Origin of the sequence: Sphingomonas sp. R647 (assembly GCF_020177055.1) — a bacterium.
In the GTDB taxonomy this organism is placed as follows: domain Bacteria; phylum Pseudomonadota; class Alphaproteobacteria; order Sphingomonadales; family Sphingomonadaceae; genus Sphingomonas.
In genome coordinates this window covers 343,545-454,925 of the sequence record NZ_JAIQXT010000001.1, presented here as the reverse complement: position 1 = coordinate 454,925, position 111,381 = coordinate 343,545, and the positions used below count along the sequence as shown (strand labels likewise).

The 111,381-nt window shown below is 65.2% G+C and carries 114 protein-coding genes and 5 tRNA genes (2 of these 119 running past the window's edge); 63 read left to right on the top strand and 56 right to left on the bottom strand.

The genetic code is table 11. The features are described from left to right. Both K9B35_RS02100 and K9B35_RS02095 read left to right on the top strand, forming a co-directional pair. Nucleotides 1–346 carry the end of a PAS domain-containing sensor histidine kinase gene (locus K9B35_RS02100; protein ID WP_224920147.1) on the top strand. 2,042 nt of this gene lie to the left of the window's left edge, so the window shows 346 of its 2,388 coding nt (coding positions 2,043–2,388); its start codon lies beyond the left edge, outside the window; the stop codon is at nt 344–346. Between the two features lie 40 nt (nt 347–386). Further along, on the top strand, nt 387–737 hold the full coding sequence (locus tag K9B35_RS02095) for a response regulator (protein ID WP_224920146.1): 351 nt from the start codon (nt 387–389) through the stop codon (nt 735–737). 4 nt (nt 738–741) lie between these two features. On the opposite strand, the gene K9B35_RS02090 is transcribed toward K9B35_RS02095, so the two are convergent. Both K9B35_RS02090 and K9B35_RS02085 read right to left on the bottom strand, forming a co-directional pair. Continuing rightward, nucleotides 742–1,260: a phosphoribosyltransferase gene (locus K9B35_RS02090; RefSeq protein ID WP_224920145.1), complete on the bottom strand. Its 519-nt coding sequence runs from the start codon at nt 1,258–1,260 to the stop codon at nt 742–744. Further along, nucleotides 1,260–2,273, bottom strand: coding sequence for an adenosine deaminase (locus K9B35_RS02085; protein WP_224920144.1), 1,014 nt, complete (start codon nt 2,271–2,273; stop codon nt 1,260–1,262). Before K9B35_RS02085 ends, K9B35_RS02090 begins: the two co-directional genes overlap by 1 nt. A gap of 173 nt (nt 2,274–2,446) precedes the next feature. Between K9B35_RS02085 and recA the strand changes: the two genes are divergently transcribed. The 8 genes from recA (at nt 2,447) to K9B35_RS02045 (ending at nt 12,397) form a co-directional block, all read left to right on the top strand. Beyond that, on the top strand, nt 2,447–3,517 hold the full coding sequence (gene recA, locus K9B35_RS02080) for a recombinase RecA (protein ID WP_224920143.1): 1,071 nt from the start codon (nt 2,447–2,449) through the stop codon (nt 3,515–3,517). A 304-nt stretch (nt 3,518–3,821) separates the two neighbouring features. Next, nucleotides 3,822–4,463, top strand: coding sequence for a glutathione S-transferase family protein (locus K9B35_RS02075; protein WP_224920142.1), 642 nt, complete (start codon nt 3,822–3,824; stop codon nt 4,461–4,463). 25 nt (nt 4,464–4,488) lie between these two features. Beyond that, nucleotides 4,489–5,799 (top strand): dicarboxylate/amino acid:cation symporter, encoded by a 1,311-nt coding sequence (locus K9B35_RS02070; RefSeq protein ID WP_224920141.1) that lies wholly within the window; start codon nt 4,489–4,491, stop codon nt 5,797–5,799. After that, on the top strand, nt 5,796–7,046 hold the full coding sequence (locus tag K9B35_RS02065; RefSeq protein WP_224920140.1) for a M24 family metallopeptidase: 1,251 nt from the start codon (nt 5,796–5,798) through the stop codon (nt 7,044–7,046). Before K9B35_RS02070 ends, K9B35_RS02065 begins: the two co-directional genes overlap by 4 nt. Before the next feature lie 71 nt (nt 7,047–7,117). After that, nucleotides 7,118–7,450 (top strand): hypothetical protein, encoded by a 333-nt coding sequence (locus tag K9B35_RS02060; RefSeq protein WP_224920139.1) that lies wholly within the window; start codon nt 7,118–7,120, stop codon nt 7,448–7,450. A 91-nt stretch (nt 7,451–7,541) separates the two neighbouring features. Further along, complete coding sequence (gene alaS, locus K9B35_RS02055) at nt 7,542–10,199, top strand: alanine--tRNA ligase (RefSeq protein ID WP_224920138.1); 2,658 nt, start codon at nt 7,542–7,544, stop codon at nt 10,197–10,199. Nucleotides 10,200–10,269: 70 nt separating this feature from the next. After that, on the top strand, nt 10,270–10,551 hold the full coding sequence (locus tag K9B35_RS02050; RefSeq protein WP_224920137.1) for a hypothetical protein: 282 nt from the start codon (nt 10,270–10,272) through the stop codon (nt 10,549–10,551). Between the two features lie 25 nt (nt 10,552–10,576). Continuing rightward, nucleotides 10,577–12,397, top strand: coding sequence for a DUF885 domain-containing protein (locus K9B35_RS02045; protein WP_224920493.1), 1,821 nt, complete (start codon nt 10,577–10,579; stop codon nt 12,395–12,397). Nucleotides 12,398–12,403: 6 nt separating this feature from the next. Here the strand turns inward: K9B35_RS02045 and K9B35_RS02040 are convergent, their stop codons facing one another. Together K9B35_RS02040 and K9B35_RS02035 are read right to left on the bottom strand one after the other, a co-directional pair. Then, a complete protein-coding gene (locus K9B35_RS02040) occupies nt 12,404–14,182 on the bottom strand; it encodes a cation:proton antiporter (RefSeq protein WP_224920136.1) in 1,779 nt (592 codons plus the stop codon). A 162-nt stretch (nt 14,183–14,344) separates the two neighbouring features. Continuing rightward, nucleotides 14,345–15,568 (bottom strand): NADP-dependent isocitrate dehydrogenase, encoded by a 1,224-nt coding sequence (locus tag K9B35_RS02035; RefSeq protein WP_224920135.1) that lies wholly within the window; start codon nt 15,566–15,568, stop codon nt 14,345–14,347. Nucleotides 15,569–15,715: 147 nt separating this feature from the next. Here K9B35_RS02035 and K9B35_RS02030 point away from each other — a divergent pair, with 147 nt between their 5' ends. Together K9B35_RS02030 and pssA are read left to right on the top strand one after the other, a co-directional pair. Further along, nucleotides 15,716–16,447 (top strand): phosphatidylserine decarboxylase, encoded by a 732-nt coding sequence (locus K9B35_RS02030; RefSeq protein ID WP_224920134.1) that lies wholly within the window; start codon nt 15,716–15,718, stop codon nt 16,445–16,447. Between the two features lie 10 nt (nt 16,448–16,457). Further along, nucleotides 16,458–17,249 carry a CDP-diacylglycerol--serine O-phosphatidyltransferase gene (pssA, locus tag K9B35_RS02025; RefSeq protein WP_224920133.1) on the top strand — a complete coding sequence of 264 codons (792 nt, stop codon included), beginning with the start codon at nt 16,458–16,460 and terminating at the stop codon, nt 17,247–17,249. Here the strand turns inward: pssA and K9B35_RS02020 are convergent. Beyond that, entirely contained in the window at nt 17,194–17,409 is a 216-nt protein-coding gene (locus tag K9B35_RS02020; protein WP_224920132.1) for a hypothetical protein, read from the bottom strand. The two genes, pssA and K9B35_RS02020, sit on opposite strands and share 56 nt — an antisense overlap. A gap of 280 nt (nt 17,410–17,689) precedes the next feature. Between K9B35_RS02020 and rpsB the strand changes: the two genes are divergently transcribed. Further along, nucleotides 17,690–18,532 carry a 30S ribosomal protein S2 gene (rpsB, locus tag K9B35_RS02015; protein WP_224920131.1) on the top strand — a complete coding sequence of 281 codons (843 nt, stop codon included), beginning with the start codon at nt 17,690–17,692 and terminating at the stop codon, nt 18,530–18,532. Nucleotides 18,533–18,636: 104 nt separating this feature from the next. Next, nucleotides 18,637–19,566, top strand: a complete 930-nt coding sequence (gene tsf / locus K9B35_RS02010; RefSeq protein ID WP_224920130.1) for a translation elongation factor Ts — start codon at nt 18,637–18,639, stop codon at nt 19,564–19,566. Between the two features lie 57 nt (nt 19,567–19,623). Here tsf and K9B35_RS02005 read toward each other — a convergent pair whose 3' ends face one another. Further along, nucleotides 19,624–19,899 carry a type II toxin-antitoxin system RelE/ParE family toxin gene (locus tag K9B35_RS02005; protein ID WP_224920129.1) on the bottom strand — a complete coding sequence of 92 codons (276 nt, stop codon included), beginning with the start codon at nt 19,897–19,899 and terminating at the stop codon, nt 19,624–19,626. Then, nucleotides 19,887–20,069 carry an antitoxin gene (locus K9B35_RS02000; protein ID WP_224920128.1) on the bottom strand — a complete coding sequence of 61 codons (183 nt, stop codon included), beginning with the start codon at nt 20,067–20,069 and terminating at the stop codon, nt 19,887–19,889. Before K9B35_RS02000 ends, K9B35_RS02005 begins: the two co-directional genes overlap by 13 nt. 107 nt (nt 20,070–20,176) lie before the next feature. Between K9B35_RS02000 and K9B35_RS01995 the strand changes: the two genes are divergently transcribed. From K9B35_RS01995 to K9B35_RS01905, 19 genes are all read left to right on the top strand, one after another. After that, nucleotides 20,177–20,818, top strand: coding sequence for a DUF3885 domain-containing protein (locus tag K9B35_RS01995; protein WP_224920127.1), 642 nt, complete (start codon nt 20,177–20,179; stop codon nt 20,816–20,818). 115 nt (nt 20,819–20,933) lie between these two features. Then, nucleotides 20,934–21,665, top strand: coding sequence for a UMP kinase (gene pyrH, locus K9B35_RS01990; RefSeq protein ID WP_224920126.1), 732 nt, complete (start codon nt 20,934–20,936; stop codon nt 21,663–21,665). Between the two features lie 29 nt (nt 21,666–21,694). Beyond that, nucleotides 21,695–22,252 carry a ribosome recycling factor gene (frr, locus tag K9B35_RS01985; protein WP_224920125.1) on the top strand — a complete coding sequence of 186 codons (558 nt, stop codon included), beginning with the start codon at nt 21,695–21,697 and terminating at the stop codon, nt 22,250–22,252. Beyond that, nucleotides 22,249–22,989: an isoprenyl transferase gene (locus tag K9B35_RS01980; RefSeq protein WP_224920124.1), complete on the top strand. Its 741-nt coding sequence runs from the start codon at nt 22,249–22,251 to the stop codon at nt 22,987–22,989. The genes frr and K9B35_RS01980 overlap by 4 nt, the downstream gene beginning before the upstream one ends. Next, nucleotides 22,986–23,765 carry a phosphatidate cytidylyltransferase gene (locus tag K9B35_RS01975; protein ID WP_224920123.1) on the top strand — a complete coding sequence of 260 codons (780 nt, stop codon included), beginning with the start codon at nt 22,986–22,988 and terminating at the stop codon, nt 23,763–23,765. The genes K9B35_RS01980 and K9B35_RS01975 overlap by 4 nt, the downstream gene beginning before the upstream one ends. Further along, nucleotides 23,762–24,919, top strand: a complete 1,158-nt coding sequence (locus K9B35_RS01970; protein ID WP_224920122.1) for a 1-deoxy-D-xylulose-5-phosphate reductoisomerase — start codon at nt 23,762–23,764, stop codon at nt 24,917–24,919. The genes K9B35_RS01975 and K9B35_RS01970 overlap by 4 nt, the downstream gene beginning before the upstream one ends. Continuing rightward, a complete protein-coding gene (locus K9B35_RS01965) occupies nt 24,916–26,052 on the top strand; it encodes a M50 family metallopeptidase (protein ID WP_224920121.1) in 1,137 nt (378 codons plus the stop codon). The genes K9B35_RS01970 and K9B35_RS01965 overlap by 4 nt, the downstream gene beginning before the upstream one ends. Nucleotides 26,053–26,123: 71 nt before the next feature. Further along, a complete protein-coding gene (gene bamA / locus K9B35_RS01960) occupies nt 26,124–28,946 on the top strand; it encodes an outer membrane protein assembly factor BamA (RefSeq protein WP_224920120.1) in 2,823 nt (940 codons plus the stop codon). Beyond that, on the top strand, nt 28,946–29,566 hold the full coding sequence (locus K9B35_RS01955; RefSeq protein ID WP_224920119.1) for an OmpH family outer membrane protein: 621 nt from the start codon (nt 28,946–28,948) through the stop codon (nt 29,564–29,566). The genes bamA and K9B35_RS01955 overlap by 1 nt, the downstream gene beginning before the upstream one ends. Beyond that, a complete protein-coding gene (fabZ, locus tag K9B35_RS01950) occupies nt 29,563–30,042 on the top strand; it encodes a 3-hydroxyacyl-ACP dehydratase FabZ (RefSeq protein WP_224920118.1) in 480 nt (159 codons plus the stop codon). The genes K9B35_RS01955 and fabZ overlap by 4 nt, the downstream gene beginning before the upstream one ends. A gap of 104 nt (nt 30,043–30,146) precedes the next feature. Then, entirely contained in the window at nt 30,147–30,377 is a 231-nt protein-coding gene (gene rpmE, locus K9B35_RS01945) for a 50S ribosomal protein L31 (protein WP_145845438.1), read from the top strand. A 123-nt stretch (nt 30,378–30,500) separates the two neighbouring features. Further along, entirely contained in the window at nt 30,501–30,827 is a 327-nt protein-coding gene (locus K9B35_RS01940) for a PilZ domain-containing protein (protein WP_224920117.1), read from the top strand. A gap of 68 nt (nt 30,828–30,895) precedes the next feature. Further along, nucleotides 30,896–31,615, top strand: a complete 720-nt coding sequence (gene ccmC / locus K9B35_RS01935; protein WP_224920116.1) for a heme ABC transporter permease CcmC — start codon at nt 30,896–30,898, stop codon at nt 31,613–31,615. 7 nt (nt 31,616–31,622) lie between these two features. Then, nucleotides 31,623–31,754, top strand: coding sequence for a heme exporter protein CcmD (ccmD, locus tag K9B35_RS01930; protein ID WP_224920115.1), 132 nt, complete (start codon nt 31,623–31,625; stop codon nt 31,752–31,754). Continuing rightward, entirely contained in the window at nt 31,751–32,185 is a 435-nt protein-coding gene (gene ccmE / locus K9B35_RS01925; RefSeq protein WP_224920114.1) for a cytochrome c maturation protein CcmE, read from the top strand. Before ccmD ends, ccmE begins: the two co-directional genes overlap by 4 nt. Beyond that, on the top strand, nt 32,182–34,119 hold the full coding sequence (locus tag K9B35_RS01920) for a heme lyase CcmF/NrfE family subunit (protein ID WP_224920113.1): 1,938 nt from the start codon (nt 32,182–32,184) through the stop codon (nt 34,117–34,119). Before ccmE ends, K9B35_RS01920 begins: the two co-directional genes overlap by 4 nt. Then, nucleotides 34,116–34,643, top strand: a complete 528-nt coding sequence (locus K9B35_RS01915; protein WP_224920112.1) for a DsbE family thiol:disulfide interchange protein — start codon at nt 34,116–34,118, stop codon at nt 34,641–34,643. Before K9B35_RS01920 ends, K9B35_RS01915 begins: the two co-directional genes overlap by 4 nt. Further along, complete coding sequence (locus K9B35_RS01910) at nt 34,640–35,017, top strand: cytochrome c-type biogenesis protein CcmH (protein WP_224920111.1); 378 nt, start codon at nt 34,640–34,642, stop codon at nt 35,015–35,017. Before K9B35_RS01915 ends, K9B35_RS01910 begins: the two co-directional genes overlap by 4 nt. Continuing rightward, on the top strand, nt 35,017–35,670 hold the full coding sequence (locus K9B35_RS01905; protein WP_224920110.1) for a tetratricopeptide repeat protein: 654 nt from the start codon (nt 35,017–35,019) through the stop codon (nt 35,668–35,670). The genes K9B35_RS01910 and K9B35_RS01905 overlap by 1 nt, the downstream gene beginning before the upstream one ends. A 2-nt stretch (nt 35,671–35,672) precedes the next feature. On the opposite strand, the gene cmk is transcribed toward K9B35_RS01905, so the two are convergent. Continuing rightward, the gene (cmk, locus tag K9B35_RS01900; RefSeq protein ID WP_224920109.1) at nt 35,673–36,311 is read right to left on the bottom strand and encodes a (d)CMP kinase; all 639 of its coding nucleotides are present in this window, start codon (nt 36,309–36,311) and stop codon (nt 35,673–35,675) included. Then, nucleotides 36,308–37,642, bottom strand: coding sequence for a 3-phosphoshikimate 1-carboxyvinyltransferase (gene aroA, locus K9B35_RS01895; protein WP_224920108.1), 1,335 nt, complete (start codon nt 37,640–37,642; stop codon nt 36,308–36,310). Before aroA ends, cmk begins: the two co-directional genes overlap by 4 nt. A gap of 111 nt (nt 37,643–37,753) precedes the next feature. Here aroA and K9B35_RS01890 point away from each other — a divergent pair, with 111 nt between their 5' ends. The 3 genes from K9B35_RS01890 (at nt 37,754) to K9B35_RS01880 (ending at nt 38,534) form a co-directional block, all read left to right on the top strand. Continuing rightward, a complete protein-coding gene (locus tag K9B35_RS01890; protein ID WP_224920492.1) occupies nt 37,754–38,074 on the top strand; it encodes an FYDLN acid domain-containing protein in 321 nt (106 codons plus the stop codon). Between the two features lie 60 nt (nt 38,075–38,134). Beyond that, nucleotides 38,135–38,210: transfer RNA gene (locus K9B35_RS01885), tRNA-Ala, on the top strand. A 156-nt stretch (nt 38,211–38,366) separates the two neighbouring features. Then, nucleotides 38,367–38,534: a hypothetical protein gene (locus K9B35_RS01880; protein WP_224920107.1), complete on the top strand. Its 168-nt coding sequence runs from the start codon at nt 38,367–38,369 to the stop codon at nt 38,532–38,534. Nucleotides 38,535–38,642: 108 nt separating this feature from the next. On the opposite strand, the gene K9B35_RS01875 is transcribed toward K9B35_RS01880, so the two are convergent. Then, nucleotides 38,643–39,932 (bottom strand): MFS transporter, encoded by a 1,290-nt coding sequence (locus K9B35_RS01875; RefSeq protein WP_224920106.1) that lies wholly within the window; start codon nt 39,930–39,932, stop codon nt 38,643–38,645. Between the two features lie 123 nt (nt 39,933–40,055). Here K9B35_RS01875 and pgsA point away from each other — a divergent pair, with 123 nt between their 5' ends. The 3 genes from pgsA to K9B35_RS01860 are packed head-to-tail and all read left to right on the top strand — an operon-like array spanning nt 40,056 to nt 41,298. Further along, entirely contained in the window at nt 40,056–40,610 is a 555-nt protein-coding gene (gene pgsA / locus K9B35_RS01870; RefSeq protein WP_224920105.1) for a CDP-diacylglycerol--glycerol-3-phosphate 3-phosphatidyltransferase, read from the top strand. Further along, nucleotides 40,610–40,861, top strand: a complete 252-nt coding sequence (gene moaD / locus K9B35_RS01865) for a molybdopterin converting factor subunit 1 (protein WP_224920104.1) — start codon at nt 40,610–40,612, stop codon at nt 40,859–40,861. The genes pgsA and moaD overlap by 1 nt, the downstream gene beginning before the upstream one ends. Further along, a complete protein-coding gene (locus K9B35_RS01860; RefSeq protein ID WP_224920103.1) occupies nt 40,858–41,298 on the top strand; it encodes a molybdenum cofactor biosynthesis protein MoaE in 441 nt (146 codons plus the stop codon). Before moaD ends, K9B35_RS01860 begins: the two co-directional genes overlap by 4 nt. Here the strand turns inward: K9B35_RS01860 and K9B35_RS01855 are convergent. The 4 genes from K9B35_RS01855 to K9B35_RS01840 all read right to left on the bottom strand — a co-directional run bounded on the left by K9B35_RS01855 (nt 41,295) and on the right by K9B35_RS01840 (nt 45,453). Further along, nucleotides 41,295–42,206, bottom strand: a complete 912-nt coding sequence (locus K9B35_RS01855) for a hydrogen peroxide-inducible genes activator (RefSeq protein WP_224920102.1) — start codon at nt 42,204–42,206, stop codon at nt 41,295–41,297. The two genes, K9B35_RS01860 and K9B35_RS01855, sit on opposite strands and share 4 nt — an antisense overlap. Before the next feature lie 89 nt (nt 42,207–42,295). Continuing rightward, entirely contained in the window at nt 42,296–43,876 is a 1,581-nt protein-coding gene (ahpF, locus tag K9B35_RS01850) for an alkyl hydroperoxide reductase subunit F (RefSeq protein ID WP_224920101.1), read from the bottom strand. A 114-nt stretch (nt 43,877–43,990) separates the two neighbouring features. Beyond that, entirely contained in the window at nt 43,991–44,554 is a 564-nt protein-coding gene (ahpC, locus tag K9B35_RS01845) for an alkyl hydroperoxide reductase subunit C (protein ID WP_224920100.1), read from the bottom strand. Between the two features lie 134 nt (nt 44,555–44,688). Beyond that, nucleotides 44,689–45,453 carry a sulfite exporter TauE/SafE family protein gene (locus tag K9B35_RS01840; RefSeq protein WP_224920099.1) on the bottom strand — a complete coding sequence of 255 codons (765 nt, stop codon included), beginning with the start codon at nt 45,451–45,453 and terminating at the stop codon, nt 44,689–44,691. Between the two features lie 161 nt (nt 45,454–45,614). Between K9B35_RS01840 and epsC the strand changes: the two genes are divergently transcribed. Both epsC and K9B35_RS01830 read left to right on the top strand, forming a co-directional pair. Continuing rightward, the gene (gene epsC, locus K9B35_RS01835; protein ID WP_224920098.1) at nt 45,615–46,310 is read left to right on the top strand and encodes a serine O-acetyltransferase EpsC; all 696 of its coding nucleotides are present in this window, start codon (nt 45,615–45,617) and stop codon (nt 46,308–46,310) included. Continuing rightward, nucleotides 46,307–46,651, top strand: coding sequence for a DUF2794 domain-containing protein (locus tag K9B35_RS01830; RefSeq protein WP_224920097.1), 345 nt, complete (start codon nt 46,307–46,309; stop codon nt 46,649–46,651). The genes epsC and K9B35_RS01830 overlap by 4 nt, the downstream gene beginning before the upstream one ends. Nucleotides 46,652–46,661: 10 nt before the next feature. On the opposite strand, the gene K9B35_RS01825 is transcribed toward K9B35_RS01830, so the two are convergent. After that, nucleotides 46,662–46,937: an acylphosphatase gene (locus tag K9B35_RS01825; RefSeq protein WP_224920096.1), complete on the bottom strand. Its 276-nt coding sequence runs from the start codon at nt 46,935–46,937 to the stop codon at nt 46,662–46,664. Nucleotides 46,938–47,213: 276 nt separating this feature from the next. On the opposite strand from K9B35_RS01825, the gene K9B35_RS01820 reads away from it, so the two are divergent. After that, entirely contained in the window at nt 47,214–48,506 is a 1,293-nt protein-coding gene (locus tag K9B35_RS01820; RefSeq protein WP_224920095.1) for a sensor histidine kinase, read from the top strand. Here the strand turns inward: K9B35_RS01820 and K9B35_RS01815 are convergent. After that, the gene (locus tag K9B35_RS01815; protein ID WP_224920094.1) at nt 48,493–49,122 is read right to left on the bottom strand and encodes a carbonic anhydrase; all 630 of its coding nucleotides are present in this window, start codon (nt 49,120–49,122) and stop codon (nt 48,493–48,495) included. The two genes, K9B35_RS01820 and K9B35_RS01815, sit on opposite strands and share 14 nt — an antisense overlap. Nucleotides 49,123–49,201: 79 nt before the next feature. Between K9B35_RS01815 and lipA the strand changes: the two genes are divergently transcribed. Together lipA and K9B35_RS01805 are read left to right on the top strand one after the other, a co-directional pair. Next, nucleotides 49,202–50,146 (top strand): lipoyl synthase, encoded by a 945-nt coding sequence (gene lipA, locus K9B35_RS01810; RefSeq protein ID WP_224920093.1) that lies wholly within the window; start codon nt 49,202–49,204, stop codon nt 50,144–50,146. After that, nucleotides 50,146–50,631, top strand: a complete 486-nt coding sequence (locus K9B35_RS01805; RefSeq protein ID WP_224920092.1) for a type II toxin-antitoxin system RatA family toxin — start codon at nt 50,146–50,148, stop codon at nt 50,629–50,631. Before lipA ends, K9B35_RS01805 begins: the two co-directional genes overlap by 1 nt. Here K9B35_RS01805 and K9B35_RS01800 read toward each other — a convergent pair. The 4 genes from K9B35_RS01800 to K9B35_RS01785 all read right to left on the bottom strand — a co-directional run bounded on the left by K9B35_RS01800 (nt 50,568) and on the right by K9B35_RS01785 (nt 53,711). Next, nucleotides 50,568–51,095, bottom strand: a complete 528-nt coding sequence (locus tag K9B35_RS01800; RefSeq protein WP_224920091.1) for a CinA family protein — start codon at nt 51,093–51,095, stop codon at nt 50,568–50,570. The genes K9B35_RS01805 and K9B35_RS01800 overlap by 64 nt on opposite strands. Further along, complete coding sequence (locus K9B35_RS01795) at nt 51,092–51,616, bottom strand: hypothetical protein (protein WP_224920090.1); 525 nt, start codon at nt 51,614–51,616, stop codon at nt 51,092–51,094. The genes K9B35_RS01800 and K9B35_RS01795 overlap by 4 nt, the downstream gene beginning before the upstream one ends. Before the next feature lie 86 nt (nt 51,617–51,702). Continuing rightward, on the bottom strand, nt 51,703–52,854 hold the full coding sequence (locus K9B35_RS01790; protein WP_224920089.1) for a bifunctional 2-C-methyl-D-erythritol 4-phosphate cytidylyltransferase/2-C-methyl-D-erythritol 2,4-cyclodiphosphate synthase: 1,152 nt from the start codon (nt 52,852–52,854) through the stop codon (nt 51,703–51,705). A 233-nt stretch (nt 52,855–53,087) separates the two neighbouring features. After that, a complete protein-coding gene (locus tag K9B35_RS01785) occupies nt 53,088–53,711 on the bottom strand; it encodes a DUF4375 domain-containing protein (protein ID WP_224920088.1) in 624 nt (207 codons plus the stop codon). Between the two features lie 395 nt (nt 53,712–54,106). Between K9B35_RS01785 and dusB the strand changes: the two genes are divergently transcribed. The 9 genes from dusB to K9B35_RS01740 all read left to right on the top strand — a co-directional run bounded on the left by dusB (nt 54,107) and on the right by K9B35_RS01740 (nt 64,374). Continuing rightward, on the top strand, nt 54,107–55,132 hold the full coding sequence (gene dusB, locus K9B35_RS01780; protein WP_224920087.1) for a tRNA dihydrouridine synthase DusB: 1,026 nt from the start codon (nt 54,107–54,109) through the stop codon (nt 55,130–55,132). Next, the gene (locus K9B35_RS01775) at nt 55,108–56,211 is read left to right on the top strand and encodes a two-component system sensor histidine kinase NtrB (protein WP_224920086.1); all 1,104 of its coding nucleotides are present in this window, start codon (nt 55,108–55,110) and stop codon (nt 56,209–56,211) included. The genes dusB and K9B35_RS01775 overlap by 25 nt, the downstream gene beginning before the upstream one ends. Further along, nucleotides 56,208–57,644, top strand: coding sequence for a nitrogen regulation protein NR(I) (gene ntrC, locus K9B35_RS01770; RefSeq protein ID WP_224920085.1), 1,437 nt, complete (start codon nt 56,208–56,210; stop codon nt 57,642–57,644). Before K9B35_RS01775 ends, ntrC begins: the two co-directional genes overlap by 4 nt. A 59-nt stretch (nt 57,645–57,703) precedes the next feature. Continuing rightward, nucleotides 57,704–59,965 carry a sensor histidine kinase NtrY-like gene (locus tag K9B35_RS01765; RefSeq protein WP_224920084.1) on the top strand — a complete coding sequence of 754 codons (2,262 nt, stop codon included), beginning with the start codon at nt 57,704–57,706 and terminating at the stop codon, nt 59,963–59,965. Further along, nucleotides 59,965–61,338, top strand: coding sequence for a sigma-54-dependent transcriptional regulator (locus K9B35_RS01760; RefSeq protein ID WP_224920083.1), 1,374 nt, complete (start codon nt 59,965–59,967; stop codon nt 61,336–61,338). The genes K9B35_RS01765 and K9B35_RS01760 overlap by 1 nt, the downstream gene beginning before the upstream one ends. 137 nt (nt 61,339–61,475) lie before the next feature. Next, nucleotides 61,476–61,985, top strand: a complete 510-nt coding sequence (gene hfq, locus K9B35_RS01755; protein WP_224920491.1) for an RNA chaperone Hfq — start codon at nt 61,476–61,478, stop codon at nt 61,983–61,985. 19 nt (nt 61,986–62,004) lie between these two features. Continuing rightward, on the top strand, nt 62,005–63,297 hold the full coding sequence (hflX, locus tag K9B35_RS01750; protein ID WP_224920082.1) for a GTPase HflX: 1,293 nt from the start codon (nt 62,005–62,007) through the stop codon (nt 63,295–63,297). Further along, the gene (locus K9B35_RS01745) at nt 63,294–63,947 is read left to right on the top strand and encodes a peptidylprolyl isomerase (protein ID WP_224920081.1); all 654 of its coding nucleotides are present in this window, start codon (nt 63,294–63,296) and stop codon (nt 63,945–63,947) included. The genes hflX and K9B35_RS01745 overlap by 4 nt, the downstream gene beginning before the upstream one ends. Before the next feature lie 76 nt (nt 63,948–64,023). Beyond that, nucleotides 64,024–64,374, top strand: coding sequence for a hypothetical protein (locus tag K9B35_RS01740; protein ID WP_224920080.1), 351 nt, complete (start codon nt 64,024–64,026; stop codon nt 64,372–64,374). 100 nt (nt 64,375–64,474) lie between these two features. Here K9B35_RS01740 and mazG read toward each other — a convergent pair whose 3' ends face one another. The 10 genes from mazG to K9B35_RS01690 are packed head-to-tail and all read right to left on the bottom strand — an operon-like array spanning nt 64,475 to nt 73,715. Next, complete coding sequence (gene mazG, locus K9B35_RS01735; RefSeq protein WP_224920079.1) at nt 64,475–65,269, bottom strand: nucleoside triphosphate pyrophosphohydrolase; 795 nt, start codon at nt 65,267–65,269, stop codon at nt 64,475–64,477. A 33-nt stretch (nt 65,270–65,302) separates the two neighbouring features. Next, nucleotides 65,303–65,911 (bottom strand): TIGR02281 family clan AA aspartic protease, encoded by a 609-nt coding sequence (locus tag K9B35_RS01730; protein ID WP_224920078.1) that lies wholly within the window; start codon nt 65,909–65,911, stop codon nt 65,303–65,305. Beyond that, entirely contained in the window at nt 65,908–66,672 is a 765-nt protein-coding gene (locus tag K9B35_RS01725) for an MBL fold metallo-hydrolase (protein ID WP_224920077.1), read from the bottom strand. Before K9B35_RS01725 ends, K9B35_RS01730 begins: the two co-directional genes overlap by 4 nt. After that, a complete protein-coding gene (locus K9B35_RS01720; RefSeq protein WP_224920076.1) occupies nt 66,669–67,454 on the bottom strand; it encodes a TatD family hydrolase in 786 nt (261 codons plus the stop codon). The genes K9B35_RS01725 and K9B35_RS01720 overlap by 4 nt, the downstream gene beginning before the upstream one ends. Beyond that, the gene (metG, locus tag K9B35_RS01715) at nt 67,451–69,007 is read right to left on the bottom strand and encodes a methionine--tRNA ligase (protein ID WP_224920075.1); all 1,557 of its coding nucleotides are present in this window, start codon (nt 69,005–69,007) and stop codon (nt 67,451–67,453) included. The genes K9B35_RS01720 and metG overlap by 4 nt, the downstream gene beginning before the upstream one ends. Nucleotides 69,008–69,046: 39 nt before the next feature. Continuing rightward, entirely contained in the window at nt 69,047–70,030 is a 984-nt protein-coding gene (locus K9B35_RS01710; RefSeq protein WP_224920074.1) for a DNA polymerase III subunit delta', read from the bottom strand. Then, nucleotides 70,027–70,650: a dTMP kinase gene (gene tmk / locus K9B35_RS01705; RefSeq protein ID WP_224920073.1), complete on the bottom strand. Its 624-nt coding sequence runs from the start codon at nt 70,648–70,650 to the stop codon at nt 70,027–70,029. Before tmk ends, K9B35_RS01710 begins: the two co-directional genes overlap by 4 nt. Next, entirely contained in the window at nt 70,647–71,813 is a 1,167-nt protein-coding gene (locus tag K9B35_RS01700; protein ID WP_224920072.1) for a D-alanyl-D-alanine carboxypeptidase family protein, read from the bottom strand. Before K9B35_RS01700 ends, tmk begins: the two co-directional genes overlap by 4 nt. Before the next feature lie 29 nt (nt 71,814–71,842). After that, entirely contained in the window at nt 71,843–72,685 is an 843-nt protein-coding gene (locus tag K9B35_RS01695; protein ID WP_224920071.1) for an SPOR domain-containing protein, read from the bottom strand. Further along, on the bottom strand, nt 72,669–73,715 hold the full coding sequence (locus K9B35_RS01690) for a lytic transglycosylase domain-containing protein (protein ID WP_224920070.1): 1,047 nt from the start codon (nt 73,713–73,715) through the stop codon (nt 72,669–72,671). Before K9B35_RS01690 ends, K9B35_RS01695 begins: the two co-directional genes overlap by 17 nt. Before the next feature lie 104 nt (nt 73,716–73,819). Here K9B35_RS01690 and K9B35_RS01685 point away from each other — a divergent pair. Next, a tRNA-Ser gene (locus tag K9B35_RS01685) sits at nt 73,820–73,909 on the top strand. 228 nt (nt 73,910–74,137) lie between these two features. Here K9B35_RS01685 and K9B35_RS01680 read toward each other — a convergent pair. Beyond that, nucleotides 74,138–74,557: a hypothetical protein gene (locus K9B35_RS01680; RefSeq protein WP_224920069.1), complete on the bottom strand. Its 420-nt coding sequence runs from the start codon at nt 74,555–74,557 to the stop codon at nt 74,138–74,140. A gap of 267 nt (nt 74,558–74,824) precedes the next feature. Further along, nucleotides 74,825–76,405, bottom strand: a complete 1,581-nt coding sequence (locus K9B35_RS01675) for a tetratricopeptide repeat protein (RefSeq protein WP_224920068.1) — start codon at nt 76,403–76,405, stop codon at nt 74,825–74,827. Nucleotides 76,406–77,953: 1,548 nt separating this feature from the next. On the opposite strand from K9B35_RS01675, the gene K9B35_RS01670 reads away from it, so the two are divergent. From K9B35_RS01670 to K9B35_RS01660, 3 genes are read left to right on the top strand one after another with little or no spacing between them, the layout of a single operon-like run. Further along, entirely contained in the window at nt 77,954–79,000 is a 1,047-nt protein-coding gene (locus K9B35_RS01670; RefSeq protein WP_224920067.1) for an extracellular solute-binding protein, read from the top strand. A gap of 56 nt (nt 79,001–79,056) precedes the next feature. Next, entirely contained in the window at nt 79,057–80,577 is a 1,521-nt protein-coding gene (locus tag K9B35_RS01665; protein WP_224920066.1) for an ABC transporter permease, read from the top strand. Nucleotides 80,578–80,587: 10 nt separating this feature from the next. Further along, a complete protein-coding gene (locus K9B35_RS01660; protein WP_224920065.1) occupies nt 80,588–81,610 on the top strand; it encodes an ABC transporter ATP-binding protein in 1,023 nt (340 codons plus the stop codon). A gap of 75 nt (nt 81,611–81,685) precedes the next feature. On the opposite strand, the gene K9B35_RS01655 is transcribed toward K9B35_RS01660, so the two are convergent. The 5 genes from K9B35_RS01655 to K9B35_RS01635 form a co-directional block, all read right to left on the bottom strand. Then, a complete protein-coding gene (locus K9B35_RS01655; protein ID WP_224920064.1) occupies nt 81,686–81,892 on the bottom strand; it encodes a hypothetical protein in 207 nt (68 codons plus the stop codon). Beyond that, nucleotides 81,889–83,910 carry a prenyltransferase/squalene oxidase repeat-containing protein gene (locus tag K9B35_RS20255; RefSeq protein ID WP_224920063.1) on the bottom strand — a complete coding sequence of 674 codons (2,022 nt, stop codon included), beginning with the start codon at nt 83,908–83,910 and terminating at the stop codon, nt 81,889–81,891. The genes K9B35_RS01655 and K9B35_RS20255 overlap by 4 nt, the downstream gene beginning before the upstream one ends. Further along, nucleotides 83,907–84,845, bottom strand: coding sequence for a hypothetical protein (locus K9B35_RS01645; protein ID WP_224920062.1), 939 nt, complete (start codon nt 84,843–84,845; stop codon nt 83,907–83,909). The genes K9B35_RS20255 and K9B35_RS01645 overlap by 4 nt, the downstream gene beginning before the upstream one ends. Beyond that, nucleotides 84,845–85,966, bottom strand: coding sequence for a cytochrome P450 (locus tag K9B35_RS01640; RefSeq protein ID WP_224920061.1), 1,122 nt, complete (start codon nt 85,964–85,966; stop codon nt 84,845–84,847). The genes K9B35_RS01645 and K9B35_RS01640 overlap by 1 nt, the downstream gene beginning before the upstream one ends. Nucleotides 85,967–86,031: 65 nt before the next feature. Further along, a complete protein-coding gene (locus tag K9B35_RS01635) occupies nt 86,032–86,178 on the bottom strand; it encodes a hypothetical protein (protein WP_224920060.1) in 147 nt (48 codons plus the stop codon). Nucleotides 86,179–86,356: 178 nt separating this feature from the next. Here K9B35_RS01635 and K9B35_RS01630 point away from each other — a divergent pair, with 178 nt between their 5' ends. Continuing rightward, nucleotides 86,357–86,647, top strand: coding sequence for a PqqD family protein (locus tag K9B35_RS01630; protein WP_224920059.1), 291 nt, complete (start codon nt 86,357–86,359; stop codon nt 86,645–86,647). A gap of 15 nt (nt 86,648–86,662) precedes the next feature. Next, entirely contained in the window at nt 86,663–88,630 is a 1,968-nt protein-coding gene (locus K9B35_RS01625) for an asparagine synthase-related protein (protein WP_224920058.1), read from the top strand. Nucleotides 88,631–89,181: 551 nt separating this feature from the next. On the opposite strand, the gene K9B35_RS01620 is transcribed toward K9B35_RS01625, so the two are convergent. From K9B35_RS01620 to K9B35_RS01605, 4 genes are all read right to left on the bottom strand, one after another. Beyond that, nucleotides 89,182–89,379, bottom strand: coding sequence for a hypothetical protein (locus K9B35_RS01620; RefSeq protein ID WP_224920057.1), 198 nt, complete (start codon nt 89,377–89,379; stop codon nt 89,182–89,184). 6 nt (nt 89,380–89,385) lie between these two features. Beyond that, the gene (locus tag K9B35_RS01615) at nt 89,386–90,438 is read right to left on the bottom strand and encodes a Leu/Phe/Val dehydrogenase (RefSeq protein WP_224920056.1); all 1,053 of its coding nucleotides are present in this window, start codon (nt 90,436–90,438) and stop codon (nt 89,386–89,388) included. Between the two features lie 91 nt (nt 90,439–90,529). Next, nucleotides 90,530–90,606, bottom strand: a tRNA-His gene (locus K9B35_RS01610). Nucleotides 90,607–90,657: 51 nt separating this feature from the next. Continuing rightward, entirely contained in the window at nt 90,658–91,686 is a 1,029-nt protein-coding gene (locus K9B35_RS01605) for a hypothetical protein (protein WP_224920055.1), read from the bottom strand. A 107-nt stretch (nt 91,687–91,793) separates the two neighbouring features. Here K9B35_RS01605 and K9B35_RS01600 point away from each other — a divergent pair, with 107 nt between their 5' ends. Continuing rightward, nucleotides 91,794–92,447, top strand: a complete 654-nt coding sequence (locus K9B35_RS01600) for a prolyl hydroxylase family protein (protein ID WP_224920054.1) — start codon at nt 91,794–91,796, stop codon at nt 92,445–92,447. 54 nt (nt 92,448–92,501) lie between these two features. Here the strand turns inward: K9B35_RS01600 and K9B35_RS01595 are convergent, their stop codons facing one another. The 5 genes from K9B35_RS01595 to lon all read right to left on the bottom strand — a co-directional run bounded on the left by K9B35_RS01595 (nt 92,502) and on the right by lon (nt 100,305). Further along, the gene (locus K9B35_RS01595) at nt 92,502–95,174 is read right to left on the bottom strand and encodes a TonB-dependent receptor domain-containing protein (RefSeq protein ID WP_224920053.1); all 2,673 of its coding nucleotides are present in this window, start codon (nt 95,172–95,174) and stop codon (nt 92,502–92,504) included. A 106-nt stretch (nt 95,175–95,280) separates the two neighbouring features. Continuing rightward, complete coding sequence (locus tag K9B35_RS01590; RefSeq protein ID WP_224920052.1) at nt 95,281–96,879, bottom strand: hypothetical protein; 1,599 nt, start codon at nt 96,877–96,879, stop codon at nt 95,281–95,283. Between the two features lie 406 nt (nt 96,880–97,285). After that, nucleotides 97,286–97,360: transfer RNA gene (locus K9B35_RS01585), tRNA-Val, on the bottom strand. A gap of 123 nt (nt 97,361–97,483) precedes the next feature. Next, nucleotides 97,484–97,756, bottom strand: coding sequence for an HU family DNA-binding protein (locus tag K9B35_RS01580; RefSeq protein WP_066656000.1), 273 nt, complete (start codon nt 97,754–97,756; stop codon nt 97,484–97,486). Nucleotides 97,757–97,917: 161 nt separating this feature from the next. After that, on the bottom strand, nt 97,918–100,305 hold the full coding sequence (lon, locus tag K9B35_RS01575) for an endopeptidase La (RefSeq protein ID WP_224920051.1): 2,388 nt from the start codon (nt 100,303–100,305) through the stop codon (nt 97,918–97,920). Nucleotides 100,306–100,420: 115 nt separating this feature from the next. Here lon and K9B35_RS01570 point away from each other — a divergent pair, with 115 nt between their 5' ends. Beyond that, nucleotides 100,421–102,055: a M1 family metallopeptidase gene (locus K9B35_RS01570; RefSeq protein WP_224920050.1), complete on the top strand. Its 1,635-nt coding sequence runs from the start codon at nt 100,421–100,423 to the stop codon at nt 102,053–102,055. A gap of 3 nt (nt 102,056–102,058) precedes the next feature. Here K9B35_RS01570 and K9B35_RS01565 read toward each other — a convergent pair whose 3' ends face one another. Together K9B35_RS01565 and K9B35_RS01560 are read right to left on the bottom strand one after the other, a co-directional pair. Continuing rightward, complete coding sequence (locus K9B35_RS01565) at nt 102,059–102,910, bottom strand: diguanylate cyclase (RefSeq protein WP_224920049.1); 852 nt, start codon at nt 102,908–102,910, stop codon at nt 102,059–102,061. A gap of 103 nt (nt 102,911–103,013) precedes the next feature. After that, the gene (locus K9B35_RS01560; protein ID WP_224920048.1) at nt 103,014–103,820 is read right to left on the bottom strand and encodes a family 16 glycosylhydrolase; all 807 of its coding nucleotides are present in this window, start codon (nt 103,818–103,820) and stop codon (nt 103,014–103,016) included. A gap of 94 nt (nt 103,821–103,914) precedes the next feature. Here K9B35_RS01560 and K9B35_RS01555 point away from each other — a divergent pair, with 94 nt between their 5' ends. Next, nucleotides 103,915–104,430, top strand: coding sequence for a hypothetical protein (locus K9B35_RS01555; protein WP_224920047.1), 516 nt, complete (start codon nt 103,915–103,917; stop codon nt 104,428–104,430). A gap of 56 nt (nt 104,431–104,486) precedes the next feature. Here K9B35_RS01555 and clpX read toward each other — a convergent pair whose 3' ends face one another. Both clpX and K9B35_RS01545 read right to left on the bottom strand, forming a co-directional pair. After that, complete coding sequence (clpX, locus tag K9B35_RS01550; RefSeq protein ID WP_224920046.1) at nt 104,487–105,755, bottom strand: ATP-dependent Clp protease ATP-binding subunit ClpX; 1,269 nt, start codon at nt 105,753–105,755, stop codon at nt 104,487–104,489. Nucleotides 105,756–105,864: 109 nt separating this feature from the next. Then, complete coding sequence (locus tag K9B35_RS01545; protein WP_224920045.1) at nt 105,865–106,536, bottom strand: ATP-dependent Clp protease proteolytic subunit; 672 nt, start codon at nt 106,534–106,536, stop codon at nt 105,865–105,867. 188 nt (nt 106,537–106,724) lie between these two features. Between K9B35_RS01545 and K9B35_RS01540 the strand changes: the two genes are divergently transcribed. Further along, nucleotides 106,725–107,252 (top strand): hypothetical protein, encoded by a 528-nt coding sequence (locus K9B35_RS01540; RefSeq protein ID WP_224920044.1) that lies wholly within the window; start codon nt 106,725–106,727, stop codon nt 107,250–107,252. A 4-nt stretch (nt 107,253–107,256) separates the two neighbouring features. Here the strand turns inward: K9B35_RS01540 and K9B35_RS01535 are convergent, their stop codons facing one another. The 6 genes from K9B35_RS01535 to K9B35_RS01510 form a co-directional block, all read right to left on the bottom strand. Next, nucleotides 107,257–108,186 (bottom strand): glycosyltransferase family 2 protein, encoded by a 930-nt coding sequence (locus K9B35_RS01535; RefSeq protein ID WP_224920043.1) that lies wholly within the window; start codon nt 108,184–108,186, stop codon nt 107,257–107,259. Between the two features lie 151 nt (nt 108,187–108,337). Continuing rightward, entirely contained in the window at nt 108,338–109,951 is a 1,614-nt protein-coding gene (gene tig / locus K9B35_RS01530) for a trigger factor (protein WP_224920042.1), read from the bottom strand. A 69-nt stretch (nt 109,952–110,020) separates the two neighbouring features. Continuing rightward, nucleotides 110,021–110,105 (bottom strand) — tRNA-Leu (locus K9B35_RS01525). A gap of 106 nt (nt 110,106–110,211) precedes the next feature. Further along, nucleotides 110,212–110,610 (bottom strand): HAD family hydrolase, encoded by a 399-nt coding sequence (locus K9B35_RS01520; RefSeq protein WP_224920041.1) that lies wholly within the window; start codon nt 110,608–110,610, stop codon nt 110,212–110,214. A 50-nt stretch (nt 110,611–110,660) separates the two neighbouring features. Beyond that, nucleotides 110,661–111,281 carry a response regulator transcription factor gene (locus tag K9B35_RS01515; protein ID WP_224920040.1) on the bottom strand — a complete coding sequence of 207 codons (621 nt, stop codon included), beginning with the start codon at nt 111,279–111,281 and terminating at the stop codon, nt 110,661–110,663. Beyond that, nucleotides 111,278–111,381: the end of a PAS domain-containing sensor histidine kinase gene (locus K9B35_RS01510; protein WP_224920039.1), read on the bottom strand. Its footprint extends 1,393 nt past the window's final position; only the last 104 of its 1,497 coding nucleotides appear in the window; its start codon lies beyond the right edge, outside the window; it ends in the stop codon at nt 111,278–111,280. Before K9B35_RS01510 ends, K9B35_RS01515 begins: the two co-directional genes overlap by 4 nt.

Genomic DNA, 111,381 nt, shown 5'->3' with positions numbered 1-111,381 from the left:
GGTCGAGGACGAGGCGATGGTGCGCGCCGTCGCGGAGCGTGCGCTGGCGCGGCAGGGCTATACCGTGCTGACGGCCGAGAATGGTGAAGCGGCGCTGGAATTGCTGGAGAAAAGCGGCAAGCCCGACCTGCTGATCAGCGATGTGGTAATGCCGACGATGGATGGCCCAACCATGGTGCGTCAGGCGCGCAAGAAGTATCCGGACCTCAAGATCATCTTCATGTCCGGCTACGCCGAGGAACAGCTGCGCAAGTCGATCGACCTCGACAATGTCGCATTTCTTCCGAAACCCTTTTCAGTCCAGCAACTTGCGGAGCTTGCCCGGTCGGTGATGACCGCGAAATAGCACTCGACCGCTGGGCGATAGTCGGGCACATGCTGGCGCGATGAGCGCACCGCAACGCATCCTCGTGGTCGAGGACGAACCCCTGATTGCCATGATGATCGAGGATTTTCTCGACATGCTGGGCAAGGACCATGCCGGCACCGCCGAAAGCGTGGCCGGCGCGCTGGAGATCGTCGCCGGGGGCGGCGTTGACGCCGCGATCCTCGACGTCAACCTGTCGGGTGGCGAGCAGAGCTGGCCGATTGCCGACGCGCTGGCGGCGAAGGGGTTGCCGTTCGTCCTCGCGACCGGCGGCAGCGGCGACATGGTGGCCGAGGCGTATCGCGACCGCCCGGTTCTGGCCAAGCCGTTCACGATGGACGCGGTCGAACAGGCGCTCGCCGCGCTTTGACTCTTCAGGCGATGCGGTGGGGTAACTCCGCCGCATCGGCTTCGATCGCTGCATCCGGTGCGACCGCTTCCCACGGGAACACGAACCAGTCCTTCGTCACCGATCGGTCGATCGTCCGCGCGGCATACTCGACCCGCTGGTGCGATGTCACATTGTCGAGCAGCGTAGCGAAGCGGACGTTGCTGGCCTCCGCACCAGCAGCCGCCAGCCCGTCGCGCAGCCGACCGATCGTTGCCCCGCTGTCGTTGATATCGTCGATAAACAACAGCCGCGCACCCTCGCGCGTCCGCAGTGCCAGCCGCGCGAGTGCGGGCGCGGCGAGGTTTTCGTTGCGGGCGCTGTAATCCACCGACAGCATCGGGCCGACGATCGCGTGGCTGAGATACACCGCCGGGATCAGCCCGCCGCGCCCAATGCCGATCAGATAGTCGGGCTGCCAGTCGGCATCGGCGCGCACAGCATCGGCCAGTGCAAGCACGTCCGCCACGAACTGCTCATGCGAAATCGGGGCGAAAACCGGCATCAGTTGGCCGCCACATAGGCATCGAGCCGGACGAGGTGGGCGGCCTTCTCCGCTTCATCCAGAAACGACCCGGTAAAGCTGTTGCGTGCCAGCTGGGCGAGTTCGGCTTTGCCCAGCCCACGCGCGGCAGCGACGGCGCGGTAATTGTCAGCGACATAGCCGCCGAAATAGGCCGGATCATCGGAATTCACCGTGGCACGGAGCCCTTGCGCGAGCATTTGGTCGAGCGGGTGGTTCGTCAGGTTATCGACCACGCACAGCTTGAGGTTGGAGAGCGGGCAGACCGTGAGGGTCATTCCCGATTCGGCGAGCCGACGGACCAGCGCCGGATCCTCAAGGCTGCGATTGCCATGGTCCAGCCGGTCGATCTTGAGCAGGTCGAGCGCCTGCCACACATAGTCGGGCGGCCCTTCTTCCCCGGCATGGGCGACGCGCTTGAGGCCCAACTCGCCCGCCGCAGCGAACACGCGCGCGAACTTCTCGGGCGGGTGGCCTAGTTCGGACGAATCGAGTCCGACTCCTGCGATCCGGTCGAGCCAGGGATCAGCTGCCTTGAGCGTGGCGAAGGCCGCGTCCTCATCGAGATGGCGCAGGAAGCACAGGATCAGCTTCGAGGAGACCCCGTGGCGGGTCTCCGCCGCGTGCATGGCGGACAGCAGGCCATCGGCGACTACCTGAAACGGGATGCCGCGATCGGTGTGCGTTTGCGGATCGAAGAAGATTTCGGCGTGCGCGACTCCGTCCGCCGCAGCGCGTGCGAAATAGGCGTCGGCGAGGTCGTAGAAATCCTGCTCGACACGCAGCACATCGGCGCCGGCATAATAGATATCGAGGAAGTCCTGGAGGTTGGAGAAGCTGTACGCCGCGCGGACCGCTTCGACGCTGTCGAACGGGATCGCCACCCGATTACGCTTCGCCAGCGCGAACATTAGCTCGGGCTCGAGGCTTCCCTCGATATGAAGATGCAGTTCGGCCTTGGGCAGGCGGGTGATGAAGTCGGGTGCGGCGGTCATCGCATCAGGATCGCGCGATTGCCGTGGCAGGGCAAGGCGTTTGAACCGTGACCCCGCCGACAGGAACAAAAAAAGATCGTTCCGCACTTGTTCCGGTGGAACATATGCTGTACGACGCGCTTCAGGCAATGGTTGAATGCAGGCCGCAAAGCCTTTAGCGACGGAGACTTCTCATGGCAGCTTCCCTCAAGGTGATCGAAGGAAAGATGGGCATTTCTCCCGACAAGCAGAAGGCGCTCGATGCAGCGCTGGCACAGATCGACCGCGCGTTCGGCAAGGGCAGCGCGATGAAGCTCGGTTCGAAGGAGACGATGCAGGTCGAGGCGATCTCGACCGGCTCGCTTGGCCTCGACATCGCACTCGGCGTTGGCGGACTGCCGCGCGGTCGCGTGATCGAGGTCTATGGCCCTGAAAGCTCGGGCAAGACCACGCTGGCGCTGCATGTCATCGCCGAGGCGCAGAAGGGTGGCGGGGTCGCGGCATTCGTCGATGCGGAGCATGCGCTCGACCCGGTCTATGCCAAGAAGCTGGGCGTCAACATCGACGAACTGATCGTGTCTCAGCCGGATACCGGCGAGCAGGCGCTCGAGATCGTCGACACGCTGGTCCGCTCGAACGCGATCGATGTGCTGGTGGTCGATTCGGTTGCGGCGCTGGTGCCGCGCGCGGAGATCGAGGGCGAGATGGGCGACAGCCATGTCGGCCTTCAGGCGCGTCTGATGTCGCAATCGCTTCGCAAGCTGACCGGTTCGATCAGCCGTTCGCGCTGCATGGTGATCTTCATCAACCAGCTGCGCATGAAGATTGGTGTGATGTACGGCAATCCCGAAACCACGACCGGCGGCAATGCGCTCAAATTCTACGCCTCGGTCCGGCTCGATATTCGCCGCACCGGCCAGATCAAGGACCGCGACGACATCGTCGGCAACGCGACGCGCGTGAAGGTGGTGAAGAACAAGGTCGCCCCGCCGTTTAAGCAGGTCGAGTTCGACATCATGTATGGCGAGGGCATCTCCAAAATCGGCGAGATCCTCGACCTGGGCGTCAAAGCGGGGCTGGTCGAAAAGGCTGGCGCCTGGTTCAGCTATGACAGCATCCGCATCGGTCAGGGGCGTGAGAACGCCAAGACCTTCCTCAAGGAAAATGGCGATGTCTGTGCGCGGCTCGAAGCTGCGATCCGCAGCCGGACCGAAAAGGTCGCCGAGGAGATGATGACGGGGCCGGACGCGGACGACGACCTCTGATTCCACAATAGCGGCGACAAAGCCGCCGTTAACCAGTTTCGGGCAGCAATGCCTGTTGCGGGCCGTACCGGATCGACAGGTCGGTGGCGGTCAAGGGACCAGTCTCCCATTGGAAGGCCCGGCGTGGCGTGCGCCGGGCCTTTCCTGTTTCGGGTTGTCTAGGAAACCTGTCGCGGACGCGCTGCTTTACCAGCCGGCGGCGACGCGCGCTGCGGGGGCGGCGCGTTGGCGGCTCTTCCCATTTTCGGTGCATCCGCGCAGAACTGCGTGAACCCGAATGGGACCGGCTAGGGAGCGACCAGCGATGATTACCGTCCATCACCTCGAAAACTCGCGCTCGCAACGTGTGCTGTGGCTGCTGGAAGAACTTGGGCTTCCGTATGAAATCCGCCGCTATGCGCGCAATCCCAAGACCATGCTTGCCCCGCCCGAGCTGCGCGCGGTGCATCCGCTGGGCAAGTCGCCGGTAATTGTCGACGCGGATCCGGACAGCGGGACGCCGCGCACCGTCGCGGAGACCGGCGCGATCATCGAGTATCTGGTCGAGAAGGCCGATGGTCGGCTCGGCGCCCCCGCGCATCGCGAGTCGGCACTCCGCTATCGCCACTTCATGCATTATGCCGAAGGTTCGATGATGCCCCCGCTGCTCGTCAAACTGGTGCTGATGCGCGTCCCGATCTTCGGCAAGGCAGCGCAGAAGAAGATCCAGCCGATGATCGACGTCCATCTCGATTTCGTCGAGGCCGAACTGGCCAGCCGCCCGTGGTTCGCGGGCGACGCGATGACGGCGGCGGACGTGATGATGAGCTTTCCGCTTGAGGCGGCGCGGTCGCGTGGCGGGCTCGACGCATCGCGTCCTGCGACGATTGCGTGGCTTGATAAGGTCCATGCGCGCCCCGCCTATCAGACGGCCCTCGCCAAAGGCGGCCCCTATGCCTATGCCTGATCGCGCAACTATCTAAGGGGTGAGCATGTCGGGGGCAGAGGCGATTACGGAGGTGCGGCGCGAATCGACGCTGCAATGGCAGATGCTGGGCGGGTTCGTGCTCGGCCTGGCCCTTGGCCTGTTCGTGCATTTCACCTCCGCCGACGCGGCATGGGTCAAGACCGTGACAACCTATGTCACCGGCCCGATTGGCCAGGTGTTCCTGCGCCTGTTGTTCATGCTGGTGATCCCGCTGCTCTTCTCGGCACTCGTCGTCGGCATCGCCGAAATGGGCGAGATCGCCGCGCTCAAGCGAGTCGGCCTGCGGACGCTCGTACTCACCGTCTGCGTTTCGACCATCGCGGTGATCGTCAGCCTGTTGCTGGTCAATCTGCTCCAGCCCGGCGCGGGTGTGGATCGCGTCGAAGCGCAGGCTCTGCTCGCCGCATCGGGTGACAGCGCTGGCGCGATTCTCGACCGCACCGCCAGCACCCCCACCGGCATGGACGCAATCCTGAACATCGTCCCCACCAATGTCGTCGCGGCGATGACCGCCAATGACATCCTCGCGATCATGTTCTTCGCGCTGTTCTTCGGCATCGGCATCCTGCTGACACTCGACAAGCCGCACGTCCAGACGCTCAAGCGCGGGATCGAGGGCGTGTTCGAGGTGTCGATGCGGCTGATTGGCCTCGTCATCCGCCTCGCGCCGATCGCGGTGTTCTGTTTCATGTTCAACCTCGCCGCTCTGTTCGGCTGGGAACTGCTGGTGCGGCTGCTGGCGTTCGTTGGCGTAGTGCTGGCGGCGCTCGGCACGCAGATGTTCATCATCTTCCCGATCCTGCTCCTCCTGCTCGCGCGCAAGAGCCCGATCGCATTCTTCCGCGAGACGCAGGAGGCGGCGGTGATGGCCTTCTCCACCGCATCGTCCAACGCGACGCTGCCGACCGCGCTGCGGGTCGCGGAGAATAAGCTCAAGCTGCCGCCCAAGGTCTCGCGCTTTGTCCTCACCATCGGGGCTACTGCCAACCAGAACGGCACTGCGATGTTCGAAGGCGTGACGGTGATCTTCCTCGCACAGTTCTTCGGCGTCGACCTGACGCTGGGACAGCAGATCACGGTAATGCTGGTGTGCATCCTCGGCGGCATCGGCACGGCGGGCGTCCCGGCGGGATCGCTGCCGGTGATCGCGCTGATCCTGGGCATGGTCGGAGTACCGCCCGCAGGCATCGGGCTGGTGCTGGGCGTCGACCGCTTCCTCGACATGTGCCGCACCGTGCTCAACGTCATCGGCGATCTGGTGCTCGCGACGATCGTGTCGGCGGGTGAGAAGGAGACGCCGGAGCCGGCGGCATGAGGCTGACCCGGCGCGGATTGCTCGCGGCGGGCGCGCTCGCGCCAATCGGGTTTTCCTCTGTGGCGCGGGCAGCGCAGCCCGATTTGGCGGCGCTGCAGCCGATCACCGGCGACGCGGTGCCGATCGGGCGCGCGGAACGCGCGGCCCGGCTCGCCCGCGCGCAGGCGTTGATGAAGGCGAACGGCATCGGCGCGGTGCTGATCGAACCGGGGGCGAGCCTGCTCTATTTCACCGGCGTGCGCTGGGGCCGCAGCGAGCGGCTGACGGCGGCGGTGATTCCGGTCGAGGGCGACCCGATCATCGTCACCCCGTTCTTCGAGGAACCGTCGGTCCGCGAATCGCTCGGCATCCCTGCGGAAATCCGGGTGTGGCAGGAGCATGAGGATCCGTTCGCCGTGGTCGCGGGGTTCCTGCGCGAGAAGAAGCTGCTCGGCCGCCCGCTGGGGATTGAGGAAACCGCGCGCTTCTTTGCGGTCGACGGCATGTGGCGTGCGCTCGCTGGCGTGAAGATCGTGTCGGCTAACCCGGTCGTGCGCGGGTGCCGGATGATCAAGACGCCCGCCGAAATCGCGCTGATGCAGAAGGCGGCGGACGTGACGCTGGCCGCCTATCGCTGGACCTACCCCCGGATCGAGGCGGGGATGACCCCCGCCGACATCGCCGCGCTGATGACTGCTGCGACGGTGAAGCTGGGCGGGCAGGTGGCGTTCAACCTGATCCTGCTGGGCGAGGCATCGGCCTATCCGCATGGCACGGGCCAGCCGCAGCGGGTGGTGAAGGGCGAAGTCGTGCTGATGGACTGCGGCGCGCGGGTCCATGGCTATGAAAGCGACATCAGCCGCACCTTCGTCCATGGCGCGGCAAATGCGGAACAGCGCAAGGTGTGGGAGCACGTCCGCGCCGGCCAGCAGCGCGCCTTCGCCGCCGCGCAGCTCGGCATACCTGCGGGCCGCGTCGATGATGCGGTGCGCGGATGGTATGCGACGCTGGGCTATGGCCCTGACTATAAGCTCCCCGGCCTGTCGCACCGCACCGGCCATGGCATCGGCATGGACGGGCACGAGCCGATCAATCTGGTGCGCGGCGAGATGACCAAGCTGGCGCCGGGCATGTGCTTCTCAAACGAACCCGGCCTGTATCTGCCGGGCAAGTTCGGCGTGCGGCTGGAGGATTGTTTCCACATGACGGCGGCGGGGCCGAAATGGTTTAGCGTGCCGCCGAGGTCGATTGAGCAGCCGATTGGGTGATCCGTTTTCGCGACCTAGCTGCTTCCATAATAGCCGCAAGCTGCTTGAGTGGCTGCACGCTTGCAACCCATGTGAAGGCCGACTTTGTCGGGGGCCGACTTACTTTTGGATCGGACTTAAAAGAACGGGGCGAGTGCTTCTTTCAATTTGAAGTCCGTGATCGCACGAGCGGGCAGGTCGTCTGGGCGATAGCGGAGAAGCGAGAGACTAACCCGCCCGAGCTGTCCGAATGCAAAGGCCAATTTCCGTTAGAATATGGCAAGGCTCCTGCTGGGTTCGAGACCTCCGTAGCGCCGGCAAAATTACTTAGCGGACACAGTTATTCGATCGATGGATCGAACGGTAATCCTCTTTACGGCAAATTTCTCTATACGGTCATTGAGCGCATCGAGAATGTCGAATGATAGGTGGCCCTGAGTTCCGTGCCCGCCTCCCAATCACCCTGATCGAACCGTTTCGCTTGAGCGAACGCCTCGGCGCGCTTAAGTCGCGAAAATGACCTCGACTAATGATATCCGCCGCAGCTTCCTCGACTATTTCGAGGGCCAGGGCCATGCCCGCGTTCCGTCCGCGCCGCTGGTGCCGCATAACGATCCGACGCTGATGTTCGTCAATGCGGGCATGGTGCCGTTCAAGAATGTGTTCACCGGCCTGGAAACGCGGCCCTACACCACTGCGGCGTCGAGCCAGAAGTGCGTGCGCGCGGGCGGCAAGCATAACGACCTCGACAATGTCGGCTATACCGCGCGGCATCATACCTTCTTTGAAATGCTCGGGAATTTCTCGTTCGGCGACTATTTCAAGGAGCAGGCGATCCTGCATGCCTGGACGCTGCTGACCAAGGAATGGGGCCTGCCCGCGGACAAGCTGACCGCGACCGTCTATCACACCGACGATCAGGCGTTCGATCTGTGGAAGAAGATTGCGGGCCTGCCCGAAGAGCGGATCATCCGCATCGCGACCAAGGATAATTTCTGGGCGATGGGGTCGGATGGTCCGTGCGGGCCGTGTTCCGAAATCTTCTACGACCATGGCGACCATATCTGGGGCGGTCCTCCGGGCAGCCCGGAAGAGGATGGCGACCGCTTTGTCGAAATCTGGAACCTCGTCTTCATGCAGTATCTGCAGGAGAATGACGAGATCCAGAGCGATCTGCCCAAGCCCAGCATCGACACCGGCATGGGGCTGGAGCGGATCGCGGCGGTGCTGCAGGGCGTGCATGACAATTACGACACCGACACGTTCAAGGCGCTGATCGCCGAGAGCGGCGCGCTGACGCAATCGGCAACGACGGGCGATAATCAGGCGAGCCATCGCGTGATCGCCGACCATATCCGCACCTCCGGCTTCCTTGTCGCTGACGGCGTGCTGCCCGCGAATGAAGGGCGCGGCTATGTGCTGCGCCGGATCATGCGCCGTGCGATGCGCCATGCGCATATCCTGGGCGCGAAGGACCCGTTGATGCACCGCATGGTGCCGGCTTTGGTCGCGGAAATGGGCGGCGCCTATCCCGAACTGGTCCGCGCGCAGCCGCTGATTGAGGCGACGTTGTTGCAGGAGGAAACCCGGTTCCGCCAGACGCTGGCGAACGGGTTGAAGCTGCTCGACGAAGCGACGGGATCGATGGGCGAGGGCGATACCCTGCCCGGTGAGACCGCGTTCAAGCTCTATGACACCTATGGCTTCCCCTATGACCTGACCGAGGATGCGCTGCGTCCGCAGGGCATGAAGGTCGACCGCGACGGGTTCGACGCGGCGATGAAGCGGCAGAAGGATGCCGCGCGCGCCGCATGGAAGGGGTCGGGCGCCAAGGCCAGCGACGATGTGTGGTTCGACATTGCCGAAGAGCATGGAAGCACCGAATTCACCGGCTATTCTTCAAGTGAGGGCGAGGGCCAGGTCGTTGCGCTGGTCAAGGACGGCGTCCGCGTTGACCGTGTCGGTGCGGGCGATGAGGTGACGATCCTCACCAACCAGACGCCCTTTTATGGCGAGAGCGGCGGCCAGATGGGCGACGCGGGCACGATCGGCAATGATGTGGCCGAGGCGATCGTCAGCGATACTGCCAAGCCGCTTGGTCGGCTGCACGCGCATCAGGCGACGCTGGTGCGCGGCGAGGTCAAGGTCGGCGACACGGTCAAGCTGATGATCGACGTGACGCGTCGCGACGCGATTCGCGCCAATCACTCGGCGACCCATTTGCTGCACGCGGCCCTGCGCAACCGGCTCGGCGGGCATGTCTCGCAAAAGGGTTCGCTGGTCGCGCCGGATCGCCTGCGCTTCGACTTCTCGCACCCGTCGGCACTGAGCGCGGCGGAGATTGCGGACATCGAGGCCGAGGTGAATGCGGAAATCCGCGCGAACGAGACGGTCGGCACGCGGCTGATGACCCCGGACGACGCAGTCGCTGCAGGTGCGCTGGCGCTGTTCGGTGAGAAATATGGCGACGAGGTGCGCGTGCTGTCGATGGGTCGGCAGACCGAGAAGCGCTATTCGGTCGAGCTGTGCGGCGGCACGCATGTCAACGCGACCGGCGACATCGCAATCTTCAAGATCATCAGTGAGAGTGCGGTGTCGAGCGGCGTGCGCCGGATCGAGGCGCTGACCGGTGAGGCGGCGCGCGTCTGGCTGGGCGAGCGCGATGCGAAGCTGCGTGAGGTGGCGGCGACGCTCAAGACCTCGCCTGACGAGGTTGCAGCGCGCGTTGCGGCGCTGGTCGAGGAGCGGCGCAAGCTGGAGCGCGAGCTGGCCGAGGCCAAGAAGGCGCTGGCGATGGGCGGCGGCGGTGCCTCTGCACCGGCTGGTCCTGAGCAGATTGGCGGCGTGAACTTCGTCGGCCAGATCCTCGACGGGCTCGATCCCAAGGCGCTACGCGGCGCGGTGGATGAGGCGAAAGGCCGCATCGGTTCAGCTGTGGTAGCTTTTGTCGCGGTAAATGAAGGACGTGCAGCGATCGCGGTGGGTGTCACCGACGACCTGACCGGCACCTTCAGTGCCGTCGAGCTGGTCAAGCGTGGCGTTGCCGCGCTGGGCGGGCAGGGCGGCGGCGGGCGGCCGGACATGGCGCAGGGTGGCGGACCCGAGGGCGGCAACGCCCAGTCCGCGCTCGACGCCGTCAGGCAAGCGCTTGCCGAGGAGAAAGCAACTGCGTGATCATGTTTGGACGGCCGCCGCTATCGCAGCGGCCCTCATCGCCGCCCCCGCCGCCACGGCGCAGGGCAAATTGCCCCCCTACCCGGAGGCGCTGAACTGCGCCGCACTGACCCATGCTGCCGCCAAGATCGGCAAGGGCACGCCGCAGGAATCGGTGCTGTTCGACCAGCTCATTTATTGGGGCATGGCGGCGGCCGATTCGGGGCGCGCGGCGGGCAAGAGCGGCAAGACGGTGGACGCTGAAGTCGCGGCCCAGTCGGCGCAGCGCGAAGGACGGTTGCGCGCACAGGACGGCGCGGCGACCGCTGCACTCGCCGCCTGCGTCGCGAGGGTGCCCGCACTCGATAACTGACCCGGAGAAGCCGAAACCCATGACCCTGCGCCGCCGTTCGTTCGTCCAGTCCATCGGCGCAGCAGCGCTTGCCACTAGTGTCCCCGCCGCGTCGCGTGCGGCGGGGCAGGCGAAGCCGGGGGCAGGGGACGCGGTGTTGCGGGCGCTGCTCGATCGCATCTTCAACGATCGGATGACGCAAAGCCCCGAGGGCGCGACCGCGCTTGGGCTTGATATCGGCAAGAACGCCGCGCTCAAGTCGCAGCTTTCGGGTCGCAGCGCGGCAGACGAGGCGCGCGATCTGGCGCGGGCGAAGCGCGAGCTCGCGGCGATCAAGGCGATCGATCCGGCGACGCTGGGTGATAATGCGCGGCTCGACTATGACGTCGTGACCTACCAGCTAGAGCGCAGCATCAGCGGGCGTGAGGCCTTTTCCTATGGATCGGCGGGTGGGCGTTCTGCACCCTATCGCCTGAGCCAGCTTACCGGCGCCTATCAGGACGTGCCTGATTTCCTCGATGCCCAGCACCGCGTGCGCGATGCGGTCGATGCCGACGCCTATCTCGCCCGGCTTGAGGCGTTCGCGACCGTGCTTGATCAGGAAAGCGAGCGCCAGCGGGGCGATGCTGCGCGCGGGGTGTTTGCGCCGGACTATGTCCTCGACACTACGCTGAAGCAGTTCGCTGCATTGCGCGACAAGGCGCCCGGCGAGACCGGGCTGGTCACGTCGTTCAAGGCGAAGCTGGAGGGTGCAAAGCTGCCGGCTGAGCGCGTGACGCAGGCCGAGAAGATTGTCGCCGACAAGGTCTTTCCCGCGCTCGACCGCCAGCGCGCGCTGGTGAGCGAACTACGCGGCAAGGCGACGCATGACGCTGGCGTATGGCGGCTTCCCGATGGCGAGGCCTATTATACCGCTGCAGCGGAGGCGGCGACGACTACCCGACTGACCGGCGAGGAAATCCATCGCATCGGTCTGGAGCAGGTGGCCGAGATCAGCGGCCGGATCGACTCGATCCTCAAGGCGCAGGGGATGAGCAACGGCACGGTTGGTGCGCGGCTCGTTGCGCTGAACGAGCGGGCCGATCAGCTCTTCCCGAATACCGATCCCGGTCGGGAGGCGTTGCTGGAAACATTGCGCGGGCAGGTCCGGGCGATGGAAAAGCGTTTGCCGGAACAGTTCGCGACACTGCCAAAAGCGCCGGTCGAGGTGCGACGCGTACCGCCCGCGATCCAGGCCGGCGCGCCGGGCGGCTATTATCAGGCGGCGACGCTCGATGGCTCGCGTCCCGGGATCTACTTCATCAATTTGCGCGACACGTTTGACCGCCCGAAATTCGGGCTGGCCACGCTCAGCTATCATGAGGCGGTGCCGGGGCATCACCTTCAGGTCATGCTCGCGCTCGAATCGCAGGATATTCCGCTGATCCGTCGGCGTGGTGGGTTCAGCGGCTATAGCGAGGGCTGGGCGCTCTATACCGAGCAGCTCGCGGACGAGATGGGCATGTATGACGGCGATCCGCTGGGGCAGGTCGGCTATCTCCAGTCGCTGCTGTTCCGCGCGACGCGGCTGGTGGTGGACAGCGGCATGCACGCCAAGCGCTGGAGCCGCGAGCAGGCGACCGATTACTTCATCGCCACCACCGGCATCGCGCGTGGTCGCAGCCAGGGCGAGATCGACCGCTACACCGTCTGGCCGGGCCAGGCGTGCAGCTACAAGATCGGGCATACTGTGTGGGTCGAGATGCGCGACGAAGCGAAGGCCAAGGCCGGCGACAAATGGGACCCGCGCCAGTTCCATGAGGTTCTGCGCAAAGGGGCGATGCCGCTCGACGTCCTGAAGCGCGTGGTTCGGGCGCGAATGGGATAGAAGCGCTCAGGCCTCAGCTTCTTCCTTCCGCACGCGCCGGATACGTGGCTCGCGCTCCAGCCCGGCGGCTTCCTTGATCGCCTTGCGCATCTCGTCGCGCTTTTCGTGGATCGAGGCGATCACCGGCCCGACCGCAACGCCAAGATCGACGAGTACAGCCTCCGACAATTGCAGCGAGCTTTCGAGCGTCTCGGGCACCGCATCGGTGGCGCCGGCCTTGTAGAGTTCGGCGGCGTGCGCAGCGTCGCGGGCGCGGGCGATGATCGGGATGTCGGGTACCCAATTGCGCACCCGGCGGGTCAGGCGGACGGTCAGCACCGGATCGTCCATCGTCAGGATCAGCGCCTTGGCATGGCCGAGGCCCAGGCGATCGACCAGCTCACTGCGCGACACATCGCCGAACATGACGGTGTAGCCTTCGCGCCGCGCCGCCGCGACGCCGTCGATATCCGCGTCCACCGCGAGATAGGGCTTGTCATGCGCGCGCAGCATATCGGCGACCGTCCGTCCGACGCGGCCAAAGCCGATGATGACGGTGCCGCCCACGACGATGTCGGCCGGATCGACGATCACCGCGCGGTGGTCCCGCGCCTCGATCCGGCGCGAGGCGAACTGTCCGGCCTTGGCCAGCAGCGGCGTGATCGTCAGGCCGATCGCGGTGACCGTCGTCCAGAAGGTGGCGGTGGACGGCTGGATCAGCCCCGCCGTGGTCGCGACGCCCAATACGATCAGCGTCGTCTCCGACGGGCTCGCCATCAACACGCCGGTTTCCGCCGCCGTGCCGGTGCGTGCGCCCGACAGCTTGAGCAGGGCGATCGTCACGCCGACCTTGATCGCCATTACCCCCAGGATCGCGCCGAGCAGCATCGCCCAATCCTGCGCCACCATGCGCAGGTCGAGCCGCATTCCGACTGTGATCAGGAACACGCCGAGTGCCAGGCCCTTGAACGGGGCGGTGATGACCTCGACCTCGCTGTGATATTCGGTTTCCGCAATCAACAGCCCGGCGAGCAGCGCCCCGACGATCGGTGACAGGCCGACTGCGGTGGTCGCCATGCTCGCGACGATCACGACCAGCAGGCTGGCGGCAAGGAACAGTTCGGGCGACTTGGTGCGCGCGGCCTGTCCGAACATCCGTGGCAGGATGAAGCGTCCGCCGATGAACAGCGCCGCGACGACGAGCGCACTCTTGCCCAGTGTCGCGGCGAGCTGTGCCCAGCCCGCATCGGCCGCCGCGGGGGCGAGTGCGCCGAGCAGGAAGATGATCGGAACCAGCGCGAGATCCTCGAACAACAGCATCGCGAACGCCGCGCGCCCGACCGCGCTTGTCGTCCCGGCGATCGGCAGGACCAGTGCGGTGGAGGAGAGGGCGAGCGCAAGTCCGAGGCCAAGTGCGCCTGCCCAGGTCTGTCCCAAAGTGTAGAGGGCCAAACCGATTAGCAGCGCGGCCCCCAGCAACTCCGCCGCCCCGACTCCGAACACCAGCCCGCGCATCGTCCATAGCCGTTTGAACGATAGCTCGAGCCCGATCGTGAACAGCAGCAGGATGATGCCGAATTCGGCAAAGGGCTCGATCGAAAGGGGGTCGCTGATCGTGAAGTAATAGAGCCACGGCATGTAAGGCACGAGCTGGCCGAGCCCCGCCGGCCCCACCAGCGCGCCGACCAGAATGAAGCCGATCACCGGGCTGATCCGGAACCGTGCGAAGGCGGGAATGACCAGGCCCGCGGCGCCGAGAATGACGAGCGCGTCGCTGAAGCTGTTGTTGGACAGGTCTAGGGCCATGCGCGCACCCTAACCGGCGGCGAAACCCTTTGTCATCGGACTTGTGCGATGCGGTAAAATTAAGCCTCGCAGTGGCAGTCGGCCAGCCGAACGTGACATGACAAGAAAAAGGCCGCGTCCCAATCGGAACGCGGCCCATTTTTGTGCCGAAGGCAGCGAGGCTTACGCCCAGCTGGCCATTTCGGTCTCGAGGTTCTGGCGGATCGCCTCGAAGAACTGCTCGGTGGTCATCCAGGGCTGGTCCGGACCGATCAGCAGCGCGAGATCCTTGGTCATCTTGCCGCTTTCGACGGTCTCGATGCACACGCGCTCCAGCGTCTCGGCGAACTTGGTGACTTCCGGCGTGTCGTCGAACTTGCCGCGGAACTTGAGGCCACCGGTCCAGGCGAAGATCGACGCGATCGGGTTGGTCGACGTCGCCTTGCCCTGCTGGTGCTGGCGATAGTGGCGCGTGACGGTGCCATGCGCCGCTTCCGCCTCGACCGTCTTGCCGTCGGGCGAGAGCAGGACTGAGGTCATCAGGCCGAGCGAGCCGAAGCCCTGTGCAACCTGATCCGACTGGACGTCGCCGTCATAGTTCTTGCACGCCCACACGAACTCGCCGCTCCACTTGAGCGCCGATGCCACCATGTCGTCGATCAGGCGGTGCTCATAGACGATGCCCGCTTCCTTGAACTTCGCGTCGAAGCCTTCGGTCTCGAACACTTCCTGGAACAGGTCCTTGAAGCGGCCGTCATATGCCTTGAGGATCGTGTTCTTGGTCGACAGATACACCGGCCACTTCAGGTTGAGGCCGTAGTTGAACGACGCGCGCGCGAAATCGCGGATCGAATCATCGAGGTTGTACATCGCCATCGCGACGCCCGAACCGGGGAAGTTGAACACCTCGCGGTCGATGACTTGGCCATCGTCGCCTTCGAACACGAGGCGCAGCTTGCCGGCGCCGGGCACCTTGAAGTCAGTCGCGCGATACTGATCACCGAACGCGTGGCGGCCGACGACGATCGGCTTGGTCCAGCCGGGGATCAGGCGCGGAACGTTGCTGATCACGATCGGCTCGCGGAATACGACGCCGCCCAGGATGTTGCGGATCGTGCCGTTGGGCGACTTCCACATTTCCTTGAGGTTGAACTCCTCGACGCGCTGCTCATCGGGAGTGATCGTCGCGCACTTCACGCCGACGCCATATTCCTTGATCGCGTTCGCCGCATCGACCGTGATCTGGTCGTTGGTCTCGTCGCGCTTCTCGACGCTCAGGTCGTAATATTTGAGGTCGATGTCGAGATAGGGCTTGATCAGGCGTTCGCGGATCCATTCCCAAATGATCCGCGTCATTTCGTCGCCGTCGATCTCGACGACCGGGTTCTTGACCTTGATCTTCGCCATGCTCGCTTTCCTGTTCGTATCGGGAGGATAGGGTTTGGCCGTGCGTCTAGGAGCAAGCGCGCGCGCGATCAAGCTATGGCAGACACCGGTATCGCCACGCGCCACGCAGGATTGTGTTGCGCGGATGACACAGCTAGACCCCCGGGCATGCCTTCACTCGAAACACCGCCCGCCGTCACCAACACCGTTAAGTGGCGCTTCCCCTCGGTTCATCCGGAGGGACGCAAATATGTGCTGATCTCCGCGGCGATCACGATCCTGTTCCTTTTTGCGATCTGGGACGAGCTTGGCTTTGCGCTGATCGGCGTGACGATCTGGGTCGCGGCCTTCTTCCGCGATCCGATCCGCGTGACGCCGCAGGGGGCGGGGATGATCATCTCTCCCGCTGACGGATTGGTGACGATGATCGAGCGTGTGCCGGTGCCGCGCGAGATCGCCGGACCGGAAGGATTGAACGAAGCGACGCGTGTGCGCGTTTCGATCTTCATGTCCGTATTCGACGTCCATATTAACCGCACCCCGATGGCCGGCACGATCCGCCAGGTCGTGTATATCGCGGGCAAGTTCCTCAACGCCGACCTCGACAAGGCGAGCGAAGAGAATGAGCGCCAGCATTTCGTGATGGAGTCGCACGACGGCACCCGCGTCGGCTTTACGCAGATCGCTGGCCTCGTCGCGCGGCGCATCGTGACGTTCGTGAAGCCCGGTGACATCGTCGCCGCAGGGCAACGCTTTGGCCTGATCCGCTTCGGCAGCCGCCTCGATGTATTCCTGCCCGACGATTATGCGCCGCAGGTGGCGCTGGGCCAACGTTGCCTCGCTGGTGAGACGATCGTTGGCCTGAAGGGTGCCCGTGCGGCGGAGGGTGTCGCCCAGTGAGGTTTGCCCCATGAGTTTGCGCCCCCGTCCCCTGCGCCGCGGAATCCCGCTACGCACGATTGCCCCCAACGCGATCACCGCTCTGGCTTTGTGCTCGGGTCTGACCGGCGTTCGCTATGCGATCAGCGAGAATTGGGAACGCGCGGTTCTCATGATCCTGATCGCGGCGCTACTCGACGGTATCGATGGCCAGGTGGCGCGCATGGTGCGTGGCGAGAGCAAGTTCGGCGCGGAGCTGGACAGCCTGTCCGACGCGATCTCGTTCGGCGTCGCACCCGCGCTGATCCTCTATCTCTGGGCGTTGATGTACGCGCCGAAGGTGGGGTGGATCGTTGCGCTGCTCTATGCCGTATTCTGCGCGCTGCGGCTGGCTCGGTTCAATGCTCAGATCGACAGCGATGCCCAGCCGCGAAAGCTGGCCGGCTTTTTCACCGGCATACCTGCGCCCGCTGGCGCCGGGCTGGCAATGCTTCCGCTCTACATCTGGCTATGGAGCGGTGAGGAACTGGCCCGCTCGCCGTGGATCGTCACCCCGTGGGTCGCGTTTATCGGCCTGCTGATGGTGTCGAGCCTCGCCACCTATTCGTGGAAGTCGCTGCGGTTGCGGCGCAATGTCCGGTTCGAGGCGCTGGTCGTGGTCGTAGTGCTTGCCGCTGCGCTGGTTAGCGCGCCGTGGCAGACGCTGACGGCGATCTGTCTCGGCTATCTCGCGACGCTTCCGTTCAGCATACGGGCATATCGCCGGACTATGCCGCCGCCCGCAGGATCGGCGAAGCCCGCCGGGGTGCCGCCCGCGGGCTGACGCGGACCCGCGCGGCGTGGGCCGGCGTCAGGGCAGGGACGACATCGCCGCGCAGCAGTGCGCGCATATAGTCGAGGCGCGGTGCGATCGTGGTGAACATCGCCCAGATCGACACGGTGAACGCAGTGGTGAACAGCAGCGTGGCAAGAACAGCAACCATCATTGGCCTCCCGGATTCTTCCTGAGCGACTGGAATCCTGAAGATTCGCGACGCTCCAGTGCGGCCAAGGTTCCCTGTCCGCCGTGTGAACCCTTTATGTTCCATTAACGTTCCGAGTGTCAAGCGGCGCAATCTGCTTTTGTTCTCTTGCGCCCCGTCGCATTCTCGACTAAGCGCGCCCCCTCAACACCGCATGGGAAGCAACATAACCCGGTGCTGCGGGCCGTCACGGCCTTCGGTCACTCGCTTCCCAGAGGCTCAACCGGAAGGAGTTATCCCTATGGCGGCACCAGTCGTCTCCATGCAGCAGCTGCTCGAATCGGGCGCACACTTCGGTCACCAGACGCACCGCTGGAACCCGAAGATGAAGCCGTATATTTTCGGCGACCGCAACGGCGTTCACATCATCGACCTGTCGCAGACCGTGCCGCTGTTCGCGCGCGCGCTCGACTTCATCAGCTCGACCGTTTCGTCGGGCGGCAAGGTGCTGTTCGTCGGCACCAAGCGTCAGGCGCAGGAAGCGATTGCCGACGCGGCGCGCAAGTCGAACCAGCATTTCGTCAACCATCGCTGGCTGGGGGGCATGCTCACCAACTGGAAGACCATCAGCAACTCGATCAAGCGCCTCAAGACGCTCGAAGAGCAGCTGTCGGGTGACACGCACGGCCTGACCAAGAAGGAAGTGCTGAACCTGACCCGTGAGAAGGACAAGCTGGAGCTTTCGCTCGGCGGCATCCGCGACATGGGCGGCGTTCCCGACATCATGTTCGTGATCGACGCGAACAAGGAAGAGCTGGCGATCAAGGAAGCCAACACGCTCGGCATCCCGGTCGTCGCGATCCTCGATTCGAACGTCTCGCCCGACGGGATCGCATTCCCGGTCCCGGCGAATGACGACGCCAGCCGCGCGATCCGCCTGTACTGCGAAGCCGTCGCAATCGCGGCGACCCGCGGCAACAACCAGGCGCAGATGAGCAGCGGCGATTTCGGTGCGGCCGAAGTGCCGCCGGTCGAAGCAGCGCTGGCTGAGCCGGCTCCTGCCGTCGCAGCCGAGCCGGAAGCTCCGGCCGCTTCGACCGAGCCGGAAACGGCCGCTGAGGGCGAGCGCCAGATCGACGCGTAAGCGCTCTGGTCATCGAACCGTAATGGGGGCGGGGCAGGGCGTTTCAGCTTTGTCCCGCCCGCACCATATTTGAAGCTAACCGCTTAAGCACGAGGAACAAGAACATGGCCGAGATCACTGCAGCAGCCGTGAAGGAACTGCGCGAGAAGAGCGGCGCCGGCATGATGGACTGCAAGAAGGCGCTGACCGAAACCAATGGCGACATCGAAGCAGCCAGCGACTGGCTGCGTTCGAAGGGCCTTGCCGCCGCCGCCAAGAAGTCGAGCCGCACCGCAGCTGAAGGCCTCGTCGGCGTCGCCGTCGCGGGCACCAAGGGCGTGGCCGTCGAGGTCAACTCGCAGACCGACTTCGTTGCAAAGAACGAAATCTTCCAGGGCTTTGTCCGCGAAGCGACCGCCGTTGCGCTTGAGCAGGGTATTGATGATGTCGAGGCGCTGAAGGCGCAGTCGATCACTGGTGGCACCATCGAAGACGTGCTGGTCGCGAACATCGCAACGATCGGCGAGAATCAGGTGCTGCGCCGCGCGAAGAAGGTCGAAGTGACCAACGGCGCGGTGATCCCGTACGTCCACAACGCCGCGGCCCCGGGCCTTGGCAAGATCGGCGTGCTTGTCGCGCTCGAATCGGACGCGGGCGCGGACGTGCTCGAGCCGCTGGGCAAGCAGATCGCGATGCACATCGCCGCTGCCTTCCCGCTGGCGCTGTCGGTCGAGGACCTCGATCCGGAAGTCGTCGAGCGCGAAGCCGCGATCCTGCGCGAGAAGAACGCCGACAAGATCGTCGGCAAGTCCGACGAGGTCGCCGCGAAGATCCTCAACGGCCCGGTCGAGAAGTTCAAGAAAGAGAACGCACTGCTCACCCAGGCGTTCGTCATGGACGGCAAGACCCCGGTCGGCGACGTGATCGCAAAGGCGGGCAAGGACTCCGGCATGACGATCACGCTGGTCGACTATGTCCGCTTCCAGCTCGGTGAAGGCATCGAGAAGGAAGAGAGCGACTTCGCAGCTGAAGTGGCTGCGGCAGCTGCTGGCTGATCGCACGACACTGAGCGAACAAGGAGGGCGCGGCCAGCGATGGCCGCGCCCTTTTTGTTATCTGCGCGGGCGCTGCCGGCCGTGCTTGATGTCGCCGATGACGACATGGTCGCCCTGCACGCGATAGCGGATGACATAGGGCGGGACCGTCGCCAGTTCACGCCGCCCCGCGGTCGCTGGCCTTCCGCGATCGGGGAACTCATGCAGGCTATTCCCGGCGTCGATCAGGCGCGCCGCAAGCCGTTCTGCCGCATCGGGGTCGAACTGGGCGACATAGGAACGAATCAAACGCAGCAGGGTCAGCGCGCGCTGGGTCCAGACTATTTGAACCATTTCTCGGGGGCGGGCTGTTCATCCGGCTTGCCCCATGTCGCAAGCCACGCAGCGACCTCAGCATGATCGACGAAGCGGCCCGCCGCGAAATCGGCATCGGCCTCAGCATCCGCCAGCCGATCAGCTTCGGCTTCATCGGGACGGTCGAAGATTTCGCGCTCCGCGTTCATGCGTGGGATATAGCATCGTGCGATGGGTGGCGCGAGAGGCGAGCTGCCGGTGTTTTCTTCGATTCGATAGCTGTCGTTTCGGCACTACTTTTCGGTATGGTTAGCCGATGAGCATGAACCCGTTCCAAACGATAGAAGCAACGTTCGGATGGCGCGAGTTCCCGGATGCTATGTTCTATCGTTCTCAATTCGGGCTGCGGTTCGAGCTAGGCGGCGACATCGATAGCGTGCCGATCCGGTTCATGACGGGGCTTGAGCGGGCAAAAGCGGTTGCTGGGGAGTTGTTTTCGACGTCCAGCACACTGACTGCGGTGGTTTCCATCTACGGTGAGGAGCGCGCAACTAGACGACACTCGGCGTCGATGCAGCAGTTGATGCGCATTGGCTTTCCGCATTCGTTCGGACCGGCAATCAAGATTCCGCAAAACGATGAGGACCATATCGCCGAGTTTGGCGGCGACCTATTCCGTCATTGGTATGCGGTGCAATTCACCAATGATGAGGCATCGATCTCTGCGCTGCTATGGGCCAGTGTGAGCCGGGAGATGGCCATCCAACCCAAGGTGCGCTGGGTCGACACGATACACATAGCGGATATTCAGAAGCGGCTTGCCCTCACCGCCTACGACGACAGAGGGATGGACGTAGTAGGGCCGAGCGCACCTGCACTCTCCACGCTCTATCAGAAGTTCAATCCTTGGCTATTGGACTACGACCGCGCTGAGATGGACGCGAAATTTTCCCGCTGACCTCGCCAGGCGCCACTCGGCATCAAGACGGATCGCCAGTTTCCCCGCTTGGCTTCGCCCGCGCCCGCGCCTAAGGTCCGCGCCGCTCCCAACCGCTGACAGACCATAGGGCCAGATGACCGCGCCACGCTTCAAACGCATCCTCCTCAAACTCTCCGGCGAAGTGCTGATGGGGCAGGGGCAGTTCGGGATCGATCCCGCCACCTGTGAGCGCGTCGCGCGCGAGGTGAAGGCGGCGACCGAGGCGGGGTTCGAGATTTGCATGGTCGTTGGCGGCGGGAATATCTTCCGCGGGCTCGCGGGCGCTGCGCAGGGATTCGAGCGGGCGAGTGCCGATTATATGGGCATGCTCGCCACCGTGATGAACGCGCTGGCGATGCAGAACACGCTCGAGCGGCTTGGTGTCGATACCCGCGTGCAGTCGGCGATCCCGATGGCCTCGGTCAGCGAACCCTATATCCGGCGCAAGGCGATGCGGCATATGGAGAAGGGCCGGGTGGTGATATTTGCCGCCGGCACCGGCCTGCCGTTCTTCACCACCGACACCACCGCCGCGCTGCGTGCAGCCGAGATGAATTGCGACGCCCTGTTCAAGGGCACCAGCGTCGATGGCGTGTACAATGCCGATCCGAAGAAGGTCGCCGACGCGACTCGCTATGAGGAACTGACGTTTGATCGCGTGCTGGTCGACAATCTCAAGGTGATGGACGCGACTGCGGTGGCTTTGTGCCGCGACAATGACATTCCGATCGTGGTGTTCAACATCCGCGACGAGGGCACTTTGGAAGCGGTCTTGCGAGGTGAGGGTACCTCGACCATCGTCCGCAACCAGCCCGCAACCGCTTAAGTTAAGACAGAATAAGAGGAACCTGAGCTATGGCCGCATATGACAAGGCCGATCTGGAGCGCCGGATGAACGGCGCCGTCGAGTCGCTGAAGCATGACCTGGGCGGGCTGCGCACCGGGCGTGCGAGCACCACGTTGCTCGAGCCGGTGACGGTCGAGGTCTATGGCTCGCACATGCCGCTCAACCAGGTCGCGACGGTGTCGGCGCCCGAGCCGCGCATGCTGTCGGTGCAGGTGTGGGACAAGTCGAATGTCGGCCCGGTCGACAAGGCGATCCGTTCCGCAGGCCTGGGCCTCAACCCGATCGTCGACGGGCAGAATCTGCGCCTGCCGATCCCGGACCTGACCGAGGAGCGTCGCAAGGAACTGGCCAAGCTCGCCAGCAAATATGCCGAGGCCGCCCGCATCGCCGTGCGCAACGTGCGCCGCGATGGCATGGACAGCCTCAAGACCGACGAGAAGAAGGGCGAATTCGGCGAGGATGACCGCAAGCGGCATGAGGCCGACGTCCAGAAGATGACCGATGCGACCATCGCCGAAATCGACGCCGCGTCGAGCGCGAAGGAAAAGGAAATCCTCGGCAAGTGACCGCGGCCTGCGCGCCTCTTCCGGCTGGTCCGGAAGGCGGGGCCGTTCCCCGCCATGTCGCCATCATTATGGACGGCAATGGTCGCTGGGCGAAGGCCCGGCGGCTGCCGCGTCTTGCCGGTCACAAGCAGGGCGTCGAAGCGGTGCGTCGCGTGTCCAAGGCGGCGCGGGAGCAGGGCATCGAGGTGCTGACGCTCTACGCCTTTTCGTCCGAGAATTGGCGGCGTCCGGAGGAGGAAGTGCGCGACCTGATGGGGTTGCTGCGCCATTTCCTGAAGAATGAGCTGAAGGATCTGGTCGCCGAGAATGTGCGGTTGCGCGTGATCGGCGACTATCATGCGCTGTCGAGCGATCTGGTCGCGATGATCGACGAGGCGATTGCCCGGACATCGGTCAACACCGGGGCGACGCTGGTGATCGCGCTCAACTATGGCGCGCAGGCGGAGATCGTCGCGGCGGCGCGGCGGCTGGCGAGCGCCGCGAAGGCGGGCGACGTCGAACCGCACGCGATCGACGAGGCGATGTTCAGCGATGCGTTGACCACGCATGACCTGCCCCCGCTCGACCTGTTGATCCGTACGTCGGGCGAGCAAAGGCTGTCGAACTTCCTGCTGTGGCAGGCGGCCTATGCCGAATTGCTGTTCGTCGAGACGCTGTGGCCCGATTTCGATGGGGCGGCGCTGGCCGATGCGGTTGCGCAGTTCGGGCGGCGGCAGCGTCGGTTCGGGGGCCTGTGACCACAGTTCAGCCTCGCAAGAACGCCGATCTTGGCACCCGAGCGGTGGTCGGCGTGGCGTTGATCGCGATCGCGGCGGCGGCCTTGTGGTTTGGCGGGTTCGCCTTTTGGTTGCTGGTGACGGTCGCGGCGCTGGTGATGGTTCACGAATGGGGTGGGCTGCACGGCGCGACTCCGCAGCAGAAGAAGCTGGCGCAATATGCGCTGATGGTGCCGCTGGCGATCATGTCTCCCTGGGCGGCGGGTCCGAGTTTTCTGGCATTCGGCCTTGTTCTCGGTGCTGGCTTCTTCACCGCGATCGTCACGCGAAACGGCGCACTGGGAGCGGGGGCAGTCTATGTCGGGGTGCCTGTCCTTGCCTTGCTGACACTGCGAGACTGGCCGGAAGGACTGTTGCTCGCATTCTGGGCGATGGCGCTGGTGTGGGCGTGCGATATCGGTGCCTATTTTGCCGGGCGCGCGATCGGCGGGCCGAAGCTGATGCCGAGTGTGAGCCCGAACAAGACCTGGGCTGGACTTGCCGGCGGAATGAGCGCGGCGGGGCTATTTGGCTGGGCGCTGACCTATTGGGGGCTGCCGGCTGGGCTGGCGGCAGCGACCCCCGCGCTGGCTGTATTCGCGCAGGCGGGTGACTTATACGAAAGCTGGTTGAAGCGGCGCGCGGGGGTGAAGGATTCGGGGACGATCCTGCCCGGCCATGGCGGCGTGCTTGATCGGCTCGACGGGCTGGTTCCGGTGGCACCGATGGCCGTACTCATGTTGTTGGCGATGCAATGAAGACGATCACAATCCTTGGCGCGACCGGATCGGTGGGGACGTCCACGCTCGACCTGATCGAGCGCGATCCGGCCGCGTTCGAAGTGGTCGCGCTGACCGCCAATTGCGATGTCGAGCGGCTGGCCGCGGCGGCGAAGCGGGTGCGGGCGAAACGGGCTGTCGTTGCGGATCCGTCCTGTCATCAGGCGCTGAGCGACGCGCTGGCGGGGACCGGGGTCGAGGTCGCCTCGGGCCCTGACGCGGTGTGCGACGCGGCGCGGATGGGCGCGGACTGGACGATGGCGGCAATCGTCGGCACCGCCGGGCTGAAGCCGGTGCTGGCCGCGCTTGAGGGCGGGCAGGCGGTGGCGCTGGCGAACAAGGAGTCGCTGGTTTCCGCTGGCGATGTGGTGATGCAGGCCGCAGCGGCGACCGGCGCGACGCTGTTGCCGGTCGATTCGGAACATAATGCGGTATTCCAGTGCCTTGAGACGCAGAATGCGGACCGCATCTCACGCATCATCCTGACCGCGAGCGGTGGGCCATTCCGCGAGCGGACGCTGGCTGAGATGCAGGCGATCACCCCGGAGCAAGCGGTGGCGCATCCCAACTGGTCGATGGGGGCGAAGATCAGCGTCGATTCGGCGACGATGATGAACAAGGGTCTGGAGCTGATCGAGGCGTATCACCTGTTCCCGGTGACGCCCGAGCAGCTCGACGTGATCGTCCACCGCCAGTCGGTGATCCATTCGATGGTCGAATATGTCGATGGGTCGGTGCTGGCGCAGCTCGGTTCGCCCGACATGCGCGTGCCGATCGCGCATGCGCTGGCGTGGCCGCGACGGATGGAGACGCCGTGCCAGCGCCTTGATCTCGCCACCATCGGGCGGCTGGATTTCGAGGCGCCGGACTATGTCCGTTTCCCGTGCCTGAAGCTGGCGCGTGAGGCGCTGGCGGCGGGCGGGGCGCGGCCGGCGATCCTGAATGCGGCGAATGAGGTGGCGGTTGCGGCGTTCCTCGCGCGCCAGATCGACTTTCTTGAAATTGCCGCAATCGTCGCGGATACCCTCAATCGCTACGACCCGGCCGCGCCGGAAACGCTCGATCAGGTTTTGGCGATCGATGCGGAGGCGCGGATTTTGGCGGGCGAGCGTGTGAAGGACTGCGTAGCTTGACTGAAACCCCGGGTTTCTTCCTTTACCTGATCGCATTCTTCCTGATCATCGGGCCGCTCGTCTTCGTGCACGAGCTGGGTCATTACGCTGCCGGCCGCTATTTCGGGATCAAGGCCGAGGCGTTCTCGATCGGGTTCGGGCGCGAGGTGGCGGGGTTCACTGACAAGCGCGGGACGCGGTGGAAGTTCGGGTGGCTGCCGCTCGGCGGTTACGTCAAGTTCGCGGGCGACATGAACCCGGCAGGGCAGCCGAGCCCCGAATGGCTCGCGCTGCCGGCCGCGGAGCGCGCCCAGACCTTTCAGGCCAAGCCCTTGTGGCAGCGCGCGATCGTGGTCGCGGCGGGGCCGATTACCAATTTTCTGGTCGCGATCGCGATTCTCGGCGCTTTCGCGGTCGCCTATGGCGAGGCGAAGATGCCGGCGGTGGCCGGTCAGATCCAGCCGGGCACACCTGCTGCGGCTGCCGGACTGAAGCCGGGCGATCGGTTTGTCGCGATTGGTGGGCGACAGGTCGAAACATTTGAGGACATGATGCGCTTCACCTCGCTGCGCGCGGGGATGAAGGTGCAGATCGATTATGTGCGCGACGGACAGCCGGCGCGTACCGAGGCGGTGATCGGCCGCCGGGTCGAGAAGGATCGGTTCGGCAACGAGACAAGCCGCGGAATTCTGGGGATTGCGCCGAGCGAGCAGGTGGTACGGACCCCGATCGCTTGGTGGCAGGCCCCCGCCGTTGGCTTCAACCGCACCGTCTCGCTGGTCGGGACGATGATCGATGGCCTGGGCCAGCTGATCATGGGGCGGGTGCCGGTCAGCGAATTGGGCGGGCCGTTGCGAATCGCCAAGGTTTCCGGCGAGATGCTTTCGCTCGGGATCGAGCAGTTCATCATCATGGCCGCGCTCATCTCGATAAATCTGGGGTTCATTAACCTGCTGCCAGTCCCGGTGCTGGATGGCGGCCATCTTCTGTTCTATGCGGTTGAAGCGGTCCGCCGGAAACCCGTCGAGCCTGAGGTGATGGAATGGGCATTTCGCGGCGGGATGGTGGCGATACTCGCGTTGATGCTGCTGGTAACATTCAACGATCTGGGCGCCTTTGGCGTGTGGAGAAGCCTGGCCGGGTTGATCGGCTGAACCGGTTGGGGCAGGGCGTGCGAACGAGCGCAAGCTTCCGACCAAAATCTCTTAGATCCGACTGGGGTGGGATGGTGACGGCTATCAAGGTTACAAAATTCGGCGCGCGCGCCTCTGCGGTCCTGTTGGCCGGCACGACATTGTTCGCGCTCGCCACCGCCGCGCAGGCTCAGCAGGCGCCAGCCACCGCTCCGGTCGCGCAACAGCCGGCTCCGCTGCCGGCGGCGCTCGAGACGCGCACGATCCGCACGCTGCGGGTCGAAGGTACGCAGCGGCTCGAGCCCGAGACGGTGCTGTCGTACACGCGGCTGCGCGTTGGCCAGACCTATACGACCGAGAGCCTCGATCAGGCGATCCGCGACGTGCTGGCGAGCGAGTTGCTCGCCGACGTGACGATCGAGGGCGTCGAGTCGGGCGACATCGTGTTGCGCGTGCGTGAGAATCCGGTGATCAACCGCGTCATCCTTGAGGGCAACAAGCGCCTGAAGGACGACAAGATCGTCAAGGAAATCAAGCTCGCCCCGCGCCAGATGTTCACCCGCACCGCCGTGCGCGCGGACGTTGCGCGGATCGTCGAGCTGTATCGCCGTCAAGGTCGCTTTGCCGCGACGGTCGAGCCGAAGATGGTCAGCCTCGATCAGAACCGTGTCGATGTCGTGTTCGAAGTGCGCGAAGGACCCAAGTCCAAGGTGCGCCAGATCAACATCATCGGCAACGAGCAGTTTCCCGATGGCAAGCTGCGCGGCGAGATGGCGACCAAGCAGGCGCGTCTGACCAGCATCATGAGCTCCAACACGAGCTATGATCAGGATCGTCTTGCCTATGACCAGCAGAAGCTGCGCCAGTTTTACCTGACCGAAGGCTATGCCGATTTCCGCGTGGTTTCGGCAGTCGCCGAGCTGACCCCGGACAAGCGCGACTTCATCATCACCTACGTGATCGAGGAAGGGCCGCGCTACAAGTTCGGGCCGGTCAAGGTCGACAGCAACATTCGCGACTTTGACGATGAGGCGCTCGCCAAGAACCTGTCGATGAAAGAGGGCGACTGGTACAACGCCAAGATGGTCGAGGACACGATCGACCAGCTGTCGGAGACGGCGGGTGCGTTCGGCTATGCCTTTGCCAATGTCAGCCCCGACTTCCAGCGTGATCGCGAGAAGTTGACGATGTCGATCAACTTCAACATCGCCGAAGCGCGCCGCACTTATGTCGAGCGGATCGACATCAACGGCAACACGCAGACGCAGGACAAGGTGATCCGCCGCGAGCTGCGTCTGGCCGAGGGCGACGCGTTCAACACGTTCCTGGTCAAGCGCTCGCAGGACCGCATCAACTCGCTCGGCTATTTCAACGAGAAGTTCGAGATCGAGCAGAAGGAAGGGTCGGCGCCCGACCGCGTCATCCTGACCGCGAATGTCGAGGAGAAGTCGACCGGCGAGCTGACGCTGTCGGCGGGCTTCTCCAGCCTTGAGCGGTTCATCTTCCAGGGATCGATCCGCCAGCGCAATTTCCGCGGCAAGGGCCAGGATCTGCGTCTGTCGGCCGATTACTCGAGCTATTCGAAGTCGGTAGAGCTTGGCTTTACCGAGCCTTATCTGTTCGACCAGAACATTGCGTTGGGCGGCACGCTGTTCCGCCGCGACTATAACTCGTTCAACTATCTCGGCACCGATCGCCGGACGACCTATGAGCAGGTTTCGACCGGCGGTCAGGTCGTGCTCGGCGTGCCTCTGACCGAGTTCTGGACGCTGTCGGGCCGTTACTCGCTAACCTATGAAACCGTTTCGCTCGACCCCAACTCCTTCTTTACGAATGGCGCGTGCGATCCGTTGAAGGCGGGGCGCTATCTGTGCGAGGCGCTGGGCAACCGCTGGACGTCTGCGGTCGGTCTGTCGCTGATCTATGACAGCCTGAACAGCCGACTGCGCCCGACGCGCGGTCAGCGGCTGGTGGTTGGCACTGACTTTGCTGGCCTGGGCGGGGACGTGAAGTACCTGCGTGGGCGCTTCGACGGTGACAAATACTGGAACGTGGGTAGCGGGTTCATCTTCTCTGCTGGCGTTGAAGGCGGTTACATCCACAGCCTGGAAGACTCCGCCGCTGGGGTGGACCCCGTCCGCATTACCGACCGCTTCTTCCTGGGTGAGCCGCAATTCCGCGGCTTCGATATTCGCGGCGTCGGCCCACGCATTCAGCGTGTGAGCTATTCCGGGAGCGTCGCTGGCGGCAATCAGACGCTGATCACCGACGAGGACCAGATCTTCGACGATGCGATCGGTGGCCGTGCTTACTATCTCGGCAAGCTGGAGCTTGAGATTCCGTTGGGCGCTGGTGCGCGCGAAATGGGAATTCGTCCCTCGATCTTCCTGATGGCAGGCGCCAACTGGGGCGTGCGCGAGCCGAACAAGACGGCGGAGTTCACCCAGGCGCGCTTCTTGACCAATGCCGACGGGTCGAAGACGATCCTTACCGATCCCAGCAACCCGGCCTGGGCCGGCGCCGCATTGGCGACGAATGCAGATGGGTCGCCCTCGCTGTTGCCGATCCAAACGCCGCAGACGACGGTCGTCAACGGCAATACGGTGCCGCTCTATGCGGTACCGATTTCCGATGCCGTTGCTCCGGGACAGCTCACCACCTGTAGCATCGGCTTTGCCACGACGGCAGGCGGCGCTTGCTCGGGCACCTCGGTCAATGGCATCTACAACATCCAGACGGATCCGTTCGTCGAGCGTTTCCTTGGCAATTCGCCCAAGCCGCGCTTGTCGGTCGGGGTCGGCGTCAATTGGAACTCGCCGTTCGGGCCGCTGCGGCTGGATCTGGCGCACGCCTTCCTCACGCAGGAAGGCGACGACACCAAACTCTTCACATTCAACGTAGGGACTGCATTCTGATGCGTAACACCAAAACCATTCTCGCCGCGATTGCGGTCGCGGGTGCCACGTTCGGCACCGGCGCTGCGGTTGCGCAGACGCTGGCCGATGCGAAGGTAGCCGTCGTCGATGTCGAGCGCGTGATGAGCACCTGCGTTGCCTGCGTTGCCGCGCGCGGCCAGCTGCAGACTCAGCAGACCCAGCTGCAGCAGTATGCGCAGCAGCAGACGGCACCGCTGCAGACCGAGCGCACCGCGATCGAGGCCGCGATTCGCGCTGCAAACGGTAAGCCCGATGCCGCACTCGAGCAGCGCGTTCAGGCGTTCCAGCGTCGCGCGGAGCCGATCCAGCGCGCGATCTCTGAGCGTGAGCAGACGCTGCGCCGCAACGCGCAATATGTCGATCAGCAGGTCGCCGAGCGTCTTGCCCCGGTGATCGAGCAGGTTGCCAATCAGCGCGGCGCCACCGTCGCCATGTCCAAGAGCACGCTGCTGTTCGCGGCAACTTCGGCGGACATCACCGATCCGGTGCTCGCGGCGCTCAACCAGCAGCTGCCCAGTGTCCAGACCGTCGCGCCGGCGCCGCAGCAGTCGCAGCAGCCTGCGGCCGCACCGGCGCAGCCGGCACCCACCGGCCGGTGAGCGACGCCGCCGAAGGAAAGGCCGCCATCGGCCCGCTCGACGTGACGCGGGTTATGGCGGCGCTTCCGCACCGTTATCCGATGCTGCTGGTCGATCGGGTCGAGCAGCTGATCCCCGACGAGCGAATCGTCGCGATCAAGGCGGTGTCGATCAACGAAGAGTTCTTCCAGGGGCATTTCCCCGGAAGGCCGATTATGCCCGGCGTCCTGCAGGTGGAGGCGCTGGCGCAGGCGGCGGGCGTCCTCGCGGTCGAGAGCCTCGGCCTCGCCGGCACCGGCAAGCTGGTCTATTTCATGTCGATCGACGGCGTGAAATTCCGCAAGCCGGTCGAGCCGGGCGTGTTGCTGCGGCTCGAGGTCGAGTTCGTTCAGAAGCGGTCGCGGATCTGCAAGTTCGCGGGCAAGGCGTATCTGGGCGATGATCTTGCGACCGAATGCGAATTCACCGCGATGATCGCCGATCCGCCGAGCGTCTGACGCTTCGACACATAGTAGCATTGCATGAAGCGCGCGGCTCTGTTAGGGGCCGCGCCTTCTTGTTGCCGGTCGGAAACCGGCGCTCAAATTCAAGGAACAGATCCGTGAAGGCCGATACGCATCCCGATTATCACATGATCAAGGTCCAGATGACCGACGGCACCGTCTATGAGACGCGTTCGACGTGGGGCAAGGAAGGCGATCTGATGCAGCTGGAAATCGATCCGCTGGCGCACCCGGCGTGGACCGGTGGCCGTGGCCAGATGCTCGACAGCGGCGGCCAGGTCGCGCGCTTCAACAAGCGTTTCGGTGGTCTCTCGCTCTCCAAGAAGTGAGCCAGTCGGGCGTTTAGCCCGATCGAACCCGATAAAACGGCCCGTCCCGCATTCCGGGGCGGGCCGTTTGCGTTTCGGGAAGCCGTTAACGCGGCTTTAGCCATCGCGGCCTAGGCTGCCCGCATGGTTTCCACGGGCAAACGCAGTTTCACCGCAGAGTTCGAACCGGCAGTGCTGGGTCGCCGCCGCGCGCCGCGCGCGCCGGTGTCGCTTGATGCCAAGGTGGGTCGGGGTGGTCTTGACCGGGCGCTGTGCAAGGTCGTCGACCTGTCGACGAATGGCGCAAAGATCGAGACCTATTCGGCGATCCGGCGCGATTCGATCATCTGGCTGACCTTGCCGCATGTCGGCCACTGGGCCGCGCGCGTCGTGTGGTCGAACGACTTCGAAGCCGGCCTCGAATTCCAGATACCGCTGAGCGAGGACGAGTTCGAGATGCTCGCCGCCTGATCGGGCGCGCATCAACGCACATCCTGTTTGGACTTGCCGGCGAATCCGCTTAAGAGCGACGAAACGCCGTGATCCATGCTCTCGCCAACCCCACGCGCTTCCTGAAGATCGCGCGCCCGTTGACGCCCATCCTGTTCTGGAGCGGGCTGCTGCTGACGCTTGTCGGGGCATGGGGCGGGCTGACGCAGACCCCGCCGGACTATCTGCAGAAGGAAAGCGTCCGCATCCTCTACATCCATGTGCCGAGCGCGTGGCTGGGGATGGGGGGATGGAGCGCGCTAGCGATTGCGTGCTTTGCCTATCTCGTCTGGCGGCATCCGCTGGCGATGGTGGCGGCGCGCGCGACGGCTCCGGTGGGGGCGATGTTTGCGGCGCTGTGCCTGATTACCGGGTCGATCTGGGGGCGGCCGACCTGGGGCACCTGGTGGCAGTGGGACGGGCGGCTTACATCGATGTTACTGCTGTTCTTCATCTATATCGCATGGATCGCGCTGGAGCGTGCGGATCGCGAGCGCGGTGGGGACGGGCGGATCCCGGCGCTGTTCGGGATCGCGGGAACGGTGCTGCTGCCGGTGATCCGCTATTCGGTGGTGTGGTGGAACACGCTGCATCAGGGGCAAAGCCTGACGCTGACCAAATCGACCATCCATGATTCGATGCTGTGGCCGCTGCTGCTGACGCTTGGCGGATTCTCGCTGCTGTTCGGCGGGATCGTGCTGATGCGGATGCGGGCGATCCTTGCCGAGCAGCGGGTAGAGGCGCGGATCCGGCGTATGGCCCAAGGATGACAACGTCGTGAACCATTGGCCATTCATTCTCGCCGCTTATGCGGTCGTGACGCTGGGGATTGGCGGACTGTCACTGGCGAGCTGGCGCGCGATGCGCCGCGCGGAAGCCGCAGCCGATGCTTTGAGGGACCGGAGATGAAGGCAAAGCACCAGCGGCTGATGCTCGGGCTGCTAGCGCTCGCCGCGATCGGCGGCGCGAGCGGGCTGGCGCTGTCGGCACTGCGCGATCAGGCGGCATTCTTTTACACGCCGAGCGACCTGGCGACCAAGACGCCCGAACCGGGCAAGGCGGTGCGGCTGGGCGGGATGGTGCAGACGGGCAGCATCAAGAAGCTGTCCGATGGCATCACCATCACGTTCGTCGTCGCGGACAATGCCGGGACGGTCCCGGTGCGCTTCACCGGGGTCGCGCCGGACCTGTTCAAGGAAGGGTCGGGCGTGGTCGCGGAAGGCAAGTTCATGCCCGATGGCAGCTTCACCGCGGACAACCTGCTCGCCAAGCATGACGAGCGCTACATGCCGCCCGAGATTGCCGACAAGATGCCGCCGCCGGAAGCGAGCACGCGATGATCGCCGAAGCGGGCCTTGCCGCCTTATGGTTTGCAGCGGCGCTGGCATTGCTCCAGCTCGTCGCGGCCGCGCTGGGGCTGCGGCTGCAGGCGAGCGCGTCGGGCAATGATCTGATCGCCGCAGTGCGTCCGGTCGCGATCGTTCAGGGGTTGCTTGCGGCCTTGTCCTTTGCGTTGCTGATCACGCTGTTCGTCCAGTCGGACATGTCGGTGCTGTTGGTCGCGCAGAACAGCCATTCGGCCAAGCCGATGCTGTACAAAATCGCGGGCGCATGGGGGAACCATGAAGGCTCGATGCTGCTGTGGGTGACCGTGCTGGCGCTGTCGGGCGGAGCGATTGCGCTGCTGGAGCGGCAGCTGGATCGCGCGACGTTGACCGCGACGCTGGGTGCGCAGGCGGCGATTGCGCTGGGCTTCTATGCCTTTCTGCTGATCGCTTCGAACCCGTTCATGCGGCTCGATCCGCCGGCGCTGGACGGGCTGGGCCTCAACCCGTTGTTGCAGGACCCGGGCCTCGCCTTCCACCCGCCGACGCTGTATTTTGGTTATGTCGGTTTGTCGGTCGCGTTTTCCTTCGCGGTCGGTGCGATGGTGACGGGCGTGGTCGGTCCGGCCTTTGCGCGCGCGATGCGGCCATGGGTGCTGGCGGCGTGGGTATTCCTGACGATCGGGATCACGGCGGGCAGCTACTGGGCTTATTATGAGCTGGGCTGGGGCGGCTGGTGGTTCTGGGATCCGGTCGAGAATGCCTCGCTGATGCCGTGGCTCGCCGCGACCGCGCTGCTCCATTCGGTCAATGTGCTGGCTGCGCGCGACGGCTTGCGCGCCTGGACGCTGATGCTGGCGGTTGTCGCCTTCTCGATGTCGATGCTGGGCACGTTCCTTGTGCGGTCGGGCATCCTGACCAGCGTGCACGCCTTCGCTGTCGATCCGACGCGCGGGTCGTTCATTCTGGTGCTGCTCGCGCTCTATATCGGCGGGGCACTGCTGCTGTTCGCGCTGCGGGCGGGTACCGTCCGTGCGGGGCAGGGGTTTGATCCGCTGAGCCGTGAGGGTGGGTTGGTGCTCAACAACCTGTTGCTGACCGTCATTCTTGGCATCGTGCTGATCGGGACGCTGTATCCGATTGTTGCGCAGGCGATGGGCGAGCAATTGTCGGTGGGGCCGCCCTTCTTCAACAAGACGGCGGGACCGGTTGCGCTGGTGCTGGTTGCCGCAATGGCGGCGGGGCCGCTGCTCAAGTGGCGGCGTGACGATGCGAACGGGTTGCTGACGAAGCTGACCGTGCCGGTCGCGGTGGCGATGCTGGCGATGGCGGCGACCTTCGTGCTCGCACCGGGCACGGGTTGGATGGAGATCGTCGCGCTGGGCCTCGCGGCGGGGCTGACCATTGCGAGCTTTGCCCCGCTGTGGAAGCGCAACCTGCTGCGCACGCCGCTGTTCACCTGGGGCATGGTGGTCGCGCATTTCGGTGTGGCGGTTAGCCTTGCCGGGATGGCGGCGGACAGTGCCTTTACCAAGGAGCGGCTGGTCGCGGCGGTTTATGGCCAGCCTTATCAGGTCGGGCCGTGGCGCGTGGTGCTGGACGGTGTTGGTCCGGCGGTCGGCGATAACTGGTCGGCGGTCGAGGGTCGGGTGACCGCGCGTCGGGACGAGCGCCCGACGATCCTGTTGCGCCCGCAACGCCGCTTCTATGCCTCGCCGCCAACCGATACCGCCGAAGCCGCGATTGCGACGCGGTGGGATGGGCAGCTCTATGCCGTGCTGGGCGAGCAGGATGCGCAGGGGCGCTGGCAGCTGCGGATGTGGTGGAAGCCGTTCGTGACGTTGATCTGGTTCGGGGGCGGGCTGATCGCGCTGGGCGGTGCGCTGTCGCTGTTCGGGCGGCTGTTCCGCACGCGCCGCAATGCGCGGCGGCGGGAGGACGCGGTATGAGCCGCTGGAAGCTGTGGCTGCCGCTGATCGGCTTTGTCAGTCTGGTGGCCGTGGCGGTCTATGGACTGCGCGGGACGGGCGAGACGGTGGTGAAGTCGGCACTGGTCGGCAAGCCGCTGCCGGAGTTCACGCTGCCCGCGATGGTGCAGGGCAAGCCGGGGCTGACCCGCGCCGACCTTGCCACCGGCAAGCCGCGCCTGCTCAACGTCTTTGCCAGCTGGTGCGTGCCGTGCATTGCCGAGGCACCGCAGCTGATGCAGCTCAAGGCCGCTGGCGCACAGATCGACGCGGTGGCTATCGCCGATACGCCCGAGGCGGTTGCAGCGTTCCTGTCGCGCCACGGCGACCCATACGCCCGCATCGGCGATGATCGGCAGCGCGTGGTGCAGATCGGCCTTGGTTCATCGGGCGTGCCCGAAACCTTCGTGATCGACGGGCAGGGCCGGATCGCGATGCAGCATATCGGCGATATCCGTGAGGATGATGTGCCCAAGCTGCTCGCCGCGCTGGAGGCTGCACGATGAGCCTGATCCTGGCCATTGCGTTGGCCGCGGGCGCGCCCGCCGATCTTGGCTATACCCAGCTGCCCGATGCGCGGCAGGAGGAAGCCGCGGCGGAACTGATGTTCGAGCTGCGCTGCCTGGTCTGTCAGGGCCAGTCGATCGCCGACAGTGACGTGTCGATGGCGGCGGACATGCGCCGCGTGGTGCGCCAGAAGATCGCGGCGGGCGAGAAGCCCGAAGATGTGCGCGCGTGGCTGATCGAACGCTATGGCAGCTATGTGACCTATGACCCGCCGTTAAGCTGGGCGACCGCGCCCTTGTGGCTGGCGCCGCTGTTGTTGCTGGCGCTGGGGCTATGGGTCGCGCGGGGTAGTTTCCGGTGGAGGCGCAGCTGATGGGTTGGGTGATGCTGGCGCTGGTGGGTGCCGCCGCGTTCGGCCTGTTGGCGCTGTTCGGGGCACCGCGCGCCTTGTGGAGCTTTGGCGCGGCTGCGCTGATGCTCGGCGCGACCGGCTATGCGCTTCAGGCCAAGCCGGGACTGGCTGGGGCACCGGCGGCGAGCAAGGCTGCAGCGGTGGATGATGAGGGCGTCGCGCGGATGCGTAAGCTGCGCGGGGCGATGTTCGGGCAGTTCACGTCGCTCGACACGGCCTTTTTCCCCGCCGATGCGCTGATCCGCACAGGCAATCCCGATAGCGCGGCGCGGATGATGCTGGGCGCTGTGCGCCAGCAGCCGCAGAATGCCGCGCTGTGGACGTGGCTCGGCATGACGCTCGTTGAGGCCGATCAGGGGACGATGTCGCCTGCGGCCGGCCTAGCCTTTCGCCGCGCGACCACGTTGGCGCCGAAACATCCCGGGCCGTTCTTCTTCTACGGCATGGCGCAGGCGCGGGTGGGGCAGCCGGAGGCAGCAATTCCATTGTTGATGCGCGCCTATCAGCTGACGCCGGAACGGGCGGAGTATCGTGGCGACATTGCGGGGGCGCTGACCCGGGCCCGGATGTTGGCGGCGATGCGTGCGCAGGCAGCTCAGCGCCCAGCTGAATAGGATCAGTGCGTAGCGGCGTTTTGTGCGAGTTGCGCTTCAACCAGCTGGATCGCCTTCTGCACCGCCGCTTCGATCGAGAGGAAGCTGGTGTCCAGCACCGCCGCGTCTGGGGCCGCGACCAACGGGGCTTCGGTGCGCTTGCTGTCGCGTTCGTCCCGCGTGCGGATGTCGGTGAGGACGCGGTCGAGGCTGACGCTTGATCCGCCCTTGCGCAATTCAGCGTGGCGGCGGCGCGCGCGAATCATCGGGGTCGCCTTGACGAACAGCTTGGCGTCGGCGTCCGGTGCGATGACGGTGCCGATGTCGCGCCCGTCGAGGATCGCGCCGGCCGGCTGGGCGGCGAAGCGCTTTTGCCGCTGAAGCAGCGCGGCGCGGACCAGCGGGTGGGCGGAGACGATCGACGCGGCCTTGCCGACCTCATCGGTGCGCAGCCATTCGTCGGCGAGCAGCAGATCATCGAAACTGGTGGCGGCAACCGCGTCTGCCTCCTGCGTCGGGTCGAGCTCGTCGCGCAGCACCGTCGCCGCGACAGCGCGATAGAGCAGGCCGGTGTCGAGATGCGGGAGGGCGAAATGACGCGCGAGTGCGCGGGCGATGGTGCCCTTACCGGAAGCAGCGGGTCCGTCGACGGCAATGATCATGGCTGGTGGTCGGTCAGTCGATCGAGGGTTGGGAAAAAGCCCGGATAGCTGGTCGCGACCGGGCTGGCATCGTCGATCGTCACCGCGTCGCGCGCGCCGAGTCCAGCCACCGCCATGCTCATCGCGATACGATGATCGAGATTCGAGGCGATCTGTGCGCCGCCGGGGAGCAGCTCGCCGCCCTTGCCCTGAATGGCGAGGCCGTCCTCAAACTCTTCAAGTCGCACACCATTGGGTGCGAGCGCAGCGACCATCGCCGCGATTCGATCCGATTCCTTGACCCGCAGTTCCTCCGCACCGCGCGCCACCGTGCGCCCGCTGGCAAAGGCAGCAGCGACGAACAGCACGGGGTATTCGTCGATCATGCTCGGCGCGAGATCGGGCGGCACTTCGATCGCGGACAGCGGCGCGTGGCGGACCTGAAGGTCTGCAACCGGCTCGCCACCGACGATGCGCGGGTTCAGTTCGGTGATATCCGCGCCCATCATCTTGAGCGCGGTGATGATGCCGGTGCGGGTCGGGTTCATCCCGACATTGGCGATGACGATGTCGGAGCCGGGCACGATCGACGCTGCGACCATCCAGAAGGCGGCCGAGGAGGGGTCGCCGGGCACCGCGATCTGCTGTGGCTGAAGCTCTGCCTCGCCGCGAATCGCGATCACGCGGCCTTGTGGCGTCTCCTCGACGGTCAGGTCCGCGCCAAAGCCGCGCAGCATCCGCTCGCTATGGTCGCGGGTCGGTACGGGTTCGATCACGCGGGTGATGCCGGGGGTGTTGAGCCCGGCGAGCAGAACCGCCGACTTGACCTGAGCCGAGGCGACGGGAAGCGTATAATCGATCGGCACTGCGGGGCACAGGCCGCGCTTGGTGAGCGGCAGACGCCCACCGGGGCTTGAGGTGAACTCGGCACCCATCGCCGAGAGCGGGTCGATCACGCGGCCCATCGGGCGTTTCGACAGCGACGCGTCGCCGGTGAAGGTGGCGGTGATCGGGTGGCTGGCAACAAGGCCCATCAGCAGGCGGGTCGACGTGCCCGAATTGCCCATCTCCAGCGCCGTCTGCGGCTGAAGCAGCCCGCCGACGCCGACGCCCGCGACATGCCACACCCCGTCTGCGTCGCGTTCGATCTGTGCGCCCATCGCCCGCATTGCCGCCGCAGTGGCGAGCACGTCCTCACCCTCCAGCAGCCCTTCGATCCGGCTTTCGCCGACCGCCAGGCCCGCAAACATGAGCGAACGGTGGCTGATCGATTTGTCGCCGGGAACGGTGACGATACCGCGCAGCGGCCCGCGGGCGGAAATGGCGAGGGGAAGGGGAGAATGTGCGCTCATCGGCGGCGGCTTTGACAGGGGGCTTGCGCTATGGCAAGGCGCGCGCCACTTCAACGGGGACTAGTTTCCCGTCATCCCAGTAATTTCGAACAAAAAGGCATGGAACGCCACATGGTGAAGCCGGAATGGGGCACGAAGCGGAGCTGCCCGAAATGCGCGACCCGCTTTTACGATCTGACGAAGGATGAACCGGTAACCTGCATCAGCTGCGGCTATGCGTGGGAGCCGGAGCCGATCCTGAAGTCCAAGCAGCCGCTGCCGTTCGAGGCGGTCAAGGCTGACATCGAGAAGGTGAAGAAGGACGACACCGATCTGGGTGACGAAGATCTGGACATCGACGAGGACGCCGAGGGTTCGCCCGATGACGACGTCGATCTGGGCGGTGACGACGACCTGGGCGTCGATACCGGGGATGCAAACGAAGAAACTTGAGAAAAAGCGGTTGCACACCGCGCGATGGCTGCTAAAGGCCATCGCCTTCCCGGAACGGATGGGGCCGTAGCTCAGCTGGGAGAGCGCTGCAATGGCATTGCAGAGGTCAGGGGTTCGATCCCCCTCGGCTCCACCATCCCTTCCAAGAAACGGCCGGAGCGCATTGCGCATCCGGCCTTTTCTTTGTCCGGCGGGCGTGTGTCGTCGCCGTGAAACCCGTCCCGCATCGGCACAGGCGTTAACGATCCTTTAGGGATGGCCGAAAGCGTAAACGGCGCGTTAACTTCCGGCCATGCGACGCGAACTCATCCTGACCGGCGCCAGCCGCAGCCACCCCTTCCGCGCCAACCTGCCGCAGGTGCGCGCCGAAGTCCGCCGCCGTGAGGATGCGGGTGATCTCAAGCTCTTCGCCTTGAGCTTCACCGCGTTCTTTGTGTGTATTTACACCTTCATTTTTTGAAGGCGGCAGCGGCCTGCTCCCCCACCCGGCCACCCATAGAATACGCTGCCGTTGGGTGGCCGGGTGGGGGAGCGGGCCGGTGCCGTTTCAGCGAAGCTGAAAACGAGCCTAGTCGCAGATGCGGTGCAGCTTCTGGGCGATCCACGCCGAGATGATCGCCATCCCCGCGACGAATAGCAGCTGATTCGCGGGCGTGACGCCCAGCGCTGTAATCCCCATTACCATCAGCGCGCCCAGCACCATGCCAAAGGCGTTGACAATGTTATTCGCGGCGACCGTCCGCGCAGTCTGGTCCTTGGTCACCGTTGTGGTGAGGAAGGCGTAGAGCGGGACCACGAACATGCCCCCCGCGATCGCGATCGCCATCAGGGTCACCAGCACGATCCACGCCTGAGGCATCACGATGAAGCTCATCATGTCGTAGAGCCCGCCATCGGGCGCGCGGACCCAGAGTTTCGATTCGAACGAGAAGGCGACGACGAACACCGCCATCGCGATCACCGAGATCGGCGAGAACTTCGCGGAAATCCGCCCCTTCAGCATCGCGTTGATGATCACCGACCCGATCGCGACGCCGACCGAGAAGGTCGCGATCATCAGGCTCGCCACGCGCTCGTCGGACGTCAGCACGTTCTTGGCGAGCGGGGTGAAGATGACGATCAGCACCGACCCCATCGTCCAGAAGAAGCTGATCGCGCAGATCGCCCAGAACAGGCGGGGGATGTGCATCGTGTTGCCGATCAGCCGCCACGATGCGGTGAAGGGGTTGAAGTTGAGCTTGAGCTGCGCGCCCTGGCGCGGGGCGGTCGGGACCATGCGGCCGGTAAACCAGCCGATAAAGGCGACGATCAGCGTCAGCCAGCCGGCGGTCTCGATCGTCACCCAGCCCGCGATCACGGTGCCGAGCAGGATCGACAGATAGGTCGCGGCCTCGACCATGCCGGTGCCGCCGAGCACCTCGTCCTCCTTGAGGTGCTGAGGCAGGATCGCGTATTTGATCGGGCCGAAGAAGGTCGAATGGGTGCCGAGCATCAGCACCGCGCCCAGCATCATGCCGACGCCGACCATCGGATAGCCCATCTTGGCCACGAGGATGCCGCATCCGCCAAAGATCATGATGCCGATCTCCGCCGTCTTCACGATGCGGATGATCTGTGCCTTGTCATAGGTATCGGCGAGCTGGCCCGACAATGCCGAGAGCAGCACGAACGGGAGCAGCGCCACGCCGGTGGCAAGCGCGTTGAAGACGAACTCGGTCTCCGGGTCGTTTAGCACCTGATAGGTGGCGAACAGCACCATCGCGGTCTTGAACAGATTGTCGTTGAACGCCCCCAGGAACTGCGTGACGAACAGGGGGAGAAACCGGCGCTCCTTGAGCAGTCCGAGCGCGTTGTTCATATGCGTTGCGGGCCTTCGTCCGTCAAAACTGGCGCACGCATAGCCGGGGCGCATATGACGCGGCAACCGCTATCGCGCGTAACGGGGGATGATCACCGCGCCGGGTGGTGCTAGAGCGGGACCATGCTGACGCTGCCTAACATTCTGACGCTGTCGCGAATCGTCACGGTTCCCCTGCTGGTCTTCTTCCTGTGGTGGCCGGAGTGGCAGGCAGGCTATGCGCTCGGATTCGCGACCTACTGCCTGATGGGGTTCACCGATTATTTCGACGGCTATCTCGCGCGGTCGCGGGGGACGGTGTCGAAGCTGGGCGTGTTCCTCGATCCGATTGCCGACAAGATCATGGTCGCGGCGGTGATCCTGATCCTGTGCGCCAAGGAGCTGATTCCCGACGTGCACATGATCGCGGCGCTGGTGATCCTGCTGCGCGAGATCGCGGTATCGGGTCTGCGTGAGTTTCTGGGTGGCATTCAGGTGTCGATGCCGGTTTCCGCGCTGTCCAAGTGGAAGACTGCGTTGCAGCTGACCTCGCTGGGCGGGCTGATCCTTGCTGGTGCGCTGCCGGGCTGGGCGTGGGTGCATGACGTCAGCCTTGCCATGCTGTGGGCGGCCGCGGCGCTGACGTTGATCACTGGATGGGACTATCTGCGCGTCGGCCTCAAGCACATGGACAGCTGATGCGGCTGTTGTACTTCGCCTGGGTTCGCGAGACGATCGGGGTCGGCGAGGAAGACGTCCAGCCGCCGGAGGCGGTGCGCACAGTATCGGACCTGATCGATTGGCTGCGCGGGCAGAGCGAGGGCCATGCGCTGGCGCTGGTTGATTTCAAGCGGCTGCGCGCGGCGGTCGATCAGAAGTTCGTGCCGCTCGACAGCGATCTAGGGCCAGCGCGCGAAGTCGCGATTTTCCCCCCGGTGACGGGCGGATGATTCGCGTTTCGGTCGATTCTGCACCGATCGATGTCGGCGTTGAACTGGCGGGGATCGAGGAGAGCGGGGCGGGGGGGATCGCGAGTTTTATCGGCGTGGTGCGCGGCGATGGCGGTGTGACCTGCCTTGAGCTCGAACATTATCCCGGCATGACCGAAGCGGTCCTGTGCGACCTAGCCGAACAAGCGATGACGCGCTGGGCATTGATGTCGGCCGTGATCGTGCATCGCGTGGGGCCGATGGAGCCGGGAGAGCGGATCGTGCTGGTCGCGACCGCCGCTGCGCATCGCGGTGCGGCGCTGGAGGCGTGTGCGTTTCTGATCGACCGGCTAAAGACCGAGGCTCCGTTCTGGAAGCGGGAACAGCGCGGGGAGCGCGCGACTTGGGTCGACGCGCGGGAGAGCGACGCGGAGGCGGCGAATCGTTGGACGGGCTAGCCGGCGGTTCCCGCCTGAGCCAGCACCTCTGCCAGCAACCTGAAATCGCGTTCCCGGGGACTCGCCTTGCGCCAGACCAGTGCGATGCGGCGCGTCGGATTGTCGGCGCGCAGCGGGCGGGCGGTGATGTGGGTGTGGTCAAGGATGCCGGCTTCGATCGCCATTTCGGGCAGCATCGTCACGCCGAGGCCATTGTCGACCATCTGCACCATCGTGTGCAATGAGGTGCCAAGCATCGTTGCCTCGGCCCGAAGCTCCGGGCGGTTGCACGCGGCCAGTACATGATCCTTCAGGCAATGCCCGTCTTCGAGCAGCAGCAACCGCGTTTCGTCGATTTCGCTGGCGCTGATGCTGGCATGGTCGGGCTCATACTCGCCCTCAGGGAACGCCACGAACAGGCGGTCGTCGAACAACGGTGCGGTTTCGACATCGCCACAGGCATAGGGCAGGGCGAGCAGCACGCAATCGGTGCGGCCCGTCTGCAGGCTCTCGCAGGCCGCGCCGCTCGGCTCTTCGCGCAGGAACAGCTTGAGGTCGGGATAGCCTTTGCGCAGCCGCGGCAGGATGCGCGGAAGCAGGAACGGAGCGATAGTCGGGATGACGCTCATCCGCATCTCACCCGACAGCGGTCGTCCGGCGGCGCGGGCAAGGTCGGCCAGTTCATCCGCCTCGCGCAGCACGCGCCGCGCCTTGTCCACGATCCGCTCACCCAATGGGGTAAAGCGGACGACGCGCCGGGTGCGCTCGACCAGCACCACGCCGATCAGCGTTTCAAGCTCGCGAAGTCCTGCGGACAGGGTCGACTGCGTGACGAAGCTCGCCTCCGCCGCACGCCCGAAATGGCCGTGATCCTTGAGCGCGACGAGATATTGAAGCTGCTTGAGCGTCGGGAGGTAGGTCTGCGCCATTGATCGGTCCAAGCGATTGATGGCGTCGATATAAGTGAGCAGCGCGATAACGCCACCCCCGCATTCTGCGAGGGCGGCGCCATCCGGGGTCAGGCTGCCGCGGCCTCGATCTCTTCGGCTGGGAGCCGGATGAGATAATCAAAGGCCGAAAGTGCGGCGGTCGAGCCTGCGCCCATCGCGATCACGATCTGCTTGTACGGAATGGTGGTGGCGTCACCGGCGGCGAAAATACCCGGCTGGCTGGTTTCACCGCGCGCGTCGATCTCGATCTCACCGCGCGGGGTGAGCGCGACGCTGTCCTTGAGCCACTCGGTGTTCGGCACCAGGCCGATCTGGACGAAGATGCCTTCGAGCGCGATGTCGTGCTCGACGCCGGTGTTGCGGTCCTTGTAGGTCAGGCCAGTCACCTTCTCCGCGCCGTTTACCCGCGTCGTCATCGCCGAGGTGATGACCTGGACGTTGGCGAGGCTGCCGAGCTTGCGCTGGAGCACCGCGTCGGCGCGCAACTGGCTGTCATATTCGATCAGCGTGACATGGCCGACGATGCCGGCAAGGTCGATCGCCGCCTCGACGCCCGAATTACCGCCGCCGATCACCGCGACGCGCTTGCCCTTGAACAGCGGGCCGTCGCAGTGCGGGCAATAGGCCACGCCCTTGTTGCGATATTCGTCTTCGCCGGGAACGCCCATCTGGCGCCAGCGTGCGCCGGTCGAGAGGATGACCGTCTTGGCCTTCAGGCTGGCGCCGTTCGCCAGTACGACCTCATGGAATCCGCCCTCGCGTGAAGCCGGGATCAGCTTGTCGGCGCGCTGAAGGTTTATGATGTCGACGCCATTTTCCTTGACGTGACCTTCGAGCTGGGCGGCGAGCTTGGGGCCTTCGGCGTAGGGGACCGAAATGAAATTCTCGATGCCCATCGTGTCGAGCACCTGGCCGCCGAAGCGTTCGGCGGCGATGCCGACGCGCAGGCCCTTGCGCGCGGTGTAGATCGCCGAGGCCGCGCCAGCCGGGCCGCCGCCGACGATCAGGACGTCGAACGGCTCCTTCGCGGCGAGCTTCTCGGCGGCCTTCGCCTCTGCGCCGCTGTCGAGCTTGGCGACGATCTGCTCGAGCTCCATCCGGCCCGATCCGAACAGCTCACCGTTCAGATAGACGGTGGGGACGGCGAGCACCTGGCGTGCATCGACCTCTTCCTTGAATAGCGCGCCGTCGATCGCAACGTGGCTGATCCGGGGGTTGAGGACCGCCATCAGGTTGAGCGCCTGAACCACGTCGGGGCAGTTCTGGCAGCTGAGCGAAAAATAGGTTTCGAAGTGGAGTTCGCCTTCGAGGCCCTTGACCGCTTCGATCACGTCCTGCGCCGCCTTGGACGGGTGGCCGCCGACCTGGAGCAGGGCGAGCACGAGGCTGGTGAACTCATGCCCCATCGGGATGCCGGCGAAGCGGACACCGATGTCGGTGCCGGCGCGGCGGATCATGAAGCTGGGGGTGCGCTTGTCGTCATCCTTGCGGACGAGCGTGATCTTGCCGGACAAATCGGCGATTTCGGTAAGCAGGGTTTCGAGCTCACGCGACTTGGCATCTTCACCAAGGCTCGCGACCAGCTCCACCGATTCGCGGATATGGACGAGATAGGCTTCGAGCTGCTGCTTGAGATGCGCGTCGAGCATCGGGAAACTCCTTGAACTGAAAGTAGAACGGCCCGGGGCATCGGTGAGGACTGCCCCGGGCCGTGTTCGCACCCGCCAAACTGGGGGAGGGGCGGGTGCGAAAAACCGCGTGGCTTAGATCTTGCCGACGAGGTCGAGCGACGGGGCGAGGGTGGTTTCGCCCTCTTCCCACTTGGCCGGGCAGACTTCGCCCGGATGCGCCGCGATATACTGTGCCGCCTTGATCTTGCGGAGCAGTTCGGTTGCGTTGCGTCCGACGCCTTCGCTGGTGATCTCGACCAGCTGGATCACGCCTTCCGGATCGATCACGAAGGTGCCGCGATCCGCAAGGCCCTGGCCTTCACGCAACACGTCGAAATTCTTCGACAGATTGTGGTTCTGGTCGCCGAGCATGTAATAGTTGATCTTGCCGATCGCCGGCGAGGTGTCGTGCCATGCCTTATGGCTGAAATGCGTGTCGGTCGACACCGAATAGACTTCGACGCCCATCTTCTGCAGGGTCGGGTAGATGTCGGCCAGATCCTCCAGCTCGGTCGGGCAGACAAAGGTGAAGTCGGCCGGGTAGAAGAAGAACACCGCCCACTTGCCGCGCACGTCCGCGTCGGTAACCTCGACGAACTTGCCTTCCTTGAATGCGGTTGCCGTGAACGGCTTCAGCTCGCTTCCGATGAGCGCCATTTTTTGTTCTCCTTTGGATGGTGCAGTGCAGCTTGTGCAATGCCGCATATAGGGTGCGGCGCAGCACATCCAAATTGGAAGAGTCGCTCGTGTTGATCGATCAAATCACTCAATAGGGTAAGATTGATCGATTGTCAGATGATGGCGCGATAGACGCTGTAGCTGCTGGTCAGGGTCAAAACGACGCCGACGAGGATCAGCAGGGTCTTGGTCGGAACGCGCTTGGCGAGGATCGCACCAAAGGGGGCAGCGATCACACCGCCGATCAACAGGCCGACGACTGCCTCGGTAAATGCCGAGAAACCCAAGTGAAAGATGAAGGTGATCGACACGGACAGGGTTAGGAAGAACTCGACGCAGTTGACGGTGCCGATGGTGTAGCGCGGTTGTGTCCCCTGGATCAGCAGGTTGCTGGTGACCACCGGACCCCAGCCACCGCCGCCCGCCGCGTCGAGAAAACCACCGGCGAGGCCGAGCGGCTCGACGATCCGTGGCTCGCGATGGTGGCGCGTCGGGAAACTGATGCCGCGCCACAGCAAATAAACGCCGATCAGCGCGAGATAGGTCATCACATAGGGGCGCGTCACCGAGGCATCGAGCGTGCTCAGCAGATAGGCGCCGGTCACACCGCCGACCACGCCGGGGACGAGGAGGCGGAAGAACAGCTTCCAGTTCACATTCTTGTGGAGCGCGTGGCTGATGCCGGACACGCCGGTGGTGAAGCATTCGGCGAGGTGGACGCCGGCTGACGCGGTCGCGGGTGGGACGCCGAGTACGCTGACCAGCAGCGTGCTCGAAATAACCCCGAACGCCATGCCGAGCGCACCGTCGACGATCTGCGCGGCAAAGCCGACGGCGATGAACGGGAGCAGGGCCTGGAAGTCGATCCCTTCAAACATTCACGCACCCTTCACAGTCCCAATGGCCGCATGGTTTGGAGGCCGGAAACAATCCCCACAAGATACATAGTGTTTAGCCGTCTCAAGGCATAAACGTCATGCGCTGGAAATGGGAGCGGGGACCGCCTAAATATCACGTCCAGACGAAAAGGGGCCTGGTAATGTTCGGCGGTCTTTCAGCCTATCTCGATTCCATTCGCGCACGCGATCCCGCCCCGCGCAGTCGGGCCGAGATCCTGCTTTATCCCGGCGTGTGGGCGCTGTTCTGGCATCGGGTTGCGCACCGTCTGTTCCGCGCACGTCTGTTTTTTCTCGCGCGGGCGGTGAACCATCTGTCGCGCTGGCTGACCGCGATCGACATTCACCCCGGCGCGACGATCGGGCGCAATTTCTTTATCGACCATGGCTTTGTGGTGATCGGTGAGACCGCGCAGATCGGTGACAATGTCACGATCTACCAATGCGTCACGCTCGGCGGTACCAGCCCCGACAATGGCGTCGCGGGCAAGCGGCACCCCACCTTGTCCGATGGGGTGATCATCGGATCGGGCGCGCAGGTGCTGGGACCGATTACGGTTGGTCCGCGCGCACGGGTCGGTGCCAATGCGGTGGTGACCAAGGATGTGCCCGAGGGTGCGGTCATGGTCGGCATTCCGGCAAAGCCGACGCTGGTCGAGGCCGGAGCATGGAAGAAAGACTTCGTGCCCTACGGAACGCCGTGCAGCGAGCTGTACGATCCGGCGACACAGAAGCTGGAGATCATGCGTTGCGAGCTGGAGACGATGCGCAAGCGGCTGGATCAGCTGCTCGATGAGCGTGCCGCCGAAGATCGGCCGGAGCAGCGCGACCGGGCGTGAGCGCGAACATCACCCCATTTCCGTCGCGCGGAGCGCCGTCACAGGTCGGGTTCGACCGCAGCGAGCTGACCCGCATCCTCGATCTCTATGGCCGTATGGTCGCAGCCGGTCACTGGAAAGACTATGCGATCGACCTTGGCCACGATGCGGCGGTGTTCGCCGCGTTCAGGCGAACCGCCGAGCGACCGGAGTTTCGGGTCGAAAAGCGGCCAGCACTTCGCAATCGGCAGGGCATGTGGGCGCTGGTCAACGAGGCTGGAGCGGTACTGAAGCGTGGCCACGAACTCGGACCGGTGCTCGCCCCGGTCGAACGCCGGCTGATGAAGCTGGTCGAGGACTGAGCGCTACGTTTCAGGCGGTAAACCGCTTGGTGAACCCCTTCACATTGCCAAGCTCCGCCGGGTGGGTGTCGACGCGCTCGACATTGGCCATGTTCGGGCCTTCGCGACAGCGATCAACAAAGGTGTCGAGCGCGACATCCTCGCCGTCCGCCAGAATTTCGACTCGCCCGTCCTGAAGGTTCCGGACCCAGCCGGTCACCCCCAGCTGGCGTGCGGTGCGCACTGCCCAGTCGCGATATCCGACGCGCTGGACGCGCCCTTCGATCAGCAAACGCTGCGCCGTCATTCCTGATAATCCCCGCTTACTCATGCGCCCACGCTGCGCACGGGGAATCCATAGTCCCGAGCAGGGCTGCGCGCACAGTCCTCCCCGGCGCAGACAAAGGGCGCTTCGGCGCGCTTTATGGCAGAGTTTGACGAAGGATGCTCCTAATTGGCGCAAAGCGGCTCTCGGCAGGGCCGAATTTACGGAGTATTGCGGATCGACCGCACGCCACCGATCGGATGTTGGGGCGTGTCGAACCGAAGCTATCGTCGGCGACAGCGGTATGGAGAGGTCTGCATGGAGCAGAGAAACAGCCGATTGCTGCAATTGCTCGCCGAATGCGCCGCCAAGATGCTGGCCGCATCCGACCCGCGTCAGATGATCGACTATCTGTTCGACCGCGTGCGCGAAGAGCTGAGTATTGACGTCTATTTTCACTATCTGGTCGACGGGACCGGGGGGCTGCGGCTTGAGGGCAGCGGCGGACTGACGCCCGAGCAGATCGAGTTGGGCCGACGTCTTGAGTTCGGGCAGGCTGTCTGTGGCGTCGTCGCGCGTGACCGCGAGCCGTGCCTCGCTGAAAATGTGCTCGCCAGCACCGATCCAATGACGGCGTTCATCCGGGCGGTCGGGCTCGACAGCTATGCCTGCACCCCATTGATCCATGGCGAGACGCTGATTGGCACGCTCGGCTTCGGACGACGCGCGGCAGTTCCGTTCACGGACGTCGAATTGCAGTTCCTCCGCACGATGTGCAGCTATGTTGCCGTCGCGCGAAACCGCCTCGATGTGCAGGCGGAGATGATGGCGACGATTCAGGCGCATGAGACGCTGGCCGCCGAACAGGCCCACCTGATCGAGCGACTGTCGGCGCAACCGGCAAGCTCGGACCTCAGCATGATTGCCCATGAAATCGCGCAGCCGCTGTCGGCGGCGTCGAACTACATTGTCGTCGTGCAGCGCGCACTCGAAGGGCTGGGCGGGGCGGAAGGGCTGATCGAGCTGTCGCAGGCGCGGGTCGAAATCGATCGCTGTTCACAAATCGTCTCGCGCATGCGCCGGCTGTTGCAGAGCGGTGAGATCAACGCCGAGTTCGCCACTGTGCGGCTGTTGTTCGAGGATGCGTTGCGGATGGTGCTGGCAGCGCGCCCCGACGCCGGATCGGTCGTGTCGCTGGATATCGGTGAGGGGGTCGGCGACATCCTGGGCGATCGCATTCAACTGGTTCAGGTGATCGCGAACCTGCTGAGGAACAGCATAGAGGCGACTCAGGGCGCTGCCGACCCGGTCATCACGATGCGTGCGCGCGGGGCGGGTGACTGGATCGAGATCGCTGTCGAGGACAATGGCCGCGGATTCGTATCCGGTATCCTGCCCGAACCCGGTATCTCGACGACCGGTGGAAGCGGGGTGGGCCTGTCCGTCGTCAAGCGGATCCTGGCGGCGCACGATAGCGAGATGGTCCTGGACCCGTCGGCCGAGCGCGGCGCGCGCATCAGCTTTCGCCTGATGCGCCGCGAAGCGCTGATCGGGGAAGAGCCCGCGTCGTCCGCCAGATCCGGTGAACCTGCCGCACTCAAGCAGGATTGAACGCGCCGCCCTCGTCCATCAAATGCAGCACGCCGTCGCTGATCGCGAAATAGGCGCCATGGATCGTCAGCTTGCCCGCGGCTTCGCGGGTGGGAATGAAGGGGAAGGTGCGCAGGTTGGCGATCGACGTGCGGACGGTTTCCAGCTCCATCTCCCGCGATGCCTCTGGCCCTTCGCCGAACTTTGCCTTCACCCGTTCGCGGGCGTCATCGAGCAGGCTGACCCAGGCATGGACGAACCCGCCGTCGCCCGGCTCTGAGTCCTGAAACATCTCGGTCAGCGCCGCGTGCGCGCCGCCGCACATGCCGTGACCCAGGACCACGAGCTCTTCGACCTCAAGCTTGGTCACGGCAAATTCCAGCGCTGCGGACACACCGTGCCGGCCACCGTCATTCTCAAACGGCGGAACCAGGTTCGCCACGTTGCGGACGACGAAAATTTCACCGGGCAACGTGTCGAAAATTTGCGCCGGTTCGACGCGGCTGTCGGAGCAGGCGATCACCATGACCTTGGGGCTTTGTCCGCCGACCAGCTGTGCCCAACGCTCCCGCTGGCGGCGATAGTCTGCGGAACGGAAGCGATGATAGCCATCGACGAGATCGGTGAAGTGAGTCATGCGGCCTCCTCATTTCGGTTCCCATTGGCGCAGGCCGTGGGGGCTGGCAAGCGGGGCTCTGGATCGCTATCTGCGCGACATGAACGATCCGACTCCCGTCGCCCGGCCTACCGAACCGGCAGTACGTCAGCGCAAACCTGACTGGATCCGCGTGAAGGCGCCGACGTCCGCTGGCTTTGCCGCGACGCGCGCGCTGATGCGCTCTAAAAGCCTGACGACGGTGTGCGAGGAAGCGGCGTGCCCCAATATCGGCGAGTGCTGGAGCAAAAAGCACGCGACGGTGATGATCCTCGGCGACACCTGCACCCGCGCCTGCGCCTTCTGCAACGTCAAGACCGGGATGCCGCGCGCGGTTGATCCGATGGAGCCGAACAACGTCGCCGATGCGGCGGTGCAGATGGGGCTTCAGCATATCGTGATCACATCGGTCGATCGCGATGACTTGCCCGACGGTGGCGCCAAGCAGTTCGTCAAGGTGATCGAGGCGATCCGCAAGGCGTCGCCGACCACGACGATCGAGATCCTGACGCCGGACTTCCGCAACAAGCACGAAGCCGCCGTCGAAATGATCGTGGCGGCGCGGCCCGACGTCTATAACCACAATCTCGAAACCGTCCCGCGCCTGTATCCGACGATCCGCCCGGGTGCGCGCTATTACGCGTCGATCCGGTTGCTGGAGCAGGTCAAGAAGCTCGACCCGTCGATCTTCACCAAGTCGGGCATCATGCTGGGGCTGGGCGAAGAGCGGCTCGAGGTCCATCAGGTGATGGACGACATGCGCAGCGCTGACATCGATTTTCTGACGATGGGTCAGTATCTTCAGCCCACCCCGCGCCATGCCAAGGTGCAGGATTTTGTGACCCCGGCGGCGTTCGACGCGTATGCCGCGATCGCGCGCGCCAAGGGCTTCCTGCTGGTCGCATCCTCGCCGCTGACGCGGTCGAGCTATCATGCTGGCGATGACTTCGCAAAGATGAAAGCGGCACGCGATGCCAAGCTGGCAAAGGCAGTGGTCGCGGTCTGATGCCCCGTCATGCCGAGACCCGGCGGCTGCCCTACACGCCGGAACAGATGTTCGATCTGGTCGCCGATGTCGGCCGCTATGGCGAGTTCCTGCCGTGGGTCAGTGCGGTCCGGGTCCGCTCGAACAGCGAGACCGAGATGGTCGCGGACCTGATGGTCGGGTTCAAGGGGCTGAGGGAAACCTTCACCAGCCGGGTTGGGAAGCAGCGGCCGGGGCATATCCGGGTCGATTATCTCGAAGGGCCGCTCAAGCACCTGCACAATGACTGGAAGTTCCGGCCGGATGGCGAGGGCGGCGTCCTGGTCGATTTCGAGGTCGATTTCTCGTTCAAGAACCGGGTGTTCGAGATGCTTGCCGGACAGGTGTTCGACCGCGCGCTGCGGATGATGATCGGCGCGTTCGAGCAGCGTGCGGCGGTGCTTTACGGCGACTCGGCTTCTGGTTCGGCAGGCAGCAGCAGTTCGAGCGCGCACAACGCCGCTTGAAGGCGCACGCCGCCGCGGCCGATATCGCCGAATTCGCGGGTGTCAGCGACGATCAAGTCCGGATCAGCGGCCTTTTCGGCGCGGGCGAAGACCACATGGCCAACCGGCTTCTTGTCGCTGCCGCCGCCGGGGCCAGCGACGCCGGTGATCGCGACCGCGACATCCGCGCCGCTCTGCTCAAGCGCGCCCTGGGCCATGCTCCACGCGGTGGCGACGGAGACCGCGCCGAAGGTTTCGAGCACGTCGCGGCTGACCTTAAGCTCGCGGATCTTGGCCCCGTTGGAATAGGTGACGAATCCAGCGATCAGGATCTCAGAAGAACCGGGGATTTCAGTGATTGCAGCGCAGACCAGGCCGCCGGTGCAGCTTTCCGCGACGGCGACAGTGCGGCCCGCGGCGCGGTTGGTTTCGACGACGCGGCGCGCGGCGTCGACCAGCTCTTTGGGGAGAATCGTGTCCATCATTTGGGGCGGGGCATAGGGCAAAGCGGAAGCTTTGGCCCGCCTTTTCGACGGTCGGCATCGAGCTGTGCCATTCCGACGAAAACGCCTGCCAAATTCTTGGGGGGTAGCGGGGCGAGATTGGCGACGATCTTGTCCAGTTTCGGGCAATCGGCGGGCTCGATCATCTGTCCGGCGAGCGGGACCATGATCACCTTGATCGCGGGCAGGACGAACATCGATCCTGCGATTGCCTGCATATCGGGGCCGAGCAGCTTGGCGATGCCGCTGCGCGCCGCTGGCAGGGCAGGCGCGACGCCGGATTGAAGGCGGGCGGCGAAGGCGGGGTTGGGGCGGCGGAGAAAGGCGGAGGCGGGGAGGGCGGTGCAGACGCGGCCCACCTCCGCCACCATGTCGGGCAGCAGCACCTGGAACAGCGCTTCGGCCTCGCCATCGGTAAGGCAGGGGCGGGGCTGAGCCTGAACGCTGGACGCGGCGAGACCGGTCCAGAGCAGGGCGGTGGCGGCGAGGTGGCGGATACGCATCGACTTACTCCGTCATTGGCCAAGCGGGCGGCCCTATCAGGGACTTGTAGCAGGGGCGCGCAGTGCCAAGCCTGAACCGGCGCGCTTTATTCGGTCGCCTCCGGTAGCCGAACGGTGGCGACAGCCTGTGCCGCGATCCCCTCGCCGCGGCCGGTGAAGCCGAGGCGTTCGGTGGTGGTGGCCTTGAGGCTGACCTTGCCGAGCGGAAGGTTGAGGATTTCGGCGATGCGGGTGCGGATTGCGGCGCGGTGGGGGCCGATCTTGGGTTCTTCGCAGATCAGGGTGAGGTCGATGAAGTCGATAATGCCGCCCTCTGCCCGGACCAGCGACGCGGCGTGCTCGAGGAAGCGGTCGGACGCGGCGCCGCGCCATTGCGGGTCGCTGGGCGGGAAGTGCATGCCGATGTCCCCGGCGCAGATCGTGCCGAGCAACGCGTCGGTGATGGCGTGGAGCGCGACATCGGCGTCGCTGTGCCCCGCCAGCCCCTTGTCATGCGGGATCAGCACGCCGCCGAGCCAGAGTTCTTCGCCGGCGGCGAGGCGGTGGACGTCGTAGCCCATTGCGCTGCGCGAGATGAGGTTGGCGGCATGGCGCGCCTCCGCAGCGGCGAAATCGGCAGGGTGGGTGATTTTTTCGAGCATCGGGTCTCCGGGAACGAGGGCGACGTCATGGCCCGCGCGGCGGAGCATCTGGGCGTCGTCGGTGGCTTCTTCGTCGGCTGGCCAGGCGCGGTGGGCGGCGAGGATGGCGTCATAGTGGAAGGCTTGCGGCGTCTGGATGCGGTTGAGGCCGGCGCGGGGGACGTTGTCGCCGAGGGTTTCGCTGCCCTTGGCCAGCGTATCGGCGACGGGGAGGGCGGGGACTGCGCCGGGGGCGTGGTCGAGCGCGGCGAGCAGCGCGTCGACCACTGCGGCCGGGATGAACGGGCGGGCGGCGTCGTGGATCAGGACGCGGGTGACGCCCTGACCTTCGAGTGCTTCCAGCCCGGCGCGGACCGAGTCGCGGCGTTCGGCTCCGCCTTCGACAAAGCTGACGTTTTCGAGCTGTATTGCGCGGACGTGGTCCTGCTGGCCTTTGCCGATGACGATGATGGTTTGGGTTATCATCGGGTGAGCGGATAGTGCGGTAACACTATGCGCGAGCATGGGTTTTCCGCAGAGAGGGGCGAACTGCTTGGGGACGGTTCCGCCCGCGCGAATGCCTTTTCCGGCGGCGACAATGATGGCGGCGGTGGTCATGACGCGACGGCCACGCGACTGGGACGCGACAGCGAGGCGACGGGTTCGAACCCGCAGGCGACCGTCGCGCGACGATGGCGCGACACCCACACGACCGGTTTGCGGGGCAAGGTGACATTGACGCAACTGGTGCGCAACGTGGTTGCGATTGGGGGGCAGAGGGATGGAGGACGGCGCATGCGATCTGCCTAGCGAGGCCGGGGCTTGTAGGAAAGTTCTCCGCTAAGCCGGACTCAATGTTTGGCGGGGTCGCGCTCGAAGGGGAGAATCAGTCCCTCTTGTTCCGCATAGGCTCTCAGGCGATCGCTGAGGCCGTCGCTGTCCTCATAGAACTGCTTGTCCAACATCTCCAGGCGCGCGGCTCGACGGCGTCGCGTCACCACGTCGGTGAGCTGGCGTGTCTTAGAAGACATTACGCGCCAGCGCTCTTCCTGTCTCGGTGGAGGCCCGCGCCGACCAAACAGCACCTCCGCCGCCTCTCTGGCGAGACCTAGTGAGACCTCCGCTTGAATCGCACTCAGTCCATCAACGGCAAAATTATAATAGTCTCCGGAGCTGTTCGAAAAATACTGATCGAATCCGCCATTATACATCTCACCTTCGAGTAGGCAGACGGAGAAATAAAGCTGCTCCGCGACGGCCCAGTCTCTGAGCGCTGCATTGTCACGGCTCCGTTCGACTAGTGATTTCCAGAGTTCGCGAAAGGGATCGTAGCGCTTCTGCGCCTCGTAAAAGGCGCGGGATGCTTCGATGTCTTTTCGGATCCCTTGCTTACACGCCATACAGACACCGCCGGTGCTTTCGGCGGTAGTGGGTAAGATCAGAGTTCCGCAGTCATTGCAGGGAAGTTTTGCCATCTGGTTTTTCTGGCTCCCCGGCGTGCGCAATGCAATGCTCCGGGGATGAACAACCGCGTGTCGTTAAATAGGGGATTCTCCTTGGGTGCACATAGGAATGCACAAGGAGCATGATGCCAAGGCACGGGCGTTGCTGGCATCATTGATCGCCGGAGAGCAGTCGGGCGACCCTCGCCCTTCGATCTTGAAGCGTTCGAGGCGCGTAAACGCGCAGAGAAAGATGCCAAGTCTAACCCGGGACGAGCAAATTAGCGTCAATGCTTAACAAGAAGAAGACCCTCCCCAACCCCTCCCGCAAGCGGGAGGGGCTTAAGAAGAAGGGGATGGCACAGGCGGTCGCGCTTGCATCCCCGCCCTTGCCGCTGTAGGCGCTCGTGCCTATTTTTCGGGCACAGATGACGATGTTGAACCCCATCCAGGTCGGGCCGGTGACGGTCGAGACGCCGGTGATTCTGGCGCCGATGACTGGCGTCACAGACCTGCCGTTCCGGCGGCTGGTGCGGCGCTATGGGTCGGGGCTGAATGTCACCGAGATGATCGCGAGCCAGGCGGCGATCCGGGAGACGCGGCAGTCGGTGCAGAAGGCGGCGTGGGATCCGATCGAGGAGCCGGTGTCGATGCAGCTGGTCGGCTGTACCCCCTATGAAATGGGGGAGGCGGCGAAGCTGAACGAGGATCGCGGTGCGGCGATCATCGACATCAACATGGGCTGTCCGGTGCGCAAGGTGACCAATGGCGACGCTGGCTCGGCGCTGATGCGGGTGCCGGATCTGGCGGCCAAGCTGATCGAGGCGTGCGTCACGGCGGTGTCGGTGCCGGTGACGGTCAAGATGCGCATGGGGTGGTGCCATGACAGCCTGAACGCGCCCGAGCTGGCGCGCGTCGCCGAGGAGCTGGGTGCGAAGATGGTGACGGTCCATGGCCGCACCCGCAACCAGATGTACAAGGGCAGCGCCGACTGGGCGTTCGTGCGCAAGGTCAAGGATGCGGTGTCGATCCCGGTGATCGTCAATGGCGATATCTGCACGGTTGAGGATGCGCGCACGGCGCTGGAACAGTCGGGCGCGGATGGCGTGATGATCGGGCGCGGCGCTTACGGCAAGCCGTGGGTGCTGCGGCAGGTGATGGACGCGCTGTCGGGCGCGGGCGAGCGGGCGGACCCCGATATCGACGAGCAATATGCCCTGATCGCAGAGCATTACGCGATGATGCTCGATCATTATGGTGAGATGACCGGCGTCAATCTGATGCGCAAGCATATCGGCTGGTACACCAAGGGGCTGCCCGGATCGGCGGAGTTCCGCAACAAGGTGAACCAGGAGCCGAAGGCGGCGACCGTGCTGGGCATGCTCGACGAATTCTACGCGCCGTTCCGCGGCATGCCTGCTTTGGGATCATGGCCGTCACGCGAAGCGGCCTGAGGCCGCCGCCGCAGCCGGGTGAGCCGGACCTGACCGAGATTTTCGGCGGACTTCCGTGCGCCGCATTAGTGCTCGACCCGCAGGATCGCGTGACACGCGCCAATATCGCGTGCGAGCATCTGCTGAACCATAGCGAGAAGGCGATGCTGGGGCAGCGGCTGGATCGCATCTTTGCGCTGCCCGAGGGCTATATCGGGCGGCGCGACGGGCATGGCTTTGCCGCGTTCGATGTCGAGATCGAGCCGACCCGCTCGCCGCGCACGCGCGTCGATTTCATCGAGCAGCCGATTACCGAACATCCCGGCTGGCGCATCGTGACGCTGCATCAGGCGCCGACGTCACGCCGCCTGTCGGTGGGTGCGGATCGCAGTGCGGGTGCGCGCGCGGCGGTGGGCGCGGCGGCGATGCTGGCGCATGAGATCAAGAACCCGCTGTCGGGGATTCGCGGCGCGGCGCAGTTGCTGGCGGGGGATGACGACGCCGAGACGCGGGCGGAGCTGACCCAGCTGATCACGACCGAGGTCGATCGCATCGCCGCGCTGATCGACCGGATGCAGGATTTCACCGACACGCGCCCGCCCAAGCTGGCGCCGCACAATATCTATCCGCTGCTCGACCATGCCCGCCGCGTGGCGCTGGCCGGGTTTGCGCGGGGCATGGTGATCGAGGAACGGTTCGACCCGTCGCTGCCCCCGGTGATGATGGACAAGGACGCGTTCCTCCAGATCGCGATGAATTTGCTGAAGAACGCCGCCGAGGCGCTGCGCGATGTGGCCGAGCCGCGCATCATCCTGTCCACGCAATACCGTCATGGCGTCGCGATGCGGCCGGGGCCGGATCAGCCGCGTCGGTGGTTGCCGATCGAGTTTTCGGTGACCGATAATGGCCCGGGAGCGCCGGCGGACATTGCCAGCCATCTGTTCGAGCCGTTTGTGTCGGGTAAGCCCGAGGGCAAGGGGCTGGGGCTGCCGCTGGTCGAGAAGCTGGTGCGCGATATGGGCGGCGTGGTCGAATATGCCCGCGCGGGTGATCCGGAGATGACGGTGTTTCGGGTGAATTTGCCGAGGGCGGACGGTTGAGCGCTTCGATCCTCATCTGCGACGATGACGCCGCGATCCGCATGGTTGTGACGCAGGCGCTGCGGCGCGCGGGACATCGCGTGACGGCGGCGGCGTCGCTGGGCGAGTTGCGGCGCGAGCTGGCGGCGGCGCGGCCCGATGTGCTGGTGACCGATGTGGTGCTGCCCGATGGCAATGGGCTGGATTTCGTGGCGACCTTTACCGGTGAGATGCCCGATGTGCCGGTGATCGTGCTGTCGGCGCAGAATACGCTGTCGACTGCGGTGCGCGCGACCGAGGCGGGGGCGTTCGACTATCTGCCCAAGCCGTTCGACCTGGATGCGCTGACCGCGACGGTGGCGAGCGCGCTGGCGCGGGGGCGGCGGCTGGTCGATGACCTGCCCGCGTCGGAGGAGCAGGCGGTGGCGCTGATCGGGCGCTCGCCGGCGATGCAGGACGTGTATCGCGTGATCGCGCGGGTTGTCTCCAACGAGCTGACCGTGCTGATTACCGGCGAGAGCGGGACCGGCAAGGAGCTGGTGGCGCAGGCGATCCATGACCTGGGGCCACGGCGGCGGGCGCCGTTCGTCGCGATCAACATGGCGGCGATCCCGCGCGAGCTGATCGAGGCCGAGCTGTTCGGGCATGAAAAGGGCGCGTTCACGGGTGCCGCGGCGCGCGTCGCGGGCAAGTTTGAGCAGGCGAGCGGCGGCACGCTGTTCCTCGATGAAATCGGCGACATGCCGATGGAGGCGCAGACGCGGCTGTTGCGCGTGTTGCAGTCGGGCGAGTTCACCACCGTCGGCGGGGCGCGGGCGATCCGGGCGGATGTGCGAATCGTCGCGGCGACCAACAAGGATTTGATGAACCAGGTGGTGTCGGGGCAGTTCCGCGAGGATCTGTTCTACCGCCTCAACGTCGTGCCGATCGCGCTGCCGGCGCTGCGTGAGCGGCGGCAGGATATTCGGTTGCTGGCGCGGCATTTCCTGGATCGCGCGGTCGAGGATGGGCTGCCGCGCAAGCATGTCGGCGACGATGCGATTGCGGTGCTCGAGGCGCATGACTGGCCGGGCAATGTCCGTGAGCTGGAGAACCTGATGCGGCGCATGGCCGCGCTGCACCGCGATGAGTGGATCGACGGCGACGCGGTGCGCGCGATGCTGGGCGAGGGCAGCGGGCTTGCCGCGCCGACGCGCGATGCGGGGATCGAGGCGGCGGTGATCGCGCGACTGACCCGGCTGGCGGCGGAGGAGCCGGCGGTCCTGGAGGACGGCACGCTGTATGACCGGATCATCGGCGAGGTCGAGCGGCCGCTGATCGAGGCGATGCTCGCGCGGCACGGGCACAACCAGCTGCGCGCGGCACGGGCGCTGGGGATTAACCGGAATACGTTGCGCAAGCGGCTGGATACGCTGGGGATCGATGTCGGCGGGCGGCTGGACGATCCCGCTTAGCGACAAGTCGAGCGACAAGTGTGTTTTCATGGCAACAATGATGTTGTAGCCATGTCACGATGGATGTTGCTGCCAAGCCACTGACGGATGCGGGTTTGCCCCGCTGGCGGCTGAGCATTACCCCATTTGTCGAACTCCTTGTGCTGTGCATCGCGCTGGCGGTGCTGATTACCAGCTATTTCGTGGTGAGCGGGAATACGGGTTCGCAGCGGTTGCTGACCCCGCCGTTGGTCGCGCTGTTGCTGGTCGGCAACCTCATTCCGCTGGTGGCGCTGATCGTGCTGGTCGGGCGGCGCGTGGCGATGCGGCGTGCGGCCCGGTCGCCGCTGGGCGGGCGGGCGCGGCTGCATGTGCGGCTGGTGGCGATCTTTTCGATCGTGGCGAGCGTGCCGACGATCTTTGTGTCGATCGTCGCATCGCTGCTGTTCCAATATGGCGTCGAGTTCTGGTATTCCGACCGTGCGCGTGGAATGCTTGAAAACGCGCAGGTACTTGCACAACAATCACAACGTCGAATTACCGGGTTCGTCGATGAAAATATCGCGCCAATGTCGGGGGACGTGTCCTCAGCGCTGAAGCAAGCGCCAATGGACAGTCGGGAGTTTCAGTTCTTTTTCGGGCAGCAGGTTTTCATTCGCAGCCTCAATCAGGCTGCAATATTTTCGGTGTCGAGCGAGGGCACCAAGTCAATTCTTGCGATTGCCAACCCGGGCGAAGGTGATCTGGAGAAGGACATCGATCCTACTGCGGCGCTGAAGGTGTCCGCGCGCCAGCCAATCGTGTCGGGGATCGAGGGGGACCGGGTCTGGTCGATCACGCGGATACCCGAAACGAACCTGTACATTTACGCGGCACGATTCTTTGATCTTGGCGACATCTCCGCGCAGATGAAGCGCGCTGACAGCCTAGTGAATGATTACCGTGCGCTCACGGACCGGTCGCGGACGATCCAGCTTCAGTTCAACGTCGCGCTATTGCTGCTGTCGCTGCTCATCGTCAGCGTGGCCGTGTGGGCTGCGCTTCAGATCGCGGACCGCCTCGTCCGCCCAGTGGGCGATCTGGTGAAAGCGGCGCGCGACGTCGCTGCGGGCGATCTGGCTACGCGGGTGCCGACGCCGCGGGCGGATGATGAGATCGGCACGCTTGCCACCGCGTTTAACCGCATGACCGACCGGTTGCAGGAGCAGACCAATGCGCTGGTCGATGCCAATGCCGAATCCGAAAGCCGCCGCGCGCTGATCGAGGCGGTGATGTCGGGGGTGACGGCGGGGGTGCTGTCGATCGATTCCGAGCGGCGCATTCGCCTGATCAACAGTTCGGCGATGGCGTTGCTGCAGCCCGGCGATGCGCCGGTGGGCAAATTGCTCGCCGAGGTCGCGCCGGAGCTGGACGCAGTGCTGGGCGGGGAGACGCGCGAGGATATCGTGCAGCTGACCAGCGGGGGCGAGGCGCGGACGCTGGCGGTCAAGATCACCCGCGATGAGGCCGGGCAGGTGCTGACCTTCGACGACATCACGCAGCAATTGCTCGACCAGCGGCGCGCGGCCTGGTCCGACGTCGCGCGGCGGATCGCGCACGAGATCAAGAACCCGCTGACCCCGATCCAGCTCGCCGCCGAACGCCTGCAGCGGCGTTATGGCAAGAAGATCGAGGGCGATGACGGCACCTTTGCCAAGCTGACCGATACGATCGTGCGGCAGGTCGGCGATCTGCGGCGGATGGTGGACGAATTCTCGTCGTTTGCGCGGATGCCCAAGCCGATCTTCCGCGAGGAATCGATCATCGACGTCGCGCGCCAGACGCTGTTCCTGCACGAAGTGGCCAAGCCCGATATCCAGTTCCGATTTGAGGCGCCCGACACGGTGCGGCCATTGGTATGTGACCGCCGCCAGCTTGGGCAGGCGCTGACCAACCTGGTCAAGAATGCAGTCGAGGCGATCGAGGCGCGTACGGGCGAGGGCGAGACCGACGCGGCGGGCGAGATCAGCATGCAGGTGCGCGAGGCGGCCGACGCACAGCTGATCATCGAAATCACCGACAACGGCATCGGCCTGCCCGCCGAGCGCGAGCGGATCGTCGAGCCGTATATGACGACGCGCGCGCGGGGCACCGGCCTTGGCCTCGCGATCGTCAAGAAGATCGTCGAGGAGCATTTCGGCACGATGGCGTTTGCCGATCGCGCGGGCGGGGGGACGGTGGTGACCCTGTGCTTCGACACCGCGACGCTCGAGCGACTGGTGGGAACCGGGGGAACGGACGACACGGAACCGGGTGGAGCGGGCCTTGCCGCGCTGACCCCGACCAAGAACGGAAACATGTGATGAAACTCGATATCCTGGTCGTCGATGACGAGGCCGATATCCGCGAACTGGTCGCGGGCGTGCTGGAGGATGAGGGCTATGAGACGCGCAGCGCCGCCGACAGCGATGCAGCGCTGGAAGCGATCGCCGAGCGCCGGCCGAGCCTTGTCCTGCTCGACGTGTGGCTGCAGGGGTCGCGGCTTGATGGGTTGGACCTGCTCGACGAAATCAAGCGGCGCGACGCGTCGATCCCGGTGCTGGTGTTTTCAGGCCATGGCAATCTCGACACTGCGGTCGCCGCGATCCGGCGCGGGGCATCGGACTTTATCGAAAAGCCGTTCGAGGCCGAGCGACTGATGCTGTTGGTCGAACGCGCGACCGAAACCGAGCGGCTGCGGCGCGAAGTCGCGTCGCTGCGCGCGACGGTGGGGCGCAGCAACGACCTGCATGGTACATCGGGGGCGATCAATGCGGTGCGCGCAACGTTGAAGCGGGTGGCGGCGACGGGAAGCCGGGTGATGATCACCGGCGGTCCCGGCACCGGCAAGGAAGTCGCCGCGCGCCTGCTGCATGAATGGAGTAACCGCGCGAACGGCCCGTTCGTGATCGTCAGCGCGGCGCGGATGACGCCGGAGCGGGTCGAGGAGGAATTGTTCGGGGTCGAGGATGGCGACCTGGTCCATCCCGGTTTGCTGGAACAGGCGCATGGCGGGACGCTGTTCCTGGACGAGATCGCCGATATGCCGTTGACGACGCAGGGGCGGATCCTGCGCGTGCTGACCGAACAGAAGTTCAACCGGGTCGGCGGGCAACGGCAGGTCAAGGTCGATGTGCGCGTGGTTTCAGCGACCGGGCGCGACCTGACGACCGAGATTGCCGAGGGGCGGTTCCGCGAGGACCTGTTCTACCGGCTCAATGTCGTGCCGGTGCCGATTCCGCCGCTGACCGAGCGGCGCGAAGACATTCCCGCTCTGGTCGAGCATTTCGTGGCGCACTACGCGACCGAGCGGCGCGTGCCGACCCCTGAAGTCGCGGGTGATGCGCTGGTCGCGTTGCAAAGCTATGAATGGCCGGGCAATGTCCGCCAGCTGCGCAACGTGGTCGAGGCGACGGTCATCATGGCGCCGGGCGACCGGATCGGACGGATCGACATCGATATGCTGCCGACCGAAATCCTCGGACGCCGCGATGACGGCGGGATGGGCGCGGCTACGATCATGGGCGCACCGTTGAAGGAGGCACGCGAGAGTTTCGAGCGCGAATATCTGCGCATCCAGATCAAGCGCTTCTCGGGCAACATCTCTCGCACGGCGCATTTCATCGGGATGGAGCGGTCGGCGCTGCACCGAAAGCTGAAGCTGCTCGGCATCCATGAGGCGCGCGACGAGGAGTGAGTTGCGGCTGATCGCGCCGACGTCTCGGCGTTGCCACGCACACCTATGGACGTTGTGGGGGGCAATACCTACATTGCCCCAAACGCGCCGCTGGGTGGCGCGCATCCGACGCCGGGAAACGGCGCGATTGCGGGAAAATCCCGCCAAGAACAGTGAGCTGCATCATGGCCGACAAGCAGACATCCCTTCAGGATCTTTTCCTCAACGCGCTTCGCAAGTCCAAGACCCCGGTGACCATGTTTTTGGTCAAGGGCGTCAAATTGCAGGGCATCGTCACCTGGTTCGACAATTTTTCCGTGCTGCTCCGCCGCGACGGCCAGTCGCAGCTGATTTACAAGCATGCGATTTCGACGATCATGCCGTCGGGCGCGGTCGATGTCGCGTCGATCGTCGATGCGGTGCCAGATACCCAGTCCAAGAACCCGGTTTTGCAGGAAATTTTCCTTGGCGCGGTCAAGCGTCAGCAGGAAAATGTCACCATGTTCTTGGTCAATGGCGTGATGTTGCAGGGCGGGATCGCGGCGTTCGACCTGTTCTGTATGCTGCTCCAGCGCGATGGCGCGTATCAGCTGGTGTACAAGCATGCGGTGTCGACCATTCAGCCAGCGCATCCGCTGGACCTGACCGATCAAGGCGAGGAAGCCTGATCGCCTTGAAAGCAGATTTATGAGTACCGGTTTCGAGCGCGACCCCGACGAGTTCACGCGGGGCGCGCGGGCAGTGGTTGTCTATCCCGACCTTGGCGGATCAACGCGCGACGCCGAGGCGCGTCTGGAGGAGACCGCTGGCCTTGCGGTCGCGATCGGGGTCGAGGTGGTCGAGCGGGTGGCATTGCGCATCCGCGCGGCCAAGCCGGGCACGCTGATTGGGTCGGGACAGGTCGAGGCGCTGGCCGAGACGGTGCGCGACCGCGACCTCACGCTCGCCGTGTTCGACGCGGGGCTGACCCCGGTGCAGCAGCGCAATCTTGAAACCGCACTCGGCTGCAAGGTCATCGATCGTACCGGCCTGATCCTCGAGATCTTTGGCGAGCGTGCGCGCACGGCCGAGGGGCGGTTGCAGGTCGAGCTGGCGCATCTCGACTACCAGGCCGGGCGGCTGGTGCGCAGCTGGACCCATCTTGAGCGCCAGCGCGGCGGTTTCGGCTTCCTTGGCGGCCCGGGCGAAACGCAGATCGAGGCGGATCGCCGCCTGATCCGCGACCGCATGGCGCGGCTGAAGCGCGAGCTTGAGTCGGTGAGCCGCACGCGCGGGCTGCATCGCGAGCGGCGGCAGCGGGCGCCGTGGCCGGTGATTGCGCTGGTCGGCTACACCAATGCCGGAAAATCCACGCTGTTCAATCGCTTGACCGGTGCTGACGTCATGGCGGAGAATCTGCTGTTCGCGACGCTGGATCCGACATTACGGCAGATTTCGCTGCCCGGGATCGACAAAGCGATCCTGTCGGACACGGTGGGGTTCGTGTCCGAACTGCCGACTCAGCTGGTCGCCGCGTTCAAGGCGACGCTGGAGGAAGTGGTGTCGGCGGACTTGCTGATCCATGTCCGCGACATTGCGCACCCGGACAGCGAGGCGCAGCGCGACGATGTCGAGTCGGTGCTCAAGGACATCGGCGTTGCGCCCGAGACGCCACGGTTCGAGGCGTGGAACAAGCTCGACCTGCTCGATGGCGAAGCGCGTGAGGACGTGCTGGGCGATGCGGCGAAGCGCGACGATGTGCTCGCGGTGTCAGCGCTGAGCGGGGAGGGGGTCGATGCCCTGATCGCGAAGGTCGCGGCGCGGCTGACGCATGGCCATCGCCGCTATCAGGTCACGCTCGCGGCCGCCGATGGGGCAGGGGCGGCATGGCTGCACCAGCATGGCGAGGTGGTCGACCACTGGATCGACGGCGAGACCGCGATCTACGACGTGCGGATGGCGCCCAAGGACCATGAGCGGTTCGAGGTGCGCAACGGATGACGCCACGGCGCGGGGTGGTGCTGGGGCTCGCGGCGATGCTGCTTGTTTCGGCGGGACCGGCGTCGGAACCGCCGGTGGTGCGGGTGCGGCTGGTGACCAGCGCGGGGACCGTGACGTTGGCGCTGGATGCGCGGCGGGCGCCGCTGACGGTCGCGAACTTCCTGCGCTATGTCGATGACGGGCGGCTGGAGGGCACCCATTTCTATCGCGCGGCGCGGCGCAAGGGCGATCCGGCGAACGGCTTTATCCAGGGCGGGATCGGCACCGATGCACGGCGGATACTGCCGTCCGTGGCGCTTGAGCCGACCAGCAAGACCGGCATCAAGCATCTGAGCGGCACGATTTCGATGGCGCGATCGATTGCTCCCAACTCGGCGCATGGCAATTTTTCGATCATGGTCGGCGACAATCCGACGCTAGACGCGCGACCGGGCAAGCTCGGCTATGCCGCGTTCGGGCGCGTGATCGGCGGCATGGATGTCGTGCGCAAGATCCTGGGCATGCCGACCGGCGGCGGGCGCGAGGAGATGCGCGGGCAGATGATCCTGCAGCGTGTGAGGATCCTGCGTGCCGAGCGGATCGACGGGACGGCCAAGCCGACCGGGCGGCCCAAGCCGTGGCTGATTAACCTGCCGTGGCGCAAGGATTAGGACGAAGCGTCCGTAATTTCACTTAAGCGGTGCGTCCTGACTTGCTGCGATGCAGCATCATTGCCATATTGTCATGATGGATACCGAGAAGGGGGCGGAGTCTCCGCCAAACCCAACGCCGATCGTGCTGGAGGGGATCGTCAGGCAGAAATGCATGAACGCGATCTATAATCGCACGCGCATGGTGCTGGCACCGCACATTCTCTACACCCGCGCCGGGTCTCTCTATGTCGACGCGCAGGTCATTTCGCGCGATTTCGTGATCCCGCGTGAAGAGAAGTTCGGGACGTTCAAGGTGGACGGCCTCAAGAACCTGGCACTGACCGAGCGCGAGTTCGCGATCAGCCGGTTGTTTTTGCCGGAGTCCGAGAAATATGACGGGACCACGCTGATGGTGGTGGAGCCGCAGGCGGCGCCGGCGTTCTGACAAATCTCCGTTTGTGCTGAGCTTGTCGAAGCACGATGCGTGATAGAGATGTCTGGAGCTGCCCTTCGACAGGCTCAGGGCAAACGGGTGGGGGTAGCGATCACTCGCTCGCCTTTACGGCGCCCCAGAGGTCTTCCTTTTCGTCAAGCGACAGGCCGGTAAACGCGTTGCCCGCCTGAGCCTCCATCGCGCGGAAGCGGCGTTCGAATTTGGCGTTGGCGGCGCGCAATGCGGCTTCGGGATCGATGCCAAGTTTGCGCGACCAGTTGACGGTGGCGAAGAGCAGGTCGCCGATCTCCTCGGCGCGGTGATCGTCGCTGGTCGCGGTTTCGACCTCTGCCAGCTCCTCGTCGACCTTGGCGCGGGCATCCGCCGGGTCGGCCCAGTCAAATCCGGTGCGCGCGGCGCGCTTTTGCAGCTTTTCGGCGCGGGTGAGGGCGGGGAGGCCGATCGCAACGCCGTCGAGTGCCCCGCTCGTTCCCTTGCTCCCCCGCTCTTCGGCCTTGATTTGTTCCCACAGGTGATGGCCGCCGTTCTCGGCGCCGCGGAAGATGTGCGGGTGGCGGCGCTCCATCTTGTCGCAAATGCCGGTGATGACGTCGGACAGGTCGAACGCGCCGAGTTCTTGCGCCATACGGCTGTGAAAGATGACCTGGAGCAACAGGTCGCCAAGTTCGTCCTTGAGGTCGGTCAGGTCGGCGCGCGCGATGGCGTCGGCCACCTCGTAGGCTTCCTCGATCGTGTAGGGCGCGATCGTGGCGAAGGTCTGGACGGTGTCCCATTCGCAGCCCGTCACCGGGTCACGCAGCCGCGCCATGATCGCCATCAGGCGCTCGATGCCGGGGGACTCGATCTGGGTGCTGTCCGGCGCGGGGGAGACCGTCTGCTCGCTCATGGCCTAAGTCCGATAATATACATTATGTTAAATTCAGCTTGGGTTGGGTTCGAGGATCAGCACGTTCCCCTCCACCCGCCACGATTTGAGGCGTGACAGGAAGTTCATCCCCAGCACATCGAGATCGCCGAAGCTGGGCGCGACGAATACGGTCAGGTCTTCGGTGCTGAGTGCGCCCACCGCCACCCGCCCGACATTGGCGCGGCGTGCGTTGACGACGCCGTTGGCGGTCGACACCTGAACCGGCGCTCCATCAGTATAGTCGATCCCGGCCGCGCGCGCCGTGCTCTCGCTGATCGCCGTCACCGTCGCGCCGCTGTCGATCAGCATGCGGCGTTCGACACCATTGATCGTCGCGCGCGCCCAGAAATGGCCGTCGGGCGACAGGCGGATGCTGACCGATCCCGCGCCGGTGACGGGCGCCGGGTCGGACAAGCCGCTGCTGGCCCCGATGACCTGAAGCTGGTCGAGAATGCGGTCTTTGTTGATCACAACGAGGGTAATCAGGCCGGCGATGATCGCCCAGCCGATCACCGTCTTGACGATGAAACTGAATTGCATGTTGCGGATGCTGAGCGAGCCCAGCACCAGAATGAGGAACCCGACCAGCGATACGAGCTGAATGATCTGGGACTCGGTCAAACGTGCAACTCCATGCCGTCATGGCCCGGCTCGACCCCGGTGGGCAGCTCGGCCTTCAGGGTCATATAGTCCATCGAGTGATCCATATGAACGAGAACCGTGCGGCGCGCACCACATTGCTGCGCCCATGCCAGTGTCTGTGCAAGATGCGGATGGGTCGGGTGCGGCTCACGGCGCAGCGCATCGGCGACCCACAGGTCGAGGTCGCTGTAGAGCGACGCCATTTCGTTGGTGAATATATTGAAATCAGTGGCATAGCCGACTGACTTGCCAGAATGTTCAAAGCGCAATCCGGCGCTGGTGATGCCACCATGCGGCTGATCGACCGTGCGGACAATGATGTCGCCGATCGTCATGCCGTCCCGCAACGGCTCGATCGTCGCGGTCGGGCGGTATGGCCCTCCCCCTTCGAACACATAGCGGAAGCGATCACGCAACCGTTCCTGCGTCTTCCAGTCGGCGAGGCCGCGCACCGGGGCACCGCGCAGGTGCATCAGCTGGCGCAGATCGTCGATGCCGTGGCAGTGATCGGCGTGATCATGCGTCCAGATCACCGCGTCGATATCCGCGACATTGGCGGCGATCAGCTGCTCGCGCAGGTCGGGGCTAGTGTCGACGAGGATGCGGGTGGCACCCGCCTCGACCAGGATCGAGGCGCGGGTGCGGCGGTTGCGCGGGTCGGTCGGGTCGCAGCTGCCCCAGTCGTTGCCGATGCGGGGAACGCCTGATGACGTGCCTGAGCCGAGGATCCGGACCTTCACGGGGTCGTCAGTGTCTTTGCGAACAGCCGGTGGAAGTTTTCGCGGGTCGCCTCGGCCAGTTCCTCGGCGTCCATGCCGCGCAATCGCGCGAGGAAGCGACAGGTGTCGGCGACGAACGCTGGTTCACCGGTCTTGCCGCGATGCGGGACGGGGGCGAGGAACGGGGCGTCGGTTTCGATCAGCAGCCGGTCGAGTGGCAGCCGCGCGGCGGTTTCCTGAAGGTCGCGGGCGTTCTTGAACGTCACGATGCCGGATATGGAGATATAAAAGCCTAATTCCAGTGCCTTGTCGGCAAATTCTCCACTGGCTGTGAAGCAGTGGATCACGCCGGGATAGGCCCCCTTCCCCATCTCCTCGGCGAGGATGTTGGCCGTGTCCTCCTCCGCATCGCGGGTATGGACGATCAGTGGCAGGCCGGTTTCGCGGCTGGCTGCGATGTGGGAGCGGAAGCTCTTCTGCTGCTGGGCGCGGTCGCTATGGTCGTAATAATAGTCGAGCCCGGTCTCGCCGATGCCGACGACGCGCGGGTGCGTAGCGCGCGACAGCAGCTTGGCGGTGTCGATATGCGGATGCTCGTCCGCCTCATGCGGGTGGATGCCGACCGTTGCCCAGACGTCGCTTTCGCGCTCGGCGGTGGCCAGCACCTCGTCCCATTCGCGCTCGCGCGTCGCGATGTTGAGCATCGCCACGACGCCGCTTTCACGGGCACGGGCGAGAACCGCGTCCTGATCCTCAGCCAGTCCCTTATAGTTGAGGTGGCAATGGCTGTCGGCGAGCCTCATGCGGTCGCTTCCTCTGCCAGCACGAGGCGCGGGAACACGCCGGTCGGCGGATCGAGGCGGAAGCCTGACGTCACGGCTTCATCATACCAGCCCTTGTTGTCGAGCGCGGCATGGTCGCGACCGTCCTGCCCGAGCTGGTCGAGGATCTTGCGGGCGGATTCGGGGATTACCGGCAGGACGAGGATCGCGAGGTCGCGGATCGCGCGAACCAGCGTGCCGAGGACGGCGTGCATCCGCTCCGGGTCGGTCTTGCGCAGCGCCCACGGGGCCTGAACATCGATATATTGGTTGCAGGCGAACACTGCGCGCATCCATGCCTCCAGCCCCTGATTGAGCGCGAGGTTGTCGAACGCGGTACGGAACTCGCGGCTCGCCTCTTCGATCGTTGCGAGCAATTCGGCATCGGCAGGGTCGCTGCGGCCCGCCTCGGGCAGCGCGCCTTCGAGATTCTTGGCGATGAACGACAAGGTCCGCTGGGCGAGATTGCCGAAGCTGTTCGCCAGATCTGCGTTTGCGCGAGTGACGATCGCTTCATCGCTGAAGCTGCCGTCATTGCCGAACGCGACCTCGCGCAACAGGAAATAGCGCAGCGCATCGACCCCATAGAGCCGAGTCAGCTCCATCGGGTCGGCGACATTGCCGGTCGATTTCGACATCTTCTCGCCGCGGTTGAGGATGAAGCCGTGCGCGAACACCTGCTGCGGAAGCGGCAGGTCGGCGGACATCAGGAAGGCGGGCCAATAGACCGCGTGGAAGCGGGTGATGTCCTTGCCGATCAGATGCAGATTGGCGGGCCAGTAGCGCGCGAGATCGCTTCCTGCATCGGGATAGCCGGTGCCGGTGAGGTAATTGGTCAGCGCGTCGACCCAGACATACATGACATGGCCGGGCGAGTTCGGCACCGGCACGCCCCAGTCAAAGCTGGTGCGCGAGACCGACAGGTCGATCAGCCCGCCCTCGACGAACTTCACGACCTCGTTGCGCGAGCGCTCCGGGCGGATGAAGTCCGGCTGCGCCGCGTACAGATCAAGCAAGGGCTGCTGGTACTTCGACAGGCGGAAAAACCAGGTTTCCTCGGCGGTCCACTCAACCGGGGTGCCCTGCGGCGACAGCTTGACGCCGCCCTCCCCTTCGGTGAGCTCTTTCTCTTCATAGAACGCTTCGTCGCGGACCGAATACCAGCCTTCGTAGCGGTCGAGATACAGGTCGCCCTTGGCCTCCATCGCGGCCCAGATCGCTTGGCTGGCGGCATAGTGATCCGGATCGACAGTGCGAATGAAACGATCATGTGAAATATTCAGATCGCGCGCCATATCGCTGAAATAGGCTGACATTTCATCCGCAAGCTGACGCGGGGTCAGGTCGCGGGCGCGGGCGGTCTGGGCGATCTTCAGGCCATGCTCGTCGGTGCCCGTCTGAAAGCGCACGTCGCGCCCGGCCTGACGCTGGAACCGGGCAATCGCGTCGGCGGCGATCATCTCATAGGCGTGGCCGATATGCGGCTTACCGTTGGGGTAATGGATCGCGGTGGTGATGTAGTAAGGTTCGGACATTGGGGCGCTCTAGCGGCTTCTGCGCGGCGGCGAAAGCAGTCAGCGCTTCGCCAGGCGTGCGAGGATGCCGCCCATTTCGAACACCGTCGCCTGTGCGTCGAGCGACTGGGCGAGCGCGACCGGGCCGAGTTGCGACGCGGCTTCATAGACCGCAATCGCTTCGGCCAGCGCTGCGCCGTGCCGTCCGCGTGCTTCGGCGAGGGCGAAGGCGGGGACGCGGGCGAGGAACGCCTCGTAGCGCGGTTGTGCCGCCTTCGACCCAAGCGTGCGGGCGAGGCGGGCGCGGATCGCGTTGTCGGGATCGCCGCGCGCCGCGATGGCCGCCATCTCGCTGTCGATCGATGCGAGATCGAGGCCGGCGAAGCTGAGCGCGCGACCGGGCGACCCCTGCCCCGCGCGGACCAGCGCCTCGACCTCCGCCGCGCTTGCCTCGGGCAGCGCCGCGCGCACTGCGGAGGCAACCTCGCTGTCGGGCAGCGGATCGAAGCGCAGCACGCGGCAACGCGAGCGGATCGTCGGGAGCAGGCGCCCCGGCGAATGGCTGACCAGCAGGAAGATCGTCCCCGCTGGTGGCTCTTCGAGGTTCTTGAGCAGCGCGTTGGCGGCACCCGGGCGTTCGACATCGTCGATCGCGTCGATCACGATGACGCGGCGGCTCGACATGCTCGGCTTGGTCGCGAACATCGGGTTGAGCGCACGGATCTGGGCGATGTTGATCGACCGCGCGATATTCTCACCCGGCTTGTCGGGGTCCTTGGGCAGGCGCATCAGCGCGCGGTAATCGGGGTGTGCGCCCGACTCGATCAGCTTGCGGGTAGGGTTGTCCTCGGGGAGGTCGAAGTCATCCGATGGTGCGACCTGCCCCGCCCCTTCGGCCAGCAGTCGCGCGGCGGCGGCGCGGGCGAAGGTCGCCTTGCCCAGCCCTTCTGCGCCCGCGATCAACCACGCGTGATGCAGCTGCCCGCTCGACATGGCGGCGCGAAATGCGGCCTTTGCCGCGGCGTTGGGGCCGGTTGACGTCATGGCAGCAGGTCGGACAACGCGCCCATCAGTGACGTCGTGACGTCATCCACACTGCCCGAGGCGTCGATCAGACGCACGCGATCCGGCTCTGCTGCAGCAATGCGGCGGAACTGCGCCGCGACGGCGGCGTGGAAGTCCGGCCCGCGCGCGCCGAAGCGATCGGCGGCGCCGCCGTCGCGATCCAGCGAGCGGGCATGGCCTGCGCCATCGGGCAGATCGAGCACGAGCGTGCGGTCGGGCAACAGGCCCTTCGACCCGAAGCCGTGCAGCGCGAGGATCGCGGCGTCGTCGATATCCTGCGCGCCCTGATAGGCGCGGGTCGAATCGACATAACGGTCGCACACCACCCAACTGCCCGCCTCGACCGCCGGGCGGATCAGCTTTTCGACATGATCCGCGCGCGCGGCGGCGAACAGCAGGGTTTCGGTGTGCGCGCTCCAGCGAGTCACCGCGCCCTGCATCAACAGGCCGCGGATCGCCTCTGCCCCCTCGGTCCCGCCCGGTTCGCGGGTGAGCACGACGTGGATTCCCCGCGCCTCAAGCGCGGCGGCGAGCCGCTTTGCCTGGGTCGACTTGCCCGCGCCCTCCCCGCCTTCGAGGCTGAGGAAGACGCCCCTCACGCGCCGAACAGCGACATGAGGCCCGCCCACATGCGACCGAAGAAGCCCGCCTCACCGACATCGGCGGCGGCGACCAGCGGCAGGCGCTGTTCGGGCAGGCCGGGCGAGGTGACGACGAGGTCGGCGATATGCTGGCCGGCCTTGATCGGCGCCTTGATCGGGCCCTGATAGACGACGGTCGCGCGCAGATTGGGGTTGGCGCCCGAGGGAATGGCGATGGCGAGATCGCGAGGTGCAACGAGGCCGACCTGCGCCGCATCGCCGAGCTGGACATCCGCCTGCTCGACCGTGCGGCCCTTGGTCACCAGCTTGCGCGAGGACCATGCGCGGAAGCCCCAGTCCATGAACTTGACCGACTCTTCGATGCGCGCGTTGAAGCTCGTCAGCCCGGCGACGACCATGACCAGACGGCGGCCATTCTGCTCCGCCGACCCGGTAAAGCCATAGCCGGCCTCTTCGGTATGGCCGGTCTTGAGGCCATCCGACCCGCGCACGCGGCCGAGCAGCGGGTCGCGGTTCGCCTGGGTGATCGGCGCCCCACCCATGGTGCTGCCGAAGGTGAAGCTCTCCTTCGAATAGAAGCGCTTGTAGAGCTCGGGGTGGTTGCTGATCGTCGCCTTGGCGAGCTTCGCCAGATCGCGTGCGGTGACCATCGTGCGGCCGGCATCCGGCCAGCCGTTGGAGGTGCCGAAGCGGCTGTTGTTGAGGCCGATTTCCTTGGCCTTCTGGTTCATCAAATTGACGAACGCTTCCTCGGTCCCGGCGAGATGCTCGGCGAGCACGACGCACGCATCATTGCCCGACACGACGATGATGCCGTTGAGCAGATTTTCGACGCTGACCTTCTGACCCGGTGACAGGAACATGGTCGAACCCGCTGACGGACCATGCCATTTTCGCCACGTCTCCGGACGGACATCGGCCATGTCGGACAGCTTCAGCTTGCCCTGCTTGATCAGGTCGAACGCGACATAGGCGGTCATCATCTTCGCCATCGACGCCGGCGGCATCTGGCGATCGGCGTCCTTGGCATAGAGCACCGCGCCCGACGACAGATCCTCAAGATAGGCGACCGGGGCAGCCGTCTCGAACGGGGGCGTCTGCGCGGTGGCGGGCGCGAGCACGAGCGAGAAGGCGGTGGCGGCGAGCAGGAACTTCTTCATGGGGCTTTGTCGGTCCAAGGGCTTGAGGGTCAGGGGATCGAAACGATGCGCGCGTCGCCATAGCCGCGACGCGCGACATCGGCACGCGCGCGCTCGGCGGCGCTGCTGTTGGGATAGGGGCCAAGCTGCACGCGATACACGCCGCCGCCGGGGCGGACGATGCCGCCCAGCGTGTCGGCGAGCGCGCGGGCCCGGGCGGCGCTGGAGAGCGCGGCGACCTGAACGAACAGGCCGCGGGTGGCGGGGGCTGTCTGGGTCGGGCGCGGCGTAGGTCGGGTCGCCGGGCGCGGTGGCGGTGTCGACACGGTCTCGCGCGGGGTGTCGCCCAAGCGACGGCGGAGGCCGGCGAGCAGCGCTGGCGGTGCATCGGCGCGCATCGGCGCGGGCTGGCCGGCGGCGAGCGCAGTCGCATCCTGCCCGGTGACGCTGACGCGGCGGACGCGGACCGGCGGGTTGCCGGTGACGCCCAACTGGCGCGCGGCGCCGCCGGACAGCTCGATCAAGCCAGTCCCCTGCCCGCGGATCAGGACGAGAATCGTCTTGCCGGTGTCGAGTGCGGTAACCTCGGCATGGGTGCCCTGCGGCAGCACGCCGCTGAGCGCGAACACGCCCTCCCCCGCGCCCGCATAACCGGCATAGCCGACGCGGTCATAGCGTTCCTCGCCGGGGCGCAGGCGCGAGCTGCCCTGCGGTCCTTCGCCGATATCGGGGCCGCCTTCGGGTCCGGACGGTGCGCCATAGCCGGCGCCGGGGCCGGATGGTGCAGCCTCCTGCGGCGCGGCAGGTGCCGGTGGCAGTTCCTCAAGGCCCCCGCCCCCGCTGCACCCCGCCAGCAACGCGGCGGCGGCGATGGCACTAATGTTCGACTTCATCAGCCAGCAACCCCACCGAAAGCGCATAGAAATTGGAGCAGTTATAATCGAGGATCACGCGGTAATTGCCGGTGAGCAGATAGGCGGTCTTGCCGGGGCCGTCCGGTTCCAGCAGCGTCGCCTGAACATGATCGGCGGGCCAGCTGCCCGATTGCGGGACGATGCCCAGCGCGCGCCATTCGGCCATGCTCCGCCACTGCGAATGCCGCTCGAACACCCGTGTGCAGCGGGTCGGAACGGTGCCGTTGACCAGCGCCGTGCGGTTCAGGCTGGACGGGACGTTGACGGCGACCCCCCAGGGCTGACCCGGACGCCAGCCCGATGCGACAAAATAGTTCGCGATCGACGCCAGCGTATCGGCTTCGTTTGACCAGATGTTCGCGACACCATCGCCATCGCCATCGCGCGCGAGGCGGAGATAGACCGAAGGCAGAAATTGCGGATAGCCGAACGCACCCGCCCAGCTGCCCTTGAGCGATTCGCGCGGCACGCCGCGGTCGACCATCTTCATCGTCGCGATGAACTCACCAGCGAACAGATCGCGGCGGCGACCTTCGTACGCAAGCGTGGCTAGGCTGCGCGGCAAGTCGAACCCGCCGGTGTAGCTGCCGTAGTTGGTCTCATGCCCGAAGATCGCGACCATGATCGATTCGGGTACGCCGGTCTCTCGCTCGACGCGCTCCAGCTTCGAACGCAGCCGGCGATAGGTCTCACGTCCGCGATTGATCCGCGCGGCATCGACATGGCGCGCCTTGTAGGGGGCGAAGGCCGGGATCGCCGCCGTCGAACTGCCCGGCTGATCGCGGTCCAGCTCGATCACGCGCGGGTTGTAGGTGAGCGAAGGCAGCACCGCATCGAGCGTCCGCGCGCTCACCCCCTCGCGCAGCGCCTGCTCGCGCAGCGGGCCGTTGATATAGGTCTGGAACCCCGCCTCATCCTGCGCGACCGCAGGAGCGCCGCCAACGGCGACCGCCAGGACTGCCGTTCCAACCAGGATGAACCGCCGTATCGAAGACTTGAAGCTACGCATGGCATGTCTCTGCCACACGGCGCGGCGGGCATGAACCCCCTTAGGCGGTGAAAACACGCCCTCTTGCGGAAAACACGTCGAAAGCACTAAGGCGCAAGCCGCGCGGAGAGATGGCCGAGTGGTTTAAGGCAGCGGTCTTGAAAACCGCCGTGGGTGGAAGCCCACCGTGGGTTCGAATCCCACTCTCTCCGCCAGCTTGCTCCGCACGCCATTGAAATATCATGCAAATTGGCGACTGGCTGAGTTTGGTCCCACTTTCGGCCCATTTGCAACCTGGCATTAGTCCGCGTTAGGCGAGTGTCTGGCGTACGTCCGTTCCCTGGCCGTTTGCAGACTGTCCGGTTCTGGTGAGGAACGGGTCAAAGCCGCGCGTCGGCTTTCAGGTAAGCTTCGATGGGCGCAGAATGTCCACAACTGGGTGGCTAGCGGACTTTCCGCTTCATGCGTGAGGCGCATTCTTGAGAAGATGCGAGACGCTTCAGTTTCGTGATCTTGCTGAAAACAAACTGGCTCCCCTCCCACGGCTGCATGTAAGTCGGTCTGCGAGGGGCGACAAATCCCTGGCCGACGATACGAAAGCAAATCGTCTCATTAGGTCGGTGAACATATGCATAGTTCACGGGATCGGAATAGACCTTCCGCCATTGGCCCTCATTTATCAGAAAACCCATGATCTTCAGGTCCGTACGCTTGTCCGGCAAGAAATTCGGATACTCCCAATGCGCGTCGAGATAGCCACTAACCCATTGCAACTCCTGCGTGTCGATTCGAGCGTTGCCCGCAGTCGCGGTCGATCCAACCGCAAGAACAATGCAAAAGCTGAGGGTCGCGAGCTTGTTCATCTTGTTAGTCTGGCAGCGGACGCCGATGACAACAACGGTGTCGACACAAGAAAGTCGGCTTCGGGCGGAATTGGGGCCGTAGCTGCCTGGTCGGTCTTGGGATAGTGGAGGTCCACCGGGAAGGGCTCGAACTGGGTGACTTCCAGATAGTCCACTTCAGGTCGCCAAAACGCGCTCGCTGACATTCAGTGCCAGCATCCCGGAACCAAGGCGTTTGAACGCGGTGACCACGATGTAGCCGATAATCCCGGCCAGTCGCGCATCGCTTTAACGCGCGCCAGCCGCCAGATCCCACGCCGCCCGCACCTGCCCGGTATAAATCGGTCGATATGCCCGCAATTCCGCTTGAGCCGCCGGGCCGAAATCACGAAACGATGCTACCCGCTCCACGACCCCGCGCTCGGCCTCCCGATACAGGCTGCGCACACCCGCAGCGCCCTTGCGCTGCACCTGAATATTTGCCGCCATCGCCCAATATCCCACGATGCGATCCGGATGCGATCTCACCAGCCCGTCCCTGATCGCCAGCGCCTTGCGAAACAGCGATTCCGCTTCCGTATACCGACCCTGTGCGTTGATATTATGCGCCAGATTACTCCAGCTCGTCGCGATGTCCGGGTGCCCCGTTGGCAGCGCCGCCTCGTACAGCGCAAGTGCCCTGCGATACAGTGGCTCGGCTTCCGCATATCGCCCCTGTGAAGCGATGTTGGCCGCCAGATTGTGCCAGCTCAACGCGATGCTCGGGTGCCCCGCCGGCAGCGCCGCCTCGCGCAGCACCAGCGCCTTACGATACAGCGGCTCGGCTTCTGCATGCTTCCCTTGTCGGTTGATGCTGTGCGCCAGATTGTTCCAGCTCATCGCAATGTCGGGGTGCCCCGCTGGCAGCCCAGCCTCGTACAGCGCCAACGCCTTGCGATACAGCGGTTCGGCTTCCGCAAACCGACCCTGTGCGTCGACGTTGGCCGCCAGACTGTTCCAACTCGACGCGATGTCCGGGTGCCCCGCTGGCAGCGCTGCCTCGCGGAGGGCCAGCGCCTTACGAAGCACTGGCTCGGCTTCCGCATATCGGCCCTGTGAACCGATGTTTGTCGCCAGATTGCTCCAACTCGTCGCGATGTACGGGTGCCCCGCTGGCAGCGCCGCTTCGAGCAGCGCCAGCGCCTTGCGGTACAACGGCTCGGCTTCCGCATCTCGCCCCTGTGAACCGATGTTGGCCGCCAGATTGTTCCAGCTCATCGCAATGTCGGGGTGCCCCGCTGGCAGCGCCGCTTCGTAGAGTGCCAGCGCCTTGCGATGCAGTGGCTCGGCTTCCGCATACCGCCCCTGTGACTCGATGTTAGCCGCCAGGTTGTTCCAGCTTTTCGCGATGTCCAGATGGCCCGCTGGCAGTGCAGCCTCGCGCAGCGCCAGTGCTTTACGATACAGCGGGTCAGCTTCCGCATACCGCCCCTGTGAGCTGATATTAAGCGCCAGATTGTTCCAGCCCGTCGCAATTTCCGGGTGCCCTTCTGGCAACGTGCGGGTAGCAAGCAACAGCGCACTACGGGCATAGCCCTCGCCCGTTTTTGGATCGCCGGCTTGTCCCGCTATGTTGGACAGCGCGAGAAGCAGGTTCAGACATTCGTCTGCCGCTGGTTTTGATTCGTCGCATTTGGCCAGTTCACCGCGCAATGCCGTCAGCGCCGCGGCGAAATCACCCTTTTGAAACGCCGCTACCGCCGCATCCCCATAGGGCCAACGCTCAGCCGCAAGCACAGGCCGGACGATCAGCGCCGCCAGCGCACAGGCAATACCAAGGGTTCGCATCCACGCCACATTATCCTTCTGTCTCGACAACGAAACAGACAATCCCGGTCAGGGGCCTACACCACAGACGCCGGCTAAAGTCAGTTCCTTGGGGGGTTGGCGCCAAGAAATGGCTTTGCCAATTTCAGTTTTTGGGCGCGGAGAGGGGTATGCAAATGTCGCCTCGGGGGTCGTTTGCAGCCCGTGCGCTGATGGGACTGTGTTACGAGCGAGCGAACGTCGAATGATGGGTGGGAAGCTGCCTCTCCGGTCGCTACAGCACGAGTCGTGAGTATCGCGCTGCCGCTCCCAGCCATTTTGGCGCTCCTCCTGCTTAGCGGGTGCGGGCAGGATCTCGGTGAGTACGTTGTAGAGACCGTGGGCATCGCGACCGATGTGCCCCTCTCTGACGAAGCATCCACCAACTATGGCCAATTTCTGGAAGTCCGCTTGGCTTCGGACACGAGCCTCACGGCTTTATCTGAGGAGATCGATGGCCTGTATGTGGATGCGGATTTCTGCCCGCAGCGCGATGGAAAAGGCATAATCGCCTTCGGGCCATTCAGTGACAGCGGCGGTGACTTAGGCGTACCATCAATGGCACCACCCTTACGACCGGGAATAGACGGGCAGTTCCATTACCGAATTTACGTACCCGTCGCTCATCATGCTAGCGCCGCAACACAGCCCGGACAAATTCGGTTACCCAGCTACGACCTGAGCAAGACGCCTCAAGCCGTCTGCCTGCGGCTTTTTGCACCTGGGTACAATCTCCTAAAGTCGCGCTCCAAGATTGTTTGGGTACCAGCCGCTATAATTTCTGCAGCATTGAGCGGCGAACCCGCTCCAAGCCGTCCCGCTAACGTCCGCAATGGGGTGGGCACCTGAACGGCAGCTATTCCGCCGGCGTCGCGATTTCCTGCCATTCGGGAACCTACCCCGTTCTGGACATGGGAATTACGCCCGCAGCGATGCGAGCCAGCCTTGGAAAAACTGCTCCTGCAACAGACAGGTTGGCGAGTTCGATAGGTTCGAGTTCGATGCCACTGCCCCTTCTTCCCAACCGCGCGATCCGACGAAGGGGGCGGCAAGGAGCGGACTGGCAGTTCCGCCGATCGGAGGGGCTGCACCCGAAGGGGCCGTAACGACGCGAAGGACCGGCGACGCCGGTTGCGGCCCGCGGCGACGGGATCGAAGGCAACGACACCCACCCTTACTTGGCTGCGGCCGAGACCAGCAACGCCAGCGCAATGCGCTGACCGCCGCATCCTCAAGCGGGACGCGCCTGCCCGCTCAGCCAAGAGCGCACGATTACGCACTCTCGAAGCCGGACGGCCGTCGCGGCGGCGTGCGGAGCTGTGCGTCAGCCGCCGTCGCGCGCGCCGGCTGGATCGAGTGTGCCATGTGCAGAATAGAGACGCTGCGGAACCGGGTGGATTTGCAGAAGTCCGTCAGCGCACGCTCATCAGATAGCGCGTTACGCTGCCGAACGATCGCTGTGGTCCCATCCCTGACGCAGAAGGATGCATCCACAATCCGCCGCGCAGTTGTTGAGAATCGATTGCAATTGCTCTAGGGCGGCGAGGTCATCCACGATCGACTGGAGTTGATGTGTCGAGATTTTTTGCCGTCGCCGCCACCTTCACGCTCGCGCTGACCTCCGCCTGTTCGGACGGCGCCAAGGACGGCAGTGCAGCCGCGGGCGAGCAGGTCGTCAACCTCTACACCGCCCGCCATTATGACAGCGACAATGCGCTGTATGAGCGGTTCACGCGTGAGACCGGGATCAAGATCAACCGGATTGAAGGGCGCCCCGACGAACTCATCGCCCGGATGAAGAGCGAAGGCGCGAACAGCCCCGCAGACCTGTTCATCACCGCCGATGCCGGTGCCCTGTGGCGCGCGCAGCAGGCGGGCCTGTTCCAGCCGGTTCAGTCCGAGACGCTGACCGCGCGCATTCCGGCCAACCTGCGCGAACCCGGCGGTAACTGGTACGGCTTCATGCGCCGCGCGCGCGTTGTCGCCTATGACGCGTCGAAGGTGCAGCCGGAGGAGATTGACGACTACGCCAAGCTCGCTGGCCCGCGCTTCAAGGGCAAGATCTGCGTCCGCTCGTCCGACAGCGTCTATAACCTCTCGCTCGTCGGTGCGCTGATCGAGGCCTGGGGACCGGAGCGCGCCGACCAATGGGTCAAGGGCGTCGTTGCCAACATGGCACGCCCCCCGGAGGGCGGCGACCGCGACCAGATCCGGGCGGTGGGCGCAGGCGTGTGCGAAGTCGCGCTGACCAACAGCTATTATTATGTGCGGATGGCCACCGGCGAAGACGCGGCGGATCGCGCGGTCACGCAGAAGGTGAAGCTTGGCTTTCCCAGCCTCGACGGCAAGGGCGCGCATATCAACATCTCCGGCGGCGGCGTCGCGGCCAATGCGCCGAACAAGGCGAATGCGCTCAAGCTGCTCGAATTCTTCGCCTCTGCCGACAGCCAGACGCATATCTCAAAGAACAATAACGAATATCCCGCGTCGCCCGACGTGCCGGCACCGCCCCCGGTGGACGCCTATGCGACGTTTACCGCCAACCCGATGAGCGTCGCCGCCTTCGCGGCGCGTCAGCCGCAGGCCCAGTCGATGATGAGCGCGGCGGGTTGGCGCTGACGGCGCCGCGCCAACGCGTTTTTCCGCGCATCTCGATCCCGGCCGCCCTTGCAGGGGTGGCCGGGATTGCCGTCGCGCTGCCGCTGATCGGGGTGGTGTTCGCCGCGCTGGGCAGCGAGACCGCAGACATCGCCGGGCGCGACATCGTCCGCTATGCCGCTACCTCCGCCTGGCTTGCGCTGCTCGTCGGTATTGCCACTGCGGTCACCGGCACGGTCGCGGCCTGGCTGGTGGTGATGCACCGTTTTCCCGGGCGCGACCTGTTCGCCTGGGCGCTCGCGCTCCCGCTCGCCGTCCCCGCCTTTGCGCTGGCCTATGGCTATGCCGATCTGCTCGATGTCGCGGGGCCGTTGCGCAGCTGGATGCGCACCGATCTTGGCTTTGACCTGCCGTTCGGGCTCCGCAACAGCGGCGGGGCGGCGTTCGTGCTGTCCTGCGCTTTCTATCCCTATGTCTATCTCGCGATGCGCGCCGCTTTCGTGAACCAGTCGGTCAACATTCTCGAAGCCGCGCGGATGCTCGGCTGCAGCGGGTCACAGGCGCTGTGGCGGGTCGCGCTGCCGATGGCGCGACCGGCGCTCGCCGCGGGCGTCGCGCTCGCAGTCATGGAGACGCTCGCCGATTATGGCGCGGTCCAGTTTCTCAGCGTCCAGACCCTCACCACCGGGGTCGTGCGCGCCTGGTCGGTCTATGGGTCGACGGTCAGCGCCGCACGCTTCGCGCTCCCGCTGCTGGCGGCGGCGGCACTGTTGCTGTGGATCGAACGGCAGGGGCGCAGGGGCAGCACGCATGAATCAGGACGGGGGCGCTGGCGCGACATGCCGGTCCGGCCGCTCGCGGGACCCTGGGCCTGGATGGCAACTGGATTTTGCGCGGTCCTGCTGATCGCGGGCCTCGTGCTTCCGGTCGGCTGGCTCGTCTGGAATGTCGCCGGAACCACGCCCGACTGGCCGCGCCTAACCCGGGCGGCAAGCCACAGCCTGTCGCTCGGCATCGCTGGCGCGATCGTCACCGTGACCCTGGCAACCATGCTTGCGCTCGGAACCCGGCGGCTGCCGCTCGCCGGACGGCTGGCGAGCCTTGGCTATGCGACGCCGGGCGCGGTGATGGCGATCGGGTTGCTCGCGCCGGCGGGGATCATCTGGGGGCTGTTGCCGGGATCGGGCACGGCGGTGGGCATCGTCCTGCTCGTCTATGCCTATGCCGCACGACTGATGGCGGCCGCGCTCGAACCGATCGACGCAGGCCTGACGCGGGTCACCCCGTCGATGATCCAGGCGGCCCGGACGCTTGGGCGCAGCGAGAGTGGCGCCGCCTTTGCGGTCGAGCTTCCGGTGGCGCGGGGTGCGATGCTGACCGCCGCTCTGATCGTGTTCATCGACGTGCTCAAGGAGCTGCCCGCGACGCTGATCCTGCGACCGTTCGACTTCGATACGCTGGCGGTGATCGCCAGCAACTACGCGCTCGACGAGCGGCTGGGCCAGGCCGGGCTGCCCTCGATCCTGATCGTCGCGCTGTCGCTGCCTGCGGTTGCATGGCTCACGCGCCGGATTGCGCGGGCGCGGCCCGGCACGTAGGCGCAAGCGGATGACCCACCCTGTCCTAGACGTTCGCGCCGTCTCGCGCCGCTATGGCGATCGGCAGGCGGTGACTGGCGCCAGCTTTACCCTGACGGCCGGCGGCGTCGCCTGCCTGCTCGGCCCGTCGGGCTGCGGCAAGAGCACGCTGCTGCGGATGATCGCTGGGCTGGAGCCAGTGGATGGCGGCGAAATCCACCTGGGCGGCACGATCGCCTCGCAGCCCGGGCGGGCGATCGCACCGGAGGATCGCGGGGTCGGGCTGGTGTTTCAGGACTTCGCGCTGTTTCCGCACCTCAACGTCACCGACAATATCGGCTTTGGTCTGCGCGGTCGCCCGAATGCAGAGCGCGCGGTGCGGGTCGAAGCGATGCTCGCGCGCTTTCATATCGAGCATTTGGCGCATGCCTGGCCGCACACCCTGTCGGGCGGTGAGCAGCAGCGGGTGGCGATCGCCCGCGCGCTGGCTCGCGACCCGGCCCTGGTGCTGCTCGACGAACCCTTTTCCGGCCTGGATGGCCAGCTGCGCGCCGAGGTGCGGGCGGCGGTGCTGACCGATCTGCGCGCGACCGGGACGAGCGTGCTGATCGTCACCCATGACCCGCGCGAAGCGATGCAGGTGGCCGATCATCTGATCCTGATGTCGCACGGACAGGTGTTGCAGACGGGAACCCCGGAGGATTGTTATCGCACCCCTGTGTCGGTGGCGGCCGCGCGATTGCTGGGAGAGTCGCTGGTCTTTCGAGCGCACGTTCGGGCCGGGGTCGCCCAGTGCGTGATCGGGACGTTTGACGCGGGGGGGCAGCCAGATGGCGACGCGGTGGTGATGGCGCGTCCCGATGCCCTTGCCCTGTGCGAGACGTCGCCCATCCGTGCCGAGGTGATCGAAACCCGGTTCTCCGGGGACGCGACCGACGTGATGCTGCGGATTGCCGAAATCAACTTCTCCCTCTGCGTCCGGGGCGATGCGCCGCGGCCGGGGGAGCAGGTCGGGATCGCGGTCGATTCGAATCGAGTCCGCGTCCTTGGCTGAACTGACGCGGTCTGCGGCCTGGTATCGGCCTCTGCTGCACCGGAGCGCAAATCCTGTCGCGTCATCTCCATCGCGTCAGGAAGTCACCCTGCGCGCCCGCATCATCAGCCGAAAGCCTTGCTCGATCGACGCCGCGTCGAGCGCGATCCCCTGCGCGGCGGCGAGCGCGACGAGGTGTGCATAGTCAATCTGCGGCGGTGCGGCCCCCTGCAGCGGAAGGTCTTTCGCCCGCGCGAGAAAATCGATCGCGCGCTGAATATCCTTGGGCGACGCGTGCGTCATGCGCCGCCTCGGTCGCGCCGCGCCGCCTGGTCCATCACCATCAGCACCGCCGCCGTGGTGAAGCTGCGCCGGATGTCGAGCAGCACAGCGCCGCCCGGATCGCGCCCAGCCGAGTCGGGTGCCGGAAACAGCATCGGCGCGCCTGCGACCCAGCTTCCATCGTCGCACTGTTCCGCCGCCAGCAGGTCGAGCATCGCCGCGGCGCGGGCGCGATCGTCCTTGTCGCCGCGCATCAAGATCGAGGCCAGCCATGCGCGGTCGAATGGTGACGCTGTGGACAATTTCTGTGCCCGTGCCCAGCCGATTGCCCGCTGCGTCACCGCCGCGTCGGCACCAACGCTGTCGAGTGCCAGCGCGGTGGCGAATGCGTCGGTTTTCCACCACATGGCGTGCCAGCCCCCCTCGGGCTGCTGCCGCTCGCGCAGATACCCGTCGAGCGCCCCGTCCAGCAGCGGTGCTGCATTTGCCGCCACGCAGTCATGCGACCCGCGCCACCCTGGCGCCGCGACCGCCATCGCGCCGATCCGGATCGGGGTCGAGGGCGCATAGGTCGCGATCCCTCCATCGGCGAGGCGGTGACACGCCAGAAACGCGCGCGCGCCGTCAATGCACCCCGATCGCGGCGCGACGGCGTTGAGAAATTTGAGCGCCCAGGCGGTGCTGTCGGCATCGGCCGGGCTGACCGCGTTATAGCCCCAGCCCGATCCTGGCCGCCATCGCGCTTCGATTGCGCGCCGCGTCTGATCGAGAAATTCCGCGAGCGCAGGGCGTTCGAGTCGCGCGAGGGCGAGCCCGACAAAGGCGGACACCCACTCGTCGCTGCTGCCGTTGACCAGCCTGAAATCATCCCACAGGTCATCCTGCCGGCGTGCGGCGAGCAGGAAGCCGACCGCAGCCTCAATCGCCTCACCGCGACTGCGCGGCGGTTCAGCGGGTGCAAGTGGCGTTGACTTGCGCGACCAGTGATGCTGCGCCGACACATAGGCCTTTGCCTCGGCCGCGCCCTGCAGCCCCAGCGTCAGCTTGACGTGCGACAGCTGTACTTCGAACCACGGCAACAGCGTCGGCTCGCTCGCCGCCGCAGCCAGCAGCCATTGCGCCGGCCATGCCTGCCCCGGTGCCTCGGGCAGCAGCGTTCGCGAAACCGTCAGCAGCGCCGCGCGCTTGTCCGGCGCGCACAGCCCCGCGCCGACCAGCATATCGAGCAGCTGCTCCCAGCGCGGCTCCTGTTGGGGCGGGGCGTCCAGAAATACTTCGAACCCGATCCGGGGCAGCACCGCGCGATCGAGGTCGAGCGCCACCGTCACCCGGTCGCTCGCCGCCGCCAGCCGGTCGAACCATGTGACCGCTGGCGCAATCTCGCCGGGCCAGCCGATCGCCTGAAGGACCGCACCTAGCGTCCCGCGCTGGACCGCGCGCAGATTGATCCGCACCCCTGCCGCACGCCCGGACATCGCCCCGACATGGCTGATCGAAAAATCCAGCGGCAGCGCGTTGCACAGCGCCTCCACCGCGCGGCGCCCGGCTCCGCCCGGCTGGAGGCGGTCAATCAGATCGACCGCCAATGCGCGGCGCGATCGGCGCGCGGTCGCGGGGTCGCGCCGTAAATCGACGGGCAGGAACACAGCAGGGGTCGCGACCGCGCCGGGCGCGTCCGTCACATCCCATTCCAGAAAGATCTGTTCGATGTCCCCGGCAAGCCCGTCAGTGTCATCGGCCCAGTCGATAAGAAACGTGCGGATCGGATCGTTGGGCGCGTCCGCCAGATGCGCAGCGAGGAGCGCGGGTTCGCCATGCGCCCGCGTGATCCGCTGGTGGAGGTCGATCCGCCGATCCCCATCGGCGAGGCGCAGCTCCAGCGCAATCCGCGGGACCGACGAGAAGCCCGCGACGACCTGCTCGATCCGCTGTCGCGCGGCCGGATCGACCAGCGCCGGGTCGCATCCGGGCCACAGCAGCGCGAGGCAACCGACCGGCGAAAGCGCCGCCCCCCCGCTGTGCATCGTCGCACCGCTCACGATCCCATCAGCGCCGTAATCTTGCGTGCCGATTCAGCCAGATTTGCAAGTCGGTCGGGCAGCGTGACGCGATAGATACGCGCCTGACCGGCAAGCCCCGAAATCACGCCGGGGTCGAGCGATGGTGGCGCGCCCGCAGGGGCCAGCGGATCGGGCGTGCCGTTGTCCAGCATCGCGCGCATCACTTCGATCGCCGTTGCCGGGACGCACTCGACCTCGGCGAGATCGCGCCGGCGCGGGCCAAGGATCAACAGCGCGGTGACCGGCGACACGGGCGGCGCGACGCTGTCCGGATCGGGCGGCAGCAGCAGCTTGCCGTCATCGGTCTCGTCACCCTCGGTCGCTGAGCGCCAGCGCGTGCTCAAGCCCTGCGCACCGAAATGCGCCACCGCCGCCGGCGTCAATTTGGTCTGACGATGCCCGGCAAAGCAATGCCACACGCCGTCGATCGCGGCGACACGCACCAGATCGTCCGCCACTACCGACCAGCCAAGTTGCTGAAGCGCCGCCGACAATGTCGACTTGCCCGCCCCCTTGTGCCCCATCACCACGATCGTGCTGCCGTCACGCGACAGGGCGGCCGCGTGAAGCGAGGGAAGTCCGCGGCGCACCAGGATGGTCCGCATCACCGGCTCGCAGAACAGCCCGACCACATCGCATTCCGCGACTTGTGGAGCGACGCGGGTTACGACCTCGCGTCCATCGGGCGATACGCTGAAGCGACAGCGGACTCGGCCCTGCGTACCGAACACATGATGCGTAACGATTCCGCCGGGGGCCGCCTCACCCTCGACGCGCAGGAATGAAACGCCGTCATGCGGTTCGCACGGCAAATCGTCGTCGCGGATGACCCGCCACAGGATATCGCGATCCGCGCGGGCGGGCGTGTCGCCATCGACCCGCTCGACACTGAGCCCGTTTATCGATGTGGGCATCATGCGGTGTCGACATGGATTGCGACCACGCCCTGCTCATGGGTGCGGATCATATCGCGGACAATACGTGCTTGGGGGCTCGCGGGATAGGCGGTCACAAGCGCGCGGATCGCAATGCAGAGAGTCGTGCGCGCAAGATGAGCACCGACACACAGGCTGGGTCCCCCGCCAAAGGCGATGTGCTTCGACGCATCACGTTCGGGATCGAATGTGTCGGGATCGACAAAGGCGCAGGGGTCACGGTTGAGCGCGCCGAGCGGCATCCGGATCTCGGTACCCGCCGCCAGCGTCATCCCCGCGCAGTCGACTGGTGCGGTCGTTGTACGGACCAGCGTCATGTTCGTGGGCGGACCTAGCCGGATTCCCTCTTCGACCAGCTTTTCGACTGCCAGCGCGCCCGACGCGACCGCGTGCCACAGATCAGGTCGCTCGATCAGTCGGGCGATCAGCCCGGCCAGCGCCTGGACGCTGGTCTCGTTGCCGAACATCAGCAAAATTGCATGGGATATCGCTTCGTCGCGGGTCAGCGCGCCCGCATTCACCGCATCGATCATGACCCGCGCACCGACCGCTTCACGCGGCAGCGGCCCCTCCCAGAGCGTGTCGATCATCTGCGCGGCTGCAGCCAGTGCGAAATAGGGCGCAGGCTCGTTCGACACCGCGGCGACCGACCGCACGAACGGCGCCATCATGGCAAAATGCCCGTGCAACATCGCGGCCTGAGCACCGCATACACCGAAATGCGCCAGAAAGGGCTGGCGAATGAGGGGGGCAACGAACTCGCCGACCAGCTCCATCTTCTGGTCTTCCCGCCCGGGTGTCAGGAGTTCGAGTGCCAAAGTCGCACTCTTGCCCAATAGCCCCGCGATCGCGCGCGGCGCGAGCGCGTTCGCGGCAATCTTTCGCACCCGGGCATGACGCGCGCGATCCTTGCCCCACATCCACAGCGCGCGCAGCGCGACCCCGCGCGCGATCAGCGCCGCGCTGGCCGAATGCCCGGGAACCTGCTGCAGCGCGACGCTGCCGTCCCATGGCCCGACGGCAGGACTGGCGAGCAAGGTCTTGGCATCGGCGAGCGCGGAAACAACGAAGCTTCCCGCAGTCGGCTTCGGTGCGTGCATGACGCAATGCTCCCACGCGGTCGCCGTGAGGCGACCGCTATTCTGTTCAGAACCCGCAACGATGTTCAGGAATAGCCGGCGCCACCGCCATTGCCGTCCCCGGGCGCACCCCCGGAGAGACGGTTCTCGGTCAAGGTATTGACGTCGCCATGCTCGACCAGCTCCGACGGCTCGAACGGCAGCTTCGCGTCCTCATGCGTATTCATAGTCATCGCCCCCTAATTTGCGTGATAACTAAAGCGCCCAAGGTATTGAGTCAAAGTGGAAGAGCGGGTGGTCTACGCGCCGATTGGTGCTGCTGCGCCCGGCAATTGCATCGAACAGGCCCATCCGCTAGCCCGCCGCAGCGGTGTCGCTTCCGGCCCGCTCAAGATGCGGTCGGTTTAGTTCATGTCAGATGTTGCGTTGTACGACGGCAGCTTTCGACTGTCGGAGAGCCTGATAATCGCTGAGGTCGGCGATGAAAGTGTCATTCTGGCGATGGAAACGTCGAAATATTTCGGGTTGAAGGGGGCGATGCGCGCGCTGATCGGCGATCTGCGTGACGGGAGCGGGTTCGAGGCCTTGGTCGGTACGCTGTGCGCGAAGTTCGACGTGACGCGTGACGCGGCGGCAAGCGACCTGGCAAGCGTCATCCCTCAGCTGCTCGCGGCGGGCCTGATCGTCCACGACCGCGATTAGCGACGGGACCGGGCGATGACCGCAATCGCGGGCCTGTGCTACTATGACGGCCGTCCGGTCGGGCCAAAGCTGGCGCGGATGCTCGACGCCCAGGCACGTTACGGCCCCGATGATCGGCGCGACTGGAGCGCGGGGGGTGTCGGCCTCGGGCGCAACCTGATGCACATGCTGCCCGAAGACCGCTTCGACCGCCAGCCACTGACCGGTGGCGGCGGGCGTTACCGGCTGGTCGCCGATGTACGGCTTGACGAACGCGATGATCTCGCCCGCGCGCTCGGCATCGCCGAACCTGATGCGCGTGACCTTAGCGATGCGGCGCTGGTCCTCGCCGCGTTCGAACGTTGGGGAAGCGGCTGTTTCGACCGACTCTATGGCGATTTTGCCGTCGCGATCTGGGACGTGCAGGACCGCGCCTTGCTGCTCGCACGCGACCCGTTCGGCGACCGCCCGATTCATTATTATCGCAGCGGCAGCCTGATCGCCTTTGCCTCGATGCCCAAAGGGCTCCACGCGCTTGATGACGTTCCCTATCGGCCAGATGCCGACCTGCTCGCGCGTTCGCTCGACGGGATATTTCCCGCGCGCGAGGCGAGCTGTTTCCAGCATGTCCTGAAGGTACCGAGAGGCAGCTGCCTGCGGATCGATCAACAGAGCGTTCGTGAGGTGTGGCGCTGGCAAGCCCCGCATACCCGGCTGAAGCTGACCCGCCCCGAAGACTATCACGCCGCGCTGCGTGAGCAACTCGATCGCGCGGTGCAGGCGCGGCTGCGCGGCGCGGAGACCGTCGCCACCCAGTGCAGCAGCGGGCTCGACAGCGGCGCGGTGACCGCGACTGCGGCACGGTTGCAAGGCGCGCTCGGTCGCCGCGTGGTTGCCTTTACTGCGGTCCCGCGCCCCGGCTTCAATGCCAGCTTCGTCCCCGGTCGGATCGTCGATGAAGGCCCGCTCGCCGCGACGCTCGCCGCGCGCTACCCCAATGTCGAGCATGTCCGGATCGACACGCGCGGGCGCACGCCGCTCGACGGGCTGGCGCGACTGTTTCAAGACAGCGAGCTTCCGGCCGGTAACCTTGCCAACGAGCCTTGGGCCAACGCGATCTTTGATGGCGTGCGCGATCGCGGGATCGGCGTGCTGCTGATCGGGCAGCAGGGCAACATGACGATCAGCTATAATGGCCAACTTGGCCCCGCGTCCTGGCTGGCTGGTGGGGCCTGGCGCACGTTCGCGCGCGAGGCACGTGCGATGGCGCGCGACGGGCAGCCGTGGCGGAGCATCGCGGCGCTGGCCATCGGGCCGAACATGCCACCCGCGTTATGGGGGTGGCTCGCGGGCGCGCTGGGGCGGGCACCCGATGCCGGTGCAATCAGGCTGATCGCGCCGTCGCGTCGTGTCGCGCTGGGACCTTCTTGGAGACACGCGCGCGCAGGCGACCAGACCGCCGGTAGGGACAGTATTGCGGCACGGGTGGAGGTAATGCAGCGCGGCGATGGCGCGAATTATGGCAAGGCAATGCTGGCGCAGTGGCGGATCGACCGCCGCGATCCGACGGCCGACCGGCGGCTGACCGAGTTCTGCCTCACGGTGCCCGAGGACCAGTATCTGCGCGACGGAATTTCGTCCGCCATGGTGCGGGTGGGACTTGCGGACCGGCTGCCTGAGGCGATCCGGATGTCCCGCGCGCGCGGGCTTCAGGCGTCCGACTGGCATATCGGCATGGTCGAGGCGCACGACCGCCTGGTCGAGGAGGTCGAGGCCATCGCGGCGAGCGATGCGGCAGCGCGGGTGGTCGATGTGATCGCGATGCGGCAGCTGGTGGCGGACTGGCCCGAACATGGATGGGATCGCCCGCAAGTCCAGGCGCGATATCGCTCGGCCCTCCTGTCCGCTTTGGCGATCGGGCACTTTCTGCGCCTCGCGGAACAGCACTTGCGCACGATCCCCCAGAGAAATGGTGGCGCTAGCTGCGACGACGACAGATGCTAGACGGCAGGTTGAAGCAAGATGCCGGCTCGCATGATAATCGTGAACGACAAAAAATTGGGCCGTGCTGAGACTTCGAGCCGCGGGCCGAACGTCGGCGTTCCCGTGTTGGCCTCCCGAAACCTGACCATGTCCTCACTGCCATGAGCTACCCGTCCGCGATTGACGCGGCTGGACGCCTCGTAATGGTGGTAGGCGGACACGCATTGGGCAATGCAGTAGATCAACCCGAGCGGACACCTGCGCGTCGGCCATCACCGCCGCCGATCCGGCCTGGCTCTACTCGCCCTGTAACGAGGCGTCGCCCGTGTGATAGCTGTAGGTCGTCTGGCCCTGCCCCTTGCGGCAGGCACGGTCCACAGCTTGTTCTGCAGGGTCCCTGATCGCGCTACCGTGAGGAGGGTGAACTCCAAGGCGCGTGCGGCCGTTGTGTTGCGCCCCCGCAAATCCTTCATGAACGCGGGTGCCGCAGAGCGGTATGATGGCCCGCGTGACAGTCGCTGGCGCTTGGGAAGTAGCTGGTCGAGGTGTCTGCAGAACCTTTTGGGGGCAGGCTAGTCGTCGCTCATATCGAGATAGGGAACCACGTCGTTCTCCGTCGCGAGCCACAACCCGGCCTGGATGTCTTCCGATTGCTGGCTCGCGATCGCGAGTGCTTCGCTGAGCGGCCCGTAGAACAAGGTCTCAGCGGCCGCATCCTGCTCACTGAGATGGTAGAGGCGCACGCTGGCGGTGCCGAAGACAGTGCGCATCCGGATTTACCCCCGCCCGATCAGCCGCATCGCGATCCGGTCCGCGACTTCGCTTGCCGGGTCGCCGGTGCGGTCGCTTTCGTCCCACACCTCGGTGAGGCGGTCGGGGATGCGGGCGATGCGGGCTTCCACCTCGGCGCGGTCGCCCTGGCCGAGATATTCCAGGCCGACATTGATGATGCCGCCAGCGTTGATGACGTAATCGGGGGCGTAAAGGATGCCGCGCGCGTGGATGCGGGCGCCGTCGCCCTGCTTGGCGAGCTGGTTGTTCGCGCCGCCGGCGACGACCTTGCACTGGAGCGCCGCGATGCTGGCTTCTGTCAGGATCGCGCCCAAGGCGTTGGGGCTGAAGATTTCGGCTTCGACCGTGGCGATCGCGTCAGCCGCGACGACGTCCGCGCCCAGTTCGGCGGCGAGTGCCTGAGCCTTGTCGGCGTTGACGTCGGCGAGGGTCAGTTTGGCGCCGTCAGCGGCGAGGCGGCGGGCGAGGCCGCCGCCGACGCTGCCCACACCCTGCACCGCGACATGAACGCCGGCCATCGAATCGGCGCCGAGCGCGCGCTTCGCCGCCGCCTTGACGCCGAGATAGATGCCGAGCGCGGTGAACGGCCCCGGATCGCCGCCCGCGTTGCCGCCCGCGACGGGCAGGCCGGAGACGTGGCGGGTGCGGGTCGCGATGACCTTCATCCGCTCTTCGGACATGCCGACATCTTCGGCGGTCACATAACGACCACCGAGCGACTCGACCGCCTCACCGAACGCGATCAGCTGCGCCTCGGTGATCGTCGCGCCGGGTTCGGGGGCGAGCACGACGCCCTTGCCGCCACCCAATGGCAGGCTGGCCATGGCGTTCTTGAAGCTCATGCCCCGCGACAACCGCAGCGCGTCGGTGATTGCGGCATTGCCATCGGCATAGTGCCAGAAGCGCACGCCGCCCGCCGCCGGGCCGAGATTGGTCGAGTGGACCGCGATCACCGCGCGCAGGCCGCTCGCAGGGTCGGTGATGAGGTGAACCCCCTCATGCGCATCGAAATCAGGCAGGTCCCACACGGCGGTCATGGCGCTTCCAGTCGGCTAAGAATATTTCGAGGGCGCGTAATATTCTTCCGCACCGGCGAGCGCCAGCCCAAAATATCAGGGGGTGGGAAAATGGGGCGACCGACGGGACTTGAACCCGCAACTTCCGGCATCACAAGCCGGTGCTCTAACCAATTGAACTACGATCGCCGTGAAGGGGCGCGCTTAGCGGCGCCTCTAACGAGCGTCAAGCGCCTGTGATCATGCCATCAACAGATGCGGGTGTGCAGAGGCCGCAACCGGCCCCGACCCGGCCGCGCGGGCGATCCGGATGGCGGCTTCGGCGGTGATTCGCCCCTCGCGCGCCAGCGCCCGCGCCGATCCGGCGAGGGTCGGGGTGCCGACAAAGGCATGGCGCGCGAGAATCGCGATGTCGCCGCCCTCAGCCAGCAAGCGGCGCAGACCGGGATCGACCGCGACCGTCTCAAACAGCATGACCGATCCGGCAAAGCCGGTGCCGTCGCACGCGCCACAGCCAGCGGCGCGGTAGATCACCGTCCCCGGATCGACCCCGAGCAACGCCGATTCGGAGCCCGCCGCCTGAGTCGGGCGGCGGCAGGTCGGACAAAGCCCCCGCTCCTCTCGCGCAGCAATCGCGACCCGCAGCGCAAACGCGAGCAGGTGACGCTCGACGCGTGCGGCGCGGAGGCTAGCGATTGCCGCCATGACATCGGGCGCGTCGACGCCGAGCACGATACGGACGCCGCGCTGGGCGTGGTCGAATGCAGCGGACAGCACCGCGCGGTCGCCATCGGCGCGCAGCAGGATCGCGTCGCAATCCATACGCGCGGCGGCGTCGAGATCGGCGCGATCGGCATCGACGTGCACGATATGGCGCTCACCGGGCGCGTGGACGGCGGCGGCCATCGCGGCAGTCAGTGTCGCGGGATCGTCCGAAGCGATCAGGATCACCCCGCCTGCGGCCAGTGTCTCGCGCTCGATCGCCGCGCGCATTGAGCCGGGCATGCCGAGGTCCGCAAAGCCGCCGACCACTGCGCTGCGATGGATCAGGTCGATCACGACGCGGTCCCCGCGCCGCGTCGCATTGGGAAGCGCCTGTGCGGCGTCGATCCAGTCTGCGCGCGCAACGACGCTGCGCACCGGCGCCAGACCGGCGACGGTGCGGACGAGGACACGGACACCCTCCCCCTCCCGCACCAGATGCAATGCAGGGATACCCGCATCGATCGCGGCCTGTACCAGTTGGTCGAGCGTGTCGGCGTCGCGCATGTTGCTGCGCTATGGCGTCGATGTGACAATTCGCCTGCGTTTTGGTGACGCTTTTAAGTCGTGCGCCGCCTCTGGATGCGCGCAATCGCTTCTGGCAAACCCGCGCGATGATCGCTCCCTCACCCGCCGCCGGATTTCCGATCGAACCCGTGATTGAGCGCCTGAGCGCTCGGCCCCGCATCCAGAAGGTGCCGACGCCGAAGCTGACCTTGTTCATGCGCAAGGGGTTTCTGGACGCGGACTTCTGTGCCGAACTGATGGCGATGATCGATCGCGACCGGCGGCCGTCGACGATTTCGGACTATAATGGCGACGACGTGTTCCGCACCAGCGAAACCTGTGATCTGGCGGCGGACGACGCGGCGGCACAGCGGCTCGACGCGATGATCTGTGACTTTATCGGCCTCGATCCCGCACATGGCGAGCCGCTGCAGGGCCAGCGCTATGCCGTGGGACAGGAGTTCAAGGCGCATACCGACTATTTCGAGCCGACCGGGGTCGATTTCGAGAAATTCTGCGCGGTGTCGGGGCAGCGGACCTGGACGGTGATGATCTACCTCAACGCGGTCGAGGCGGGCGGCGCGACCCGGTTCAAGGCGATCGACAAGCTGGTCCAGCCCGAGCCGGGGAAGCTGCTCGCGTGGAGCAATTTGCGGCCCAACGGCACGCCCAACCCCTCGACGCTGCACCATGCGATGAAGGTGCGCGCAGGAACGAAGTACGTCATCACCAAGTGGTTTCGCGAACGTCCCTGGGGGTGAACAGAAAAGGGCCGCCCCGGCGGGACGGCCCTTTCGTTTGTTGTACCCTGGTGATCAGAACTTCGCGCTGAGGCTCAGCGAGAATTTCCGGCCGACATCATAGGTGTTGGTGTCGACGCGGACATCGTTCGGGAACGTCTGATATTCCTGATAGCGCGTCTTGGTCAGGTTGCGCGCCTGGAATTTCAGCTCGAAGTCCGCGCCCGCCAGCTCAAAGCCCTGACGCGCGACGAGGTCGATGGTCAGGCCGGGCTTTTCGATGATGTCGGGCAAGCGAACGCCCTCGACCACGGGTCCGCGGTTGGTGACGCGCTCGCTGGCATAGTTGAACAGCACCGTCAGCTGCGACAGCGACGCGGTGTCCTCAAACCCGATCTGGAAGTTCACCAGATGGTCCGACTGGCCGACCAGCGGCGCGCCATCGTCGAACAGCAACGACGACTGGACCGCCGGAGCACCGAGGATTGGGCTCGGCACCAGCTGGTTGCCCGAGTCGATTTCAGACTTGGTGTAGGTGTAGTTGCCGATCAGCACGAGCCGCTTGGTGGCAAAGAAGCCGCCGCCCAGCGTGTCGAGCGCGATATGCTTCTGCGCCTCGATCTCCGCGCCGTACAGCTTGGCGCTCGGTGCGTTCGAGAAGCCGGTCTGGAGCGAGGTCGAGCCGCCGGCGACGAATGCCACCGCTTCGATCGGATTGTCGATCTTCTTGAAGAAGCCCGCCAGCGTGATCCGCTGGTCACGCGCGAAGAACCATTCGTACCGAGCTTCGGCGTTATATAGCTGCGAGTCGATCAGCAGCGGGTTGCCGATGAACTGGCGGCTGCTCTCGAAATCCTGGTACAACTGCGGTGCGAGCTCGCGGAACTGCGGGCGGGCGATCGTCTTCGACCCATGGACGCGCAGCTGCATGTCGGGCGCGAAGTTCCAGGTGACGGTGGCTGCGGGCAGCCAATAGTCGTTATCGAGGGTGGTCCCAGCGACGGCGCCGGTCGGCAGCACCAGCTGCTTGGCGGTTTCGTAGCGCACGCCAGCTGAGAGGCGGAGACCGTCCATCAGCTCGGCCTCACCCTGCACATATCCGGCATGGACCTTGAGCGAGGCGTCATAGGCCGCAGCGCCGGTGCCGGTCGATTCGTTGCGCAGCGTGATGCCGTAGATCTGGAGGTTATAGTCCGACAGCAGGTAGTCAGGCCGCTGCTGCGCCACCGTCTGGTTCACCGGGCCGTTGTTCGGGCCGACGAAGCGGAAGAAATAGCGGTAGGACTGGCGGGCGGTGTCCGAATAGGCATAGCCGGCCGAAAGCGTGATCGGCCGCGCGCTATCGAACTCATAGGCGATGTCGGCAGCGCCGGTCCAAAGATCCTCATTCAGATCGCTGAACGCGATCGTCGCCGAGCTGGGTGAGCTGAGTGCGTTGGTATAGTCGTCGACGACCGGATCCCAGACGTAGCGGAACGCGCGCTCGTAGGGGGCCTTGCGCTTGGTATTGGCATAGGCGCCGCGCAGATCGACATCGACTGCGCCGAAATCGAGCTCGGCAACGACCTGGCTGGTGAACAGCTGACGCTCGAACCAGTTGGTGTTCTGGGTCGCGAACGACGGCACGCCGAACTGGCCGGGGATGCCGAAATTCTCTTCGTCGCCAAGGCCGATGATCGCCTGCTTCAACGTGTCATGGATGTACACGTTGGTGAAACGCAGCAGATGCTCGCCGGTCTCGACGCCGATACCCAGCAGGCCGTTGGCGATGATGCGGTTGTCGGTCGTGATCTGGTTGAAGTCGCTGGCGAGGCCGCCATCGGCGCCGATCGCGACCTGCTGCTTCTGCGCGCGGGTCTGCCAGCTGTTCGACAGGCCGCCCGAGCCGATCAGGCCGATACGGACATCGCCTGCATCGATGGTCTTGGCAAAGCTGGTGCCGACCGACCAGTTGGCCGGGATGTGATTGTTTTCAAACACGACGGTGGTCGGCGCGTTCGACAGCTGCATCAGCTGAGCCGCATCGGTGACCGAAGTGCCGTTGGCGCCGGCCGCGACGATGAAGGCAGGAACGCTGCGCTCGCCATCGTCATAGCCGAACACGTCATGGCTGCCGCCATCATAGGTGTAGCCGAGCTCGCTGGTGGTCGCGGTGTCGAACCCGATCGACCCTTCGATCTCGAAAAAGCCGTCGCGCGGCGCAGCGCGGGTGGTGATGTTGATCGCACCGCCGCCGAACTCGCCGGGATAGTTGGCCGAATAGCTTTTCTGGACGAGCGCCGAACCGACGATGTTCGTCGGGAACAGGTCGAGCGGCACCACGCGGCGCAGCGGTTCCGGGCTGGGCAGCGGCAGGCCGTTGAGCAGCGATGAGGAATAGCGATCGCCAAGGCCGCGCACAAAGACGAAACCGTTACCGACGACGCTGAGGCCGGTGACGCGCGTCAGGGCGCCGGCGATGTCGCCTTCGCCCGAGCGCGCGATATCCGCGCTCGACAGTACCGACACGACCTGCGGGGTCGCCTTGATGACGTTGGGGATGTTGCGGCCGATGACCACGATTTCATCGCTGGTGTCGCCAGCGCCTGGAGCGGAGATTTCGACCTCTTCCTCGTCGGTCTGCGGGGCTCCGGCCTCCTGCGGCGCGGCCTCTGCGGTCGCATCCTGCGCAGCTTGCGCAAGTGCATGCGGTGCGACGAGTTGCGAGGTCAGAAGCAGCAGACTTCCGAATGCGGTGCTCTTTTTCATCTGGTGACGTCCGTTTTCAGAGGCTGGCGTTTGCAGAGGTCCCGCCAAGGAAAACCGGAACCGGCGGCCCCTTTTCCGCCGGTTCCGGTAGTCGATCACGCTGCGATCAGCTGATCGGAACGGTGGTGCAGGCGCTGCCTGCCGCGCCGAAGTTCGCGCGGTTCGAGTTGCAGGTCCAACCCTGGTACCAGGTGTCGCTCGGCCCGCTGATCGCGCCGATATAGCTGGTGGCGACCAGGAAGGAGGTGCCCGACGGGTTGAGCGTCGACGCGTTGAACGCGGTCACGCCCGCAGCGCCGGTGCCGGGCAGGTAGCCCGAGGTCAGCGCGTTGGCCGCAGTGCCGTTCTTGACGTTGTTGGTGCCCGCATCGACCAGCGCTTCCTGCTCGGCATTGGTCACCGTCACGCTGTTCTGCGCGGTTTCGGTCGTCAGACCGCCGGTGCAAGCAAAATAGACCGAACGGAACACGGGGGGACCCTGCTCGTCGATCGCCGCGTTGGCGGCGCGGATCGTCGACTTGCCGCCATTGTCGGTGGTTCCGGCGACAACGTTGAGGCACGGACGGCTCGACACGAAGATGCCGTTGACGAAGGTAAAGTCCGCACCGCCGCGCAGACGCAGGCCGGCGTTGGTGCCCGTCGTGGTGGTGACGAACGTGAAGTTCGCGATGCGGCCAAACTGGCGCGGGGTCGCGTCTTCGTTGTTGTTCGAGTCGATTTCCATCGCATAGTTGTCGGACTGCGTGTTCGTCGGCTTCTGGATCGCGATCGCGAACTGAATGAAGCCCTTCCAACCCACATCCGTGTCGATGCTGTCATCATCGGCGCCGGTGACGACCCAGTAGCGGCCGTTGTGCGTGCCGCCGAAGATTTCGATGCCGTCATCCGAGCTGTTGTGGATCTGGATATACTCGAGGCGGGTTCCGGAACCGACGCCGCCGGTCGTGATACCCTGAAGCTCGTTGTTCGGGCTGATCACGGTGCCCGAATAGCGGACCTGAACATAACGCATCACGCCGGAATTGTCGCCCGGGGTCGCACCGCCGTACAGCGCGTTGCCGGTGCCTTCGACGACGTTCTCGCAGTTCACCGAACCGCCGGTCACGCCCGACAGGTTGCAGTTTGAGATCGGCGCGCGACCGGCAAGGATGATGCCGCCCCACAGGCCCTGCGATTCGTCGGTCACGCCACCGGTCAGGTTCTGCTGCGCGGTGAAGATGATCGGCTGGGTCGCGGTACCTTCTGCCGCGATGGTCGACCCGCGGTTGACGACCAGCAAGTCGTTGTCCGAGTTGGTCGTGTTCGCATAGACGATCACGCCCGGCTGAATGGTCAGGTTGCCGGCGGTGCCCGCAGTGCCCGCGCCACCGCGATCCACACCCACGTCGACGCGGCCGTTGATCTCATAGGCAACGCCCGGGAGCTTCTGCAGCGTCAGGCTGGTGATCAGCGCCGGCAGGCGGCAACCGCGGAAGCTGCCGACGACGCCGGCATCGGTGGTGCCGGTGGGGCAGCTTGCAGCCGGCGTGCCGGGCGCAGGCGTCGGCGACGGGGTCGGCGCAGGAGCCGGCGCAGGAGCCGGCGCGGGGACGACGATCACGCCTTCGCCGGGCGAGGCAACGCTGGATGCGCCGTCGCAAGCGGCGAGCGTGGCGCCCGCAACGCTGGTCATCAGGATGAGGCTGATACGCTTGAAGTCGGCCATGAATTTCTCCGTTCCGGTCGATCCCGGTTTGCAGGATGATGGGCGAGCGCCCTGGATCGACTCGGAACATGCCCCCTGCCGATCACGAGGCCGGCGCTAGGCTGCGTCCGTGACGGTGGGATGGGATTCGCAAGAAACTTCGGTGACTGTGCGATGACGCTTTTGTGACCCGCGTTACAAAAGTGTGACAAATGGGAGCGTCGGAGTAGATTAAGTGATTGATCAATACCGATAATATCCGCGCTCGCGAAGCGCAGGGTGCGGCGGTGACCATAGCTGGCTCGCACGAGGAGCATCCGAATGTTGCTGCGACGCAACAGCCCGGCCAGCGTGACTCGACCGATCAGGGACCACCCAGCGCCGAAACGCAAAAGGCCCGCCGGCAATGCCGACGGGCCTTTGGGGATGGTGGGCGCGGCTGGGATTGAACCAGCGACCCCTGCGGTGTGAACACAGTGCTCTACCACTGAGCTACGCGCCCGATACCGGATCGCCCCGAAAGGCTTTTCCAGCGGCTCCGACGGATCGGAACTCCCCGAAACGGTTCGGGGAGCGGAGCCTCTAAGGGGACGGAACCGGCTTGTCCAGCCCCGTCGCGCCCCTTTTAGTTGACTGCGTCCTTCAGGCCCTTGCCGGCCTTGAACTTCGGCTGCGACGACGCCTTGATGGTCATCGGCTCGCCGGTGCGCGGGTTACGGCCGGTCGAAGCCTTGCGCTTCGACACCGAGAAGGTGCCGAACCCGACGAGGCGGACTTCGTCGCCCTTCTTGAGCGCCGCGGTGACCGCGTCGAACACGGCCTCGACCGCCTTGCTGGCGTCCCCCTTGCCGAGGCCAGCGGTGTCAGCGACCGTGGCGATCAGTTCCTGTTTGTTCATGCCCTTTGAACCCCTGCTTTTCTTGGTAGGCGTATATTGGAAATCGCTCGGCGATAAAGCGCCGGTGGGACAGCAAAACGCGTCCGCGCCCCGCTGTAAAGCGGAAAGCGGTGCATTGACGGGCAAAGCGCGGAAAAAGTGACTTTATCCGCGCTCAACCATCAGTGGCGCAGCGGATCGGGCGTCGCTGCCGGCGGCAGCACTGCCAGATCCTCCGCCTCGGTCCATTCGATCGCGGTCAACGGCTCGGTCAGTGCGAGTTTGAGCACCTCATCGACATGCGCGACGGGAATGATCGTCAGACCCTCACGGATATTCGCAGGAATCTCCGCCAGATCCTTCTCATTCTCCGCCGGGATCAGCACTGTGGTGATCCCGCCACGCAGCGCAGCGAGCAGCTTTTCCTTGAGGCCACCGATCGGCAGCACGCGGCCGCGCAGGGTGACTTCACCCGTCATCGCCACATCCTTGCGCACCGGTACGCCGGTCAGGGTCGAGACGATCGAGGTGACCAAGCCGATGCCCGCCGACGGCCCATCCTTGGGTACAGCGCCTTCGGGCAGATGGACGTGGATGTCCTTGCGCGCGAAGATGCTCGGCTTGATGCCGTAGCTGGGGCTGCGTGCGCGGATGAAGCTGAACGCCGCCTCGACGCTCTCCTTCATCACGTCGCCGATCTTGCCGGTCGTCTTGATCGCGCCCTTGCCGGGGACGGTGACGCTTTCGATCGTCAGCAATTCGCCGCCGACTTCGGTCCAGGCCAGCCCGGTGACGGCGCCGATCTGATGCTCTTCCTCGCCGATGCCGAAGCGATACTTCCGCACGCCCGCGAACTCGTGGAGGTTCTCCGGCGTCACGATGACGCTCTCGACCTTGCCCTCGAGGATGCGGCGCAGCGCCTTGCGCGCGAGCTTGGCGATCTCACGCTCGAGCGTGCGGACGCCGGCCTCGCGGGTGTAATAGCGGATCAGGTCGCGCAGCCCGCCCTCGGTCAGTTCGAACTCGCCGTCCTTCAGGCCATGCGCGTCGATCTGCTTGGCGATCAGATGGCCCTTGGCAATCTCGACCTTCTCGTCCTCGGTGTACCCCTCGAGCCGGATGATCTCCATGCGGTCGAGCAACGGCTGGGGCAGGTTCAGCGAGTTGGCCGTGGTCACGAACATGATGTCCGACAGATCGACATCGATCTCGAGATAATGGTCGTTGAACTTGCTGTTCTGCTCAGGGTCGAGCACCTCGAGCAGCGCCGAGGCGGGATCGCCGCGGAAATCCTGACCCAGCTTGTCGATCTCATCGAGCAGGAACAGCGGGTTGCTGGTCCCAGCCTTTTTGAGGTTGGTCACGATCTTGCCCGGCAGCGAGCCGATATAGGTGCGCCGGTGGCCGCGAATCTCGGCCTCGTCGCGTACGCCGCCGAGCGACTGGCGAATGAACTCGCGCCCGGTCGCCTTGGCGATCGACTTGCCGAGCGAGGTCTTGCCGACGCCCGGAGGGCCGACAAGGCACAGGATCGGTCCCTTGAGCTTATTGGTGCGCGCCTGCACCGCAAGATACTCGATGATCCGGTCCTTGACCTTCTCAAGCCCATAGTGATCCGCGTCGAGCACCGCTTCGGCCTCGACCAGATCCTTCTTCAGCTTCGACTTCTTGCCCCAGGGCAGGCCCAGCAGCACGTCGAGATAGTTGCGCACGACGGTCGCTTCAGCGCTCATCGGCGCCATGGTCTTGAGCTTCTTGAGCTCAGCCTGCGCCTTGCCGCGTGCTTCCTTCGACAGCTTGAGCGTGGCGATCTTCTGGGTCAGCTCGGCGACCTCATCGCCCTCGCCTTCCTCGCCCTCATTGCCCAGCTCACGCTGGATCGCCTTGAGCTGCTCGTTGAGATAATATTCGCGCTGGGTCTTCTCCATCTGGCGCTTCACGCGCGAGCGGATCTTCTTCTCGACCTGCAGCACGCCCAGCTCGCCCTCCATGAAAGCGAACACCATTTCGAGGCGCTTCTGGGGATCGTCCTCGACCAGCAGGCTCTGCTTGTCGGCGACCTTGACCGCGATATTGCCAGCGACAGCGTCGGCAAGGCGCGAGGCTTCCTCGATCTCGCCCAGCTGGACGGCGGTTTCAGCCGGCAGCTTGCGGTTGAGCTTGGCGTAATTCTCAAACTGCTCGACCACCGAGCGCATCAGCGCCTGAACTTGGGTGCCCTCGGCCGGCTTCTGCTCGACCGGGGTCACGGTGGCGGTGAGGTAGCCGTCCTTCTCCGCCATCGTCTCGAGCTTGCCGCGCTCCTTGCCCGCGACCAGCACGCGCACGGTGCCGTCGGGCAGCTTGAGCAGCTGCATCACCTCGGCCGACACGCCGGTGTCGTACAGGTCGTCGCGGCCAGGGTCGTCATTGGCCGGATCAAGCTGGGCGACGAGGAAAATTTCCTTGTCGTCGGCCATCGCCGCCTCAAGGGCAGCGACCGACTTGTCGCGCCCGACGAACAGCGGCACGATCATATGCGGGAACACGACGATGTCGCGCAGCGGCAGGACTGGATAGGAAGACTTCATGAACACTCCGGTGCTGCCCACAGGGGACAGATTCGTCCAACTATATGGGGATCGCGCGCATCGCATCAATGCAGTGTTTGCCGCGGTTACGCTGATCGCCCTTCCCGCTTCCGCTATGGCCCAAAAGGGCGAGCCGCCGATCACCGCGCTGACCGAGCGATCCGGCGGCGAGATCGAGCCCGAGCGGGCGGCGTTGCGGTTGGAGCATGTCGACCTCGACCTGGAGGTGGATGCGGCACGCAAATATCTGGCGGGGACGGCGACACTAACGCTTAGCACCAGCGTGCGGCAGACGCGGCTGCTGATCGATCTCGACAAGAATTTCCATATCTCTGCGGTGGCGATCAACGGAAAGCCGCTTGCCAATGGTGCATGGCGCAATCCCGAGGGGCGTTTGACCATCGACCTTCCCGCGCCGGTTGCTGCGGGCGGCAGGATGGTCGCGCGCATCGCCTATGCCGGGCGGCCGCATGAGGCGGTCAATGCGCCGTGGGACGATGGCTTCGTCTGGTCGAGTTGGCAGGGCAAGCCGTGGGTGGCGACCACGGCACAGGGCTATGGCTGCGACCTGTTCTGGCCGTGCCTCGATTTCCCAGCTGGTGAAACTCCGTTGATGCGGATCGGGATCATCGCGCCCGAGGGGGTGTCCGCGATCTCCAACGGCGTGCTGCGCTCGATCGACCCGATGAAGGGGGGCGTGCGTCGCTGGAATTGGGAAGCGAAGACCATCAACCCCTATCTGGTTGCGATCAACATCGGGCCGTATCGCGAGATCAAGGGCGCGTACCCCAGCAAGTTCGGGAACAGCGTGCCACTGCACCTGTGGCACCTGACGGGCAAGGACAAGCAGGCCGCCGGGCTGTTCGCCGAATTCGCCCCGACGCTCGATTTCTACGAAGCGATGATCGGCCCGTTCCCGTTCGCGCACGAGAAACTGGGCGTGGTCGAAACGCCGCACCTGGGCATGGAGCACCAGACGGTCAACGCGTACGGCAACGACTATCGCAAGGATGCGACGGGCTTCGACTGGCTGTTGCACCACGAGCTGGCGCATGAATGGTTCGGCAACCAGATGACCGCGGCGGATTGGGACGATTTCTGGCTGCACGAGGGCTATGGCCAGTACATGCAGCCGCTCTACGGCCAGTGGCGCGAGGGCGAGGCGCGCTATGCCGCGATGATGGCGGAGCAGCGCAAGGGCATCCTCAACCGCCAGCCATTGGTGTCGGGCCGGTTGCGCACCTCGGACGAGGTCTATCAGCTCGAAAAGGGCGGACCGGGGACAGACATCTACTACAAGGGCGCGTGGGTGCTGCACACACTACGCTACCTGATCGGCGACGCGGCGTTTTTCGATGCGACGCGGCGGCTGGTCTATGGTCGGCCTGATCCCAAGCCCGGCAATTTCAAGCCGCGCTTTACGACGACGCCTGAGTTCGAGACGTTGATGAGCGCCGCTGCTGGGCGCGACCTCGGCTGGTTCTACCGCGTCTATCTGCGCTCGGCGGCTTTACCCGAACTGATCGAGACCCGTGACGGCGACCAGCTGACGCTGGAGTGGAAGGTGCCGGGAGCAGGCCCCTTCCCGCTCCCGGTCGAGGTTCAGATCGACGGGGTGGTCCAGCGGGTCGCGATGGACGCTGGACGCGCGACCATCGCGGTCCCGGCCAGCGCCCATGTCGTGATCGACCCGATGGCCCGCGTCCTGCGCAGCAGCACCGCGATCGAGGCGATGCAGGCGGCGCGATAGGGGCTATTCGACCAGCATATGTGCGTCGCCCACGCGCAGCTGGTTCCGGCCCGAGCGCTTCGCGGCGTAAAGCGCCGCATCGGCGCGCGCCATCGCCAGCGGGAGCGGTTCGCCCTCGATCGCGACGACGCCGCCCGAACAAGTTACTGCCGCGCCATCGGGGCGTTCGATCAGCCCGTTGCCGAGCCGGCGGGCGATGCGCTGAAGGATCGCCGCGGCCTCGCCCTCTTCGGTGGCTGGGAAGAACACCGCGAACTCCTCGCCACCCCAGCGCCCGACGCAATCCGCCTTGCGCACGCCGCGAGCAAGATAGGCGGCGAAATCCTGAAGGATCGCGTCACCCGCATCATGGCCGAACTGGTCATTGACCGATTTGAACTTGTCGAGGTCGAGCAGCGCGATTGCGCCCTCGCCCGCCGCCTCTGCCCGCGCAAGAAAGCCGCGTCGGTTGAGCAGGCCGGTCAACGGATCGCGATGCGCGGCGATGTCGAGCGCAGCCACCCGGACCTTGGTCGCCTCGCTCGCGCGGGTCACCCCGGCGAGGAGTTCAGTCAGCATGTCGCCATCGCTGACCGCTTCCAGCGCCTCGGCCTGTTCGCGTTCCAGCGACTGCACGGCATCCGTCGCCGTACGCACCGGGGCGAGCAGCCCGTCGATCCCGATCAGGGTGAAGATCGTCCCGATCAACGTCGCGCCCAACACTACGCCGAGGTCGGGCCAGTCGATCTTGCCGCTGGTGAATTGCCAGCCGGCAAAGGTCAGCAGCGGGATGTGCGTCCCGATGAAGCAAATGGTGAACATCCGCAGCCGCAGGCTGGAGGGGAACAGGAACCGCGTCGCATTGTAAAACCGCAAGATTTCCTCCTGACACCCGCCCCGGGAGCAAGAGGAAAGCGTTAGGCCGGGTTAAGCAGTTGAAAACGAATGTGGTTAAAGCTGTGGATGACGCGGGTTTCGCTCATTTGCGCTGATAGACGCGGACATGGTCGATCTCGAACCGGGTCGGAAAGATCGCGTCGTCAACCTCGCCACCCATCGCTCCGCCAATCGCCAGGTTGAGCAGCAGATATTGCGGCTGATCGAACGGCCATTGCGCAGCGCCGGTCCCGGTATTGCGGTAGCGATGATAGGCTTTGCCATCGACCGCGAAGCTGATCGCATCGGGCGTCCAGACGATCTGATAATCGTGAAATGCGGTGCAGGCGTCCTCGACCCGGATCTTGCCGCCATTGCCATAGGTGCCGGCGGTCGAACGGGTGTGGATCGTTCCGAACACGTCGCCCGGCAACTTGCCGACATGCTCCATGATGTCGATCTCACCCCCATCCGGCCAGTTGGCGGTGGCGCCCAGCATCCAGATCGCGGGCCAGCTACCCTTGCCGCATGGCAGCTTCGCGCGCACCTCGATCATTCCATAGGTCCATTCCGCCTTGCCCTTGGTGATCAGGCGCGCGGATGTGTAGCGCTGTCCGCCATGATCCGGGCGATCGGTGAGAGACTCGCGGCGCGCGGTGATGATGAGGCGGCCATTCTCCACCCGCGCATTCTCCGCCCGATCCGCAGCGTAATATTGCAGTTCGTTATTGTACCAGCCAGCCTTGTTGGCGTGAGTGTCCCAGCTCCACTTTGTCGCATCCGGCAACCCGTCGCGGTCGAATTCGTCGGCCCAGACAAGCTGATAGCGGGGCGCGTCAGGCTCGGCCTGTCCCGAAAGCGCGACCAGCGCGGCCATCAGAAATGCGGTTCGGAACGGATGAAAGGACATTAGCTGCTCCCCGGTCATTGGTTCTATATTGATCCTGTAGATGTAATGATGAATGATGCAATCTCAGGATCGAGAGGGGGAGCGGATGAGGACCATGATCGCACTATTGCTGCTCAGTGCAGCGACGCCCGTGATGGCGGGGCAATCCGCCAAGGAGCCTGTGGTGCTCAATCAGCCAAGCGCCAACTGGACCGTGTACGGGCCGGGACAGACGCATAAGGGGCGCAAGGATGCGGCCGTGCAGGGTGGCGGCGCGATCCGGGTGACCATCCCGGCCAAGCCGACCAACGCATGGGACATCGGCGCCTCGTCGCCGATCAAGGGCGCAATCGCCAAGGGCGACCGGCTTGTCCTCGCATTCTGGGCGCGGCTTGCGGATGGCGGCGTGGAGGGACGGACGACGATCGCCGGAACGATCCAGCAGGCGTCGGCGCCCTATGGCGCGATCGTCAGTGGGTCGGTGGAACTCACCGCCGAATGGAAGCTGGTGCATATCGAAGGCGTTGCCGCGGGCGACTATCCGGCGGGGGCGGCCAATGTCGCGCTGACGCTGGGCGGTGCCGCGCACACCATCGACCTTGGCCCGGTGTTCGTCCTCAAGAGCAGCTGAACGAAAACGGGCGCCGGTTGCCCGGCGCCCGCTTCATTCGCTTGCAGGGACGCCGATCAGGCGGCGCCGCCCGCCTTCTTCTTCTCAGCGGCATAGACGCGCACCGGATCCTTCGATCCGGCAACCACGTCCTTGTCGATCATCACTTCGTCGACCCCGTCCATGCCGGGCAGGTCGAACATCGTGTCGAGTAAAATGCCCTCAAGGATCGAGCGGAGGCCGCGTGCGCCGGTCTTGCGCTCGATCGCCTTTTTGGAGACCGAAACCAGCGCGTCGTCGGTGAAGGAGAGCTTCACATTCTCCATCTCGAACAGCTTCTGATACTGTTTCACCAACGCGTTCTTCGGCTCGGTCAGGATCTTGATCAGCGCATCGACGTCCAGATCCTCGAGCGTCGCAACCACCGGAAGGCGGCCGACGAATTCGGGGATCAGGCCGAACTTGAGCAGATCCTCTGGCTCGGTCTGGCGCAGCGTCTCACCGGTGCGGCGTTCCTCCGGCGCGGCGACATAGGCGCCGAAGCCGATCGACTTGCCCTGAAGGCGGTCACCGATGATCTTCTCAAGCCCGCTGAACGCGCCGCCGCAAATGAACAGGATGTTGGTCGTGTCGACCTGAAGGAATTCCTGCTGCGGATGCTTGCGGCCGCCCTGCGGAGGGACCGACGCGGTGGTGCCTTCCATCAGCTTGAGCAGCGCCTGCTGAACGCCCTCACCCGACACGTCGCGCGTGATCGACGGGTTTTCGGCCTTGCGGCTGATCTTGTCGATTTCGTCGATATAGACGATGCCGCGCTGCGCCCGCTCGACATTATAGTCGGATGCCTGGAGCAGCTTGAGGATGATGTTCTCGACATCCTCGCCGACATAGCCGGCTTCGGTCAGCGTCGTCGCATCCGCCATCGTGAACGGCACGTCGAGGATGCGTGCGAGCGTCTGGGCAAGCAGCGTCTTGCCGCAGCCGGTCGGGCCGACGAGCAGGATGTTCGACTTGCTCAGCTCGACATCGGCACCCTTGGCACCGTGGTTGAGCCGCTTGTAGTGGTTGTGCACCGCCACCGACAGGACGCGCTTCGCCCGCTTCTGGCCGATGACATAATCGTCCAGCACGTCGCAGATTTCCTGCGGGGTCGGGACGCCACCGTCCTTCTTGCTGACCAGTGCGGACTTGGTCTCTTCACGAATGATATCGTTGCAGAGCTCAACGCACTCGTCGCAGATGAACACGGTGGGGCCAGCGATCAGCTTGCGCACTTCGTGCTGCGACTTGCCGCAGAACGAGCAGTAGAGCGTGCTTTTCGAATCGCCGCCGCTTAGCTTCGTCATTCAGTCTTCCTTTGCGTGCCGGGCCGATTACGCAGCCCGGCATCCTACACCCGGGACAGTTCCCGGCAATCCAATTTCGCCTGTTACCCCGACAAGGGTGAGCGTCAGATTAAGACGCCGCGCCGTCGGTGTCAGCCGGTTGCGGGCGCTTTTCGTACACTTCATCGACCAGGCCGAACGCCTTGGCCTCATCGGCCTCGAGGAAGGTGTCGCGATCCATCGCCGATTCGATCCGCTCCAGCGGCTGGCCGGTGTACTTGACGTACAGCCCGTTCATCCGATCCTTGATGCGCTGGATTTCCTTGGCCTGGATCTGGATGTCCGATGCCATGCCCTGCGCCCCGCCCGAGGGCTGATGGATCATGATGCGTGCATTGGTCAGCGCCACGCGCAGCCCCGGTTCACCCGCTGCGAGCAGGAAGCTGCCCATCGACGCGGCCTGACCGATGCACACCGTGCCGACGCGCGGACGGATATACTGCATGGTATCGTGGATCGCCATGCCGGCGGTCACCACGCCACCTGGCGAGTTGATGTACATCCAAATGTCCTTCTTCGGGTTCTCGGACTCGAGGAAGAGCAGCTGGGCGGTGATCAGCGAGGCCATATGGTCCTCAACCCCGCCGGTGATGAAGATGATCCGCTCGCGCAGCAGGCGCGAGAAGATGTCGAAGCTGCGCTCGCCACGGCTCGACTGTTCGATGACAATCGGCACCAGCGCATTGGTGATGGGGTCGCGCGTAAAACCGTCGGGGGTCAGGTTACCGGCAAGGGGGTGCATGTGGGATGTTCTCGTCAAATCTGTTTTTGCCCAGCGACTACATCGGCGCTCGCATCGCGCGGCGCAAGGGGGGAAGAGGGTGAACGGGGGCGCGTGCGGCCGCAGCAACCATTTCTGAACCCTTCTCTGTCACGGTCGATCCGAACCGGGAGTCGAAAGGGGCGCCGATGCGCCAGGATATGCGCACCATGATCGTTTTTGCCCTGCTCTACGCGGCGTTCGCTGCCGTGGGGCTCGGGCCGCTGTTCGGCGCGGGTGGGTTCAACGATGCGACCTTTGGGATCGCGCTGGTCATTGCCATCGCGCTGTTCCCGTTTACCGCCATCGTCCTGACGATGTTCTCCCACATCTTCCTCCGCGCGCCCCGCGAGCGTGTCGCAGCCCCTGAGGCAGCGCGGCGCGCGGCTGAGCCCGCGCCCGAGCGCGATCATTTCGACTTTGCCTTTGCCGCATGGAACGGCATCGAGTCGGCCGAGGCGGTTGCCCGGCTGTCGCGTCGGCTGCATGCGCTCGACATCGCGCACCAGTTCACAGATGGTCAGATCAGCGTCGCCGAGGGGGATGTCCGTTGGAAGGTCGCTCCGGTGGTCGGCGCGCTGCGGATCGCTGGCTGGGTCGAAGCGCCCGATCGCGAAACGCGCGCGATGATCGAGGCGGCGGTCGAAGAATTCCTGATCGACGAACTGGGCATCGCGCTCGAGAAGCTGGCAGCCTGACGCTCTAGAGGTTCGCCGGGGATGGCTGCGCCAGATAGGCCAGCCGGCGCATTTCCCGCCGGCCACGCACCACGGTATCGAGGATCAACCCGGCAAAGCTGCTGAGGGCCGCCAGAATCACTAGGCCGGTCGCAAGGATGGCGGTCGGGAAGCGCGGGACCAGCCCGGTTTCCATATAGGTCATCACCAGCGGCACGGCGAGCAGCACCGCCAGCGCCGACAGCGCCAGCGCGACGATGCCAAAGAACAGGATCGGCTTTTCGATCCGGTACAGCGTCAGAATCGTCCGCGCGATCCGCGCGCCGTCGCGATAGGTGGACAGCTTCGACGCCGAGCCCTCGGGCCGCGCGAGATAGCGGGTCTCCACCTCCCCCACCGGCATCTTGAGTTCGAGCGCATGAACGCTGATTTCGGTCTCGATCTCGAACCCGGCGGACAGCACCGGGAAGCTCTTCACGAACCGCCGCGAAAACACCCGATAGCCCGAGAAGATGTCGGTAAAGCTGCGCCCGAACAGCCGCGCGAGCAGCCCGGTCATCGCGCGATTGCCGAGCACATGGCCGCGGCGATAGGCGTCGGCGGCTTCGTGGATGCGGGTGCCAACGACCATGTCGAGCCCCTCGCCCAGCATCTTCGCGATCATCGCCGGCGCGGCGGTCGCGTCATAGGTCGCGTCGCCATCGGCCATCACATAGATGTCGGCATCCACATCGGCGAACATGCGGCGGACGACATTGCCCTTGCCCTGCATCCGCTCCGTGCGGACGATCGCCCCTGCAGCGCGCGCGACTTCGACCGTCCGGTCGGCGCTGTTGTTGTCGTAGACGTAGATCGCAGCGTCGGGGAGCGCCGCGCGGAAACCCGCGACCGTCTGCGCGATCGCGGCTTCCTCGTTATAGCAGGGCAGGATTACTGCGATGCGCGGCTCGGTCACGCCATTCCCCACTACGTCACCCCGGACTTGTTCCGGGGTCCACCGGGAGGCTGAGCGTAACGCGAGAGCCTCTAGCGCTCAGTGTGCGGCACCGTGGACCCCGGCACAACCCGATAAGGGCGGGCCGGGGTCCCGATGGCCTTCAGCGGATTTAGTCCGCCTTCTTCTTTGCGGGAGCCTTCTTCTTCGGCGCTTCGGCCTCAGCGTCGTCGGCCTTGGCAGCCTTCTTCGCGGGTGCCTTCTTCGCAGGCGCTTCGGCTTCCTCGACCGGGGCGTCTTCGGCCTTGGCCTTCGCCTTCTTCGCCGGCTTCACGTCTTCGGCAGCAGGCTCAGCGGCGGGCTCGTCGGCCTTCTTCGCCTTGGCCTTCTTTGCGGGCTTGTGGTCGTGATCATGGTCGTGGTTGCAGTCCGGGCCATGGACGTGCGGCACCGCGCCTTCCTCGCTCTCGATCGCGGCTTCCAGCTCTTCGCGGGTCACTTCGCGCTCGCTGATTTCGGCGGTGCTGAACAGGAAGTCTACGACCTTGTCCTCATAGAGCGGGGCGCGCAGCTGGGCGGCGGCCATCGGCTCCTGCTGGATGTACTGGAAGAAGCGCTGCTGGTCTTCCGGGCGATACTGCTGTGCCGCCTGAGCGATCAGGCGGTTCATTTCCGCCTGCGTCACTTCAACGCCATTCGCCTGGCCGATTTCCGAGAGCAACAGGCCAAGGCGCACGCGGCGCTCGGCAATCGCGCGGTAATCGCCGACTTCCTTTTCGAGATCGGCCTTAGCCGCCTCGGGATCTTCCTCATGGCCGGCTTCGTGCTGAAGCTGCGCCCAGATCTGCTGGAACTCGGCTTCGACCATCGACGGCGGGACCGGGAAGTCATGGCCAGCGGCGAGCTGATCGAGCAGCTTGCGCTTCATGTACGTGCGCGTGAGACCGCCGGTCTCATTCTCCATCTGACCGCGCAGGATGCCGCGCAGCTGATCGAGGCTTTCAAGGCCCAGATTCTTGGCGAGGTCTTCGTCGACCTTCACTTCGCCCGACACCTTCACCGCGGTGATCTTGAGGTCGAACGTCGCGGGCTTGCCGGCCAGCGTGTCGACGCCATAATCCTCGGGGAAGTTCACTTCGATCTGCTTTTCATCGCCAGCCTTCACGCCAACGATCTGGTCCTCGAAGCCCGGGATCAGACGGCCAGAGCCGATCTCGATCGCCATGCCCTCGCCCGTGCCGCCATCGAATGCGACGCCGTCGACCTTGCCGACGAAATCCATCGTGACCTGGTCGCCCTGCTTCGCCTTGTAGCTGGCCTTGGCGTCTTCCCACGACTTCTGCTGACCGGCGATCTGCATGATCTGCGCATCGACTGCCTCGTCGCTGACCGGAACGATCAGGCGCTCAAGCTTCAGGCCGTCGATCGACGGGGTGGGAACGTCGGGCAGCACTTCCAGCTCGACCTTCACCTCGGCGTCGCTGCCCGGGGCGAATTCGCCCTCAAGGCTCACCGACGGCTGCATCGCGGGACGCAGCTTGTGGTCGGCGATCAGCTTCTGCACGCCTTCTTGGATCGTCGTGTTCAGCGCGTCCTGAGTCAGCGCCTCACCGTGCATCTTGCGGACCAGGTTGGTCGGCACCTTGCCGGGGCGGAAGCCGGGCATGCGAATCTGCGGGGCCACGCGCTTCACTTCGGCATCGACGCGGCTGTCGATATCCTTGGCGGTGATTTTCAGGGTGTAGGCGCGCTTGAGGCCTTCGTTCAACGTCTCAACGGTCTGCATTCTAACGGGCTTCCTGCTCTGGAAGTGGAATCGGTATCGCGGCATCCACCATGCGCGCCGGGCGGAAACTGGTGCGGGCGAAGGGACTCGAACCCCCACATCTTTCGATACTGGTACCTAAAACCAGCGCGTCTACCAGTTCCGCCACGCCCGCATTCAGGACACCGCAGGTCGGGCGCGTCTATAGCAATGCAGGTGCCGGGGGCAAGGGCGATGCAGCTTATGGTGCAGAATCCCGCAAAAGCAGGGTCGAAACCCCGCTAAACCTGCCCTGAAAGCCCGATCCGCCACGCATGCGGCGCAACCGGATGGGCGAGGATCAGGTCTCGGGAGCCGATCATAAGCCCGTCACGCTCCGGCACTGCGGCCGCATCGGCAATCACCGCGAGCCGCCCGCGCCACCCGCGAAACCGCAGCCGCCCGACTGCGGCAAGGCTCTCGACACCTGCCCGCACCGATATGATCAGCCAGTCCGCCTCAACCGCCTTGGGATCCTCGGCCAGGGTTGCGGCGCTGTCATAGGAGCGGACGCGATGCCGCTGCCCCGACAGCATCAGATACAGCGCCCGGCGCGACACATCGTCCGGGTCCACCAGCGCGATCGCCAGTGCGGCGTCGGCCTCATGTCCAGCAGAGGGATTGGGGGCAGGCTGATCCATTTGGACCCAACATGCCGCGCCCGGCGTCCCGCCGCCTTCCGGAAATATCCTTAGTTGTCGACACTGAGGCCCGCCGCGAAGGCGATGCGCAGTGCTTCGGACAGGCTGCGCACCTCCAGCTTGGTCATTAGGTTAGCGCGATGCACTTCGACCGTGCGCGGCGAGATGCCCAAGTCATAAGCGATCGTCTTGTTCGGGTTGCCCGCGACCAGCCCGCGCAGCACGTCGCGCTCGCGTGCGGTCAGCGCGGCGATTCGCACTGCGGCCTCCTGCCCTTCCACCTCAGCATTGCCGGCGCGGCCCAGCCGTTCGAAACCGCGATCAAGCGCCGCGATCAACAGTGCCTTCTCAAACGGCTTTTCGAGGAAATCGAGCGCCCCCTGCTTCATCGCGGTCACGGCAGTCGCGACATCGCCATGGCCGGTCAGCACGATCACCGGGAGCGCGATGCCACGCGCGTTCAGTTCGCGCTGAACCTCCAGCCCGTCCATTTCCGGCATCCGGATATCGAGCAGGATGCACCCGGGGTCGGGGTGCCGCGCGTCGCGAAGGAACGCCACGCCCGAGGGATAGGCGCGGACGTCATAGCCCGACGTCTTGAGCAGAAAGCTCGCCGAACGCCGAACGGCATCCTCGTCGTCGATCAGGTGGATCAGCGGCTTGTCGCTCATTCTTGGGTCTCCGCACTGGGAATGGTGAACCACAGGATCGTCCCGCCACCGGCACGCGGATCGGCAGCGATCCGCCCGCCATGCGCCTCGACGATCGTGC

Excerpts from the sequence above, each read along its gene's own strand:
- K9B35_RS02095 (WP_224920146.1), top strand. The coding sequence starts at position 387 with ATGAGCGCACCGCAACGCATCCTCGTGGTCGAGGACGAACCCCTGATT.
- K9B35_RS02090 (WP_224920145.1), bottom strand. The coding sequence starts at position 1,260 with ATGCCGGTTTTCGCCCCGATTTCGCATGAGCAGTTCGTGGCGGACGTG.
- K9B35_RS02085 (WP_224920144.1), bottom strand. The coding sequence starts at position 2,273 with ATGACCGCCGCACCCGACTTCATCACCCGCCTGCCCAAGGCCGAACTG.
- recA (WP_224920143.1), top strand. The coding sequence starts at position 2,447 with ATGGCAGCTTCCCTCAAGGTGATCGAAGGAAAGATGGGCATTTCTCCC.
- K9B35_RS02075 (WP_224920142.1), top strand. The coding sequence starts at position 3,822 with ATGATTACCGTCCATCACCTCGAAAACTCGCGCTCGCAACGTGTGCTG.
- K9B35_RS02070 (WP_224920141.1), top strand. The coding sequence starts at position 4,489 with ATGTCGGGGGCAGAGGCGATTACGGAGGTGCGGCGCGAATCGACGCTG.
- K9B35_RS02065 (WP_224920140.1), top strand. The coding sequence starts at position 5,796 with ATGAGGCTGACCCGGCGCGGATTGCTCGCGGCGGGCGCGCTCGCGCCA.
- alaS (WP_224920138.1), top strand. The coding sequence starts at position 7,542 with ATGACCTCGACTAATGATATCCGCCGCAGCTTCCTCGACTATTTCGAG.
- K9B35_RS02040 (WP_224920136.1), bottom strand. The coding sequence starts at position 14,182 with ATGGCCCTAGACCTGTCCAACAACAGCTTCAGCGACGCGCTCGTCATT.
- K9B35_RS02035 (WP_224920135.1), bottom strand. The coding sequence starts at position 15,568 with ATGGCGAAGATCAAGGTCAAGAACCCGGTCGTCGAGATCGACGGCGAC.
- K9B35_RS02030 (WP_224920134.1), top strand. The coding sequence starts at position 15,716 with ATGCCTTCACTCGAAACACCGCCCGCCGTCACCAACACCGTTAAGTGG.
- pssA (WP_224920133.1), top strand. The coding sequence starts at position 16,458 with ATGAGTTTGCGCCCCCGTCCCCTGCGCCGCGGAATCCCGCTACGCACG.
- K9B35_RS02020 (WP_224920132.1), bottom strand. The coding sequence starts at position 17,409 with ATGGTTGCTGTTCTTGCCACGCTGCTGTTCACCACTGCGTTCACCGTG.
- rpsB (WP_224920131.1), top strand. The coding sequence starts at position 17,690 with ATGGCGGCACCAGTCGTCTCCATGCAGCAGCTGCTCGAATCGGGCGCA.
- tsf (WP_224920130.1), top strand. The coding sequence starts at position 18,637 with ATGGCCGAGATCACTGCAGCAGCCGTGAAGGAACTGCGCGAGAAGAGC.
- K9B35_RS02005 (WP_224920129.1), bottom strand. The coding sequence starts at position 19,899 with ATGGTTCAAATAGTCTGGACCCAGCGCGCGCTGACCCTGCTGCGTTTG.
- K9B35_RS02000 (WP_224920128.1), bottom strand. The coding sequence starts at position 20,069 with ATGAACGCGGAGCGCGAAATCTTCGACCGTCCCGATGAAGCCGAAGCT.
- K9B35_RS01995 (WP_224920127.1), top strand. The coding sequence starts at position 20,177 with ATGAGCATGAACCCGTTCCAAACGATAGAAGCAACGTTCGGATGGCGC.
- pyrH (WP_224920126.1), top strand. The coding sequence starts at position 20,934 with ATGACCGCGCCACGCTTCAAACGCATCCTCCTCAAACTCTCCGGCGAA.
- frr (WP_224920125.1), top strand. The coding sequence starts at position 21,695 with ATGGCCGCATATGACAAGGCCGATCTGGAGCGCCGGATGAACGGCGCC.
- K9B35_RS01970 (WP_224920122.1), top strand. The coding sequence starts at position 23,762 with ATGAAGACGATCACAATCCTTGGCGCGACCGGATCGGTGGGGACGTCC.
- bamA (WP_224920120.1), top strand. The coding sequence starts at position 26,124 with ATGGTGACGGCTATCAAGGTTACAAAATTCGGCGCGCGCGCCTCTGCG.
- K9B35_RS01955 (WP_224920119.1), top strand. The coding sequence starts at position 28,946 with ATGCGTAACACCAAAACCATTCTCGCCGCGATTGCGGTCGCGGGTGCC.
- K9B35_RS01940 (WP_224920117.1), top strand. The coding sequence starts at position 30,501 with ATGGTTTCCACGGGCAAACGCAGTTTCACCGCAGAGTTCGAACCGGCA.
- ccmE (WP_224920114.1), top strand. The coding sequence starts at position 31,751 with ATGAAGGCAAAGCACCAGCGGCTGATGCTCGGGCTGCTAGCGCTCGCC.
- K9B35_RS01920 (WP_224920113.1), top strand. The coding sequence starts at position 32,182 with ATGATCGCCGAAGCGGGCCTTGCCGCCTTATGGTTTGCAGCGGCGCTG.
- K9B35_RS01915 (WP_224920112.1), top strand. The coding sequence starts at position 34,116 with ATGAGCCGCTGGAAGCTGTGGCTGCCGCTGATCGGCTTTGTCAGTCTG.
- K9B35_RS01910 (WP_224920111.1), top strand. The coding sequence starts at position 34,640 with ATGAGCCTGATCCTGGCCATTGCGTTGGCCGCGGGCGCGCCCGCCGAT.
- K9B35_RS01905 (WP_224920110.1), top strand. The coding sequence starts at position 35,017 with ATGGGTTGGGTGATGCTGGCGCTGGTGGGTGCCGCCGCGTTCGGCCTG.
- cmk (WP_224920109.1), bottom strand. The coding sequence starts at position 36,311 with ATGATCATTGCCGTCGACGGACCCGCTGCTTCCGGTAAGGGCACCATC.
- aroA (WP_224920108.1), bottom strand. The coding sequence starts at position 37,642 with ATGAGCGCACATTCTCCCCTTCCCCTCGCCATTTCCGCCCGCGGGCCG.
- K9B35_RS01890 (WP_224920492.1), top strand. The coding sequence starts at position 37,754 with ATGGTGAAGCCGGAATGGGGCACGAAGCGGAGCTGCCCGAAATGCGCG.
- K9B35_RS01880 (WP_224920107.1), top strand. The coding sequence starts at position 38,367 with ATGCGACGCGAACTCATCCTGACCGGCGCCAGCCGCAGCCACCCCTTC.
- K9B35_RS01875 (WP_224920106.1), bottom strand. The coding sequence starts at position 39,932 with ATGAACAACGCGCTCGGACTGCTCAAGGAGCGCCGGTTTCTCCCCCTG.
- pgsA (WP_224920105.1), top strand. The coding sequence starts at position 40,056 with ATGCTGACGCTGCCTAACATTCTGACGCTGTCGCGAATCGTCACGGTT.
- moaD (WP_224920104.1), top strand. The coding sequence starts at position 40,610 with ATGCGGCTGTTGTACTTCGCCTGGGTTCGCGAGACGATCGGGGTCGGC.
- K9B35_RS01860 (WP_224920103.1), top strand. The coding sequence starts at position 40,858 with ATGATTCGCGTTTCGGTCGATTCTGCACCGATCGATGTCGGCGTTGAA.
- K9B35_RS01855 (WP_224920102.1), bottom strand. The coding sequence starts at position 42,206 with ATGGCGCAGACCTACCTCCCGACGCTCAAGCAGCTTCAATATCTCGTC.
- ahpF (WP_224920101.1), bottom strand. The coding sequence starts at position 43,876 with ATGCTCGACGCGCATCTCAAGCAGCAGCTCGAAGCCTATCTCGTCCAT.
- ahpC (WP_224920100.1), bottom strand. The coding sequence starts at position 44,554 with ATGGCGCTCATCGGAAGCGAGCTGAAGCCGTTCACGGCAACCGCATTC.
- K9B35_RS01840 (WP_224920099.1), bottom strand. The coding sequence starts at position 45,453 with ATGTTTGAAGGGATCGACTTCCAGGCCCTGCTCCCGTTCATCGCCGTC.
- epsC (WP_224920098.1), top strand. The coding sequence starts at position 45,615 with ATGTTCGGCGGTCTTTCAGCCTATCTCGATTCCATTCGCGCACGCGAT.
- K9B35_RS01825 (WP_224920096.1), bottom strand. The coding sequence starts at position 46,937 with ATGACGGCGCAGCGTTTGCTGATCGAAGGGCGCGTCCAGCGCGTCGGA.
- K9B35_RS01820 (WP_224920095.1), top strand. The coding sequence starts at position 47,214 with ATGGAGCAGAGAAACAGCCGATTGCTGCAATTGCTCGCCGAATGCGCC.
- K9B35_RS01815 (WP_224920094.1), bottom strand. The coding sequence starts at position 49,122 with ATGACTCACTTCACCGATCTCGTCGATGGCTATCATCGCTTCCGTTCC.
- lipA (WP_224920093.1), top strand. The coding sequence starts at position 49,202 with ATGAACGATCCGACTCCCGTCGCCCGGCCTACCGAACCGGCAGTACGT.
- K9B35_RS01805 (WP_224920092.1), top strand. The coding sequence starts at position 50,146 with ATGCCCCGTCATGCCGAGACCCGGCGGCTGCCCTACACGCCGGAACAG.
- K9B35_RS01800 (WP_224920091.1), bottom strand. The coding sequence starts at position 51,095 with ATGATGGACACGATTCTCCCCAAAGAGCTGGTCGACGCCGCGCGCCGC.
- K9B35_RS01795 (WP_224920090.1), bottom strand. The coding sequence starts at position 51,616 with ATGCGTATCCGCCACCTCGCCGCCACCGCCCTGCTCTGGACCGGTCTC.
- K9B35_RS01790 (WP_224920089.1), bottom strand. The coding sequence starts at position 52,854 with ATGACCACCGCCGCCATCATTGTCGCCGCCGGAAAAGGCATTCGCGCG.
- K9B35_RS01785 (WP_224920088.1), bottom strand. The coding sequence starts at position 53,711 with ATGGCAAAACTTCCCTGCAATGACTGCGGAACTCTGATCTTACCCACT.
- dusB (WP_224920087.1), top strand. The coding sequence starts at position 54,107 with ATGACGATGTTGAACCCCATCCAGGTCGGGCCGGTGACGGTCGAGACG.
- K9B35_RS01775 (WP_224920086.1), top strand. The coding sequence starts at position 55,108 with ATGGCCGTCACGCGAAGCGGCCTGAGGCCGCCGCCGCAGCCGGGTGAG.
- K9B35_RS01765 (WP_224920084.1), top strand. The coding sequence starts at position 57,704 with ATGGATGTTGCTGCCAAGCCACTGACGGATGCGGGTTTGCCCCGCTGG.
- K9B35_RS01760 (WP_224920083.1), top strand. The coding sequence starts at position 59,965 with ATGAAACTCGATATCCTGGTCGTCGATGACGAGGCCGATATCCGCGAA.
- hflX (WP_224920082.1), top strand. The coding sequence starts at position 62,005 with ATGAGTACCGGTTTCGAGCGCGACCCCGACGAGTTCACGCGGGGCGCG.
- K9B35_RS01745 (WP_224920081.1), top strand. The coding sequence starts at position 63,294 with ATGACGCCACGGCGCGGGGTGGTGCTGGGGCTCGCGGCGATGCTGCTT.
- K9B35_RS01740 (WP_224920080.1), top strand. The coding sequence starts at position 64,024 with ATGGATACCGAGAAGGGGGCGGAGTCTCCGCCAAACCCAACGCCGATC.
- mazG (WP_224920079.1), bottom strand. The coding sequence starts at position 65,269 with ATGAGCGAGCAGACGGTCTCCCCCGCGCCGGACAGCACCCAGATCGAG.
- K9B35_RS01720 (WP_224920076.1), bottom strand. The coding sequence starts at position 67,454 with ATGAGGCTCGCCGACAGCCATTGCCACCTCAACTATAAGGGACTGGCT.
- metG (WP_224920075.1), bottom strand. The coding sequence starts at position 69,007 with ATGTCCGAACCTTACTACATCACCACCGCGATCCATTACCCCAACGGT.
- K9B35_RS01710 (WP_224920074.1), bottom strand. The coding sequence starts at position 70,030 with ATGACGTCAACCGGCCCCAACGCCGCGGCAAAGGCCGCATTTCGCGCC.
- K9B35_RS01700 (WP_224920072.1), bottom strand. The coding sequence starts at position 71,813 with ATGAAGAAGTTCCTGCTCGCCGCCACCGCCTTCTCGCTCGTGCTCGCG.
- K9B35_RS01695 (WP_224920071.1), bottom strand. The coding sequence starts at position 72,685 with ATGAAGTCGAACATTAGTGCCATCGCCGCCGCCGCGTTGCTGGCGGGG.
- K9B35_RS01690 (WP_224920070.1), bottom strand. The coding sequence starts at position 73,715 with ATGCGTAGCTTCAAGTCTTCGATACGGCGGTTCATCCTGGTTGGAACG.
- K9B35_RS01680 (WP_224920069.1), bottom strand. The coding sequence starts at position 74,557 with ATGAACAAGCTCGCGACCCTCAGCTTTTGCATTGTTCTTGCGGTTGGA.
- K9B35_RS01660 (WP_224920065.1), top strand. The coding sequence starts at position 80,588 with ATGACCCACCCTGTCCTAGACGTTCGCGCCGTCTCGCGCCGCTATGGC.
- K9B35_RS01655 (WP_224920064.1), bottom strand. The coding sequence starts at position 81,892 with ATGACGCACGCGTCGCCCAAGGATATTCAGCGCGCGATCGATTTTCTC.
- K9B35_RS01645 (WP_224920062.1), bottom strand. The coding sequence starts at position 84,845 with ATGCCCACATCGATAAACGGGCTCAGTGTCGAGCGGGTCGATGGCGAC.
- K9B35_RS01640 (WP_224920061.1), bottom strand. The coding sequence starts at position 85,966 with ATGCACGCACCGAAGCCGACTGCGGGAAGCTTCGTTGTTTCCGCGCTC.
- K9B35_RS01635 (WP_224920060.1), bottom strand. The coding sequence starts at position 86,178 with ATGACTATGAATACGCATGAGGACGCGAAGCTGCCGTTCGAGCCGTCG.
- K9B35_RS01630 (WP_224920059.1), top strand. The coding sequence starts at position 86,357 with ATGTCAGATGTTGCGTTGTACGACGGCAGCTTTCGACTGTCGGAGAGC.
- K9B35_RS01625 (WP_224920058.1), top strand. The coding sequence starts at position 86,663 with ATGACCGCAATCGCGGGCCTGTGCTACTATGACGGCCGTCCGGTCGGG.
- K9B35_RS01620 (WP_224920057.1), bottom strand. The coding sequence starts at position 89,379 with ATGCGCACTGTCTTCGGCACCGCCAGCGTGCGCCTCTACCATCTCAGT.
- K9B35_RS01615 (WP_224920056.1), bottom strand. The coding sequence starts at position 90,438 with ATGACCGCCGTGTGGGACCTGCCTGATTTCGATGCGCATGAGGGGGTT.
- K9B35_RS01605 (WP_224920055.1), bottom strand. The coding sequence starts at position 91,686 with ATGCGCGACGCCGACACGCTCGACCAACTGGTACAGGCCGCGATCGAT.
- K9B35_RS01600 (WP_224920054.1), top strand. The coding sequence starts at position 91,794 with ATGATCGCTCCCTCACCCGCCGCCGGATTTCCGATCGAACCCGTGATT.
- K9B35_RS01595 (WP_224920053.1), bottom strand. The coding sequence starts at position 95,174 with ATGAAAAAGAGCACCGCATTCGGAAGTCTGCTGCTTCTGACCTCGCAA.
- K9B35_RS01590 (WP_224920052.1), bottom strand. The coding sequence starts at position 96,879 with ATGGCCGACTTCAAGCGTATCAGCCTCATCCTGATGACCAGCGTTGCG.
- K9B35_RS01580 (WP_066656000.1), bottom strand. The coding sequence starts at position 97,756 with ATGAACAAACAGGAACTGATCGCCACGGTCGCTGACACCGCTGGCCTC.
- lon (WP_224920051.1), bottom strand. The coding sequence starts at position 100,305 with ATGAAGTCTTCCTATCCAGTCCTGCCGCTGCGCGACATCGTCGTGTTC.
- K9B35_RS01570 (WP_224920050.1), top strand. The coding sequence starts at position 100,421 with ATGGCCCAAAAGGGCGAGCCGCCGATCACCGCGCTGACCGAGCGATCC.
- K9B35_RS01560 (WP_224920048.1), bottom strand. The coding sequence starts at position 103,820 with ATGTCCTTTCATCCGTTCCGAACCGCATTTCTGATGGCCGCGCTGGTC.
- K9B35_RS01555 (WP_224920047.1), top strand. The coding sequence starts at position 103,915 with ATGATCGCACTATTGCTGCTCAGTGCAGCGACGCCCGTGATGGCGGGG.
- clpX (WP_224920046.1), bottom strand. The coding sequence starts at position 105,755 with ATGACGAAGCTAAGCGGCGGCGATTCGAAAAGCACGCTCTACTGCTCG.
- K9B35_RS01545 (WP_224920045.1), bottom strand. The coding sequence starts at position 106,536 with ATGCACCCCCTTGCCGGTAACCTGACCCCCGACGGTTTTACGCGCGAC.
- K9B35_RS01540 (WP_224920044.1), top strand. The coding sequence starts at position 106,725 with ATGATCGTTTTTGCCCTGCTCTACGCGGCGTTCGCTGCCGTGGGGCTC.
- tig (WP_224920042.1), bottom strand. The coding sequence starts at position 109,951 with ATGCAGACCGTTGAGACGTTGAACGAAGGCCTCAAGCGCGCCTACACC.
- K9B35_RS01520 (WP_224920041.1), bottom strand. The coding sequence starts at position 110,610 with ATGGATCAGCCTGCCCCCAATCCCTCTGCTGGACATGAGGCCGACGCC.
- K9B35_RS01515 (WP_224920040.1), bottom strand. The coding sequence starts at position 111,281 with ATGAGCGACAAGCCGCTGATCCACCTGATCGACGACGAGGATGCCGTT.